This is a genomic window from Virgibacillus sediminis (genome assembly GCF_042643265.1).
Taxonomy (GTDB): Bacteria; Bacillota; Bacilli; order Bacillales; family Amphibacillaceae; genus Virgibacillus_O; species Virgibacillus_O sediminis.
Genome location: NZ_JBHRRZ010000002.1, coordinates 1 through 113644, shown reverse-complemented (window position 1 = coordinate 113644; position 113644 = coordinate 1). Strand labels below are relative to the sequence as shown.

The window sequence follows — 113644 nt, the reverse complement described above, 5'->3', positions numbered from 1 at the left end:
GGCCTGGTCATAATAGGGAAAATTCAACCCCGTCCCTGCGCCGACTTCCAGGATGTTTCCGGTTTGGCCGGAGATCAGCTTTCTTCTGAGCCCTCCAATATACTTCTTTTCAAGTGGGCTCATCAGTGGATCATATACGTGGGAGAAGCAGGTGCCCATCTTTCTCACTCCTTTATTTTCATTCCAAGACAAAAGCCGGATCCCCCGTTCGGGTACCGGCTTTTGCTATTATGCTACATCATAGCCTTGATCTTCCACCGCTTCACGCATATCTTCCACCGTAACTTTTCCTTCTTCGTATGCTACCTTCACTTTTCCGCTTCCGAGATCAACTTCTGCGCTGTTAACGCCTTCAAGATTTTTCAATGCGCCTTCTACAGACATCTTGCAATGGCCGCAAGTCATTCCTTTTACATTCAATGTTGTTTCCATGTCTATTACCCCTTTTCTTTATGATTATATCTTAACCCGCTTCAAACGAAGAGAGTTAGTAACAACACTTACTGAACTGAGCGCCATGGCTCCTCCGGCAACCCAAGGGGCCAACAGGCCGAGAGCCGCAATCGGAATGCCGGCACTATTATAGGCAAAAGCCCAAAACAGATTCTGGCGGATATTCTTGATGGTCGAATGGCTGAGCCTGATGGCTTTTGGGATCAGCAGCAGTTCTCCGCCAAGGATAGTGACATCCGCCGCTTCGATAGCAACCTCCGTGCCGGTGCCGATCGCAATCCCGATATCTGCGACAGCAAGTGCAGGAGCGTCGTTTACCCCATCACCGACCATGGCCACTTTTTTCCCTTCCAGCTGTATCTCTTTTACTTTATCAGCCTTTTCGCCGGGAAGGACTTGGGCAATAACCTGATCTATTCCAACCTGGCTGGCAATCGCACTGGCTGTCCGTTCATTATCCCCAGTCAGCATCACCACTTGAAGTCCCTGCTCCTTCAGCTGGCGGACTGCTTCCGGTGCCGTCTCCTTGATCGTGTCAGCTACTGCCACAATTCCTTGAAAAACACCGTCCACAGCAATCAGCATGGCCGTTTTCCCCTCGGACTCATACCTTGCCAGCTCACTTTCTGCACTAGCCGCCTCGATGCCATGTTCCGCTAGCAGCTTTCTGTTTCCTACAAGTACACGTTTCCCGGATACCACCGCCTCTATACCGTGGCCGGGTATTGCCTGGAATGCATCGGCGTCTGCTAATTTCAAATCGCGTTCCGTGGCATGAGCAACAATAGCTTCCGCCAATGGATGCTCGGAGCCTTTTTCAGCGCTTGCCAAAAGATGCAGTGTCTCTTCATCCCCGGTGAAATCGGTGACTTCCGGCTTGCCTCTAGTAATGGTTCCGGTTTTGTCCATGACGATGACATCGAGCTGGTGCGTGCGTTCCAGGTGTTCTCCGCCTTTGAACAGGATGCCTGATTCTGCCCCTTTGCCTGTTCCGACCATGATTGAGGTCGGGGTGGCCAGACCGAGTGCGCAAGGGCAGGCGATCACCAATACAGCAATGGCTGCCACCAGTGCAGGCTCGACATTTCCAGGAGAGACCAGGGTGATCCAGATGATGAATGTCACAATGGCTATCCCGACGACAATCGGCACGAAATATCCGGAAATGATATCGGCCAACCGCTGAATCGGCGCCTTTGAGCCTTGAGCATCCTCTACTGCTTTCACAATGGAGGCAAGTGCGGTATCCTTTCCAACCTTGGTTGCTTCCATTTCAATGCTGCCGTTTTTATTAAGGGTGGAGCCGATGACGGTTGCCTGCTCTTCTTTTTCCACCGGAATGGATTCACCTGTCAGCATGGATTCATCCACCGATGTCCTTCCCTTCACAACGACACCATCGACCGGGATTTTCTCCCCCGGCTTGATGACCAGCCGGTCGCCGACCACTACTTCTTCCACCGGGACCATCACTTCTTCCCCATTCTTGATAATCCTCGCCTGCTTGGCTTGGAGGTTGAGAAGTTTGGAAATGGCCATCGTCGTTTTTCCTTTTGCCGTCATCTCCAAATACTTGCCGAAAAGAATCAGCGTAATGATGATGGCACTTGTCTCAAAATACAGATGCGGCATGTAATCCGGATTTCCAATCGTGCGGAATGCCTCATAGAGACTGTAGAAATACGCCGCACTGGTGCCGAGGGCAACCAATACATCCATATTGGCCCCGCCACTCCGGAGATTCTTATAGGCACCGACATAGAACTGCCAGCCGATGATGAATTGGATAGGAGTCGCAAGCGCCAGTTGGAACCAAGGATTCATCAGAATATCCGGCAATGCGATGCCGAACAAGTGGTCAAGCATGGTGATCAGCAACGGAAGCGTCAGAATGGAGGAAACAATCAGCTTCTGCTTCATCCGCTCCAGTTGCTTCTCTTTCTGTGACTGCTTTTCCACTTTGTCTGCCTTCGGTTTGGCATCATAGCCGAGTTTTTGGATGCGGCCGATAATGTCCTTTTCCTCCATCATCCCCGGATTGTACTCGATCGTGGCACTTTCTGACGCGAGGTTTACACTTGCCTGGCTGATGCCCTCCTGCTTATTCAGCACCTTTTCAATCCGGCTGGAGCAAGCCGCACAGGTCATGCCGGTCACATCGAACTCTACCTTCTCTGTTTGGACACCGTATCCCAGTTTTTCTATCCGGTTGGTGATGTCTTCCACAGAAACTTCATCCGGCCGGTAATCAATGCTCGCCTTTTCCGTGGTGAGGTTAACTTGTGCTTCGACCCCGTCCATTTTATTCAGCACCTTTTCCACCCGGCTCGAACAGGCTGCACAGGTCATACCCGTTACACCTATATCCAAATGCTTTTCTTCACCCATGATGATATCCCTCCTTTACTTAGAGAACTGTTTCATTACCTGGAGCAGTTCCTCTATCGCTTCTTCTCCTTCGCCAGATTTCACCGCATGGCTGACACAATGCTTCGCATGCCGTTCAGCCACCGTAAAACCGACCTTTTTCAATGCTGCATTAATGGCACTGATTTGCACCAATATATCGACACAGTAACGATCCTCTTCGACCATTTTTTGAATTCCCCGTACCTGCCCCTCAATCCGCTTCAGACGGTTCACAACCTGTTGCTTCTCGGCATCGGTTCGGGGGGTAATCGGGTGGTCATGCAGAAATTCATCCATCTGATCCACTTCCTTTAACATTTTCTAATTATAGGATACCCCCCTATAGTATAAAAGTCAAGAAATGGAGGGCCGTATTTATGTAAAAAACCTGTGCAGTTTCCGTGGAGATCAAGCATTAGTCCTGCAAGCTATGGACGTGTGCCTTTCTTAGTATGCTGCAATTTATGGCATTTACCAATCATCGCGAAGTACGCCGCTCTACTTACTATTCTCCCTTTCGTACCACCCACTTGTATCCGACACCCCATACGGTCTTAAAATGTTCATCAATCGGAAATCCAGCATCACGGATTTTTTCCCTCATATTACGGACATGGGAATCAACAGTCCTTCCTTCTGTCTCCGCATCGATTCCCCATATGAGTTCCAACAGCTTATCCCTGCTGAACACTTTATGTGGATGCTGCATGAGCAGGCCAAGCATGTCAAACTCCTTGGGGGTCAACTTTATAGTGTTCTGTTTATAACTCAGCTCGAAGCGGTCCTTGTCCCAAACAAGCCCTTTAAATTCTACTACATGCCTCGGGGAGCTCCTGCGCAATAGCGCCTCCATTCTCGCAAGCAGCTCTTCTTCATCGAATGGTTTGATCATATAATCATCTGCCCCCAGCCGGAGACCTTTTACAATATCCTCCTGCAGCCCCCGAGCAGTCAGCATGATGATCGGCACTTCGGAAAAGAGCCGGATCTCCCGGCACAGTTCCCAACCATCCATCCCAGGCATCATAATGTCGAGTAGGATTATATCGAATGCTTCCTGTTTCATCATGTCCAGTGCCTCTTCGGCGCCGGCAGCTTTTTCGCATACATAGTCATATGGAGCCAAGTAGAGTTCAAGCAAATCCAACATTCTTGGCTCGTCATCAATCAGAAGAACTTGATACACATTCTCTCCCCCCTTCCAGTTTGATCATCATCTCGGTTCCTTTCCCTAATTTACTATCCACTTCGATGGTCCCCCCATGTGCTTCCACGATTTCCTTGGCGATCGACAACCCGAGCCCGGAGCCTCCTGCCGATCGCGAGCGTGATTTCTCTACCCGATACAGACGGTCGAATAGATGAGGAAGGTCCTCTTCAGGAACCCCCTCCCCCGTATCCGCAATGCTGATTCGGACGGTCTCTCCTGTCTGCTCCACCCTTAAACAGACTTCATCCCCGGCATGTGTATGTTTGCCAGCATTGTCCAAGATATTGAGCAGTACCTGCTGGAACCGCTCGGGATCAATCTCTGCCGTCACGCCTTCGGGGCAAATAACTCTCAAGGTAATATCCTTGGCTGAAAAGACCGGTTCCACCAACTCTGCAATGGAATCGGCAAATCTCTTCAAATTTACCTCCTGCCTTTGAATGGTGAAATTATTCTGGTCCATTTTCGCCAAATCAAAGAGATTTTTGATTAAGGCAGCCAGCTGTTCCGTTTCTTCCCTGACAATATGAATATACTTTTTGCGGTTCTCCTCGGTAATATCCTTTCTTCCCAGGATATCTGCATATCCCTTAATATAGGTCAGCGGTGTCCTTAGTTCATGGGAGATGTGGGAAAGAAAATCATTCCTTTCCTTTTTGATCCGTTCCAGATCATCGGAAAGCCTGGTAATGGAACCGGCCAACTCACCCAGCTCATCTCTCCGCCCTGTCTGAAGTTCCACCTTATTCCTCCCCCTGCTGAGCTGTTCGGTGGCTTCCTTCATCTGTATCAGAGGGAGCGTGATGAACCTCGAAAGGATAAAGATCGTAATAATCGTCAAACCGAGGGTGAAAAGCCCGACCACTGCGAACTGATCACTGATCTGGTCCAGGACCCTCTTGACATGGACCGTGTTTGCGAACATGAAAACATGGCCCTCATGCTGCCCGCCAATGGTGATCGGGCTATCTGTCGCAATATAATCTTTTTCCTTCCACCGATCTTCTACTACCGCACCCCCCTCAGGGGTATTTCTGTGATTGGTGTGTTCCATTACTTCCGCCATTTCCTTTTCTACCGGATCTGAATTAGCCACTACCGTTCCGTCACGATCGGTGATGATCACAATGAAATCGGAAGCGGCCTCCATCATCCCTACGTGCTCGAGTGTCTGTTCATTATAACTGTCTTCCAGGACATCCCGGTGGGTATTACCCCTGGCTAACAGATTATCCATCACTTCCTCAATGCGTGTGTTGGCCATATTGATATATAAAATGGTGAACAGCAAGGATTCCAGTAGTAGTATAAAGATAAAGAACAGTAATCCTATTTTTAACGAAATCCGATTGAACATCATGTTACCTCATTCATCTCTGTATTCGGGAGCGTTTGAGCGGCTTCCTATTTTTCGGGTTGTTTCAGTACCCGCCTCAGTCTCTCGTACTCTTCCACACTGATTTCACCCTTCGCCAGCCGTTCTTTTAAAATATGGCGAGGTGCTCTTCTATCTTTTCCATGAATAAATTGTACAACCAATTGACACTCCCACGGCTAAAGCCGCAAGCTCAGATCCTTCGGATTTTGAGTGGGATTCTAAAGTACCTTCGCGCCCGCAGTCCATTTCTGTTTTGGACAGGTCTTTAGATGGGGGTGTGCCATCACCCCTCCTAAGACAGTGCATATAGCATCTTAGGCTGATTGACTATTACCATCAATCACAGGTGCATATCTTATATTCATTGCACCGACTATATCTCGATGTTTCTCGAATCCACACTTACACCTGTATTTTCGGTCTTGTGCCTTATTTTTTTCACTACAATCCGGACAGGTTTGACTTGTATGAGCGGGGTTCACATATTCGATTTCGATGCCTTCCAGATTCGCTTTGTACTCGATAAATTGAGCAATACGATAAAATGACCACGTGTGCAGGTTCTTTTCGTTTTTACGGCTTGTTCTTGCCGTCTGCCGGATGTTCGCTAATTTTTCCAAGCGAATGACAGAGACTTTCTGTTGTTTGGCAAAATCTACAATGGCACGACTGACCTTATGGTCTTGGTCCCTCATCCAACGCTGTTCTTTATCGTTGAGATTCCGAATGGCATTCCATTTCTTTTTGTGTCCGAGCTTCTTTCGTTTAGCCCTGAATCTTCGTTTCATAAACTTGTTCCGCTTGCCGTTGCCGAAAAAGCGCACCTTTCCATTATCGGTCACAGCAACAGCAGGAATCTTCAGTCCCAAGTCAACTCCCATAATTTTCGTTCCTGTCTTTTTTGTTGGCTGAATCGTGACAGCTATTTGGGCCATCCACTTTCCTGATTTTCTGGTGATGCGGAGCGTTCCTGTTTTGTGCTTCAACAAATTGAAGGTACGATTCTTTTTGTCGACTAATAACGCACGGACAGGTGTTTTCTTCGCCTTCCCGTCAATCATCAATGGGAGGCGGATATGAGTGAAATCGAAAGAGTAGTTTTGGTTATTCCAAATGCATACAGGCTTCTTCAAAACAGGAACAGTAGCAAGTTTACTTTTCTTTACTTTCTTGAACAGGCTTTTAGCATCCTTAATAGCTTGATTCTTGACTGCACTTGGCAAAGGGGCAGAAATATCCTTACTTGATTTTTTTGTGCTTTTCTTTTCAGCAACCATTTCTGACACAAGAATATTGATAGTAGAGATATATTCCTTACTCATTTCTTGCAAGATAGTTGCTTGTTCTTTTGTCGGAAGCAGTTTTATTTTGACGGTTATAGTTTGCGACACAGTTTCACCCCCTTGTTTTTTGTTGTTCCACATACTGTTTAATGGTTTCGCTCGATACACTCCCCGCGGTAGATACAAAGTAGGAACGAGTCCATAGGCTTGGCAAATGTTGAAGATGAGAAAATTCCTCTCTCAACTTTTTAGAAGTCACTCCTTTGATTTTTGCCATGATTCCAGCAGGACTAAATGTTGGTGGTGCATTTAGAAATAAATGGGTGTGGTCTTTATCGCACTCTAAAGCGACAATGATAATTTCCAATTCTCCACATATTTCTTGTACTAACTGTTTAAAACGTTCCTCAACATCCGCACGGAGGAATATTTTCCTTCTGTATCGAGGACAAAAAACGAAATGGTAGTTTACTAATGATACGGTTGTTTTTGTTCTTCTGTACTCATTCATATACTTATTGTATTTGTTTATTTGCCAAACTACAACAAACACAACTTGAAAAGAAGGAATTTTCGGATACTTGAAGCGCCATAAACTTTGCGGCTTTTAGTGGTACTCCGTATCCGACCGAGCTATCATCCCACGATTAAAACCGTGGGCTTTCTCGCTCGGAACATCTGTAAACCCCCAATACAATAAGTCCGATCCAGAAAACCGCCATCAGAGTCATGGGCAACCCAGCGCCATAGCCGTGCATTGCATGCATCCTTCCCACTCCTTCCTCATCTTTCATCTTAACTCTAATGGAGAGATATGCAAAAACCGTGCATAAACAATGGTTGTTAAAAATTTGTAACACCCTTTGCATAGAAATTGCACAATTTATGGGTATGTTATCGACATGCCCATAAATTGAAGGAGGTACTATGCAATGCGAAAAATCATGTTGGGTCTTATCATGCTGGCAGTGACATTGGTTCTGGCTGCCTGCGGTGGGGCTGAAGAGGAAAATAGCACCCAGAATAACAACGAAGGGACAGAGACCGAAGAGAACATGGAAATGCAATCCGGGGAGTCCGATGATAGTGAAAATCGACAAGAAACCAAGGAAGGCGATACATCAGATGAAGAGAGTATGGAAGGACATAACCACTCCAGCTCCGGAGAAGTTCCTGCTTCATTGGAAGAGGCGGAAAACCCTGCCTATGAACCTGGAAGCCAAGCTGTGATAACAGAAGGCCATATGGAAGGCATGGAAGGAGCCGAAGCCACTATTACAGGAGCCTATGATACAACCGCCTATATGGTTTCGTACACTCCTGTGGACGGAGGAGAACCCGTGGAAAATCATAAATGGGTCATCCACGAAGAGCTTGAGAATCCAGGTGAGGAACCATTGGAGCCTGGAGAAGAAGTTACATTGAATGCCGATCACATGCAGGGCATGGATGGCGCAACTGCAGAAATAGATGAGGCAAATGAAACTACCGTCTACATGGTAGATTTCACCACAGCTGACGGCCAAGAAGTCACCAACCATAAATGGGTGACAGAAGGCGAATTAGCGGAAGAGTAAATATAGAAAAAGTCCTATCCATTTTGTATAGGGCTTTTTTTCATAGTAACAGCTTGACTCTTATCTGCTCGACAGTAGCTCCCTCCCTACCCTCTGTTCCATTCATTCACGTACGTATCTATTTCTCCTTACCAATGAATTTTTTCACTTTCCCATATGCAGCTGCCATGCGGGACCAAATTTCTGTAGGGGCCAACCATTCCTAAGGCATGTCTGAAAGGACTCATGAAACAGAAAGAAACGGTAACAATAATTGTACATAAAAAATAATGGAAAGCGAGGCGGATACGGTATGCCCTTACAGCTGCTGGAGATCTATGCACCACAGGAACTTCTAGATATAGAGGAAATGAAAGACCTGTTTCCCGTCGTTTCCTATTGGACGGCTGAATCCACAGGGGAAAACACTCTGTTAACCAGGATTTTGGTAGAAACCAATAATTCCGAGAAAATCCTTGATTATCTGGAAAGGCTTCCCGTTGAAAAGGATGCCTATCAGGTGATGCTGCTGCCTGTACGAACATACCTTCCAAGGCAAGAGAAAAAGGAAGAATCCCCCGAGGAAAAAGAAGAGAAGGAAAAAGACCTGCAGCGGGCCAGCAGACATGAATTATATACGGCTGTGGAAGATTCCGGACGCATGAGCATCAGCTATATGTGGTTCATTCTGTTCTCTGCCATTGTAGCCACGGTAGGAATCATCAAGAACAGCCCGGCCATTGTCATCGGTGCGATGGTGATCGCCCCGATCATTGGCCCCGTCACAGCTGTATCCTTCGCCTCTGTTCTAGGAGATTTCAAGTTAATGCGAACTGCAGGACGCACCTCTTTATTCGGCATAGGCGTTCCCATCCTTGTAGCAACTGCTTTCGGCTTCTTCTTTGAACCGCCGATCTACAGTGAAGAATTCCTGTCAAGGACAGATATCCAGTTGATTGACGTTGCCGTTGCTCTGGCTTCGGGAGCGGCCGGAGCTCTGTCTTTTGTCAAAAGAAATGAAGGCGCATTGGTAGGTGTCATGGTTTCTGTCGCATTGCTGCCGCCCGCTGTCGTCTTCGGTATGGTACTGGGAACAGGGAATTGGATAGAAGCAACAGTTCCATTCATACTACTGATGGTCAATGTGAATTCCATCCTCCTCTCCGCTGTAGTCGTATTCTGGCTGACCGGCATCAAACCGGTCAACTGGCAAGACTTGCAAAAAGCACATATCTCCCGAAAATGGTCCCTATTCTTCATTTCCATCATCAGTATCATCCTGATCATCGCCATCATTTTGGTTAATTTGGTTTGAGCCGCCTTTTATCTTAGCCAATATCCTATCTTCCAGTCGGCGAGGATATCCGCGGGTGGGTGGTTTTATCGCCAGGTCGGCGGTGGTATCGGCGGGGGGCGAGGGTTATCGCCGGGTCAGAAGCGATATCAGCAGCTGCCAGAATTTATCACCAGGTCACCAGCGATATCACCAGCTGGCTCATTCTATAAGTAGTTCAGGCACGATATCGGCGAGTGGGCAGGGGTAATGTGGAATTTAGATACATACTAAAATAAGGGATACTAATCGACGTCGATTAGTATCCCTTTTGTATGCTGCTTATTTTGTCATCTCCAACGCGACATGTACCATCATTTTCACTCCGTCAATGAAGCTGTCTTCATCGAGACCGAATAGTGGATGGTGGTGAGGGTAGTCGAACCCTTTCTCTGCATTTCCTGCTCCAATGAAAGCATAAGTGCTTGGAACCAGGCGTGAAAAGGCTGAGAAATCTTCCCCACCCATTGCCAATGGAAAATCAAATACTTTATCTCCAAATACATGTTGAGCCATATCGATCACACGATTTGTTTTTTCCTCGTCATTGACTACGGCACTATAGCCATATTGGAAATCGAACTCATACCCGGCATCATAGAATGCACAGACAGACTGAACTGCCTTTTCCATCTTGTTCTTTACCAGTTCTCTCGTTTGATCATTGATCGTGCGGACACTTCCACCCAGTCTAGCCTTATCCGGAATAATATTTGTCGCAGAGCCGGCCTGGAATTTGGTGGTCGAAATAACGATGGAATCAAGTGGTGAACTCATTCTGGATACGATGGTTTGGAACTTCTCAATCACTTGGGCGCCGATGACCACTGGATCAATCGAATTCTCCGGCTGGGAGGCATGTCCGCCTCTTCCCTGAATGACCAAATCAAAGGTGTCTGAATTGGAAGTAACCGGCCCGGTAGTCATTCCTATTTTTCCGACAGGTATGGTGGAAAACAGGTGCTGCCCGTAGATGAAATCCAAATCATCAAACAATCCGGTCTCCACCATTTCCCTGGCTCCTCCGGGTGGGTCTTCCTCGGCATGCTGGAAGATCAAGTAAATTTCACCGTGCAGTGTCTCGGCTTGCCCTGCCAGCACCTTGGCAGCACCAAGGAGGATGGAGGCATGTCCATCATGCCCGCAAGCATGCATGGTTCCCTCATTTTCCGAAACAAAATCAAGGTCATCTCTTTCCTCCTGAATCGGCAGGCCGTCGATATCGGCCCGCAACCCGATTTTCTTACCAGGCTTTCCACCTTTTATAATTCCCAGCACACTAGTCTCGGTGGGGCGTGATATGTCGATTCCGCCGATCTTCTTCAGCTCATCCTCAATGTAGCTGCTCGTCCAATATTCCTGAAAGGACAGCTCCGGATGACGGTGCATGGTTCTTCTCCATTCATAAACTTGTGGCATAACCTCTTCGATAGTCGTGTTGATACTCATGTAGCGTGAACCCCTTTCTGTAGTGAACTTCTATTGCTGATAAAAGACCTCTCCACCAGGGCCGAGCGGCAATCCAAGGAAGAGCCATAGAATGACGAGCACCAGCCAAGAGATGAAGAATGCAATGGAATACGGCAGCATGTTTGCAATGAGTGTACCGAGCCCGACATTCTTGTCATATTTCTTGGCGAAAGCAAGGAGCAACGGAAGATATGGCAGCATCGGCGTAATAGGATTCGTGAATGAATCACCGATCCGGAACAGCATCTGTGTGAATGCCGGATCATAACCAAGCAGCATGAACATCGGCACAAACACCGGCGCAAGGATCGCCCATTTTGCAGAGGCACTGCCAATCAGAAGATTGATACAGCCAGCAAGGACCAGCGCCCCGATGATCAGCGGAATTCCTGTGAAGTTCATGGCCTGCATCAAATCAGCACCTTTAATGGCAATGATCGGGCCAAGATTGCTCCACTTAAAGTAGGCAAGCATCTGTGCCGCGAAGAATACCAGTACAATATAGCTTCCCATCGAAGCCATCGATTCACTTAGAACATTCCCGAAGTCTTTTGTATTTTTAATCGTTTTTGCCTTAAGGCCGTAGACAAGGCCTGGTACGAAGAACAGAATGGTAATGATAAAGACGATACTGTTCATAAATGGAGAATCATTCATAATTGAACCGGTTTCCTGGTTTCTTAGTATTCCATTTTCAGGAATTACCATCAGCAGGAAAACAGCGGAGGTGATGAGCATGGAAATGTTTGCCCAGCGAAGCGCCTTCACTTCCCTTTCTTCTAATTGCTCGTCCTTATCGGCCAGCTGAGAACTGTCATAGGTTCCCAGTCTCGGGATGGTAACCTTGGTGGCTATGAAATAAGTGACCACCAGCAAAATTACAGCAGATACAGCAATAAAGTAATAGTTCATCGCAATATTTCCGGTATAATCGCTGTTCACCAGCTGTGCGGCAGGTTCAGTAAATGATAAAGCCAGTGCGTCTGTCATACCGATCAGGAAGTTTGCTGAAAATGCCCCTACTGCAGCAGCATATGCCATGATCAATCCTGCAAACGGATGATAGCCCAGCTTGATGAATACCATGGCAGCAATTGGCGGGAGTACAACAGGCGCCGCATCACCGGCAACATTACCGATAATGCCGACCAGAATAATGGCCGGGATAATCAGCTTCTTTGGTGAAACCTCAATGACACGCTTCATGGCTGTTTCGAAATATCCCGTTCTTTCGGCAATACCTATCCCGATCATAACAACCAGTACCATGCCAAGAGGTGGGAAGTTGCTGAAGTTGTTGATACTTTCCGTTAATATCTGGACAATCCCCTCCCCTGTCAGCAGATTGACAGCTTCTACTTCTTCCCCTGTGGCTGGATTGGTTGCCCGCAGGTTGAACAGTGAAGCAACAAAGGAGCCGACCAGAATGATTCCCATTAATGCAATAAAAATAACAATCGGATCCGGCAGTTTGTTTCCTAATACCTCTACCGTATTTAAGAATCTATCCATCAAACTCTTTTTTTCTTTTCTTCCCATAACAAAACCCCCATATTCTTGATGAAATTCTTATCCTCCATTATGCCCAACCAATCATGGTCGATATATAAACAAGGATAAAGATGTAAACGTCTCTTTTTAGGGTGAACATCAACAGATTACCTATTCAAGGAATCTTCAGAATTTTAAACAGCCCCATGGTATTTCATACTTTAGCACACTAAACAGATTCTAATAGGAAACAGGTTGTCCGTCAAGGAAATTTAGGAAATACCAACAATAGGAAAAACAATTTGAGTTTCAGGAAAAATCTGATAAAACCCTCCGATACTCTCCTCGGCGATTTCATCAAAGCCCCCATACTACTTTCCCCTGCATCTATTCACCCCTCCGACAACTTAGGCTCCCTGCAATGTTTAACAGTTCCTATAGAGAGGAATTAGACAGGTATCAGAGCAATGAAGGAGGATACTTATGAAGGCTGTAACCAACCAGGGCAAGGGAAAAGTAGAAGTCAAAAATGTCGAGACACCGCAGATCCAGCATGATACCGATATGATCATCCGTGTCACTTCTACCGCCATCTGCGGCTCCGATCTCCATTTGTACCACAGCACCATTCCGCTTGGAAAAGATTATGTCATCGGGCATGAACCGATGGGAATTGTAGAAGAAGTCGGCAAAGGCGTGAAGAACCGCAAAATCGGTGACCGCGTCGTCATCCCTTTCAACGTGAGCTGCGGGGAATGCCATTTCTGCAAGAATAATATGGAAAGCCAGTGTGACAACTCCAATCCACATAAGGATTCAGGGGGCTATTTCGGTTTTTCGGAAATGTTCGGGAACTACCCCGGCGGCCAGGCCGAATATCTCAGGGTGCCCTATGCAGATTTCTCTTCCTTTGTCATTCCGGAAGACAGCGAACTGGAGGATGAAAGCGTACTGTTCCTTTCCGATGTAGTACCTACCGCATGGTGGAGCGTGGAGCATGCCGGTGTAAAGGCAAATGATACTGTCATCGTACTCGGCTCCGGACCGGTCGGGCTGATGACCCAGAAGTTCGCCTGGATGAAAGGTGCCAAGCGAGTCATCGCCGTAGACCATGAGGACTATCGTCTGGAACATGCCAAGCATACGAATCAAGTGGAAACCTTTAATTACAAGGAATTCGGCGACATGGCCGGACATCTGAAGGAAATCACGAAAGGCGGAGCGGAAATCGTCATTGACTGTGTGGGCATGGACGGGGAAGTGACTGCCAAGGAGCACGCCAAAGCAGCCACCGGGCAAATCGGCAGCATTGAACCGATCATTACAGCAGCACACTCTGTAAGCAAGTTCGGAACCATTATGCTGACCGGCATCTATGGTGCCCCGGCCACCCTTTATCCGCTGCATTCGATTTTCAGCCGCAATATCACCGTCAAAGCCGGCCAGGCACCGGTCATCCACTATATGCCGAAGCTATTTGATATGGTGAAGAACGGCGAGTTTGACCCAACCGACATCATTACCCATAAAGTGGACTTGGCTGACGCAGACATGGCCTATGAAATGTTTGATAAGCATGATGACGGCTGCATCAAAGTCGTATTGAAGCCGTAAACCACAGGCAGCAAAGCGACGTAAATTTGCCCCCACCGAGTGCGGCTGGATTGGCGCACTCGGCGGGTTCTAGCTGATATGGCCGTAACAACGTGAAAAGGCAGGGCCTTCATGGTTCCACTCCATGAAAGCCCTGTCTTTATGTATCCTATTCTTTTTTCAAAAACTGCTCCAGTTCCGCACGGGTGGGCATCCCTGCCTGTGCCCCTGTCTTTGTCACTGATAAAGCAGCGGCGGCATTCGATGCAGCTACCGCATCAGGAATGCTTTCCCCAGCAGCCAACCGTGCTGCCAATACACCATTGAAGGTATCTCCCGCTCCTGTGGTATCCTTCACATCCACCTGATAGGAAGGTATTGTCTCCATTTTTCCTTTGGCAGAATAGGCAGCTCCTTCCTCCCCCTTTGTCAGGATGAGCTTATGCTCGATACGGGAATAGAAAGATTCCTGCCTCATCGCCATATCCTCCACCACGTTAGGTGTTATGTAAGAAGCAGCTTCCACTAACTCGCCTGGCACTTTTTGATATGGGGCCGGGTTAAGAATGATCGGCACGTGATGATCGCTGGCAATTTCCGCGGCTGCTGTTACGGCTTCTATCGGAATCTCCAATTGCAGCAGAAGAACCGAGCTGCCTGCTATCTTTTCTTTTTGCGTTCGGACCAATTCCGGGCTCACCTGCTGATTGGCACCTGGGGCGACGATGATCCGGTTATCCCCGCCGGACAATATAATAGTGGCTGTTCCTGTTGCCGTTCCTGGCATAGTGCGGACTCCTTCCGTGCGGATCCCTTCATCCCTCAATCCAGACACCAGCAAGCGCCCAAAGGAATCATCTCCCACCGCGCCGATCATCTCCACTTCAGCCCCCATTCTCGCCGCTGCCACTGCTTGATTCGCTCCCTTGCCACCAGGGCTCATGGCAAAACCTTCCCCTAAAATGGTTTCTCCCTGCTCGGGCATCCTTTCGGCATTAACTGCCAGATCCATGTTGATGCTGCCTACTACACATACCTTATTCTTTCTGGACACTCTAATTCCTCCCCTTTCTGAGCTGCGTCCTTTTCCATTCTGTCATTGACTGTACCCACTTCCTATGCTGCCTTATAATTATTGGAGAACCTTGACTAGCTGCCGCTGAAAATACTAGAAAAATCGGGCTTCAGAAGAAAAAGATGAGTAAGAAAAACGAGGTCGGCATATGAGGGAATTACGATGAAGGTTCACATAAAACCATTGTTTAAAGATTGATCTGGGAAGTGTGTACATATTTGTATACAATTTTTTTTAATGAAGCAGGGGTATTCTCCAGGAAGTGTGGATTCCCGACGAGCCGGGAGACGACCCTCAAAGAGCTCCCCAGAGTAAGGGGAGCTGCATGGCTAGTTGGCCCCAAGCAGCCCTTTCCCCTTATCATAGAATTCTTTCCTCTCTGGATCTGGTACCAATCCACCGCCGGTCGCCCATGTGATGTGGGTGATATTTTCTGGACGGATCTGCTGCTCCTCCAAATAGGAAGACGCAAGGACCTGCTGAGGCACCGAAAGTCCAGCTGCTGCAGAAGGTTCCAAACTAAAACCCGCCTTATCCTTGGTGATGGCAAGCAGACGGAAGAGTTCGTCATCTTCCACCGTACTAATCCCGCTCACTAGCTGACTGCTGATGTGTGTCGCAAACCGGGATGGCCTGCCGACTGCAAGGCCGTCTGCTTCTGTCCTATTATCGAGTCCGAAGTCCTGGACGCTTTTTCCTGCCCCTTCCCCAGTGCCGATACCAATCAGGACGGAAGGAGAATGGGTCGGTTCCACAAAAAAGCAATGAACATGATCACCGATGATATGTTTCAGCCCGAAAGTCACGCCTCCCGGGGCACCGCCAACACCACAAGGGAGATAAACAAAGACGGGGTGTTCTGCATCGTGGCGGATTCCCTGCTCTTCCAGCTGCTTCTTCAAACGGATGGCAGCCGTACTGTAGCCCAGGAATAGCTCCCGGGAGTCTTCATCATCCACGAAATAACCATGGGGATCCTGAAGCGTCTGTTTCCGGCCTTCCGCAACAGCCAGACTGAAATCGCCCGAAAACTCTTTTACTTCCGCTCCTTTTTCCCGTAGAAGATCCTTCTTCCACTGTCTGGCATCACGGGACATATAAACAGAGACACGGAAACCCAAAGTTGCTGCCAGGATACCGATGCTCAAGCCCAAGTTGCCGGTGGATCCGACACCTATTTTATACTGGCTGAAGAACTCTTTAAATTCAGGACGGGCGAATGCCGAATAATCATCATCCGTACTGATTTTACCTTCTTTCAGTGCAAGATTCTCCGCGTAATGGAGCACTTCGAAAAAGCCTCCCCTCGCCTTGACCGAGCCTGCAACAGGCAGGGAATGATCCCCTTTCACATACAATTGGCCTGGGAGAGGCGTGTCATATAAATCGGTAAGTGCATCCTGGATGCCGGGTATCGCAGTCAGCGGCGATTCGATGATGCCACCTGCCGGCTCAGTTTCTGGGAAGGCCTTTTTGATAAATGAGGCAAACCTCTCCCACAGGCGTTCGGCTTCATAAATGTCGTCCTTGGTGACAGAAGCCTCAAGTTTACTGACCCCTTCCAGCTGCTGATTCAGCCAGAGGACCGGTTCCTTTCTTTGAATCTTTGCTAATTCCGGAAATCTTTGCTCATATTTCTCCATTACTTCTCTGGATATCATGTCGGACTCCTCCTACTCTTCTGAGATTCATAACGAAAGCAACTCTAAGTCCTGTTCGTTAAAAGTGGAAATACGACTTCTGCATATAATATGTGAATAATAGAGCTTCATATGATACCAGCCGCATTTTTCCGGTTCTGGTTGATTAGTTCCAATTGTAACATGGTCCCAGCGGGAGTGTCGCATGTCAGGGCAAACCAGGAGAAGGTGCAGGTTCATCAGGAAATCCGGTAGAATCGAGTCGTGTTGGCATATAGCTGCCTATAGACGGACGAGACCGCCCGCCCTTTCAGCGCAGCAATTCTATCTACAGATTGGTGAATCATCTTTGGATGGGTCACTTGATGCAGAAACGGCCCCTCGAACGGCCAGGGACCGTCCGTTTCCACCATCATTTGATCCAATGGATAATCCCGTGCCAGCTTTTGAATCTTTGGTTTATATAAAACATCAGGTGTAACGGAAATATAATAACCATTCTGCTTCATTCGCTCGACGGTTTTGTCATCTCCCTTGAACCAGTGGAAATGGGCATCCTGGATGGAATGCTTCTCCAACAGGCCGCAGACAAGTGGAGCGTCTTCATAAACAGCATGCAGAGCCAATGGGGCATCCAGCTCACTGGCGAGCTGGATGAACGCTTCCAACAGTTCAATATATGGTTCGAGGGGCAGTGACGGGTCATCCTTAATCAGATAATAAGGAAGACCCACCTCCCCCACCGCGGACATCTCTTCACTGTTCTGTCTGATAAACTGAAGCAAGTCGGCCAGCTCTTCTTCTGGTGGCAATGGCTGTTCGGGATGATAGCCAAATGCCGTCAGAACCTGTGGATACTCTTTAGATAAAGCTAGATTCACACGAGAGGAGGCAAGGCCACTGGAGACCGATATCAACCGATCGATTCCATCATCTTCAGCTTCCTGAAGAATAGCGGCACGGTCTTCCTCCCGGTATGCATCCAGATGAATATGGGCATCGATGATTTTCTTTCGCATGTGGTCCCTCAGCTTTTTACAGACTCAACAGCAATTGGCCAGTTCTCCATTCTATAGGCCATTTCCCAGAAGGAGTATTCATATTGGCTGCTGATCATAAAATGTTCTTTCATCCTGGCACGGTCCTGCTTGGTTACCTCTTCGGCAATCGCATCCAACCGATCGATTTGCTCCATCACTGATTCTTTGAACCAATCGCTCCCGTAAGCATCCATCCACTTCTGATAGACAGGTTCTTCCGGTTTGGAGCCCTTTAAGCGTTCACCAATTTCATAGTAGAGCCAGTAGCACGGCAGAATCGCTGCAATGATATCGCCGAGATGGCCGTTATAGCTTGCCCTGTGCAGATGTGATGTATATGCATAGGCAGTGGGCGCCGGAATGAAATTCTCCTGTTCCTGATCCGTTATCTTAAGCATCTTATAAAAAGTTTCATGCAGACCCATCTCCGCTTCATAGGACCCCTGTGCATGGGATGCCATCCTGCTTGTCGTATAAAAGTCCTGCGCTTTCGCTGCCCCGATTGACTGTGCTTTGGCAAAATGGGACAAATAATAGGCATCCTGCATGACATAATAGCGGAAGCACTCAAGTGGAAGTGTTCCTTCTCCTAATTCTTTGATGAACGGGTGGCTGAAGCTCGCTTCCCAAATAGGGTTTGCCTCTTTTCTTAATTCCTCTGAAAATCTCATCATAAACCTCCTTCAATTTTCCATTGCATAGAAAAACCTCCCTCCCTGAAGACAGGAAGTGGAGGCTGAATATACTGGTTTATGAATAGACGTATCCCATGCCCCACTTCCCTACGCTGGTATAAGCCAGATCAGGTTCAAAGGGTCTTAAAGTACACTTTAATCTCAACCTTGTAACAAGGTTCCCCCAGTGGAAGTTTCACTTATTCGAATGGTATTACCTTCAATATATCATTGAATTGGTAATTGTCAAATACTTGCGGGCAACAGTGGCTAGGAGTTGAGGGTTAGCTGTGGGCAGCCCAGTTAGCAGATAAACCGGACCAACTAAATGAGTGGGTATAAACCACTCCGGAAATACACTTCGGTTTCCGAAGCGGCTATTCCCACTAAACTAGATTTCTAGCTCATTCAGCTTTTTCTTTTGATTAAACACTTTTGTCCTAGCACACAATCATTTTATTCACCGTTTTTCATCAATCGCATTGAATTCAACACAACCGCCAGTGTGGCCCCCACATCGGCGAGAATCGCAATCCACAATGTCAGCCAGCCAGGAACCACCAGCAGAAGTGCAACCACCTTAATACCAAGCGCAAAAATGATATTCTGCTTGATGATCGTTAATGCCTGTCTGCTGAGGGAAACGGTATATGGCAATTTCTCCAGATCATCCGCCATCAAGGCAATGTCCGCCGTCTCAAGTGCCGTATCCGTACCGGCTCCCCCCATGGCAATACCAACTGTCGCAGCAGCCAGCGCAGGAGCGTCGTTCACTCCATCTCCTACCATTGCCGTGTTGCCATATGATTGCCGTATTTCTTTGACAGCTGACAGCTTATCCTGCGGCAGCAATTCTGCCTTCGTATCGGTCATGCCAAGCTGCTCTCCTATCGCGTTGCCGGCAGCTTGATTATCTCCGGTCAGCATTACTGTCTTCCTGATACCTAACGCATGGAGCTTCTCGATGATCGTGCGGCTGGTATGTCTCACCTTATCGGCCACCGCAATGATGCCTGTTATTTCCTCCCTCGTTCCAATAAGCATCACGGTCTTCCCCTCGGCCTGCAAGCTGCCGATTTGTTCTGCATGGGCTTCCACTGGCGCATGAATCTCTTCAAATAAGGAAGGACTGCCAATAAAATAATCGATTCCTTCTATGGTTGCCGAAGCACCTTTTCCGGTGATGGACTGGAAAGCCTCTGCCGTATAATCCACCACGTTTTCCTCCTCCGCCCTGCGGATAATGGAGGAAGCAAGCGGGTGGCGCGAATAAGTTTCCAGTGCTTTTGCCATACCCAAGATCTCCTGTGGTGATTTTTCCCCTAATGGCAAGATATCGGTCACTTCCGGTTTCCCTTCCGTCAATGTCCCTGTTTTATCAAAAGCGATGGCCTGGATGCGACCGGTTTCCTCTAAGTGGATACCACCTTTAATCAGTACTCCATTTCTGGCAGCATTGCCGATCGCGGTTACAATCGCGACAGGGGTGGAGATGACGAGTGCACAAGGGCAGCCGACAACCAGCACTGCCAGGCCGCTGTATACCCATTCAGACCAAGACCCGCCTAAGAAAAGCGGCGGCACTACAGCAACAAGGGCAGCCAAGACAATGATGGCGGGTGTATAGTATTTAGCGAATCGATCTACAAACTGTTGCGACGGAGCTCTTTCTGCCTGTGCCTCTTCCACCAGGTGGATGATTTTGGCAATGGTTGTGTCTTCACTCCGTTTTGTAACCCGGACTTCCAGTGATCCCTCTTCATTGAGCGTACCCGCAAACACCTCGTCCCCGGGGTTCTTGTATACCGGAATCGATTCTCCGGTAATGGCTGCTTGGTTAATGGAAGTGGCACCCTTCACCACTTCCCCGTCCATGGCGAGCTTATCTCCAGGCTTGATCAGCATGATATCGCCGATCTGAACATCCTCGACATCTACTTCCATCAGTTGGCCGTCTCTTCTGAGAGTTGCCCTGTTTGGAGCGATATCCATCAGGGACCGGATCGACTGCCGGGCCTTATCCATGGAGTAATCCTCCAATGCCTCACTCAAAGCAAACAGAAAGACGACAATGGCCGCTTCCGCCCATTCGCCAATGATCGCGGCACCTATGATGGCGATCGTCATCAGTGTCCGCATATCGAACTCCAGTCGGGATAGGTTTTTCAGTCCTGTTCTGAACAAGTCCAGCCCGCCGACCAGTATGGCTGTAATGAATAATCCTATTCCCAGTGGATGCTCATCCCCAGCCTGAACGACAGCAAGGATTCCTCCAATGGTAAACAGCAGGGAGATCAGCGGCAGCAGATTCTCCCTTTTCTTCCAAAAAGGATCCTTCGGCTGTTGGCGCTCCCTTTCCGGATATACCTTGATTCCATCGAAAGCACCAGCCTCTTCCAGTTGCCGGACACTTGCCTCTCCTTCCACCGTCACTTTGGAAGCGCCGAAATTGAGCTGGACATCTTCCACTGTCTGGATGTCCCGAATATTCTTTTCAAATTTTGCCGCACAGTTCGTACAGGACAATCCTTCCAATCGGTACGTCTGTTTAGCTGTTTCCATGTGGACCGCCTTCCTTCGCATGTGTCATCGATATCTCTACAAGCTGACGGACATGGTGGTCATCAAGGGAATAGAACACCATTTTCCCTACCTTCCGCGACTTGGCAATGCCTCTCTCCCGAAGCGAACGCAGATGATGGGAAGCAGTTGCTGTAGAACAGTCCAGGATATTGGCTATATCACATACACATAGTTCGTCTTCCAATGTGAGGGCATAAGTGATTTTCAGCCTGGTTGGATCCCCAAGCGCTTTAAAGATCTGTTCCACACCATTCACTTCCGCTATCCGCGGTTTGACTTGCTTAACCTTCTCCTCATCCGAAAGAAACGTGTCGCAAGAGGAAGCTTCCGGTTTATTTACAAGTTTCCGATTCATTCTTATCACCTTATTCAAATGTTCATTTGATTATAATCTATGACAGTTATCGGAAAATGTCAAACATTTTCCGCATTTTCTTAAGAGGATAGGTTGGTTTTGAGATCGATTTCTTTATGGATGCACGGCTGCCATATACAGAAGCGGCGAGATGGGAGAAGTTTGAGGATGATTTAGTAAAAGTATCAACAAGTTATGAAAATGCTGCACTTGGTTGGTTTGTACCTTTTTATGTGGAAGAAAACCCCATAGAAGATCTGAAACAAAACGCAGAAAAGTATGGCGGCGAAATATATACCATTTCTGAAGGCGTAGGTATTGTGGAGATTTCCAAGGAATTAATGGAAGGTGAAAATATGCAAGAACATGGCTTTGAATTGAGCCCCTCTACTGAAGGTGCCATGATTTCCGTTGTACAAGATAAAATTGACAATGAAGAGCCTGTGGCATTCACTGCTTGGAGACCACATTCCATCTTCGCGCGTAACGATTTGAAGTTTTTAGAAGGCCAAGAAGAGTATTTCAATCCAGATAATGTATATGTATTGTCCTATAAAGACATTGAAGAAGAATACCGGGAAGCATATGAGATTCTATCCAATTGGAGCATTTCCATCGATGAGCTGAACAGATGATAAATGAAAATGAAGAAAACGGTACATCCTTTGAAGAATTAGCTGCCGAATGGATAGCAAACAATCGTGATCAAGGAGATCAAATGATTGGAGAATAACCCCAAGTTATAGTCAGAAAAGATAAAGCAGGTCAGCTTCATGTTGACCTGCTTATTTTTCCAAACTTCCTTTTATCTATTGCCTATTCTAATTATAAATCTTTTGATAAACGAACCATATCTCTTTTAACTGTATACCGTTCTCAACAATCTCATTGAAGGGATCAGCCAATAACAATAATTTCATTGGTACTCTATCGTCTTTATTAAGTTTCCTGATATTCATATTAACCTCTTTCGTAAACCTCTGATTTCGATGTTTATATTCCTTCAATATTGCAATGCTGACAGTCCACCATCTTGATCACGCACCCTGTCCCCTTGATTAAGCTGATTGATTTGTTCTATTATTGCAGGCAGCTCACTCATCGATTTGATGGTAAAATGTGCACCATTTTGTAAAAAGGTTTGTCTTGTTTTAGTGATTGCTTTCTCTTGATCTTCTTCAGACAGCGCATTGAATTCATCTGCGCTTAACCCCATTTCTGAGCTGCCAATAATAACGCCTACTGACCAAACCCCTGCATTGTTCGCTTCTTCTATATCAGGGATTGTATCGCCTACTTTTATGACATTCTTGGCTGCTGTTAATTTTAATGCCTCCATGTTTCGATAAATCATATACGGATACGGCCTTCCGAGAGAATTGGTTCCATCAGGTGTTATATAAAAATCTGGACTATAGCCTTTTTCCTTTGCTTCCGGAACCACAACATCCATCATCTTTTGGGTATACCCTGATGTCGAACCAATTTTCAGCCCTTGTTCTCTTAAGCTGTTTACCGTTTCAACTACCTCTGGCTTAGGATCTGTATATGTTGATAACGAAGCCATCAGAGCAGATTTAAATTTACCATATAAATGCTCTACATCTTGCTCACTGGACAATCTTTCATACTTCTCTTCCCATAATCCAGAAATCCTAGGCATATTCAGTATCGCCCGAATATGATCAATCTTGAGCAGTCCCATGGGGGCTCTCGCCTCTTCCATTGTCACTTTTATACCCGCCTCTTTAAAAACATTAATAAATGCATTAACCGGTGCAAAACATCCAAAATCAACCGTTGTTCCTGCCCAGTCAAAAATCACGCCTTCTACTTTGTTCATTTTGTCATCACCCCTACGTATTTTTCAATGATATTACATAATTCTTCCATATCTTCCTGATAAATTTCACCGATATTCCCGATACGAAATGTATCCTCGTCTGTTAGTTTTCCTGGATAGAGGACGTAGCCTCTTCCCTTCACAAACGTATAAAATTCTTCAAAATCAAATTGTTCATTTGGAAAAAGAAATGCGGTAATGAAAGGTGATTGTTTTTCCTCGGATAAATAGGGCTGAAAACCTAACTTTTTCAGTCTCTCTCTTAATATCTGATTGTTATTTTGGTAGCGTGTAAATCTGGCTGAGATCCCGCCTTCTTCGACTAATTCATCAAGAGCTTTAGAAAACGCAGCTACTACATGTGTCGGAGAAGTAAAGCGCCATTTTCCATCCCTGTCCATTTCCTTCCATTGTTCAAATAAATCCAAAGACAAACTGCGCGAATTCCCTTCGCATTCTAAAAGTTTCTCTGTTTCAGCAATCACAAAACCAAATCCCGGTACCCCTTGAATGCATTTATTTGCACTACTTATTAAATAATCAATTCCCAAGTCGGGTACATTGATTTCCATACCACCAAAGCTGCTCATGGCATCAATGATTAATGTTTTTCCAAATTCCTTCGATAGTTTTGAAATCATATCAAGAGGATTTAAAATTCCTGTAGTTGTTTCACAATGAACCATCATAATATGCGTGATATCCAGGTCTTGCCTTAATATGTTCCTGATGGTATCTTCATTTGGATATTCATTGTATGCTACACGATACTCACTGAATTCCAGTCCAATGTATTCAGCCGTTTTTACAATTCTATCCCCATATGCACCATTCGTTATAATTAATACTTTATCCTGATCCGAAATGGCAGAAGTCATAACGGATTCCACCGCAAATGAGCCACTTCCCTGCATCAATACAACCGTATAGTCTTCCTTAGAAGCACCCGCTAACTCCAGAAGGTCAGCCCTGATTTTTTGAGTAATTATTTTATAGTCAGTGTCCCAAGTACAACGGTCAATAAGCATTTCCTCTTTAACCGTACTTGTTGTAGTCAGAGGCCCGGGTGTTAAAAGTTTGTAATGGTTCATCATTCTGCTTCATCCTTATTACAAGTATTTTTTATATGTGATACTGTAAAAAGACAAGTTCCTCATTTTTTACAATATCTACCAATAAAAAGTAAATATTTTAATATTTATTTTCCAGTCACACTTACATTAATCAGAAGTGGCTGGGAAGTAACGATTTTTCAAACGGGTTGAAAAAATTTCTAAGGCAAATGCAATAATGAGAATCGTGTAAGTCACAAATCCAACCTCGCGCAGATCGAAATAGAAGTTAGATGCCATAAAAAGATCAAACCCTATCCCACCTGCTCCAGCTGCCGCGCCCATTGCTACGGCTACGCCGAAATTGATTTCAAATCGCAAGAAAATCCAAGACAATAAATAGGTGAAAGTAGACGGTAAGACCCCACTTTTCACGACATGCCACCACTTGGCACCTGTTGCTTGCAACGCCTCAAATATTCCTTTATCCACTTCTTCAAATGTTTCAGAAAATGCTTTCACTAAGTAAGCGATAGAATGAAACAACATACCAATAATCGCTGCTTCACTTCCTAATCCAGCAGCTATCGCAAAGATTAACACCCATAAAACAGTGGGCACAGCTCGAATAATCGCGACAAATATACGAACAATTTTCGATAGCCATTCAGGAGCTAAATTAGTTGCAGCCATCAAAGAAAGGAAAAAAGCAATAATCGCCCCTATAAGCGTAGATAAAAAGGCTAAGCCAAGTGTGACCCCTACTTGGTAGGTTAATTCTCCCCAAGTTAAATGATTTAATCTAGGCTCAAGAAACATCACTTTTAAGTTATAAGCTGTTTCCTTAATAGCCGTCCATAAATCCAGCCCAGCATAGTTGAAAAAGATAAAGGCTACGATTGTCAGGAGCGTTAAAAGGATCAATGTCCATCTTATAACCTGATCAACTTTGTTGCCCGATTTTATATTAATGCGGCCGTCTTTCTTTCTTTTAATATAAGTTGCCTCCATTATAGAATCACCTTCCGTATATAGTTTGAAATAAGGTCTATAATAATGACGGCAATGACAATACATAATGTCACAAGTGCTACAGCATTATAATTCAAGGTCTTATAATACATATCAAATATGTAACCAATTCCAGTACCAGTTAGGATACCTACCAATGTGACACTTCTAATGTTCGTTTCAATCATAAATAATATCCAGCTGAGCATCTGTGGTAAACATTGTGGAATGACCGCTTTATTCACAATGTGGAAATAGGTTGCACCCGTTGCTGTTAATGCCTCAACAGAACTTTGGCTCGCTTCATCAATGGATTCGATAAACGCTCTTGTCAAGAACCCTACCGTTCCAACGAATAGAGCTAAAAATCCTGTCACTGAATTTTGTCCAAAAGAAAGGAGCAGAATCAGCGACCATGCTACAACTGGAATATTTCTTGATACGGATGCGATAAAACGAGCAAACACACTTAAGAAGCTATTTATTTTCGTTGTTTTCGATCCAAATAATCCCAATATGAGGGAAAGAACTGCTGCTATTGTTGTCGCAGCAATGGACATAAAGATGGTTTCATTTAGTTTTTCCAGTATCAATGGTAACTTTGCAAGAGATTCCTGCGTAATCAACAAGTTGGAAATCATCCAGCCTAATGCTTTGGGTATTGTCAACATTCCATCTATGAAATTAAACTGTGTGATAGCTGATGACATATAGATAAGAACGATCATAATGAAAAGAAAGATTACTGTCTGTCGTCTGCTTTTCCGCATCATTTTTTCATTCACTGTTATTGCTCCTTACGCCATAATTAAATCTTTCGTTTCTGTACCATAAATGTTGTTTATTTGGTCTGCAGAAAGTTCACTTCTCGTTCCACTAAATACAATTTCACCATTATTCAAACCTATGATACGATCGGAATAAGTTTGCGCTACTTCCACTTGGTGTAAATTTACTAAACAAGTAATTCCCATTTCCGCACTTATCGATTTTAAATGATCCATAATAATCTTAGAAGAACTCGGATCAAGGGAAGCAATTGGTTCATCACATAGAACCAGTTTCGGCTCTTGGATAAGTGCTCTGCAAATACCTACCCGTTGCTGCTGGCCACCACTTAATTGATCACAGCGCTTATAAGCATGTTCATGGATTCCTAGTTTCTCTAGCAAATAAAAGGCACGATCTTTTTCCTCTTCTGTATATCTGCCAAGAAGTCCCTGCAGAGTTGTTTTATAACCAAATCTGCCATGCAGTACATTCTCAATCACCGTCAACCGGGGTACGAGATTATAATGCTGGAACACCATTCCAATATTCGTGCGCAATTGCCTTAATTCTTTTTTATTTAAACTTCCAACATCATGTTGATTAAACGTAATTTTTCCTTCATTAAATTCCACCATTCTGTTTATGCAACGCAACAGGGTGGATTTACCAGCACCTGATGGACCAATGACAGAAACAAATTCTCCTGCTTTTATATCAAAGTTAATATTCTTTAAAATTCGTTTGTCTGCTGTATATGATTTATCAAGTCCTTCTACCTGTAACAAAGACATTCGAAATGACTCCTTTTTCGTTTATTTAACAAAGAAATGTGTACATAACAAAGATGCTCATGTGGACACTTTTCCTTCCTATTGTTCAAAGTGTATTAATTGGACATTTCACGGACTGGATCATACCATTCATCTTCTACAGCTATTAGTCTTTCATTACCTTCTTTAGTGAATAAAGCTGTCTGTTCTGAATCTTCAGGAGCGAAGATTTTTTCATTGTTGGCAAATTCATCCGATGTTAATACTTCTTGAACTTTATCAAAGTCCTCTTGACCGAGTGATTCCATGTTCACTGCAAATGGTTCATTCAGTACTGGTGTCGATTCCATTAATATGAATTCTTTTCCTGCAACGGTATTAAACGGTTCTACTGCATCATCTTTAACGCGATAAACAGCTCCGGCTGTATTTTCTTCCCCTTCAACAAGCTCCACATAGTCATCCACACATGTGTCACAAAATGCGGCCACATCTGCATTTCCCGATAATAAATTCACTGCAGAACCTTGGTGAGAGTTGCCAAATAATACTTGTGAGAATAATGGTCCGCTTTGCATTAGATCTTCTTGTGTTAAATCGGCATATTCTTCATGTTGGGAGAAATGTTCTATGATCGTAGAAGATGGAATTTTAAACCCTGATGTAGAGCTGTTTGATACGAATGAAAATTTTGTACTTGCAATCGTATCAAGTGAAAAATCTCCGTTTTCTTTAAACTTGTCCTGTTCGTCGACATTGACAGCCAACCAGCTATAGTATTTAGCATCTTCTAACCTCCCAGATTCTCCAGATTTTACTGCTATGGTTTGAACAGCGTCATTTCTTTTATTTGCTTCGATATAAGCTTGTGCTCCCGTGAATGCAAGATCAGCATTGTTGTTGGCTAACGTTTCAATCGCAATGGCATAATCAGTTGTTAATTGATGCTCTACTTCTTTACCTGTCGCCTCTGAAATCATCCTTCCGATTTCATCCCGGGATGCTTTCATATCTTCACCAGACTCGTTTGGATACCAAACCATTTTAATCACATCATCGGCTTTTGCATTATTGTCATCATTTCCTCCAGCACATGCAGCTAACAAAGCGGTAATAATTAAAAGCACTGTAATTAATAACTTTTTATTCATTTTTTCCTCTCCTTTTGATTAATAAATAGACATTAAAATTTCCTTGACGTCCTTTTTCGTTAAAGTAACTGGGTTGTTATCCATTCGACCTTTGGTAAACGCATTTTCAGCTATCTTTTCTATTGTTTCTTCATTCGCATCGTAATCTCTAAGCCTGCTTGCGAAACCTGACCGTTGATGAAAGTACTCGATCTGCTTCTGAAGTTCTTCGCAGTTGGTTACACCAAATGCTTTGGTTAATCGTTCCTTTTCAATAATCGATGCAGCATTTATTTCCATAACTTTGGCTAACGTCATGCTTGCTGCTATACCATGAACAACTCCTAATTCCAATGTGAGAGGATACGAGATGGAATGGCATGCAGTTGTCCTTGTATTGCTGAATGCCATTCCTGCATACAAGCTTCCCAAAGCTATTTCATTTCTATATGTAACTTCATTAGGATGATCTAATACTTTTTCAAAATGGTTGATAATGCGTCTGATTGCTTCTAGCGAATAAATTCTTGATATTTCATTAGAATGCTTGGACCAATAAGACTCGGCAGCATGACATAATGCATCTAAAGCTGTTGAAGCCGTTAAACTCTCAGGTAATGAAGTCATAAGGGTCGGATCAATGATTGCTGTATGTGCATATAACTTTTTACAGTCAACGGACAATTTAACTCCGTTAGAGCGATCCCAGATGGTTGCCCAGCAAGTAACCTCCGAACCTGTACCTGAAGTTGTAGGTATGCCAATCCAAGGTACGATGTCCTGATTTTCTATATAAAGCTTCTGCTCAATGACCGAACGTAAAGCCGAAACAGAATCTATTTGCATATTTTTTAATGCTGATAATGATTTCGAAAGATCAAGAACACTGCCACCACCTATTCCTACAATGCATTGGTAATCGTAGCTTTTAAGTTGCTTATAATAATCAAATAAGTCTTCAATATCCGGATTGGAAATATCCACCTCTAATTGTTTAACTTCAAACCTTTCCATACATCGATTCAAGGTGTGAGCAGCTTGTGATTCAGAAAAATCACCTCCTCGAGTTAAAAGTAAAACCTTACTCAGTTGAGAGTTCAGGTTGTTTAAGACATTTTCCAGTTGCTCTAAAGAATCTGTCTTAATCTTTACTGGATTATAGTAGTTTCCCATTTTTCATTTCCTTTCTTTATACGATCCACATCAGACTAGGGGAATATCATTCGTGTAATGGTATTGTGTTTGTAAAGGCTATTCAAAACAATTGCACTGGAGATAATCACGATGATCTGTTATACCTTCTTATTTTTTAAACAACAGCTTCAATCTTTCTTCAAGCGCTGCCCCCCCTTTTCATATCTATATTGCATGTTTCTTTTTGCGTTGCAATGCAAGATTAATCCGTTTTCTGCTGTTTTTCAATAGATTTTACAGTTTCATAACCAGAAATTTACACTATTTTCATTAATTTTATATACTTCTCCTATTAAAAGATGCTCTATTTTGCTTTATTTTGCTATCTTGTAATATATGGTATGATGATTATTATATCTTAAGGAATGGGAGAGAATTACATGATGTTACAGGAGCAAAGACATCAAATGATTGAATCCTTTTTAAAACAGCAGAAAGCTGTAAAGGCTTCAGAGCTTGCTACTTTACTGGATATCTCCATTGATACTGCACGGAGGGATTTAGAGGTTCTTGAGAAAAAAGGGATAGTAAAACGGGTGCACGGCGGGGCAGTTTTAGTTCAGAAAAGTGATAACGTACTAAACAGACTTTTTTATGAAAGACAAGTCAAAAACCTGAAAAAAAAACAAGAAGCTGCCTTAATAGCAATTGAATTAATTGAAGAAGGGCAGGCAATTGCTCTAAACGGCGGGACAACCACGATTGAAATTGCGAAAGTAATTGTTGACAAGTTTGAGAGATTAACTATTATTACCAACGATCTTCGTATTTTATCTATTCTTGGAACGAATAAAAATTTCAATGTAATACTCACCGGCGGCTTTTTTAATCCAGATGAATACACTTTATATGGAAAACAATGTGAAGAAATCCTTTCTAATTTTAATATTGATATTGCTTTTCTTACGGTAAACGGATTATCACTTGAACATGGTTTAACAGATTTTAGAATGCATGAGGTAGGCGTTATTCAAACAATTATCTCACGTACAAGACATAAAGTAGTAGTTGCAGATTCATCGAAATTTGAGACATCTTCTTACATCAATGTATATCCACTACAGGATATTGATCTAATTGTTACTGATAGCTCACTTCCATCTAATATCGTGGACGAATATAGTAAACATGGTATTCGGATTCTTTCTCCCAACTAATAAATATTGATTTGGAAATTTCCGCTAGCTGCGAATGAATGAAAAGCTGAAGAGGTCCCTTCCTAACATGATAGTGTTTAATTAGATTATCTATGTCTCAACATTCCGGCCCTACTGTTGAACACCATTTAAACACTTCAACTAAACTTCCCGTCCGCCGAAGATTAGCTGTCAATTAGACGATCTCCTTATTTTGTTGAAGCGACAGTTGTGTATAAGAAGCGACTGACTTATTGAACAATTGCACTAATAAAGGAGATTTTTCAGGAAACTTAACCGTTTAGTCAATTAGAAAGTATATAGCTTTTTAAAGTGTTAGCCACTTGGATGGGATTGGTGAGTGGCAAAAAATGATATCCGCTTGGAATTGGAATGACAGATAAATTTGTATGAAGCCGCTGAAATGCTTCTACTTTTTCTCTACTAAATTCATCCATACTGTGTTCAGCTGATAGCAACAAAAGGGCTTATCTATTTTTTGCTTGAACCAAAAGTTTTTTATTGTTACTTCTTGATAAAGTCATGCCTTTTCGTTAATAGGATGTATGTATAAATCTTCTTTTAATACAAATGAGGTATAATCTCGCACATCATTAATTGATTGTCCTCTTTTTTTCTCTATCTTTCCTTTATCTCCATCAAGATCCATGTTCATTTATAATTTCGGACAATCATGGTAGCTCGTTCCGCTTTCCTTCACTATTTGGCCATTCAGGTTCTTCTTTTATATCTCGTTTTGAACAAGAAAAAGGCGATCAGCGAACCCATTCCAGGTTCTTGCTGATCGCTCTTTTCCTATTATTTTACCGTCCAGAAATATCCTGTCTCGGCATAATAATCCTGGCCACTTTCATCCCTAACCAGAATATCTATCGAATACGTCCCATTCGGAATCCCAGTTTTGCTCAACTGAAATGGATTGGCTTCCATCCCCGGTATCGGCACATGAATATTTCCATGGGATCCTGCAAGATAGACCAAGGACTCCCCATTTTTTACCGGGTCAAGTACTACATACACCTCATTGGAATCCGAGTCGGTTTTAATACTGCCACTCAAGGCCAACAGGTTTCCTTCATCCTGAATCTCTTTCCACTCAACAGCGGATGGGCTTAACTCCGTTGCTGATTCTGGTGAAAAATCAATATCTGCCTGTTCCGTCTCATGGAATTCACCAAGTCGTTTGGCATGATGTTTGCCAAGTTCATATTCATCTTCTTCTACATACAATACATTCCGCTCGGTTCGGTAGGTGTAGCCAAGGTCTGCCTCAAACACGACTTCGTCACCCAATACCTCGACAATGGTCCCTTCCACATAATTCTCAGGCAATATTTGGGAGAAGAGATTCCCAATAACTTGTCCGTCATCGTTTGTAATATGCCCGCCGAACGTCATGAGATAGCTGCTGCCGCCAAGATGATCTGCGTCCGAAATAAACGGTGTGAAATCTTCACTTCCACGTTCCTCTCCATAACTCCAGACCTGCTCAACGGTCATATTCTCTTTATCGACCTTATATTCAACGGCGCGGGAGTAATTATCGTTCACATCTTCCGTCCGGCCATTCCCATTATCATAAAGAAGGATATTTCCGTTCTCCAGTTGGGAAACGGCATGCTGCCCATATTGCCATTGGAAATCTTCCCCTACAGGTGTCAGCAGTTTATCCTGAAGCTCTTCCGGCCATTCTCCCCTCTCCGGGTCACTTAAAATCCAGATGACTTCCCCTGTCTTTTTATCAAATTTTACAACAGCATCTTGATGGCGGGAAGAAAAGAGAATGGAATGATCTTCCTCATTATAGAAAATGGCATTTACATGCAAGTAATCCTTCTTATTGAAAGCGATCGCCCGCTGCTTGATTTCTTCCTCTGAGGCATCAGGCATCAGTTCACTAAATCCTTCGATCGTCTCTTGAATATACTGCTCATTTGCAATCCCATCTTCCATATGAACAATTTCCCCAAGATCATACTCATTCACAATCTGACCGGAGTTCCGATGAATCTCCACGGCATAATCCTCCACGGTGTCGGAATGCTCTCTTTCAGCAAGGGCAAGGATGTTGCCACTTGGAAGCTCCACTGCATCATGATGCTGTCCGTTCACCGTATAAATGTTGTGCACTTTGCCCAGCAGATCCATTTCAAACAAGCCGGTCTTATAATAAACAGGCTGCTGAAGCTGATTGGTCTGCACGAGGAACTTCCCGTTTTCCAGCCTCGTCATCGAGCTCTGTTCCTCAATTGCAGCTTCCTGGTAATCATCGGAATTTATGTACCAGCGCACATCCCCATTCACATCAAAGGCAAACATATTGCTCGTGAATGTGAGCCCGTCCTTCATTTTTTCCGGGTCCGCCGTTTTCACTTCAATGTCCTGAATGGATGCAGGCAAAGGATCGGTTGAAATCGTCAATTCGTTTGATTGCTTGTTCCCATCTTTATCGGTAACGGTAATGGTCACTACATTATCCGTTCCAGCATACAGCCCGTATACAGGCACCTGATGTCTCTTTGTAAATTCATCGAAAGTATGCTTGATTCCGGTATGTTCGTCCTTCCCTTCTACCTCAACAGTCACTTTTGACTGCTCATCCGTTTCAAATAGGATAAGTGCGGTCAGGGGTGACCATCCAAATGGGTCTTCCGCAATAAACGGATCGGTTAGCGTATAGTCGCCTTTCTTGTATTCATCCATTATGCTCTGTTCCAGCTCTGATTGGATATCCAGCACATCCCTGTCCGGGACATTATCGACGGCCTGCTGGCTGCCCGCCACGTCCGGCTTCCCTTGCGCTTCCACCGGCAATCCCTGTACTGCCCCTGTCCACATCAATGCCAGAGTAGCTAATCCTAATATTGTTTTTCTCAATTTCACTGTTCATCCTCCCTTGATTCCAATAGCCCACAAATGTAAACTACTAGTATATTATTTAACTTTACGTTCACCATATTAACTAGTTGTTAATTTAAAAATCAAATATTTTAACAGGTTGATAGTCAAAATGGTTCAAAAGTAATGATGGAATTCATTAATCTCCTACTTTGGTATAGAATGTGGTATCTTGATTTATATATACTCGTATAGTAATGTGGTTGAAACACTTCACTGCAATGAATCTATGTAATAGGAGTCTTCTCCGAAAAACGCAATGATAAGGAATGAGTTTAATGACAGGGCCATTTTCCAGAAAGCAAATCCAGCAACAGCGGGAAGCGTATATTCTTGAAGTCACGGAAGCCATTATAAAAGAAAAGGGCTATTATGATATGTCCATGGACGAAATAGCCTCCCGTGTCGGCATTACGAAAGTAACACTGTATAGACATTTCAAATCAAAGGAGGATCTTATCTTTCACCTGCTTTTCGGTGACCTGCCGAGCTTCCTGCAGAATCTTGAGAAAGAGATTTCAACAGATCTTCCATTAATCGAACAAATCGAATCTTTTATTTATAGGAGTCTCTTGAACTTTTTACGAAAGAATTCATCCCTATCTTTATCGTTCCTGTCTTCTTTGGGAGAACTCCCGATATTCCTGAAAAGTAAACAAAAGGAACTTCAACAAGTGGAAGATACCATCGCCGACTATTTCATTCCCTTGCTGAAGGAGGGCCAATCGGAAGGTATTATTGATTCGGCGGTTCCACCCTCCGTCCTTTTAGGCACTTTTTCCGGAATCGTTTCCTCCGTGAGTTTCCAACAGATCAAAGACAATGACCTAAGTGAACAGGAACTGGCCGAAATCGGTACACGGCTGTATATGAAGGCGATCAGGAGCTGACTTCGGCCTAAACGGAAGCAAATGGACATGAAAAAGCGCCAATCCCCCGGCAGATTGGCGCTTTTTCATGTCCATCTTTTAAACTATTCTTTTATTGCCTTATTCTTTCTACTAGAGTGGCCGGGCCTTTTGGTCAAACTTCCAGATAAGACGGCAAAACCGTGCTTCCCATCAAATGTTCATCAACCTTATGTGCCAGCTCACGCCCTTCATTAATCGCCCATACGATCAGGCTCTGGCCGCGTCGAGCGTCACCTGCTGCGAATACATTTGCTTCGCTTGTTTCGAACTTGCCGTATTTGGCATCAGCCTTTTGGTTGAATGTTTCTACACCAAAGCTGTCCAGCACTTCCTGCTCAGGGCCTTCGAAACCGATGGCAATGAATACCAGCTGGGCAGGCCATACTTTTTCCGTACCAGGGATTTCCCTGTAAGCCATTTGCCCGTTTTCGTCCTGGACTTTCTCCATCTCCACGGTATGCAATTCCTTCAAATTGCCTTGCTCATCTTTGACAAACCGTTTCGTCTGGATGGAATATTGCCTCGGATCCTCTCCGAATTTCGCCGTTGCTTCCTTATGGGCATACTCGATGCTGAACACATTCGGATATTGCGGCCACATATTGGCTTCCGTACGCACCAGCGGAAGTTTCGGGTGTTTGCCGAATTGGACAATGCTTTTGCAGTTCTGCCTTAGAGCAGTGGCAATGCAGTCAGCCCCTGTGTCACCGCCACCGATGACAATGACATCCTTCCCTTCTGCATCGATCGACTGCTCACCATCCACTTCCGACCCGAGCAGCTTTTTGGTGGATCCCTTCAAATAATCCATCGCAAAATGGACACCATCCGCTTCTCTTCCTTCGATCACAAGATCCCGCTGCTTTTGCGCCCCGGTACAGAGAAGCACTGCATCATAGGTATGCTTCAGCTCCTCTGCCGAAATATCCTTGCCTACCTCGGTGTTCAGGATAAAATCAATCCCCTCCTGCTCGAGCAGGCGGATCCGGCGTTCCACTACATCCTTTTCCAGCTTCATATTCGGAATGCCATAGGTCAACAAACCACCGGCACGGTCATCCCGTTCATATACAGTTACTGTATGCCCGGCCTGATTCAGCTGGTCGGCAGCCGCAAGTCCGGCGGGGCCGGAACCGATGATGGCTACCGTTTTGCCCGTCCGCTCCTTTGGAACCCTTGGGGTAATCCAGCCGTTTTCAAACCCTTTATCAATGATGGTGCGTTCAATGCTCTTGATGGTGACCGCCGGATCATTGATCGCTACGGTACAAGAGCCTTCACAAGGGGCCGGGCAGACCCTCCCGGTGAATTCCGGGAAGTTATTGGTCTTCATCAGCCGGTTCAATGCCTCTTTCCACTGGCCCTTATAAACCAGGTCATTCCATTCCGGAATCAGATTATAGATCGGACAGCCGGAAGTGGCTCCATGGATCTCTTCCCCCATCTGGCAGAAAGGAGTACCACAATCCATGCACCTTGCCCCTTGTCTGCTTAACACTTCATCAGAGAAAGGAGCATCATATTCCTGCCAGTCCTGTATCCGTTGGGCGGGGTCGCGTTCCTCTTTGTTTTCCCGCTTGTAGTCGATAAATCCTGTAAGTTTCCCCATTTTTTTACGCTCTCCTTTCCTTTCATAAAGCCACTAATTTCTCATCTTTCTTCGGGGCATCGGCTGCCTTCTTCTGTTTCTTTTCCTGGAAGGCATGCATAGCTGCTTCCTCCTCTTTCAAGCCTTGTTTCTTATACACTTCGATTCTGGCAAGCATTGCTTTATAATCTTTCGGAATTACTTTCACGAACTTCTGCTGGACCTCTTCCCAGTTATCCAGCACCAATGATGCCTTCTGGCTGTCTGTATAGGCATGATGGCGGCTGATCATCTCTTTCACTTCTTCTATTTCTTCAGCAGCCTCCAGCTGTTCAAATTCAATCATTTCCGTGTTGCAAAGCGTCTGGAACTCCGCAGAATCATCTGCCAGCACATAGGCGGTGCCGCCGGACATGCCTGCTGCGAAGTTCTTGCCGACATTTCCAAGAACCACTACACGGCCGCCGGTCATATATTCACAGCCATGGTCCCCGATTCCTTCTACAACCAGATCGGCTCCGCTGTTTCTGACGGCAAAACGTTCCCCGGCATATCCATTGATATAGGCCTCACCATCTGTTGCTCCGTAAAAGGCGACATTGCCGATAATGACATTATCCGATTCATACGGCCTCGCCTGTTCCGGTGAATTGACGACAATCTTACCACCGGATAACCCTTTGCCGACATAGTCATTGGCATCACCGGTAAGGAGCATGGACATCCCTTTAGGTACATAGGCGCCGAAACTCTGTCCGGCAGATCCGTGGAACCGTAGGGTGATCGTATCTTCTGGAAGCCCTTCAGCATGATAGCGCTTGGAAATCTCGCTTCCCACAATCGTTCCGGTCACCCGGTCTGTATTGGTGATTTCCAGTGCCAGATCGACACGCTCCTGATTTTCGATGGCCTCCTGTACAGCAGGAAGCAGCTCCCTCATATCCAGCGACTCCTCCAGCTTATGGTCCTGGCTGGTCTTGTGGGTCCTTGGGCCTTCCGCCTGGAACAGGATGGTGGAAAGATCCAGGGATCCTGCTTTCCAGTGATTTTTCGCCCGGTCGCTCACTTCCAGCACATCCGTGCGCCCGACCATTTCATCCATCGTCCGGAAGCCGAGCTCAGCCATGATTTCACGTACCTCTTCTGCAATATAGTACATGAAATTCACCACATGATCTGGATCCCCCATGAACTTCTTCCGGAGATCCGGATTTTGGGTAGCAACCCCCACCGGACATGTATCCACATGGCAAAGCCTCATCATCACACAGCCGAGAACGACGAGCGGAGCGGTGGCAAATCCATATTCCTCGGCTCCCAGCAGAGCAGCCATGACAACATCTTTACCGGTCATCAGCTTTCCATCCGTTTCCAGAACCACCCGGTCTCGCAAACCGTTCAACATAAGCGTCTGATGGGTTTCAGAGAGCCCCAGCTCCCATGGCAGCCCGGTATGCTTGATACTTGTTTTCGGAGAGGCACCTGTTCCCCCGTCATACCCGCTGACCGAGATGACATCGGCAGAACCTTTTGCCACCCCTGCAGCAATGGTACCGATTCCCGCCTTGGCAACCAGCTTGACGCTGATCCTGGCATCGCGGTTGGCATTTTTCAGATCATGGATCAGTTGTGCCAGGTCTTCGATGGAATAGATATCATGATGCGGCGGTGGAGAGATGAGCCCCACACCAGGAGTCGAACCTCGAACCTCTGCCACCCATGGATATACTTTGGTCCCTGGCAGCTGTCCGCCTTCCCCCGGTTTGGCGCCCTGGGCCATCTTGATCTGCAGCTCATCTGCATTGACCAGGTAATGGCTGTTCACACCAAACCGGCCGGAAGCAATCTGTTTAATGGAACTTCTGCGCAAATCCCCATTAGCATCCGGAATGAAACGCTTCGGATCTTCACCGCCCTCACCGCTGTTGCTTTTTCCACCGATACGGTTCATGGCTACAGCAAGTGCCTCATGTGCCTCCTGACTCAATGAGCCAAACGACATGGCACCAGTCTTAAAGCGCTTCACGATGGAATCGGCTGACTCCACTTCTTCCAGCGGCAGCGCTTGTTCTTTCTTCCTAAAGCTGAACAAGTTTCTTAAGAAACTGAGCCGCTCCTCATTCGCTGCTTTGGAATATTCCTTGAAGAGGTCGTAATCTCCTCTCCGGCAAGCCCACTGGAGCTTATGGATGGTTGTCGGATTAAAGGCATGATGCTCCCCTGTCTTCCTCCATTGGAAGTCACTTCCGGAATCCAATGTCCCGTCGACATCATCAGCATATGCCTGCTGATGCCGCTTTCTGGCTTCTTCCGCGATGGTCTCGAGTCCGATTCCGCCGATCTGGGAGGCTGTGCCGGTAAAATAACGGTCAATGACATCTTTGCTGATTCCCACGGCTTCAAAAATCTGTGCACCACGATAGCTCTGTACGGTGGAAATGCCCATTTTGGACATCACCTTTACCACGCCCTCGGTAATTCCGTGGATATAATTCTCCACTGCCTCCGGATAGCTTTCATGCAGCATCTGCTCGTTGATCGCCTGATGGATGGTCGCATAGGCAAGATACGGATGGACGGCATCTGCCCCATAGCCGATCAAAGCGGCGAAATGATGCACTTCCCTTGCCTCCCCGCTCTCTGCGATAATACTTACCTTCGTCCTGGTTCCCTTCCGGATAAGATGCTGATGCAGCGCACTTACCGCCAATAGGGAAGGTATCGCAGTGCTGCGGGCATCCATGTCCTTGTCGGAAAGGATTAGCAGGCTTACACCACGTTCAATCGCCTCCTCCGCCGTTTGGAACAGTTTTTCCAGCGCTTCTTCCAAATCACTTTGGAACAGAGCAGGTATTGTTTCGGAGCGGAAACCTTGATAGTAATCCTGCTTCAGCTGGTTGAGCTGCTGATTCGAAAGCACCGGTGTATCAAGCTTTAGCCGGCGGCAATTGGCCTCATCCGGATGCAGGATATTCCCTTCCGCCCCCAGCAGCGTCATGGTCGACGTTACAAGCTGTTCACGGTAGGCATCAATCGGAGGGTTCGTCACCTGGGCGAACAGCTGCTTGAAGTAAGAGAACAGGGATTGCGGGCGATCCGATAACACGGCCAATGGCACATCATTCCCCATGGCGCCGATCGGGTCCTTCTTCTCACTGACCATAGGCACCAGGTATTTCTGGACGTCTTCATACGTATAGCCGAATGCTTTCTGCCGTTTTAAAAGATCCTCAAAAGGCTGTTCCGCCTTGTCTTCCACTTCCTTTTCCACTTCGATCAGCTGATTGTCCAGCCATTCCTGATACGGTTTTTCTCCTGCCATTTCGTTTTTGATTTCCTCATCGGAAATGATGCGGCCCTCTTCCAAATCCAATAGCAGCATTTTCCCAGGGCTCAGTCTGTCTTTATAAAGGATATTTTCCTCTTCCACATCGACGACACCGACTTCAGAAGAGAAAATAAGATAATCATCTTTCGTCACATAATACCTGGCAGGACGAAGACCATTCCGGTCAAGGATGGCGCCAATTTGCCTTCCATCCGTGAAGGAAATGGCAGTAGGTCCGTCCCACGGCTCCATCAGCGTGCTGTGGTATTCATAGAAAGCTTTCTTTTCTTTGGACATATGCGGGTTCTTCACCCACGGTTCCGGAATCATCATCATGGCGGCATGGGCAGGTCTTCTGCCGGCCAGCACAAAGAATTCCAGTGCATTATCCAGAATGGAAGAGTCACTTCCATCGGGGTCGAGAATCGGGAAGACTTTATCCAGATCATCCCCGAATGCTTCCGAAACAAGCTGTTCTTCCCGGGCACGCATCCAGTTGACATTGCCGGTCAATGTGTTGATCTCCCCATTGTGCATGAGGTAGCGGTTGGGATGCGCCCTCTCCCAGCTCGGAAATGTGTTCGTACTGAAACGTGAATGCACCAGCGAGAAGGCTGATACAAAATCCTCATCCTGCAGATCGACATAGAATGCATCGACCTGTTCCGGTGTCAGCAGTCCCTTATAAACAATTGTTTGAGTGGAAAGGCTGGTGAAATAGAAACGCTCCTCCCTTTCCCTTGCTGCATTTTCCGCCTGCTTGCGGATAATATATAATTTCCGTTCAAATGCAATTTCTTCCTTTATAGAAGCATCGGCACCAATGAACACCTGGCGGACTGTCGGGCAGCTCTTGCGCCCTTCCTCACCGAGCACTTCCGGGTTTACCGGAACCGTTCTCCATCCAAGCACCGTCTGCCCTTCCTGTTCAATGAACGCATTGATCGTCTCTTCCATTTCCTCCCGGCCCTTATCATCCTGGGAGAAGAAGATCATCCCAACGCCATAACGGCCTTTTTCCGGCAATTCCATGTCATCCAGCACCTTCCGGAAATACTGATCCGGAAGCTGGACCATCAATCCGGCGCCATCCCCTGTCAAAGGATCGCTCCCCTGGCCACCGCGGTGATCCAGACGGCAAAGCATCTCGAGTCCCTTTTGGACAATTTCATGTGTTTGCTTCCCGTTCATCTCTGCATACAAGCCGATGCCACACGCATCGTGTTCAAATTCAGGGCGGTAAAGGCCTTGAGCTTCTGGTAGTTGATGGTACTTCATCATTAATACCCCCGTTCATAAAATTCTGCCTGATTCAATCTACTTTAAATTATAAGATTATTCATTCATCTTTACAATATGGATTTAAGCTAAAAACAATCTCAATTTGATATGAATTATTTAATGATTAGTATAGCTTAATAGGAAAAGGGCTGTCCTTATGCTTACCGGTAATGCTTTTTAACAGCCTTTATCTGATAAATCCACCATAATAGCCGGTTATTTATATTCAGCTCCATTCAAGGGGGAGAAATATATGTAAACAAGAATCGGCAGCCCATGGGACGGACTGCCGATCAATTTGCGGTTCTGCTGGTTTCCTGTGTGTCCTGCTGATAATCCTGCTCTGCCGGCGATTTCCCGTGCCTCCTGCTGATAAAATAGCTCTACCGCTGATTTCTCGCCCCTCCTGCCGATAATCTTGCTCTGCCGACGATTTCCCGTACGTCCTGCCGATATAACAGCTCTCCGGATGATTTCCCGCGTGACCTGCTGATAATCCATCTCTACCGCTGATTTCCCGTGCGTCCTGCTGATAAAAAGCTCTACCGCTGATTTCCTGCACCTCCTGCTGATATTCCATCTCTACCGCCGATTTCCCGCCCCTCCTGCTGATTCTTTCTCCAAATTAAAAAGAGCAGGCCTATCAGCGCCTGCTCTTCCTTATATGACGACATCATCTTTTCGGTTTAAAATGTAACCTATCTCTTACACTTTCTCCACTACATATGCTTTTTTCTCGCGGAAGTGCTTCTCCGCATCTTCCATGGAGTGTTCAAAAAAGCCGTTGAATTCATGTGTCACCTTATATTCCCGCTCTGGATCGGTAAACAGCTGGTTATCATTATTGGAGAGCACCACTGCTTCTGTCGTACTGACAAAACTGTCCAGTTCTTTCGCCGTATAATGTTGGCCTTTCTTCAACGTGTTCAACCCTGAGATGGACATGATAGTACCTCCTTTAAATCGAAAGTTATTCAATAGTCTAATTCCCATCCGCCCCCGCTCTTTAAACCACCGAGGCATCTCCGGAATATTACCATGAAAAAATCACATCCTATAAAAGAATATGAAAAATGAAAGGGCTGGAATGTATGAGACATCTATTGGCTTTATTGATTAAGTTTGTGATTACAGCAACCGTCCTCTACTCCATCTTGACAATTTTTGAAGCTGCCAGTCTGGGCGAAATCTTCTGGATGAGTATCCTGATTACTGGTGCAGCTTATCTCATTGGGGATTTATTCATACTGCCCCGGTATGGTAATACCATCGCCTCCATCGCCGATTTCGGGCTCTCCGCCCTCGCCGTCTGGATTCTCAGCATGATGTTCGTGGATCAAGGATTCCCTGTATTAACCGCAGCATTGTTCATCGGTTTCTTTATCGCCATCAGTGAAGCACTTTTCCATATTTATATGCAGGAAAAAGTGCTGCTTTCGGAGGATGACCGGGAGAAGGAACGAGGAGAAGTGCACAGAGGACAGCTGCAAACAGAATTTTCCGAGGAAACCAATGACGAAGAAATGAAAAAGAAGCGATAGCCCGGCTATACCACTGGGCTATTATTTTTGTGGCCATACAGGGGAAGCTTTGCAGCACAAGCCAAAATGCTTACCCGTTTCAAAAACCGGATGAATATACAAGCATGAAGTCACCCGGACTGCACGTTGCACCCGGCCAGCAATATGGACAGACAAAAAAGGGATACTAACCGACATATGATTAGTATCCCCGATGGTTTAATCCGAACCTATCAGGAGGCCGTTTCTCTTCCATCTATTAATGGGAAGTTGTATAACGGTTATGGCCTACAGGACCGTTTCTGGTAATATAAATGTGGAAGAAATACTCTGCCGCTGCAATCACCAGCGCAGAAATCAACGCGGCTCCTGCCATGGTACCGAAGTCCATACTAGTAAGCAGCATTCCCATCAGCCATACCACAATGAATGTCAACCCAAGATCCGAGACGGTCGCCATCATATTTCCGTTTTTCGGAAGGACTCCAAGATCCCCCGCGAAATAGGAGATGACCCCGAGAACGATGGTGGTGATCAGCACGTTCCAGAAGGACATTCCAAATCCAATTCCAAGTACAATATACAGTGCTACCAGTGTAAGCAGCCCTTTAATCGCAAGCGCTTTTCCATGTTCCATGTTGTCATTCCTCCTTTTGATGATAATAGAAATGCGTCCGATGTGCTCGCCCTTGACTTCCATCGCCGGGCTTACTATGCTATTCCCATATACTGGCGGGCTAAACGTAGAAGGCACCATTTTTATCCAGATTTTCTGTCATCAGCCGGTGATGTTTCGCTTTCGTATTCGATATTTTATTAGTAGGAAGAAGGGTATTATTATATGTTGAAAAAACTGACAGAACGAGTCCACTATATGCCCCCATATGGAGAAACGGACCGACCGGCACTCGGTTTGATTTCGGGGGATACATACAGCCTCGTGGTTGATTCAGGAAACTCCCCTGCCCATGCAGCTGATTTTCTTGAAGAAGTTCAAAACTTGGAGGTAGCACCGGCAACATTTCTGGTCCTTACCCACTGGCATTGGGACCATATCTTCGGCATGAAGACAATGGACTTATTATCGATCAGCCATGAGGATACAAAGCAGAAAATAGATCATCTGAAGACCCTGAATTGGGATGATGCATCCTTGGATGAGCGGGTGGTGACGGGAGAGGAGATTGAATTCTGCCGGGATATGATCAAGAGGGAAATGCCTGTCCGTGATGAGTTGGAGTTGAAGGCACCGGAAGTCACCTTCAACGACAGGATGGAAATAAACCTCGGCGGCATCACCTGTGTGGTGGAACATGCCGGAGGGGAACATGCACCCGACTCATCGATCGTCTATGTTCCCGAAGAGAAAGTGATGTTTCTGGGAGACTGCATCTATCAGGATTTCTACAGCGGCGAATGGAGCTATGATTTGGACAAACTAAGCCTGCTGGTGAGTAAAATAAGAAAATATGAAGTAGATTGCTATGTCACAGGCCATCAGGACCCGAAAAACCATAAGGAGATGCAGAGCTTTTTGGACGATCTCTTAAGCATCGGAGAGATGGTGGGGCAGGAAGTGATCGTGGACGAAGCTGTTGCCCGATTCACCGAAGTAAGAGAGACGAAACCAACAGAAGAACAACTGGAGTTTATCCAAAACTTTGTCATAGGAAATCAAAAGAAAACGAGAAATGGCTCCCATTCATAGTGAGTGCAGCTTTTTAAAAAATTTAATGCAAAGCCGATGAAAATTTGAAAAGGCTGCCTCCAACCATGGAGGCAGCCTTTCTGATTTAACCTATTATTTCTCATTAAACGGAGGGGTATTGTGCATATATGGTGGTGCCGGATCCAGCTTCGGCTTCTCCGCATGGGCTGCCGGCTTGCTGGCGTATTCGAACTTTTTGCCGTCCGGAGCTTCTTTCCCCATCCAGTCGAGGTGAGCACTGTCTTCCCCCTCGGAGAAATTGATGAGCTGATGGGAGAATTCGGTAGCTTCCCATTCGGCTGGAACTGTGGATGGAGTAACAACACCTTCCTTCTCCTCCAGTTCTCGTAACGCAGCAATCCACTGGTTCTGATGCATGGTGTCACGAGCAAGTAAGAAGGATAGCATTTCCCTTACTCCACGGTCATCGGTCATTTCATACAAACGGGCAACCTGCAGACGGCCTTGGGATTCAGCATTCACATTTGCACGGAGGTCTGCGATTAAATTGCCGCTGGAAACAATATAGTCTGCATTCCATGCGTTTCCATTGGAATCCTTTGGAGCGGCGCCCAAGCCATTGACGATGGCGTGCTGTGGATTCATATCTCCCATGATCGCACCGATTACCGGATCTTTCGCCGCTTCTTCCTGATCTTTTACAGGTGCTTTATCAAGCAGTCTGGCAATCATGGTCGCAATCATTTCCACGTGGCCGAGCTCTTCTGCACCTGTATCCATGATCAGGTCTTTATATTTCTCATTCCCTCTTGTATTCCAGCCCTGGAACAGGTATTGCATAGCAACGGAGATTTCTCCAAATTGCCCGCCGAGAATTTCCTGCAGCTTCTTGGCATAGACTGGATCCGGACGTTCAGGTTTGGCATGGAATTGCAGTTCTTTTTTATGTGTAAACATAAAACATCACCTTTCTGAAAAATATTTTTGAAAAACTCTCCCGGGTTTCGACACCATCAGATTTCCGATCTGTGCATCGATCCCTCCTTTATTTTCCCTTTTCTGAGTTATAGGGCCTGACTCCTTTTTCTATACCCACAGGAATGCACATTAAACTCGGGGTAAAAATCGAAACATGTTTAAGTGATCCTTGAAAGGGATATGGACAAAGTAAGAACCATTTACAACTCTTTTTCCTAAACAGAAAGGTGGTAATACCATGGCAGACAACAATGAGAAGAAGCATAATTATGATTCACCGGAACAGGAAATGAAAAAGAAAGACCCGGAACAGGACATCAGCCCGCAACGCGAAAATGATACAAGCCCTAAACAAAACAAAAACCATAAATAAAAGCTAAAAAAGGCCCTGGATAGATTCCCGGGCCTTTTCCTATACTATAGCTGAATATCAAAGGAGCGAGCTATCATGTATACAGATATACTTAGAGAAACAGACCACCGCGTGAGCCCCTTCCCCCATGGCCCATGGATGATAACCCAGAAATGGGACCACCTGCTCTTCATGCATCTGCCTGTCAGCCCCGAGGACATCCGCAGCCACATTCCGGATCAGATGGAACTGGACACGTATGATGGCGAGGCATGGGTCTCCATCATTCCATTCAAGATCAGCGATATGCGGATGCGCATGCTCCCGTCCTTCCCATATATCAAACGGTTTCTAGAACTGAATGTCCGTACCTATGTAAAAAGAAATGGCATTCCAGGCATCTATTTTTTCAGCCTGGACGCCAGCAAAATCCTTCCCGTCCTCGGCGCCAGAGCGGGAACACTTCCCTACTTCTTCGCCAATATGAGCATGAAAAGAAAAGGGGAATGGTTCCATTATCAAAGCAAAAGGCATGGCAGCCGTGATGCTGCTTTCAAAGGAAAGTACCGCCCGTCTTCCGAAATCTTCCGTCCGGAAAAGGGAACGATCGACAACTGGCTCCTCGAACGCTATTACCTATGGACCCAGGTGAAGAATTCCGTCTTCTCTATCGGTATCCATCACCGGCCATGGGAGGTAACTGATGCAGAAGCAGTCATCGAAAAACAGGGCCTTTTGCCTTTTCTTCCTCCAGAGAGTACAGTCAGCCGGATGATGTTGCACTATGCCTATTCTCGGAGGGTCCTCTTCTGGCCAATTAAAAAAGTCGATTAACAAACCCAAGCATCGTATGTATTGTGCCCCCCGATGCAACGGTAAAGTTGACTCCATGTCCAAAGGGCCTTTTACAACTAGAAGGAGGCTTCCGTCTGTTCACATTACGGACGGAAGCCTCTTCTCCTATCGCTTGATCCAATCCCACGCTTCTTCCAGTTCATTTTTGCCAAAATGCTTGGTAGTGACCCCCGGCAATATGTCACCAATTTTCACGGAAGTTTCTATCCATTTCTTCTCGCTGACCACTGCGAATTTACGGAACTGGTCCCAGCGCTTGGCATCTACTTTTGGCCCTTTCATCAGACCCTGTAAAGTGGTTCCTTCTATATGCTTGATGATCGCCAGAATATTGAACGGCTCATTTTCTCCAAATGTCTCTTTCACATGCTGATCCATCTTTTCTGCATCTTCTCCGGTCGCCTTGCCTTCAACCTCCACACAGATGGTGGAAGGATCCCGGCTTGGAAGGATACGAAACATCAGCTCATCCTCCTTCATCAATATGCTATAGATGAAATACCCTGCACCCCTACGGATGAAACGGACTTCCTCAGCTTCCCCTTGATCTGCCACCCTATTTTGAGGATTCTATGACTTTTTGCCAATACTTTCGCAACCTAGGTTTTCCCGCCCATTCATTGTGGTAGTGAAATTATTAGAGGTAAAGAGTACTTAGAGAGCGTGGTGATTGGCAGCAATGAAACATATTTTTTATACACTTCAAACCAAATCGGTATTTATCGTATCCGCCGCCTTGATTTTCAGTGTGGTGGTGTGGGGGATTATTTCTCCTAATTCAATGAATAGGATTACTACCAATCTGATGGATTTAATGACCCAGAACCTAGGCTGGTTCTATGTGATCTCGACGGCTCTATATATCGGGTTCTGCTTATACTTAGGCATCGGACCCTATCGCCGGATGAAGTTGGGGGATAAAGATGATGAACCGGAATATTCCTATTTTGCCTGGATCGGCATGCTGTTTGCCGCCGGGATGGGCGTGGGACTCGTGTTCTGGGGAATTGGTGAACCATTGTCCCACTTTGCCAATCCTCCTGCCGGAACAGAGGCCGGAACACAGGAAGCTGCAGAAAGGGGGCTTCTCATCAGTGTATTCCACTGGGGATTCCACCCATGGGCCATATATGCTGTAGTGGCGCTTGGCCTGGCTTTCGCCAAGTATAGGAAAGACCTGCCTGGATTGGTCAGCTCCTCCTTCTATCCATTGATAGGCGAGCATGTCCACAAATGGCCGGGCAAGCTGATAGATATTGTCGCCATCGTCGCCACGACAGTGGGGATTGCTACGTCCTTCGGCTTAAGCACTATGCAGTTTGGCAGCGGGCTGTCCCACGTATTCGGTACACCCAATAATGCATGGACACAGCTGATCATTGTCGGAGTGGTAACAGCCATCTTCTTGATTTCCGCTGTTTCCGGCTTGGATAAAGGGATGAAATATCTAAGCATCTCCAACCTCGGACTCGCAGGAGTTCTGCTCCTCACCGTCCTAATCGTCGGGCCGACCGTCTTTTTGATCGAGCATGTCTCCAAGACTATCGGGCAGTACGGCTCCAGTTTTTTCGAGATGACTTTCAACACAACCCCATACACAGATAATGAGTGGATGGGAACATGGACGCTTTTTTACTGGGCATGGATCATTTCCTGGAGCCCGTTTGTCGGCACATTCATTGCACGGGTTTCCAAAGGGCGGACACTCGGTGAATTCATGTTCGGCGTGCTGGTTGTCCCTACGGTGGTAACCATCCTTTGGTTCGTCGTGTTCGGCGGCACCGGCCTCCATATGGAATTGACGGGCCAGACAAACTTTGCATCGGATATCGCAGAGACGCCGGAAGTCGGTTTGTATCTTGTACTGGAACAGTTGCCACTAGGATTCATCATGAACTTGGCCGCCCTGATCCTGATTGGCATCTTCTTCATTACTTCGGCCAACTCGGCGACCTATGTTCTTGGCGTATTTTCCTCTTCAGGCAACTTGAATCCGAAAAATAACGTCCTGATTACCTGGGGACTGCTCATCTCCACAATTGCAACGGTACTCCTGCTGAGCGGTGGACTTAATGGACTACAGGCAATCGCCACCATTACCGCATTGCCTTTCGGTGTCATCATCATCCTCATGATGGTAGCCATCCTCCGCAACTTCAAGAAAGAGGGGCAGCAGAAGAACAAGGTCAAAGAGGAGGAAGATTGGTAATCTCTTGTCAGGACAAGCGGCTTCTAGAGCACACATTAAAAGGGCTTAGAAAAAATTTTCTAAGCCCTTTTATCATTACTTATTCCATTAAAGCAACAGTTAGCTGGATAGCATCCCGTTATTACGTATCTCTTCACTTCCCTTTCTAACCTTCAGAAAGGATCGAAGGGAAAGTGCGAAATTAAGAATGCCAATAGTTACTAAAACAATAGTAAAATAAGTACCTCCTACGGTCGGAGAGTTTGAGGTTAGAACACCTAGCAACAAGTACAATACGCTCCAAACTAGATGCGAAACAATCAATGATTTTGTATTTCTTCTTAACCATAGATAGCTGCCGGCCATTAGAATATAAGAAAGGCTGATTACCATTAATATAGGAAAAGCAGGGCTGAATTTTGCCGCGTATATAAAGTGGTCTAATTGTGATATATCAGCTCTGCTTGTAACTTCCCCGTTAAATATCTTTGAAAAAGTGGCAGAGTATCTCCACTCATAGGAATTAAACCTTATAGCACTTCCCTCGTACCACGCAGCAAATGTTGAAATAATCAGTATGATAAATGCCACTAGATATTGAATGATATACTTCATATATGTGCCTCCCAAAATCGCCTATCACCCTAATTAACCCTTTAGCCAAATTTTACCATAATCCTTTTTGCCTTTTTAGCGATTTTATCAATTATCGCTTTAGTTTTTTTAGAAAGCACACCTTTATTGTAGGAATGCACCCTTTACAAGTAGATGGATATTTCCTATAAAATTACAGGTAAGGGCTGCCCTTTTGGGACAGCCCGTTTTTCACCCACGATTTTCAATTGTCTTTTGCTGTTTACGAAGTGCATGCTTTGTACCCCACTCGTGCATAGCAACCATAATTGGCTCTAATTCCTTTCCATATTCAGTGATGGAATACTCGACCTTTGGCGGAACTTCTGGGTATACCACTCGATTAATAACATCTTCTTCTTCCAACTCTCGTAAATGCTTCGTTAACATTTTCTGAGTAATTTCAGGGATACTGCGTTTTAATTCACCGAATCTCATCGTACCGTTTTTCAATAAATGTAAGATAATAATCGGCTTCCATTTTCCCACAATAATATCTAAAGCATCGTCTACGCGACATAATTCCGGTTTTATGTTCATATTAATACCCTCCAATAGTATCCTTTTGTATACTACGGCACTTAAAAGTGCTTACTTACTTTTTACTACTTTATTAATTATAATAGCATTGTGATCAGGAATTTGAAAGGAGCATTTATGTTCAAAAACGAACAAAACCCAGGTATGGAACTTGGCCTTTATACACTAGGAGATCATTTATTACCAAAAGATAATGAAAAACAAATGACGGAATACCAGCGGATGAAAGATATGGTCGAGATGGCGAATTTAGCTGAAGAAACAGGCTTAGATATTTTCGGAGTAGGCGAAAGTCATCAAGCACATTTTGTCGCTTCCTCCCCGCAAACCATATTGGCAAAGATTGCTGGAGTAACCAATAAAATTAAATTAATAAGCACCTCTACGGTCTTAAGTACACTTGATCCAGTAAGAGTGTATGAAGACTTTTCCACATTAGATTTACTATCAGATGGACGGGCGGAAATTGTAGCTGGAAGGGGTTCACGGTATGGTGCCTATCAATTATTTGGCTATGATTTGAACGACTATGATGAATTATTTGAAGAAAAATTTGAACTTTTACTGCAATTGAATGGTGAACAACCCACTACATGGAATGGGAAATTCCGCCCAGCTTTAAAAAATGCAGAAATTTATCCAAAACCTTTAAATGGAGAACTTCCAATTTGGCGAGCGGTTGGGCAACATTTTGCAAGTGCCATTCAAGCAGGGAAAATGGGTGTACCAATGCACCTAGCAGCGCTTTATGGAGCTTCAAGCATCTTTGAAAAAAGAGTGACTGCATATAGAAATGCTGCAAAAGAATCGGGGCATGACCCTGAAAAACTTCCGATAGCGGTCGCAACAATGATGTATATAGACAAAGATTCACAAACAGCATTTAAAAATTATTATCCATACTTGAATAATACGTTCAAACAAGTCAGAGGTGTGGATTTTCCAAAGGACCATTATAAACAAGGGAATAATATAAAAAACGCTATCATGGTTGGCAGTCCGCAGCAAATTGTTGAGAAAATCCTATATCAATATGAACTTTTTGGACATCAGCGATTTATTGTCCAACTTGACCACGGTAATATTCCACATAAAAAAGTGGTTGAAATGATGGAGATGTTTGCAAATAAAGTCGCTCCCGCAGTAAGGGAAACAACAAAACAAAAAAGATAAAAGAGGGCTGATTAAAAATGAGTATGGAAAAATATCGTATCGATCAAAGCAAAGGGCTGGAATTTGGATTATATACATTGGGCGACCATATACCGGACCCAACTACAGGAGAGCGCATTTCCGCAGAACAACGAATTCACGAAATCATTGAATTAGCTCAACTCGCTGAACAGGCGGGAATAGATTTCTTTAGTGTAGGTGAAAGCCATCAGGAATACTTTGCAACACAGGCACATTCTGTAGTTTTGTCAGCGATTGCCCAGGCAACAAAAAAGATTAAGATTGCAAGCTCTTCCACTATTATCAGTACTTCCGATCCTGTTCGAGTATATGAAGATTTCGCTACGATTGATTTGATTTCAAAAGGGCGTGCAGAAATTATTGCTGGACGTGCATCAAGAGTAGGACTATTTGATTTATTGGGCTACAATATTCGTGACTATGAAGAATTATTTGAAGAGAAATTTGATTTGCTGCTGCAGATAAATGAAAAGGAGATTATTAATTGGGAAGGGCAATTTCGCGCACCATTAAAAGACGCGAGGGTCATCCCTCGTCCACAAAATGGTTCTCTGCCCATTTGGCGTGCAGTTGGAGGCCCGCCTGCCAGTGCAATTAAGGCAGGTCATGCAGGTGTTCCCATGTTCCTTGCTACTTTAGGTGGTCCGGCAAGCACTTTTAAAATGTCCATTGACTCCTACCGCGAGGCTGCAAAACGTAACGGATTTGATCCAGCACTGCTCCCAATCTCCACTGCAGGATTCTTCTATGTGGCTGAAACAACACAGCAGGCCCAAAAAGAGGTATACCCTCACGTTAACGAAGGAATGAAACGGATTAACGGACAACAGTATCCGAAGCAGCAATTTGCACAGGGAGCGGATACCAGAAATGTCATGAATATTGGAAGTCCGCAGCAAATTATTGAAAAAATACTATATCAGCATGAACTATTTGGGCATCAACGTTATATTGCACAAATGGACTTCGGCGGTGTACCATTTGATAAGCTAATGAAAAATATTGAGTTGATCGGCAATGAAATCTTGCCGGCAATTAAGAAATATACTGCAAAGAAATAGGAGTTGAGCATATGAAGGTTGTTCTATTATCAGGGTCAAAAGTCGGATCCAAGACAAGGACAGCAATGGATTATACGAAAAAAGCCATTACTGAAAAATATCCGGATGCAGAAACAACATTGATTGATTTAGCAGAATATGATGTGGTGTTTAGTGATGGACGCAATTATTTGGAATATGAGGGCGACACAGGATATGTAACCAAAACAATTATGGAAGCTGACGCCATTATTATTGGAACACCTATCTTCCAAGCTTCCATACCAGCAACGTTGAAGAATATATTTGATTTGCTGCCTGTTAATGCATTTCGGGACAAAGTAGCCAGTATGATCGTTACGGCTGGCTCTTCGAAGCATTATTTAATTGCCGAGAACCAATTAAAGCCTATTTTAGGCTATATGAAGGCGCAAATGGTTCAGACGTATGTTTTTGTGGAAGAACAGGATTTCCATCGAAAAGAAATCATCAATGATGATGTGCTGTTCCGCATGGACCGGTTGGTTGAAGACACTGTCGTACTCACTAACACCTACACGAAAATACGAGAAGAGAAAGAAGCACAATACGGTTTTTAGAGAAAAAACGAAAGGAGTAGGGAAATGACTATATTAGCATGGTTATTGCAGTTTTTACTGGCTGCCGTCTTTCTGATGGCAGGAGGATTTAAAATAGCGGGGGCGAATGCGCTTATAGATCAATTCGACCACTTGAAACTGCCGCAATGGTTCAGAGTTGTAACAGGATGGGTTGAAATTGGCATAGCATTGTTGTTGATCATTGGTTTTTGGATTCCATCCAGTGCCATCGCAGGAGCTATATTATTTATTATCGTTGGGATTGGCGGCATTCTTTCGCATATAAGTGCAAAAGACGGTGTGAAAGACAACATTCCCATTTCCGCATTAACAGCTATGGCAATCATATTTTTGATAATTGTATGACGGAGATTGAATCCTAACTACTCGGTGCACGAACCGAGGAGTTAGGATTTTTTACTTTATAAAGGAAATAGAAAAGAACAGAAAAGATTTAAAAAGAGGTAAAATTCCTCCCTTTTAACAAGAGCTAGGATAAGGAGCCAACACCACCAACTAAAACTATCCCAATTAAAAACCATAGCCAACCATCCCATGCTTATTCAAGGTTGGCAATCTTATGCGTCATAAGCGCAGAGTCTGAATCTGGAAGGCCTCGTCAGCCGATAAAAAGTGATACCTCTATGTTTTCATCCGGATAATCCTTTTAACTTATAGAATTCAAATAGTTAACAAAAACTAAGGTTAATCAGTTGCAGCAAAGGGATGTGTTCGTGTGAACAGGAATTTTTTATTTATCGCTGTTTTATTGTGCGCCATGCTAGCTCCCCTCATTTCAAATGCCCATGTTAAATGGTTTACAGAAGAGGCAGCTTCAAAGGAAAGCATTGAAAATATTTTATCGCCTTTTTTCATCGCATTTGCATTATTAGTTGCTGTTGTGTTAGCTGCCATACCTCAACTTCTGCCTTGGCTGATGAATTTGGAAACAGCCAAAAAGATGGAGGATAAACTAGCAGGTTTACGTATTTATTCCAGACATTTATTGAAATATGGAACAGCTCTCGCATTGGCCATTCAATCCTTTTCAGGGGCGATGTTCGCCCCTGAATTTATTATGACAGAACCGTGGGAACCAATGGCATTTTGGCTTGCAATTGTTTTATTACTAATTCCCCATCACTATGCAACCAAATTGGCTTCTATCGTACTCATAGCTTTGTTTATAACCGTCTGGTCCGGCAGCGGCTGGTTCCATATGCTTGATTATGGATTTTATATCGCGATCTTCTTCGTGTTGTTAGTCGGGAAGACAAAATGGGAAAATTGGGGATTTCCTTTCTTATACCTGGGGACAGGTCTTTCACTTTGTTGGGTAGCTGTTGAAAAGTGGGTGTACCCGGCCATGACACTGGATATTATTGAGCGCCACACTGTTCCCACATTCGGATTTGAACCGTCCATTTTTATTGTGATGGCCGCTTTTATCGAATTTGTTGTCGGCTATTTACTTGTTGTGGGCATACTCAACCGGCTGTTAGCAGCACTGGTCACCATATTGTTTATACTCACAAGCACTCTGTTCGGAATAACAGAAATTATTGGCCATGCGATGATCCACGTTATCCTAATTATTTTTATTATTGAAGGTGTCTCTTTTTATTACCCTCCAATTAGGATGCATAAGTCGCGAATCGATCAAATGATCTTTGTTTTCCTTAACTTCATATTTGTCCTGGCCACCTTCATTCTGATTTACTATCGGTTTGCTTAAGGGACCATTCTGTCGAAAGACAACTTAGAGAAAATATATTATTTCTTCAAACTATCCAATAAGGTATACCCAAACACAACACCAGCAATTATTTGGATAGTTGGACTCCCAATCAAAATTATTTCTGGGATGGTAAAGAAGCCTTCACTCAAAGGGGTAAACGGGAAAATTGACATGAATATGATAGAAAGGGAAGGAATTCCGATGGCCATAAACTTAATCCAATCAAATATCCATTGTTTATTTCGCTTCATTTCAATGATCAACTTTGGCAACCTCAGCAAGAGTCCAATAACAATGGGAAAAAGAGTTCCGAATAACACAACAGGCATTAACTCAAAATTCATGCTGGCTTCTTCCTCTAAACGAACCTGATATTTAATTCCCAGATAAATAATAAATCCAATAACGACTGTCCAGCTGAAATAATATAAAAACCTTTTGATAAAAACATCTCCTCCACGAAATTAGTTTACTTATATATACGAAGAGACTACACACTTATTGTGCAAAAGCACCAATTGAATTTTATCAAACCTTCTTATTCAGCTCTTCAAGAAGTTCTATAATTTTCCTGTTCTGCTGTGTTTACTTATTTAGAGCCTTAATCACCGTGCCAATCCCAATAATAACAATAATTATTAGTACCCACATCAAAACACCTCCAATTCAATGGACACCTTAGTACTTATATAGTTCTATGGAGTGTCAACCTGCCTTTTAGCTCAATATCTTCACACCTTGATATTAACATAATTTTTGTGAAATTATTATTGACATTTCCAAAGAAAAGACGACCATATTACTGATCGCCTTGTTTAACTATCGCCCTTAACAAACTATACCTCTATCCCCCAAGCCCACTTCTCTGACCTCTATTAATTGGCCGCCTTCTCTTATATACTTCTAAGCCCCTTTTTTCAGACATAATAGTGGGTTAGAGGAAAAGGAGGACAATATATGAAAAAAACGAGCGTTATTGGCATTCTACTGGTAGCATCTGGGATTATAATTGGTTTTGTTATGAATGGTCCTAACTCAGCTGATGGTGTAGGAAATGAAAATGTAGAAATTTATAGCGAGGAAAGCATTGCTGAGCAAGAAACAGGCTGCATTTGATTTAGCGGAAAAAGTAGGTCTTCCTCTAGGAAGTGGCAAGTACTCTTCTTTTATTGGCGGCATTGAACCAGAAATTCTCCCTAATAATGTTGTTGAATTGAATGTTTATGTAGGAGAAGACCTTATGAATAATGAAGATAGTAAACAGGAAGTGCATGAAATTGCTAAAAAAGTTATCGAACAAAACAATTATGGTTTTGATTCCTTTCAAATTAACTTTATGGAAATGTATATAGATAATGATCATGAAAATTGACAGGTAGGTGAATGGGCTGTTTACACCTCTTTAAGCAACCCGGTAAATTTGCATGTGAAATGAACCCCCCTTTTCCAGACCCGAGCAATAATAAAGCCCGCACTCTGGCGGGCTTTGGCTTTTCCTCTATTTACTTCGCAGCCATTCCTCCATCGATCCGATACTGGGAACCACTGATGAAGCTTGACTCATCAGAAGCGAGGAATAGTACGAGATTGGCAATATCCTCCGATTCACCATAGCGCTGCATAGGGATTGCCTGTTCCTGCTGTGTCTTCGCAGATTCGGCATCATCCGGATTGAAGCCTTTTTCAAGTGAGCGCATCATTCTAGTGTTTACCGGAGATGGATGGATGGAATTGACCCGCACATTGGAGTCGGCAACCTCCAAGGCTGCTGTTTTTGTCAGCCCTATTACCGCATGCTTGGATGCCGTGTACGGCGCTACTCCCGGGCTTCCTATCAGTCCGGCGACAGACGAAGTATTGATGATGCTGCCGCTTTCCTGCTTTGTCATTACGGGCATCACGTACTTGAGGCCGAGAAAGATCCCGTCGACATTTACGCTCAACACTTTCTTGAAATCCTCCAGGCTCTGCTCCGGAAGTGGAGCCACTTTGCCCTCGATCCCTGCATTATTGAAGAAGATATCAATGGTACCATAGCGGTCGACTGTTTCATCAACGTATTTCTTAACATCCTCTTCCTTGGAAACATCAGCTGCTACGGTGTGGACTTCGCCGTGACGTTCCAATTCTTTCTTTGCCTCATCAAGGGCGTCCTGGTTCATATCTACTAACGTTACCGCCTTGGCTCCTTCTTTCAGGAACTTCTCTGCAGTCACTTTGCCAATTCCACCGGCACCGCCTGTGATGATGGCTGTTTTTCCCTCTAATCTAGCCATTTCTGCATACTCTCCTTTTTTGGAACAGGTTCATATTCATAGGAAAATGTTACTTATTATTCATTTTCCCCATGCCTAAGACAATAAACATCGAGTGTCTAGGTACCAGTCAAACGGATAGACAAGGCGGGGATAAGTGGAGATACCCGCTACGGAAATATACTCCGCTTTCCACGGGCGGCTGGTAAGCCACTTTGTGCTATCGCACTACGTTGTCTCGCCTAGGCTTTTCCTCCCGTAGGAGTCTACGCATATTTCCTCCGCTAATTTTCATGCATTATTCGCCTTCCTTAGTTAAACAATTTTCTCCCACTGGATTAGTTTCTGCCTTAAAAACCGCTGAACCACTGGCCGAGTGCGACCCCGGCGTAATTACCGACAATGTAGCCGATCGTGCCGACAATCAATATCGGCGCCACCAGCTTCCTCCATCCTTTGGAAATCGCCATAGCCGCAGCCGTAGTAGGCCCCCCGATGTTCGCGTTACTGGCAATGATGATTTCCTCCAGGTTGAACTTGAACAGCTTGCCGAAAATGAAGGAGATCAGCATATTCACCGCCACCATAATAAAGACTAGCACAAACAGAAGCGGGGCATTTTGAAGGATGACGGGCAGTGATGCGGGTACCCCGATCACCACGAAGAAGATATAAATCAAATAAGTGCCGATTTCCTGTGCGCCCCTGATGCTTTCAAAATAGCTGGAAAACACCGTAACAGCGATCAATGTCAGGGTTGTCAGCATCAAATAGCCATCACCTAGTATGGTATTCAGGATGTTGAGGGCAACATTTTCCCCAGTCGGGATCACCGAAGCAAAGATCTCTGCCAGTTTAAAAGAGAAAGCTACAAGTACAAACGCCGTCCCGACTGCAAGGGCAATATCCTTCAAGGAAATCTCTTTCCCTTTCCAATAGGAGGCGGCCAGATTTTCGTCCTCATCCGTTCTCGTCTCCTCCACCTCCTGAATATGCGGCGTGGAGAACCGCTTGGTGAAAAATTTCAATGCTGGTATCGCCATGAGGATAAGGAAGTACAGGGCCATCATCATATTGTCGGCGACCACGGTAGAAGAAATGATATCACCCGGCGTCTCAAACCTCGCTGCTAATGCGGCCAGATTGACACTTCCGCCAATATAGGAACCAGTCATGATTGCCGCGACCTCGGCCAGCCCTGGAATCACATCCTTGAGCAGGAAAAATGCAATGATTGCTCCTGCCACGGTTCCAATGCCGCTCAATAGGAACATCAGCAGGAGACGGCCGCTCTCATTCCATATTTTTATGATATTGGATTGGAACAAAAGCAGCGGGATCGCCAGCGGTACGACATACGACCATACCGTATCATACACCGGTGATTCTAATGGGATCACCTGCAGATTGGCGAGCAGCATGGCACCGACCAAAGCAATGATTGCCCCTGATACCTTGGAAGCCCAACTGTATTTCTGTTCCAGATAAATACTGACTGCCGCCCAGCCGGCCAAAAAAGCCCATAATAGCCAGGTTTCGTCCGGTTGAATAATCGAATAGACCATAATTCCTCTCCTTTACCCTTCTCTAGAATATGTCCACATTATACAGAAACCGGAGAACTTTCTCAAAACTATCACTTGTTTCCCATGTTACGGGGTTTCGCTCTTTTATATTATGGGAAAATGTTATATCCTATAGGAGTTATAGGGATTTTTCTAAAGTGACAGAGGAGGGTGCACGATGACATTGAAGAAGACATTGACGTTTGCAGGTTCTGATTCCAGCGGCGGTGCAGGGATACAGGCAGATTTGAAAACATTCCAGGAACATGGGGTATATGGGATGACCGCCCTCACCTCCATTGTGGCAATGAATCCAGAGGACTGGAGCCATGAGGTGACTGCAATTGACACTGCAGTAGTGGAAAAACAGCTGAATACCATCCTTTCCGTCGGCATTGACGCCATGAAATCGGGAATGCTTGGTTCTGTGGATATCATTAAACTGGGAGCAGAGAAGATTGATGAATTCCATATAGATAAGTTTGTCCTCGATCCGGTAATGGTCTGTAAAGGGGAAGATGAAGTCCTTCAGCCGGAAAACACGGATGCGATGAGGGAATTCCTTCTCCCACGGTCCTTGATCACTACCCCGAACCTGTTCGAGGCAGGACAACTTGCTCAGACCGGTCCCATCAAAACCATTGACGGTATGAAGGAAGCTGCAGAGAAGATTCATCAACTCGGTGCTAAAAATGTGGTGATCAAAGGCGGAAAAGAGCTGGATCACGATAAAGCCATCGATCTTTTCTATGATGGACAGGAATTCACACTGCTGGAAAAAGATAAAGTCGATACCACATACAATCATGGGGCAGGGTGCACATTCGCTGCAGCCTTGACGGCCAATCTGGCCCAGGGCAAATCCGTAAAAGAGGCAGTCAGCAACGCAAAGGAATTTGTAACAGCGGCCATCGCCCACGGCTGGAAACTGAACCAATTTGTCGGCCCAGTCATGCACGGTGCGTATAACAACAAAGGCGGCAACCAATAAGCGCTAAGAGCAGTAAACAACCCGGAGCGGGCTGATCCATCCATCCATCAGCCGCTCCGGGTTAAATTTATGTGTTATTCATCCTCGTTTTCCGATTGTTTGTTGTCGGTGTCTTTCCCTTTCCCCACATTCTCTTCTGGGTGTCCTGATTCCTCAGCGGCCGAGACCTCCTCATAGCTGTTAGAGATTCCAGCCTCGAAGTTATTGACGTTCCCGCGAGAGACATAACTCTCCAACATGGCCTTCAGGTCCATTCCCGTCGTCTCCTTCAATGACTCCTGAATCCCGAGCATGGTGGATGTGACACTGCCGGCTACTTTCGATGTCCCTCCGCGCGATTCGGATCCACCCATGTCAATGACCTTCATATCCTTGATCTGTGATATAGGAGCAGATACCTTCTCGGCATATTCAGGCAGCACCTTGATCAGCATTTCCATGATGGCGGCCTCTCCATACTGCTCCATTGCTTTGGCCATCCGTTCCTTCGACTCTGCTTCTGCCAACCCGCGCTGGCGGATCACCTCTGCTTCGGACTCCCCGCGGATGCGCTCCTTCTCGGCTTCCGCTTCCGCCTCTTTCATTGTTTTATATGCTTCTGTGTCGGCAATGGCACGACGCCGCTTATTTTCTTCCTCTTCAAGCTCGACTGCCCGCTGGCGCTCGATGTATTGCACTTTGAGTTCCTCTTCCTTCACCTGCTGTGCCAGCTTCTGTCGTTCCAGTTCGCCAGCCTGCTCTGCATTCGCCTGTGCCCGGTTGGTCTCCTTCTGGAATTCAGCTTCTTTAATATCCTTATCTTTCTTGGACTGGGCTATCGCAGTCAGACGCCGGTTCGCCTCCTCCTGTGCCTCCTGATCATTTTTGGCCTGATAAATGCGCGTTTCCTTTTTGGCATCCGATTCCGCCATATTGGCATGTTTCTGAACCTCCGCAATATGCGGCCGCCCCAGGGCATCAATGTAGCCATTTTCCACATCGACATCCTCTACATCATTCAATGCAAAAGAGGTGATTTCAAATCCCATGCCCTTCAAATCGGCCTCGGCTATCTTCTTCACCTGTGTATTCACTTCTTTAAAATCGTTATAAATCTTCTCGATGGGAAGCGAAGCAATAATCGAACGCAAATGCCCGTTCAATACATCCTGCAGCTCTGATTCCCGCTCCTGCTGTTTCTTCCCGAGAAACTTCTCGGCAAAATTGGCCATGATCGCCAACTCACTGCCGATACTGATCACTGCCGTACTAGCCACCCGTACCGGAATCCCTTCCTTTGTATAAGCCTTCTCGGAATCGACCTGGAGTTGAAAAGATGTAAGGTCGATTGGCGTGGCAGTCTGGAACATTCGGAGACGATAACCGCCGCCGCGGATGATTTTGACCGATCTCCCATTATCATCCTCAAATACATTTTTCTCTTTTTCCGGGTCTCCCAAATTCGGACCCGTAACAATCAACGCTTCATTCGAACTGGCTGTCTTGTACCGCATCCTGAAGATGATAAAAACTGTCACCCCGGCAATAAGAGCAGCCACTCCGACAATCGCAAGGATAATTCCAATCAGTGCATTTTCAAACATAAAAACAAACCCGCCCCTTTTTAAAATGACTATACCGGCCATTTGAAAACCGGTATAGTCATTCTACGTTCGACCACGGAAAAGGATTCAGTAAATATCCAATTTTCTATATACTACACTCTTGGCCTTACAACCTCCTGCCCGTTTAACCCCAGACAAAGCGGGGTACAATGAAGAAAAACGGCGGAAAGGAGGCGGATAGCTAATGGGTGTTGTCGACAATAAATTTTCCATCTCACCGAAAATCAAATACTTCGACCGCAACTTCTGGTCCGGCATTCTTTTCGGATTGGGCCTTGTTGCATTTTTGGACGAGGTGATTTTCCACCAGCTGCTGGGCTGGCACCATTTCTACGATAGATCGACGACCCAGGTCGGTCTCCTGTCTGACGGGTTGTTCCACGCGTTCAGCTGGTTTGCCACTGTAGGTTCTCTATTCATGGTCGCCGATCTCCGGCGCAAAAACGCTTGGTGGACAAAGAGATGGATTGGCGGTGTCCTTCTTGGACTCGGGGCATTCAACCTCTATGACGGCATCGTGCAGCATAAACTGATGCGTATTCACCAAATCCGCTATGATACCGATAATCTTTTGATGTATGATTTGGCATGGAATATCACTGCCGCAGTCATCCTGATCATCGGGATAATCATTGTGCTTCAGACAAGGAAATTAAAAAAAGGGAGTATCCGCTGATATGCAGCATCATCATTTGCCGGCTGCCGCAGAATGGATACTGGCCGTCCCATTTACGGCCGCACTGTTGATTTACATAGGCTTGCTTATCATTTCCAGCAAAAGAGGCAGGGATTGGCCGGTTTATCGTACCATGCTCTGGATTAGCGGAACCCTGCTCTGTTTCATTTCCGTTGCCGGCCCATTGGCACAGCTTGCCCATGCCGACTTCCGGATGCATATGGCAGGGCATCTGCTGCTCGGAATGCTCGGCCCGCTTTTGATGGCGCTCGGTGCCCCGGTAAAGCTGCTGCTCCGCTCTCTGCCTGTCCAGCGGGCAAAACAGCTCTCCCGGCTTCTGCGCAGCAGGATACTCGCCATCTTGAGCAATCCCGCTGTCACAGCAACCGTAAATCTCGGCGGGCTATGGGTTCTTTATACGACAGATCTGTTCCGCATGATGCATGAGAGCATCCTCCTGCACATCCTGATTCATCTGCATATTTTCCTGGCAGGCTACTTGTTTACCGTATCCATGATTTATGTGGAGCCGATCCCGCACCGCACCAGCTATTTATACCGCAGCATCATCTTGGTGCTCGCACTCGCCGCCCACGGCATTTTATCGAAACATATCTATGCCCACCCGCCTGAAGGCGTCCCTCGCGCTGAAGCAGAAACAGGCGGAATGCTGATGTATTATGGAGGCGATGCAGTGGACATTCTGATTATTCTTATCCTATGCTATCACTGGTATCAAGCTGCAGCCCCCAAGGAAACAAGCAGAAACAAAGATATCCCGGCCAGCACATAGAAAAAACAGCAATCCCGACAAAGGGGTTGCTGTTTTTTCATCATCAGGCTTCCTTCTTCAAAACAACCGTATGCTGCTTGTCTGCCTTTGAAGCAGAAGGAAGCATGTTAAATACGATATTCAAGATAATGGCCGTTGCACTACCAGCTACAATGCCATTGCTAGTAAGGATCTGGATGCTTGAAGGGAACGCAGCAAATATTTCTGGAACCACCGTAACCCCAAGCCCCATACCGACAGAACAGGCGACAATCATGGAGTTTTCCGGAGAATTAGGAAGAACTCTGCTGAGCATTTTTATTCCCTGGGAAATAACCATCCCGAACATGGCAATCATCGCTCCGCCCAATACTGGCGTAGGAATGATGGTAGTCAGGGCGGCAATTTTCGGTACAAGTCCAAGCCCGATCAGCATAAAGGCTGCTACAAAGATAACCCGTATGGATTTCACGCCAGTCATCTGGATGAGGCCGACATTCTGGGAAAAAGCCGTATATGGAAATGCATTGAAAATCCCTCCGAGGAGAATGGCAATCCCTTCTGCCCGGTATCCCCTTGATAAATCCTTCTGTTCTAGTTCCTTCTCCGTAATATCCCCTAGTGCAAAATATACACCGGAAGACTCTACTAAGGACACCATCGCTACCAGAATCATTGTCACAATAGCCGACCATTCAAAGGTAGGCATGCCAAAGTAGAATGGCTGGGCGATATGGAAGTAGGATGCCTCTCCTACAGCAGTGAAATCGACCATACCCATGAATGTTGCAGCCGCCGTACCAAAAATGAGGCCCAGCAAAATGGAAATGGAGCGGATGAATCCTTTCGTAAAACGGTACATTAGAATAATGAATAAAAGAGTCCCGAAAGATAGTGAAATATTGGATAAAGAACCAAAATCGCTGGCACCCTGGCCTCCTCCCATATCATTGATGGCTACAGGGATCAATGTAATACCGATGATCGTAACAACCGTACCGGTCACCACCGGCGGGAAAAAGCGGACGAGTTTGCCAAAAAACTTGCTGATCAGGATCACGAATAAACCAGAGACAATGATTGCACCATAAACAGCGGAAATTCCAAATTCCCCGCCGATGGCAATCATCGGCCCTACTGCCGTGAACGTACACCCTAGCACAACAGGAAGTCCAATCCCGAAGTAGCGGTTCTTGACGACCTGCAGTAGAGTGGCTACCCCGCACATCAAAATATCTATACCAACAAGGTACGTGAGCTGAGCCGAGGTCAACCCTAAAGCACCACCCACAATCAATGGTACAAGGATAGCCCCTGCGTACATGGCCAATACGTGCTGAATTCCTAATGCTGCTGTTTTCATACTGTTGCCTCCTCTTTGCTGAATAGGATATTCCCCTGTTTTAGAGATTCAATGATTGCCAGAGACTCTACACGGACACCACTCTTCCGAAGCTCCCCGCCGCCTTCCTGGAAACCTTTCTCAATGACGATTCCAATACCTGCCGACTTCGCTCCTGCCCGCTCAACCAGTTTCATCAGCCCCAATGCTGCCTGCCCATTCGCTAAAAAGTCATCAATAATGAGGACGGTATCCTCAGGGCCGATATATTCTTTAGAAATGGAGATTTCATTGCTTTCCCTCTTGGTATAAGAATAGACTTCAGCCGAATACAGATCATCCATCAATGTTAATGACTTTTTCTTTCTCGCAAAGACAACCGGCACCCCCATGCTCAGCCCTGCCATTACGGAAGGAGCTATTCCGGATGATTCCAGGGTGAGTATCTTCGTAACACCCGCTCCCGCAAACCGGCCGGCGAATTCCTCCCCGATCTCCTGCATAAGGACCGGGTCGATCTGATGGTTCAAGAATGCATCCACTTTCAGCACCGAGTCGGACAGGACATTTCCTTCCTGCATGATTTTCTGCTTCAGTCTTTCCATGATAATCCCCTTTCTTTCTGATCAAGTTGTACATCATTGCATTTCCTATCGCAGCAATAGAAAAAGCCCGAAAAGTCTGCTTCTACCATCACTATGGTAAAAGCAAGCTTTTCGGGCTGTTGATAACCGAAAAAACAATAGGAATGACGGTGCCCCCGAAGAGACGCCCCCACTCACACAAATGCTTTCCATAGTCGGTTCATTTACGGTAAACCGGTAGAAACTTGCAGGCCATATCCCCGCGATTATATGAAAATGCCTTTATTGAATTGTTTTCAGTATAGCATGGGAATTTGTAAAAACAACCCCGATCAAAATAGTAAGAGGATTCACACAATTGAAGGGGTTAGTTTTCCTCACTCTCTGCAATCCGGAAATGATAGACACCGTCCACTTCTGACCGCTGCAGCCTTCCCTCTTCCTCCAAATAAATAAGACGAGTCAGACTGGCCATGAACATGCTGGTCATGGAGGGGAAACTTCCCTCCCCATAGATTTTCCGGCATACTTCGCCAGCTGTCACCGGCTTGTCTTGGACCAGGGAAAGGACCTGATCCAGCCGCTGATCATGTTTCCGCTTTGTCTCACGCACCCTCTCCCGGAAATTTTCAATCATTTCTCCATGCCCAGGCAATGCAAGAACCACTTGATAAGGCTCGATAAGGTCAAGGGATCGGTAATAGTCTTTCAGAGGATTTCCTTCTTCCCCTTCCCATAATCCAATCACTGGAGAAATTTTCTTCAGGATATGATCTCCGGCGATCATCAGCTGTCTCTCCCTGTTATAAAAACAAAAATGATCAGGCGCATGCCCCGGTGTCCAAATTGCCTCATATTCCTCATCTCCCAGGCGAAGAGACTCGCCTTCACTGAATAATTGATCCGGCTCCAGATCATAAATAAACGAGTCATCTTTCATAGCATCCGATTTCAGCCTTGGCCCGCCATGTTTGGGAAGAATATGGTTCAGCCGCTCGATATTAGCCGCAGACCGCAGCTTCTTCATGACCTGATATCCCTGCTCCGAGATAATAACAGGCACCCCGGTCTCCCGCTGGAACCAGGCAGCCAACCCAATATGATCCTGATGGACATGGGTAAGCACCACCTTTTCCACGTGGATGCCTGAGTCCATGACATCTTTCCATGTCTGGATGGCAGATTCGGAATATATACCAGTATCTACTACCGTATAACCGCTTTTTCCTTCTATTAAATAACAATTCGTCTTCTCTTTACCCCGAGGAAATCGGACGGCGAGACGATAGATGCCTTTCCTTATTTCTTCCAACATAAAACTTTCCCTCTCCCCATTCATCAAAATATGTAAAATATGTTCTCCCCCCTATATTTTACCGCTTCCATACCTGATTGCAAGACAATGCGATTATCCGCCCATGAAAATACGCTGATTATTTTGCAGAGCTATTTTATGTTTGTAAGATTTTCTTACATAAAAGATGACAGGTCTAGAAAATTACATTAGACTGATAATTGAGAATAGAGAATTATCAACTATCACCCGTTCCGTTGGAGGTGGCGGGTAGGGAAACCACCGTCTGCGGGAAACGATAGAAGAAGTGAAGTCTTTAAAAATCCTTCCCCATAGCATCAGCGAACTTTTGGAGAAGCACATGAACAGAAATGGCACATCTTGCAAAAGAACTTGCCAATGTGAATTTATCTGACGCAAAAGGAGGCAAAATGCAGCCCTAAATTATTAGATAAGGAAAGGGAGAAAGCAGTGACTAGTTACCGGGAAAAGAAAGTTATTACCATCGGGATTGTTCATGAGCTTACCGGATTATCGGAAAGAAAAATCCGCTACTATGAAGAAAGGGGACTGATCTTTCCAGCACGGAGCAAACGAGGCACAAGAAAGTATTCGTTTTCAGATATCGAGTTGTTAATGAAAATTGCCGATAAGCGCGAGGAGGGAGTTCAGACGCAAGAGATCAAGAGGGATATCCTGAAGAAGAAAAGTTCGAAACACTTGCGGGATGAGATGCTCCGCGGGCAGCTGAATGCCCATTTCAACATACGAAAATCTCAGCACAACGGCAGGAGCGCTCCCTAAACGGCTTGCACACTTTTCTCCCCACACTGGGAGTCCGCTTCACTTCCTGGTACCCCTGATGTACCCATCCATCCCACTGGAGATAAAGTTATCCAGAACGAAAATAGCTCCTCATTCGTTATTCCGCGGGTTAATCGAAACCAGATCAGAGCCGCAATACGAAGGGAGCTATTAAAACACAGTATAAACAAATGTATGGAGGAATATACGTCTTACCCACATGGAGAACTGCCGCTGACTGGATGTAGCTATTCCTGCTTATGAATCAACTCATATAGAATAAGCGGACAGAGATCTGCTCCCTGCCCGCTTTCTGGCCATTTATTTTCTCCATGACTGGATGGACTGCTGCTCCTCTTTTTCCCGTGCCGGGTTTTTGATAAAGAAGGAAATGACCAAGCCGACGAGTGCCGTGACTCCTGCAAAAATGAAGGAGACGTTGACCCCGTGGATCATACCGCTGACCCCTTCTTCCGGAATGGCCGCAGTGGACATAATGGTAATCGGCAGTGCCGTACCAATGGCCCCGGACACCTGACGCATTGTATTATTCAGAGCGGTCCCATGCGGAATCAGGTTCGGCGGCAGATCATTCAAGCCCGCCGTCGTGACAGGCATCATCACCATAGCCACCCCAAGCATCCGGAATGCATGGACGGCCGCCAGATAGGTCAAGGACGTCTCGACCGTCAGCACGGTCAGCATAAAGGTGGTGATTACAATCAAGGATAACCCGATAATGGAAAGGTATCTGGCACCAAATCGGTCAAATAACCTTCCTGTCACCGGGTTCATCAGCCCCATAAGAATCGCACCAGGCATCAGCATCAGCCCTGATTCAAACGCTGTATAGCCAAGCATGCTCTGTACATACAACGGCAGCACGACAGCCGCTCCAATCATGGCCATGAATGTGACCATGCCGAGCACCGTCGTCAAGGTGAAGATACGATATTTGAAGATCCGAAACTCAAGCATCGGCTGTTTCAGTTGGTATTGCCTATTAATGAATATCACAAGGCTGACAGCCCCGACCAGCATGGATATGACTACAGGACCACTCATCCAGCCTGTGCTGCCGGCAGCACTGAAGCCATACAAGAGCCCTCCAAAACCGAGAGTGGAAAGGATGATTGATAAGATATCCAACTTCGGAAATGTACGCTTTGTCACGTTCTTCAAGACAAAATAAGCAATCAGTATATCAATAATAGCAATAGGAAGCATCATATAGAACAAAGTCCGCCACGGATACTCCTCTACAATCCACCCGGATAAAGTCGGGCCGATTGCCGGTGCAAAAGCAATAACCAATCCGAAGAATCCCATCGCAGTCCCCCTCTTCTCTACAGGGAAAATAAGCATCACGATGGTCTGCATAAGCGGCATAATGATCCCCGCCCCGGCAGCCTGCAGGATTCTTCCTGAAAGCAGAAAGCCAAAATTAGGGGAAACGGCACAAAGCAAGGTTCCTACCGTAAACGTACCGATCGCTGTGAGGAAAAGAGCCCTCGTGGTAAACCGTTCAATCAAAAATGCAGTCACCGGTATCATGATGCCATTGACCAGCATGAATATGGATTGCAGCCATTGTGCAGTCGCTGCGTCGAGTTGCAAATCCTCCATAATGTGCGGGAGCGCCGTTCCCAGCAGCGTCTGGTTGAGGATAGCCACAAATGCCCCGGAAATCAGCACAATCATTATGGGAACCTTTTGAATGGAAGGTTCCTCTCCCGGTATACTATTGTTCCCCATAGTTTACCTTCTTTCTCTTATGTATTTGCATAAAGTAATTTAGCCCGAAGCAAACTTAGCCATACATAGCCAGCCAAGCCGCGTTCTACATAGTAACATAAAAAATAATACCCCTCCAGAAACTTACTCAATCATCGATCCTTCCACTAATTCAGCCGGCGGTTACTCGATGCAAAAAAAGAGCTGCTCCAAGGGGGAGCAGCTTAAAGTTGTATGCCGATGTTTATATGTCAGGTTCATTTCCTCTCTATCTTAGTTACTGCCGCTTATGACTTAGTTGCTGCCGGCGAGTGCGCCAACACCGCTTTCACGTACAGCAATATACTCTGGACGCGGCTTTCCTCCTGAATACGGATCTACCAGCCTATTTTCCACACTGTTATATACCATAAACAGATTATTACGTGGATATGGAGTCATATTGCTAGTGGAACCGTGCATGGTATTGCTCTCGAACAATGTGATGGAACCAGCTTTACCGGTAGGCACGGAGATACCGCCGCCTGTTTCGGTTAGAAAGCGCAGGCTGTCCTCATCCGGAACTCCCAATTTCTGTTTCTTCAGGGACTCTTTATAGTTATCATCCGGAGTTTCACCTGCACAGCTGATGTAGTAGTTCTGAGATCCAGGAATCAGCATCAGCGGACCGTTGAACGTATAGTTGTCTGATAAAGCGATGGAAACACTCACCGCTCTCATCCGCGGCATACCGTCCTCTACATGCCAAGTTTCAAAATCGGAATGCCAGTCGAATTCTTTCCCTTTGAATCCCGGTTTGTAATTGATACGGGATTGATGTACGTATACATCACTTCCAAGCAGATGATTGACAATGTCAAGAATACGCTGGTCATTCGCCACTTTTTGGAAGTAGTTGTCGTCATGATGCACATGGAAGATGGACCGGATATCGTCGCTTTCCGGTTCACGGATCACTTTATCGGATTCCACTCCTTTAGTATCATCCTGCAACTCAAAAATGGCTTTCTGCATATCAGCCACTTCCTCATCGGAGAAGATGTCTGTCACCTGCAAAAACCCATTCTTTTCATAAGAATCCAACTGTTCTTTTGATATAGGAGCCTGATCATCTTTGGATCGGTCCGTATGGATTACAGGGTCTTTTCTTTCCAGAATCTTAAATGTGTCATTTTTTCTTGAAGGATAAAGATCTTGCATGATACCCGCTCCTCTTTAAAAAAATTTTCACGCTCTTGAATCTGTAGCATGTATTCCCAATTTCCGGCATACATAGAGGAAATTCCCTGTATACCGACATGATAACATAGCTATTTAAAATGTAAACACCTAATATAAAAAAAGTTTAAAAAAATAGGAAATTAATCGTTGTAAAAAATCCCCGGGCTTTTTCCGGGTGCTAAAGACCAACCATGTAAAAATTATGGCAGGCCATTTCCGGCCGCGCGATAAATTTCATACCACTCCTGCCGGGTAATCTCGAGTTCTGACGCCGCACTGATCTTCTTCAGCCGTTCCGGCGTCATCGTACCTACGATAGGCTGGATCCCTGCCGGGTGACGAAGAATCCAAGCAATGGCTGCAGCCGATTTGCTGACCCCATAACGATCACCAATTTCCTGAAGCTTATCATTCAACTCAGGAAATGCTTCATTATCCAGGAAGAATCCTTCAAATACTCCATAACGGAATGGTGACCAAGCCTGGATCGTCATATCATGCAGCCTGCTGTAATCAAGGACACTTCCATCCCGGTCCAGGCTATTGTCATGCCTGGTGTTCACCTGCAGCCCTTTATCAATCATCCCCGTATGCATCACACTGAACTGGAGCTGATTGACAATTAAATCCTGTTCTACGTATTTGTTCAATAATTCAATCTGCATGGGGTTATGATTACTGACCCCAAAGTGCTTCACCTTCCCACTTGTGTAAAGCTTATCAAATGCCTCTGCCACCTCCTCCGGCTCTACCAATGTATCGGGGCGGTGAAGAAGAAGGACATCCACATGATCGGTATGTAACCTGCGCAGGCTATCTTCCACCGACCTCAGTATATGTTCCTTCGAAAAATCGTAGAACCCTTTTCGTATACCCGTTTTTGTCTGAATCTTAAACCTCTCACGTACAGAAGAATTCATATTTATTGCTTTAGCAAAGACTTCCTCGGACAGACCGCCTGCATAAATATCTGCATGATCAAACAAATCCACTCCAAGCTCTAACGCCTCGCGGATGGTTTTCTCAGCCTTTTCCACTGATTCTTTTCCCATGTTCATACATCCCAAAGCAATATTGGAAACCTCCACCCCGCTGGTGCCAAGCTGCATTTTCTTCATGTACACACCCTACTTTCCTCTAATTTACTGCCATTTTAACACTCACAGAAGGAAAGTTCTGTGGGAATGCCTGCCCCCATATATGGAGTTCGTACGAAGTTTAATAGAAAAATGGAAAGGCAATACTACTAATGTAAAAACAAATCATAGACAGGAGAGATAGCGGATGTCGAAACTGAAAAGCCTCGGAGCACTTATCATACTTACCTTTTTACTGGCAGCCTGCGGGAATAATGACCAAGCTGAAGAAGGAATCCCGGAAGAACAAGCAGAAGTAGAGACTACCGAAGAAAGCGGTCAAGCGAATGACAGCGCCGGCTCGGATAATGCTTCCGAAAACCAGGGATCTATCGATGAGATCACCGAATCGGATGAGGTGAGTGATCCACCATCTGAACCACCATACGAATTCAAGCACTTCAGCCTCGAAGCTGACGTAGAAGGAACCCGCGATGCAATTGAAGTAGAATACGAACATGAAACCGATGAAACAGAAGCTTCCTATAAAGATAATAATGGCGGTGTACAACTAGCAGGCGATGACGCAATGGAAGAGCTGGACAGCATCTTTTCAGAATTCAACTTTGATTCCAGCACTCCGGAAGAAGAAGTAGCACAAGAAGTAGCAAAAGCATTCAATGTTCCTGACGACGCAGAAGAAGTCGAACTGGAAATTGAATTCACCGACGACAATGAATTAGATTATGAACGGAGTTAAGTGAAAGATGTATAGAGGTTGGGACAAAAGTGTTTAATCCAGGGATAAATGCAAACTAACTAGATAATTTGATTAGTGGATATAAACCGCTTCGGAAAATACACTTCGCTTTTCGCGGGCGGCTGGTGAGCCTCCTCGTGCTAACGCACTGTGGGGTCTCACCTATGCCTTTCCTCCCGCTGGAGTCTACGTGTATTTCCTCCGCTAATTTAGATTATTGTTGCCTATAAAGTTAAACGTTTAGATATGTCACAACCTCTTTTTATGACATTGATTGAGGTAGGAGGGGGTGCTCCCTGAATCGTACGGGATAAACCTGTCCTCCTGCCGATTCCACGAGCGTGCTGCTGATTATTCTGCGCTCCTGCTGATTCCCAGAGCGTGATGCTGATAAATCTGCTCTCCCGCCAATTCCCAGAGCGTGACGCCGATAAATCTGCCCTCCCGCTGATTCCATGAGCGTGCTGCCGATAAATCCACGCTCCTGCTGATTACGCACGCGAACTGCCGATAAACCAGCTCTCCCGCCGATTCCACGCACCCCCCACTCCACTACAACTCCATCAAAAAAGAGCAGGCCTGCCAGTGCCTGCTCCCTTTTATAAAATCTTATTCAGGAATTCCTGTGTTCTCTCCGACTGCGGATTGGTGAAAATTTGCTCCGGGTCGCCTTCTTCCATAATAATACCCTGATCCATGAACAGCACACGGTCGCCGACTTCCCTGGCGAATCCCATTTCATGGGTGACAACCACCATGGTCATTCCCTCTTGTGCAAGCTGCTTCATTACTTCCAGCACTTCACCGACGAGCTCGGGGTCGAGTGCGGAGGTCGGTTCATCGAAGAGCATGGCTTTCGGTTCCATTGCCAATGCTCTGGCGATGGCCACCCTCTGTTGCTGCCCGCCGGATAGCTGACTTGGATATTGTTCTGCTTTATCGGAGAGGCCGACCTTTGCCAGCAGGTCCATTCCTCTTTTACGTGCCTCATCTTTGGTAATTTTCCTTACCTTTAATGGTGCAAGCATAATATTCTCGATGACCGACTTATGCGGAAAGAGATTGAACTGCTGGAACACCATCCCTACTTCCGTACGCACCATATTGATATCCGTTTTCGGGTCGGTGAGGCTCTCACCGTCGATAATCACGTCACCGCCGGTAATTTCCTCGAGCATGTTGAGGCAGCGGAGGAATGTACTCTTGCCCGATCCGCTGGGCCCGATGACACAGACCACTTCCTTCTGCTCTATTTCACAATCTATTCCTTTCAATACTTCCGTTTTTCCGAAGCTCTTGTGCAAATCTTTTACTGAAATCATTGGATATCCAACCTTCTTTCTATTATCCGGAGTACAAAGGACAATGTCAGTGTAATGGCAAGGTAGAAGACTGCTACTGCCGTATAGATTTCCACTGCATTAAAATAGTTGGAGGCAATCATTCTTCCTTGGAACATCAGCTCAGGTACAAGAATGACCGATAAAAGTGATGTATCCTTAATACTAATGATAAACTGGTTGCCGAGCGGCGGAATCATCCGCTTGAATGCCTGCGGCCAAATAATATAGCGCATGGTCTGGCGATGCCCGAGCCCCAAGGAGCGTCCCGCCTCCATCTGTCCTTTGTCCACTGAATCCACCGCACCACGGACAATTTCTGCGATATATGCACCTGAATTGAGTGCGATGACAATAATACCGGCCGTCACCGACTCCATGTTATAGCCCGTGATCAGCGGCATGGCGAAAAATATCCAGATGGCCTGTACAAGCACCGGAGTTCCCCTGATCACTTCCACATAAATGGATGACAAACCGTAAATGATTTTCTTCTTGGATATTCTCCCCAGCCCGAAGATGGCCCCCAGCACAAAACCTAGCAGCAAGCCGGCAATGGAAATAAGAAGTGTATAATACAAGCCAGTGCCAAGCTGTGGAAGGAAGTCTATTACTCCTGCCCAATCGAATCGAAACATCCTCTCACCTCTATCTCTCAAAATTCTAAAATTCTATTATTCTACAAAAACAATAAAGGAACTTGGCTGCATACGAGCATAGGCACGACACAGCCAAGTTCCTTCATACTTGGAAAAACCATTTAATTTGTGCCAAAAAGGCATTCATTCAAGGAAATATCAGCTTACCCAGATCCATATGGGCTCCTCCGATTTTCCCTCTTCACGAGTTGCAGTATACCTAGATCGTCTTTATTCAATTAGTTGTCTTATTCTGCTGCACCAAACCACTTCTCGTAAATTTCATCATATGTGCCGTTCTCTCTCAGTTCAGCAAGTGCTGTATTGATAGCTTCCACCAGCTCTTCCTTGCCCTTTGTCACGGCAATTCCGTATTCCTCCGCCTTGTACAAGTCGCCAACTACTTTCAGGCTGCCCTCGCCGGAGGTCTGAATATAGTAACGAACATTCGGATCATCATACAGAATAGCATCCGCACTTCCGTTTTCTACAGCCATATACGCTTGATCCAGCTGCTCGTATTCATTGGCTTCAGCACCCTCAATGTTTTCTTTGATGTAAGCGGAGCTGGTGGACCCCATTCTTGTGGCAATGGTTTTGCCTTCGAGGTCTTCCATCCCTTTAATGTCTTCATTATCTGCGGCTACCCCGATGGCCAGTCCGGATTCGAAGTAAGGGTCACTGTAGTCAATGCTCTTTTTCCGTTCTTCGGTAATGCCGATTCCGGCAATCGCAATATCAAATTGGCCTGTCTGCAGACCAGGTATGATTCCGTCAAAGTTGGTAGTTTCCATTTCTATCTCAAAACCGGCTTCATCGGCGATAGCATTAATCAAATCGATATCGAAACCAACATGTTCCCCGTCTTTCATAAATTCAAATGGAACAAAGGAGTTGTCAGTAACTACTGTATAACTGTCTTCCAATTCAGCCGTTGCCTCTGCTTCCCCGCTTGCATCTTCCCCAGAGCCGCAAGCTGCCAACAGAAGAACAAGCCCCAGCATAAGTATTGCTGCATACCATTTTCTTTCTCTCATAATCATTTCCCCCTTGTTTGATTATTTGTACCTATGAGAAAAGTATGTCTATTCACAAACACATATTAATCATACCAAAAATCAGCAGCAATAAAAAGCGGATTTTTCTGTTATTTCTTGCAATGAACCCTCAATAATCCTGCTAGCAATAGTCTAATAGGATAAAAGCGCCTATATTTGGCTGATAACTAGCAAATGCTGATAGATGAACCATATTGAATCCAACTACCATCAATAAAAAAGCACGCTTTCAGCCATATCTGACTAAAAGCGTGCCCTGAGTGCGAAACCCAGCGTTTACTCTATAACTTCGACATTTTTTGCGTATTCCATTCCGTCTTCCGTTTGCTCCAATTCATAGGAAATTTTCGTATCGGGAGACAACTCACCCAATAATTCATATTCCTCTGGAGCAAAGGAAACAACTTCCACTCCGTCTGCAGTTTTTACTTCCATGGAATGAGAGTCAGCCAGTCCCTGGAAAGTAGCTTCTACACGATCCCCAGTATCATTGGCTTCCTGCTGATTGCTTGTTTCCTCTTCTGCATCCTCATTTGCATTGGATTCTTCCTGTGCAGCCTCTTCGTTATTGTCGGATTCTCCCGCTTCCTGCTCGTTGTTTTCCGGCTCATCCGTTCCTTCTTCTACTTCATTAGCCTCTTCTGCTTCATTCGTCTGTTCTTCCTCTACACCTTCATTGGCTGTTTCCTCTTCCTGTTCATTCTCTGCAGGTTCGTCCGTGGTTTCATCATTACCACATGCTGCTAGAATAAAAGGAACGAGAAATGCCAGAATAAGCAATTTTTTCATGGATAGACCTCCTCATAGTTCAATTGCCTAGAAGCATCTCGGAATAAAGAACGCCCCCGGCCAATTCGATTATACAATAAATCTTACACATTTTGGCAAAATCCTATAAATTCCCGACTTTAGAAGGATAAAAATAAAAAAACACGTTTCCAGTCACATGACCGGAAACGTGCCCTTATCAACCCATTTAGCTATATACCTTCGTCTTTTCTGTCCAATTGATAAAGTTGTCGACTACATTATCAAGGAAGTTGATGGTCTCCTCGTCCTTAAGGTTGCCATCTTCATCGATTTTTTCATGGACCGAACCGATATAAACCTCATTTCCTGGAAGTGTCAATGTGCCAATTCCAGGAGCATTGAGGATTTGGCGCAATTGAAGCTGTGCTTTGACTGTGCCGAGGCCACCCATACTGGCTCCGACCACCATCGCCGGTTTGTTTACCATTACCTGATCGACACGGGAGAACCAGTCGAGAGCATTCTTCAGCATTCCTGAAATGCTTCCATTATATTCTGGAGTCGCGATGAGAATACCGTCGCTCTCCTTAATGATTTTGCGGAGATCCTCTACGATCTGTGGTGGATTCAGTTCTTCATCCTGATTATAGAATGGCAGCTGGTCGATAGGCAGGATCTCTATATCCAATTTCCCATCATACCTTTTCTGCATAAAAGAAGTTAATTGCCGATTGTATGAATCCTTCCTGTTGCTTCCCACCATAGCTGCTATCTTCATAATTCCATTCCTCCATTTCCTATTAAGTACTGTTTTCATTTTCACAGATACTTGCGAAGGAGGCAAGAAATCAGCTTACATCCACATACCCGCTTACTCTTTCTCACTTTCCAAATATGTCTGTTCCTCTTCCAAAGTCATGACACCATAGGCTTTTCCGACAGTTCCTCCCTGCAGTTCCCAGATGGCATTATGGTCTGCATCGGCCGTAGAAAAGTCCCCTTCCTTCCATTTAAGGAGGATTTCCCGGTAAACATCCTCATGGTCAAGCGACACTTCGTCCAGACCCTCAAGCAGCCAGTCGATCCGTTGCGGATGGATCTCATAGAATCCCCACTTCTTCTCTGCCTTTATCTTTTGATGGGACATGCCATGAATATATTCTTGAAACAGACCATCCGATAACTGGTGAGAAGGCCTATCTTCCCCGAATGGGTTCAGTCCGCTCTCCTCAAATTCCTGAAGATCCTGCTCGCTGATCGTTCCCTTGATTTTCTCCCGTTGTTCGGAGACATTCTCCAGGCCTTCATCAGCAGGGCTTCCTTCTGCCGCTTCCTCGCCTGCTGATGCGCTCTCTGCCGGATCCTCTATCACCTTTTCCGTCTCCAGCCACAGGAAAACTGCCAGTCCGGCACTTGCCAACAATAAAATAATCCCAAAAATGGGCATAGGTTTTTTCACGTAAGACCCTCCATTCCTTTCCTATTAATAAAATGACCAAGAATCTCATGGGGCGAATTTCGAATATAAAGAATTCACATCAAACCCCTTGAAGAAAACACAAAAAAGGATTATTATTTCTTATGTAGTTTTCAATCAGGCAGAGCACAGTTCGTCGTGCACTGCGCCATCCAACTAGGGAGAAGTACCCAAGTCCGGCTGAAGGGGATGCACTCGAAATGCATTAGGACGGGTTACCGTCGCGTGGGTTCGAATCCCACCTTCTCCGCCATTATAAATCTTGTATGTAATTATTCAAGACGCTTACATAAATATCCTGCATGGATAAAAAATTTGTTAGAAAAACTCCCGGGACTTCTGAACAGTTCCGTTCCGGTCTTGTAAACATAAGAAATAGCATACTAATTATCAAGAGCCTGGGACAAAATTTGTACCCTATTAACACGCTGACAATGGCTGTTGTCAGCCTGTTGATAGGGTTGTTTTGCATGCTGAAATACTGATAATCTTGGTTATACCGAGGAAAGAGGTTGGGACATATCTAAACGTTTAACTCTATACAAGAACAATAATCTAAACTAGCGGAGGTAATACACGTAGACTCCAGCGGGAGGAAAGGCATAGGTGAGACCCCACAGTGCGTTAGCACGAGGAGGCTCACCAGCCGCCCGCGGAAAGCGAAGTGTATTTCCGGAGTGGTGTATCTCCGCTAATCAAATTCCCCAGTAAGCTCGAGTTTATCTTAGGATAAATTGTTGCTTTTTGATTCTACTAATAGGAGAATGGTGATTTTGAGTTAATAAAATAGGAAAATTAACGGGACGCAGGCGCAGGTCGTTTATGATCTGCGCCTGCACCCTTGTTTACTTGCCCATACAAATAGTTAAAAAGAGTTCGCACTCAAATCTTCTCTGTTTAACAATTACCGCCCTTGCCATAAATGGATAAGGTCTTGGTTAACTCCTCTAGCAAACACATCGGTACGGTTTGGCCCCCAGGAAACAGCGGCAGGTGCTGAAGTTAAGCTGCCTCCGATATTTTGCCATCCTCCCCAGCGGGTACCATTCCATTCTCTCCGGTACAGTCGGTTTCCAGTGCCTCTTGCAAAGACCTCCAAGCGGTTTGGACGTCTAGAAGATACCGCCGGAGCACTTGTCAAGGTGCCACCCAGGTTTTCCCATTCACTCCATGTCCTCCCATTCCACCATCGATGGATAAGATTGTTGTTCTGTCCCCTGGCAAATACATCGATTCGGTTCGGCCCCCAAGAAACAGCCGCCGGTTCTGAAGTCAATGTGCCACCAAGGTCTTCCCACTCCTCCCAGCGGGAACCGTTCCATGTTCGTTTATAAAGCCGGTTCCCAGTGCCTCTGACAAAGACATCAATCTGGTTATTTCTGCGAGAAGAGGCTGCCGGACCACTCGTCAGAACCCCGCCAAGGCTTTCCCACTCACTCCACCTGGCGCCGTCCCACCATTTATGATAAAGCGCATTATCGGTACCACGAACAAACACATCAATTCGATTCGGCCCCCAAGAAACAGCTGCTGGAGGGGACGTTAGCACACCACCAAGGCTTTCCCACCCACTCCATCTGTTGCCATCCCACCAAATATGATAAAGTGCATTGTCTGTACCGCGGGCGAATACATCGAGTCGGTTATTTTGCCAAGAGGAAACAGCAGGGGCTGATGTTAGTACCCCACCTAGACTTTCCCAGCCTTGCCAATCCCCATCAGGGCCAGGTGCTCCTTCCCGAATTATTTCCAATGTAATTTCAATGACTCGAGTTAACACACGGTCCATCACATTCCTTGGTACGTTGAGTTGAGTAAACAGCAAGGTAAACCACGGTACCTGCCTTTGAAATTGCTGATAAACCTGAGCTGCCGATTGATTAGGGTTCGCCTGGTTAATTGTGTAATTGACAATAAAGAAAAATGCATAATCAGCAATCTGTCTATTCATTCCTGCTTGTTGTAGCTGGGAATATAAATTGCTATGTTCTGAACGAATTCGCTGCATAATTTGCTGGGCATTCACTTGCTGACGCATATCTTGAGACGGAACATATGGATGAACAGGGATAGGCATTGGTACTGGATAATAATAATACGGGTGGTTATACATAATGATACCTCCACTTTTTCTCTAGCCTATGCACAGGAAAAGGGAAGTGATAATGGGTGCTTATCCTACAGTCTTCTGTTTCCAGCACGAGCGCTGAAGGAGTAGGGAAAATTCATATTGCAGAAAGATTAAGCGGTTGAATAAACCCAAAAAAAGAGATAACCGCCAACTATGGCAGCCATCCCTTTATTGTTTAAAAACCTCATCTTATTTCGTTAACCCTAAAATTAACTCTTTATAGATATCGAAGAATGCAAAGTAGTAATCTTTGTATACATATTCATCTGTTTTGTGTGCCATTTTTGTTTCGCCTGGACCAAACATCATGAATGGAAAGTCTTCCTCTTTACCTCGCAATAAGTTTGACCCATCCGTCACCCCTGGCGAACCTTTAACGGAAATTTCCAAATCCAGATGTTTTTTACCGAGTTCTTTGGCAAGATCCACCATGTCAGACTGCCCGGAAGTGAAGACACTCGGCAACGACATGGTCACCTCCACATTAATATCGGAGCCTTCTTTATTGTATTTGTCAGCTGTTGTGTGGAATAAGTCAATCACTTCTTCGTTGTCAAATTCCGGAATGGTCCGCACGTTTATTTCAGCTGCTGCTTTTGCTGGAACGGAGTTTACTTGGTTCCCCGCATTAAAAATAGTTGTGCTCATCACCAATTGATCCAGCACGTCATTTTTACGGTCATCGCCGTTCAATTTTTCGTCCACTTCTAATAAATATTCCATGAGTGGATTGATCGCGTTATAGCCTTGGTCAGGCATGGAACTGTGTGCTGCTTCCCCAATAGAGGTGACACGCAAGTTAAGTGATCCTTTGTGAGAGTAAATAATCGTGTCATGAGATGGTTCAGCTACCCATAGATAATCTACATCATCCATATAGCCTTCTTCGTACAGCTTTTTAGAACCTGCCCCACCGACTTCTTCACCAGTCGTTGCCATAAAACGGACCGTACCATTCTTCAGTTCATTATTTTCTTTGAGTTCAATCATCACTAAAGCAAGGTTTACTAAACCTGCTTTCATGTCATTTGTTCCCCGCCCGTATAATTTCCCGTCTCGTTCTGTCAATGTGAACGGATCTGAAGTCCACTCGCTTTCCTCACCGGGAGAAACGACATCCATATGACCAGAAACACCAACAACTGGACTACCGCTTCCAATTTCAGCCACTAAGTTGACACGAGTGTCTGTAACCGGAACAATTTTAGATTCGATGCCGTATTCAGCAAATAAATCTTTCAAATAATTTGCCACTTCGATTTCGTTTTCATTAATAGATTTAATCGCAATAATATCAGATAAGATTGCTATTTTTTCTTCTTCTGAAAAATGTTTCATACCAAATCCCTCCAGTATAGGTAACCGAAAAGTCCATTCATATGTTGACCACTGCAGGGAATATTATACTCCTTCCTATATAGAGGGGCTAGTTGTAAGGCCTTCCTTAGTTGGCAGCTAAAATACTTATTCCAGCGCCTGAGATAAATCTTCCTTTAGATCATCCACATGCTCGAGCCCGATTGACAGGCGCAGGAGATTAGGCGGAGCCATCGTTTTACTTCCTTCTACGGAAGCACGGTGCTCAATGAAACTGTGCGTTCCACCCAGACTTGTAGCACGGGTGAACAATTGTACTTTTGCAGCCACATCCATCGCTTCACGTTGACCGCCTTTCACCTGAAAGGACAACATGCTACCGAATGAGCTCATCTGCCGTGCTGCAATATGATGTCCTGGATGGTCGGATAGGCCAGGATAATGAACGGCTTCGACATTCGGATGATCAGCCAGAAAATCTGCAATTTCCGATGCATTTGCGCAATGGGTTATCATACGAGGGGCAAGTGACTGTACGCCGCGCAGTGCAAGCCAACAGTCGAAAGGAGAAGGCACAGCACCTTTAGAATGTTGCCAGGCTCGTAGATTGGTCAACATAGGACTATCTGATTTTGCGACAACTGCACCAATCATTAAATCACTATGACCTCCTATATATTTCGTCACAGAATGGATCGAAAAATCAACTCCAAGAGTGAGAGGACGCTGGAGAACTGGAGTTGCCCACGTATTATCAACAACGGTATAAGCCCCGGCCTCTTGTGCTATCTTGGTAACAGCTTCAATATCGTTGACTTTCAGTAGTGGATTAGACGGCGTCTCCATCCAAACCAGACCGGTTGGGGCACTTTTTATCGCTTCCTCCACCTCTTGAAGATCTGTCATGTCAACAATTACCATGTCAAACTTTGATCCAATATCCGTTTCCGAAAGAAGGGAACGAATACCAAAATACATATCGTTGGGCATAATAACCTGACGAGGTTTATCCGAAGGAAGTGCCTCGATTACTGAAGTGATCGCTGCCATCCCTGAAGCGAAAGTGACGCAATCATACCCACCCTCGAGTGATGTGAGGCAGTCCTCCAGAGCACGACGATTGGGATTACTTTCACGGCCATATACGAATTCATTTGGATAGGAGCCATCTGCAGCCCGTTCGAATGTCGTTGAGAGATGGATCGGCATGGTGACCGAGCTCGTTGATTTGTCAATCGAACGCCCGGAGTGAATGGCTTTTGTTTCAAAACGCATATATATTCCTCGCTTTCAAAGATTATTGTCTGATGTGTTATCCATGAGCCCTGTTTGCTTCAGTTGAGGTAGTTCACTAGGTTTTGTTCATCAAAGAGTACTTGTATACCTTCAAGTTTTCTTTCTAAGAATTGTTTTCATATGAGATGCAATTTCCCTCTCATCCTCACTTGTGGATTGTTCAAGTTGTGAAATAACAAGCTCTAACCGCTCAGGGGAATGATGTTGACTCAACTTTGCCTGTCCCTCGATTTTATCGATTTTGATTTTGAATCCAACAATGCCTTTTGCCTGCCCTTCTAAAAATTGGGCATCCAATTGGTCCCATTGATAGGAACTATTTGGGCCTTCATATTTCAATACCATATGATGAAGGGAATCCATCATTTGTTTCCCGTCTATGATCTCAACCTTTCCGTATACATGTGCAGCTATGTAATTCCATGTGGGAACGGCTTGATCTGTCTCATACCAGGAAGACGATATATAACTATGCGGCCCCTGAAAAACGGCAAGTACCTCCTGTTCTTCTATATCTTTCCACTGCTTATTCGGTTTTGCAAAGTGACCGTACAAATATCTTTTTTCTTTATCCAAAATCAAAGGAAGGTGGGTCGCATCCGGATGACCCTGATGTTGGGAAAATAGCGTAGCAAAGCTGTTTTCCTCAATAATCTCATAAATTGCTTTTTCATCTTTGATTTCAAAGTGCTTTGGAATATAGATCATCATCACTCCTCATCTAACTTCGTGTTTGAAAAATTTTATGACTCCTATAAAATATAGTATGATATAAGCTGACATTTAAAAAGATACAGTTTAAAACAATCAAACATGTCAGGAGAGACATATATGAAAAATTATCTTTTTGCCTTAGACGAAAGCTCTCCCAAATACAAACAAATCTACGAGCAGTTTAAATCATTTATTGAACAGGGCGATGTGAAAGCTGATGAACAACTGCCCTCCATTCGGCAACTTGCTGATTCTCTTCACGTAAGCCGCAATACAACCCTAATGGCGTATAACCAACTGGTAGCGGAGGGTTATATACACGGAGAAGGACGAAAAGGTTATTTTGCCAATCCATTAGAGCCATCTTTATACCAGGAATCACCAATCCTCCCTGACAAAAAGAGGCTGAGAAAGAAAGAGTCCGTTCGTGTCGATTTTAGGACAGATGCTGTTGATCAATCCCATTTCCCTTTAAAAATATGGAGGCGAATAGCGAATCAGGTCTTAACGTTACCTGAGAGCTTTCGGTATGGAGAACCTTTTGGAGAGATGAGCCTGCGCGAACAAATTGCCGCATACTTACTCCAATCACGTGGGGTAAGAACAGATGCAGATGCCATTATTATCGGCAGCAGTACACAACAAATGCTGATTAGTCTAGGCCATATACTACAGGAAGATTATTCAAGTATTATCGTAGAAGATCCAGGGTTCGATGGCGCCAGGGAAGCTTTTCAATTCCATCACTTTTCGCTTGAATATTTGCCAGTTAATGCAGAAGGTGCAGATCTTTCGCAACTTAGACATATGGATTCAGCCTTAATCTATGTAACACCTTCTCACCACAGTCCGTACGGTGCAAGCATGTCCATTCAACAACGGCAAACGCTCATCCGGTGGGCAAACAAGGTACAGGGATACATTATCGAAGACGATTATGATAGTGAGTTCCGATATTCGCAACGGCCGTTTCCAGCGCTCGCTTCTATTGATTCAACAAGGGTCATCTATCTGGGAAATTTCTCAAAATCTTTTCTCCCGGGACTACGTTTAAGCTATATGGTGTTGCCTAAGCAGCTTTTATACCGTTATAAAAATCAGTTCAAGAACTTTGAAAGCTCCACTTCCCTTTTCAGCCAATTGACAATGGCTGGATTTATGGAAAATGGGGAATGGAATCGGCACATTAAGCGAATGCGCCTTGTTTATAAACGAAAAATGGAACACCTCGTATCATTATTGAAAACACATTTTGGCCAAAGTATATCCATTATTGGCGAACAGTCCGGTTTATACATACTAATTAAAGTAAATCTGGATTGCTCAGAAGAATGGCTAATCGAGCAAGCATTGCTTTATGGTGTAAAAGTACGGCCAACTTCCATCTATTTCATAAGAAACCATCCGGATAGACCAATGATTAAACTGGGGTTTAGCGGTCTTTCTTATGATGAAATCGAACTTGGTGTAAATCTTTTAAGGAAAGCGTGGTTATAAAAGTAGCTTTTTTGTTAATTTATTCAAGGATGTCCTTCAGCAATTTCAACGTTAGAACCTAATTGACTAAAAAATCCTACAGGGAAAAAAATATTCGTTATTTATATTGAGGATAGAATCGCCACAAAGGCAATGAGTGGGCGTGACAGTGATTCTTGTTTTTTGTGGCAAAAGACCGGGAAAAACAAACAATATTGGGAGCCAAACAGGACCTAATAATACACCAAATAGTGTTAGTTTTGAGGAAGGCATTAATCCAACAATTACAAAATATGCAGAGAACACATAAGGGAGAAAAGAATATGGTTCTTTCCCTCCCCCTGCATCTTTCACTACATCCCACATAGCAAAAAAATATAAACAAGGATAAAACATAACCAATCATAACCCGCGTTATTTATTGCATCATCAATTTTCCCATGAAAGCTTAGAAGTATGATACGATTAAAATTTGCTTGTATATTAATTAGCATTTCAAGTATCAATACAGTGGTACCTTTAAAACAACTGACCAAATCCGGGAAGGGCGATGCTCCACATTAGTTTTTCCAATACATTTTGCTCATTATCCATACCTAGCTCATTTTTTGTCTCTAGCAAGGTCTTTTCTATTTGGAGCAAGTGGCGGTTGTTCCAACCATTGATTTTTGGTCATTAAATTGAACCATTCTTTTGTTACCATGATATTTTTTAGTATTATTTTCTCATAAGTCGTCACTAGATCCGTTCGCATGGCAGATGCAAGACCTGCACCATGATAAGCTTGTCCAGATTGTAATAGGAATCCAATCTGATACAACATTAACTTATCTGAAAGGGGGGAGTCCTGGGAGGTTGTAATCTCGGATTCCCAAGACATGGGGACAGGCAAATTATCCCCTTTTAGTATTTTACTTACTGTTTGAATTTGCTGGTCAGCAGTTTTCTTTGTGCTCTCTAAAAATTTTCTAACCTCTGTTGATTGCGTTACTTGACTAAATGCAATGGAAAGTGACTTTTCCATTATTTTCTTTTTCAAATTAAGTGATAGGGCAATAATTTCTGTTGATGCTAAAGGACGCTTATCTCCAAAATAACCATCTATAAACTGCTGTCCAGATACAAACTCAGGATTTTCTTCAGGGTAAAAGTAGGGGTCTCTTTGAAAGTGCCCTTTTTCGAGTAGTAATTCAGTAGTTCGATGATACATATTCATCCCGTCATTACTACCTGAATCATAAAAGTGCCTCAAGTCCTTTCTGACAGAAGAACTAAGTGATGTAGTGTGCCCCAGTAAACCATGTAGTGTCATAATATGGAGGTAGTGCAAACAGAATATATCAGAAAATAACCTTTGGGTCCCTTTGTTAAGATCTGATTCAGAAAACCCGATGGGTACTGGGAATCCTTCGTTCTCAATGAATTGTCTTATTTGGCTTTTTTGTTTATCAAATATCTTGATTGCATCTTCGAATAGCAGTTTTATCTTTTCATCTTCTATAATGGACAGCATATATCTATTTACAGTATCAATGGCTGTACCATTTACATATTCCCCCCATAATGTTCCTATTTCAGACGATGTGAGTTTTAACTCCTCTTTATCCATTTTAATCACCTCATCCGAATATGATTTCCATTTCTTTATCTTTTTATTAGGCATTACGTGTAACGTCGTAGTAAAAAGAATGATGGTTTTTTGAGCGAAATTTCGAAATATAACACTTGAACTAAAGGATGCAAATCTGTAATAAAATCTCGTCCTTTCTTAGCAGGGGAAACTTGTTAATAATCTGGAAATTTTAAACGTCTGTATTTTTATAGAAAGTTGTTTAATGGGGAAATTTTGAATACGGAAATAGAACAATAGATTTTAATTTGAACATTATATGTTAGTCGAATATAAGCTTAATAAGGGTATAAACTAATGGATGTGCTGATACGTCTATTAAAATCATCAAGGAAATTGATATGTTGAATGAGGAAGATAGGCAAAAGGTACTTGATAAAATTAAAGAAAAATATATGTCTAGGGATGTTATTTTACTAAGTGAAAATTATTCTTGGGATAGTGAGGAGAATGGCATCTACAACTAATAGTAAAATGAAACAGGGCGACGTTTAGTTGGCAGATGTCCTTTAAAAGGAAATCGTCAAACTAAACAGCGCCCTGTTATTATTGTCGGAAATGATTTGGATGAGGATGTCATAATTACGCCAGTTACCAGCCAACATCTGGACAGAACTAAATTATTTTACTCAAAAAAAACGCGAACAATGAACTGAATCAGCGGAGGAAATATGCGGAGACTCCTGCGGGAGGAAAGGCCTAGGCGAGACCCGCAATCGCTAAGCACAAGGAGGCTCACCAGCCGCCAGCGGAAAGCGAAGCATATTTCCGCGGGGGGCGACCTCCGCTCAGGCCTCGCCCCGTAAGTTTCCATGTCTGCACGCCTCTCTAAACGCCGCGCTTATTCCCCCACAGATACGTATGCAGCTGCGGAAGCACCCTTACATCTTTCAGAATGTCATTCTCCATGACCCGGTCAATCAGCTGTTCATACCGGCGCAATGAATATGGCAGAAACTCTTTCTCATCGGTGGTTTCCAAATCATCATTGCCAACCTGGAGAAACAGTTCCACTTGCGGATAGCGTTGATGGATCTCCTGCGCATAAACCAGATCGTCCTCGTCAAAAATGACCACCTTTAGGCTGAAGCTGCCTTCCTGCTTAAGCTGCAGTGATTCGATAATGAAGTCGAGCACGGAAAAGTTTGTTTTCATGCCGGAGCTCGGCGGCTTCGGTGACAGCGTCAGATCATCAATTTTCGTAAACCACTCCTGCCATCTGCTTCCCTGTGTTTCCAGTGCCACCTTGATTCCGTCCGCATGCAGCAGATCGATCAGCCCATCCAGCCTTGCCAGCAGTGCAGGATTCCCTCCGGAAATGGTGACATGGCCGAAATGTTCGCCGCCCTCCTGCTTCAAGGCATCCACAATCTCCGCCGGTTCCATTTTCCTGATGGCGTCCTTCTCCGAGCCATCCCATGTGAATTTGGAGTCACACCAGGAACAGGAATAGTCACAGCCTGCCGTCCGTACAAACATGGTCTTCCTGCCAATCACCATTCCTTCCCCCTGAATAGTCGGCCCGAATATTTCCATCACAGGTATCGTCATATCCGATCCCCCTCCTTTGGCCTATAAATACAATAGCTTGTCGGTGTTTCCCGCAAGTAAACCTGGACACATGCAGGCTTATTCGGGAGGGTATCCAGATATTCCTGTACGATTTCCCAGATGGTCCGTGCCACTACCTCTGTGGTCGGAAAGAACTCTGCATCTTCATCTGAAAAAGATGCATCCTCATTCAAGGTCGTATGGTCAAAGCGTTTATGAATCAGATCTTTTACCTTTTTGAAGTTGACCAGGAAGCCGGTATGATCCAATTCATCTCCTGCCACCGTGATGTTGGTGAAGTACGTATGGCCGTGCTGCACACTGCACTTCCCCGCATCTTCATGCGGTACATAGTGGGCGGCAGCGAAATGGAAGTCTTTATTGATTTCAAACGAATAGCCATGGACTGCCGGCGGGTATATTTGCTGCATCATTCTGTATGCACCCCGGCCTTCTGTGCTTCATACTGCTCCAGCCCTCTTTGGCGCAGCTTGCAGGCAGGGCATTCGCCGCAGCCGCTTCCTTTCACACCGTTATAGCACGTCAACGTATGCTCTTTTACAAACTCGAAAGCATCCAATTGGTCGCTCAGTTCCCATACTCCGGCTTTATCGAGCCACATTAGCGGTGTATGGATCACAAAGTCCTCATTCATTGAAAGGTTGAGCGTCACATTCAGCGATTTCACGAAAACATCCCGGCAGTCCGGGTAGCCGCTGAAGTCGGTCTCACATACTCCGGTAATCAAATGGGCAGCATTCACCTGTTTTGCCAGCACACCTGCGAAGGAAAGAAACAGCAGATTCCTTCCCGGCACAAAGGTGGAAGGAAGGCCGTCTTCCCCCTCCGTAATGTCCATATCTTTGCGTGTCAACGCATTCGGGGCCAGCTGGTTCAATAACGACATATCCAATTCATGATGCGGCACCTGGAGCTTCTGACAGATTTCTCTTGCACAATCCAGCTCTTCGCTATGCCGTTGGCCATATTGAAAAGTCACTGCTTCCACTTCATCGAATTTTTTAAGCGCCCAAAACAGACAGGTCGTACTGTCCTGCCCGCCGCTGAATACAACAATCGCCTTTTTATTATTCATGTTCATTTCCTCCTCTTTTCTTCAGGCTGTTTTTATTGATCAGGTCACCCTCGGAGTAGACTTCACATCAAAACAGCCTCTTGTTCAATAGAAAGAGAAGCAAGCATTTTCCCACTAAAAAAACAACACAAAGAAGGCAGTGTTGTTTGTCTCCTTAGTTTTTTATAGAGGGATGGAATTGCGAACCTCTCCTGCATCAAGCAGACTTCTTTTTCTGTTTTCAACTAATTCTAACACAACCGGACTGTTTACCGTAACAGTTTTATCCTTGGATGGACAGAGGACATGGCTAATCCTACTAGCATAAACCTTCACATCCATGAAAAAACTCCCGGGTTTTTCACCCGGAAGTGGATTCTATCGCCCGCTGTTCGTCATATTCCGCTGTTTCCGTTTATTTAAAAATTTACGTACAACCGGATAAATCACCGGTCCGTATTTTACCAATCTGCGAATCAAACGCCCCATGGATTTCTCCTCCCATACAAAAGGTTATATATATCCTTCCTCTTGGAGAAGTTTTTTAAACTACCTTCCATCCACCGGGCTGGTTCCCCCATCTGCTGTCCCGGTTCGCTTCCGTGTACGGTCCATTCTCTCCAGCACGCTGTAGTCCCTGGTCTTATGCACGGCAATTCCATGGCGGGCAGCATAATCGGCCAACTCCCGGAATATGCCGGACGGCCGGAAGTTCTCTATCCTGATCGGCAGCCCCTGCTTCAACTTGATCCTGGCTGCCTTCTTCGCCCAGCCGATGCGCAGGAATTTCACTGCCACGACTTCATCCGGACGGTATATTTTCCGGTAGACTCTTTGGCCGAACAACAATACCCGTACATGAAATGCTTCATCCTCCATCCGGATCTGCCATTTCAGGCTGCAACAAACTAAGTATACCGGGATAAAGGCTAGTAATGCATAGATCGATAAATTGATGGAAATCATCCCTGCAATTACTAGCAAAGTTCCTGACCATGCAGAAATCCTTCCCTCATAGCACATGCTGCTCCTCCTCCGCAACCGCAGTTTATCTTTCCCAAAGACCTACGCCGTGCCTGCCGCATCCTTGATTTTCAAGACCATTTGAATGGTATTCAGGGTGTGCCCGTCAAAATTATCCTTGAATTCCGAAACCGCCTCAAACCCCTTGGCATGATAAAATCTCTTGCCGATTTCATTCTGCTTCTCCACATTCAAGTGGACCTCCTCCACGCCTCCGAGATGATCTACTCCTTCATACAGCAGAGCAGTGCCGATTCCATTTCCTTGATAATCCGGATAGAGATAGATGGCTCCCAGTTCCACCTTTCCATTCTCCTTCACCTGGGAAAAGTTCGCAAAGCCGACAATCCGGTCACCCGCTTCAGCGACAAAGATATGTGTATGTTTCAGACGCTTTTTCATGGACCTGTCACTATAGGCATTCTGCAGAAATTTCTCCTGGATCTCTGGCGGAATGATTCCTCTATAGGTCTCTTTCCAACTCTTCACAGCCACCTGCTGTACATGTTTGATATCCTTTTTCCTCGCCCGCCGGATTTCAAAATCCATGTCATCCCCCTCTTTGCCATTGATGGAAATATTTTAAATTATTATAACATTTATATTCCCCTGATGCTCCCATTCATCCTTTTAAAAAAAGCAGCGGAATGTCCGCTGCTTTGATCAATAGGCGAATTCCGCCTCGATTTCTGCTGTAATGGTGAGCTGTCCAGGCTCAATCGGTGTCACCGCAGCCTCCTCAGCCAGTGTGAATGCCGCATAGGGCTGGACAGCTTGGACGGACTGCTCGGTAATGTTGATAGGTGTCGTATCGATGGAGACCTGCATGGTCCCCGCCAGAGCAACCGCCTTGGATACCGCATTGCTCAAGGCCGATTGGAGTGCCTGCTGGTATACTGCCTCCTGGTCGCGGAGGATCAACCGAATTCCGACCACACGATTGGCACCGCTCTGGACCGCTGCATCGATCAGCGCACCCGCCTGTCCGATATCTGTTACTGTCACGGTAATTTCATGGTAGACCTCATATCCCCTGAACACCTGTGACCCGTCCACATAATCATATCTTGGTTCAATCCGGTAGGCAGTCGTCCGGATATTTTCAGCAGCCACTCCTTGATTCCTCAGTGTTCCAATAACCTGGTTCATCCGCGAACTGTTCTCTTGCTGGGCCTGGGCAAGCAACTCATCTTCCGTTACAACCCCCAGCTGGATCCTGGCTGCATCTGGGGATGCCGATACACTTCCTTTTCCGACAACCGTAATGATCCGCCTCAGACCGGCCGGCTGCCTGTACTGCACAGGATAGTAATTCAAGACCATTCCGCCTTTCCATTGAAATATTTATATATGTATATGCCTGTATCGAGCGGATTATTTTCCATAGCCTATTTTATCACTTGCTGCCCCGTGCATATTCCCCGTTTCCGACCAGGGCTCTATCCTACCAGGAAGGAGTCAGGCTACCCCCAATAATCCGGGTCGGACATCCGCATTTCTTCCACAATGTCATCGAGGTCAGCCGGAGTGATGGTGTAAATGGGATAGTTCTCCTTCTCCTTTGCTGCCGCATGGAAAAAACGGGTGCTTCCCGGGAACTCTTCATCCATTAATAGTAAACAGGCATCACTTTTATCGGCAAGCCACATATTTTTAGCCTTAAATTGATATGCCCCTTTGTACTCCCCTTTATAGATGGGTTGGTAAAAATCGGCGACCATCATCAATTCCTGGTATTTCTCCTGCAATGGCTCAGGCCAGCGGGATTCCTGATTCTCAAATGGCGGAAAAATCCCCAAACGGATATCATATTCCTCCTTGAGATCGAGCACCACTTCCGCCGTCCACATCTCCACTCCCATCTGGCCGGAGATCAGCACCCACTCAAGCCCCTCTCCCATCAAGCCGGTCAATCTCTTCTCGAAAGCGGCCTTGATAAAGGAAATACGCGGGTCATCTTCTTTAAAAATATTCAATTCCATCGGTTTATAACCCGTAACAGCCAGTATCCTCATATTCCTTCCACCTTTTTTCATGGTAAAAAACCGGCATTCCTCCGCCGGTATACTTTTAACGTTAACAATGACAGATCGGATTTGCCAATGTTCTACACCAACTGAGTTGATGACTTATTTCAACTTCCGGTTCTGTTCCTTCAGCAAATCCCTAATTTCCGTCAGCAGCTCTTCCCGCACATCCGCTTCTTCCTCTTCCACCTCTTCTTCCTCCTTTTTCCGCTTGAACTTCATCAGCAGACGGATGATTAAGAAAATAGAAAAAGAAATGACGATGAAATCAAAGACCGACTGCAAAAAGTTCCCATAAAGGATTTCCGAATTCCCCACGGTAACCGACCATCTGGTGAAATCCACACCGCCCAGCAGAATGCCGACCGCCGGGGTAATGATATTTTCTACCAATGAAGTAACAATCGCGCCAAAAGCAGCACCAATCACTACTGCTACAGCGAGGTCGACCACATTTCCCTTGAACGCGAATTCCTTGAAATCATTCCACAAAGCACTTACCTCCTCTTGAGCAATTGGCTGCTTTTATCATAATACGGAGATATGGAGGTGTACAGCCCTCCCAACATAAGGGCAAAATTTCACTGCAGCACGAATAATGCTATACTACTTCATACATAAAAAAGACAGCCGTGTGACTGTCTTCCCTTCTATACTATAGGCCATGATGCGGGTTATGATTCTGCCTGGAATGATTTTTCTGCTTCACTTTTTTGGAGCCCTGCAGCGGCTCGCCATACGGCTGTTGCGGGCTTTGTGGCAGATCAGGATTCTTTTTCTGCTTCGGCCCTTTCGGTTTTCCGCTCATCACTCAATTCCTCCTTCAGCTTGTTATATATAGCATTTGAATGGCTAAAAAATTTATCCGGAAAAAGAAATGGATTTTTTATAAAAAGAGTATATATTTTTTGGAGTCTGTGTTATACTATAATTAATTATTGATGTTCGGAAGCAATACAAGATTTCTTCTCAGATTAACAACAGTACCATCTTGAAAGTGAAAGAACAGAAATAGTAATAAACGTGCCAATGAGCACATGGAGGAATTTAACAATGAACACAGGTTCAGTAAAATGGTTTAACGCAGAAAAAGGTTTTGGATTCATCGAAGTTGAAGGCGGAGACGACGTATTCGTACACTTCTCAGCAATCCAAGAAGAAGGTTTCAAAACTTTGGAAGAAGGTCAAACAGTTAACTTCGATATCGAAGAAGGTAACCGCGGACCACAAGCAGCTAACGTTGTAAAAGCGTAACACTGACTTGATCAAAAAGCTATCCACCACTGGTGGATAGCTTTTTTTATGCTGATTGCAGCGCGCCTGGGCCTTGAGGGCGATTTCTGCGTACTTCGGGCGATATATTCTAACTCCTAGCGATAAGTCCTGCCTCCCGCCGATTCCCGCACTCACTTTCACTCCCAGCCACACCCCACACCCAAAAAAAACAGCCCTCCAAAAGAGGGCTGCTTTTCCTGCTATATTACTTCTTGAATTCTTCTGTCAGTACAGTGACGATCTGTTTCTTACGGGACACGACTCCTTTTAACAGGGAGCGGCTGTTTTCATCCAGGGATACATTGAAAGCAGCTTCCACTTTATCCTTTCCTTGTCCAAGGGCAAGTACTTCGGAATCGTTCTCCAGGATGTCTGTTACTACGAATAAGAAGAGATCCAGGTTTTTCTTTTCGATGATATTGTTGATTTCTTTTTCCAGTTCCTGCTGGTTCTCATAGACAGTGCTGGCATCTACGGTGTTCACCTGGGCGATTTCCACTTTGGCGTCCCCCATGGAGAATTCCTTCGCATCCATGGTCAATAGTTCTACGATGGACTTGTCGCCAAGATCGGCACCGGCTTTCAGCATTTCCAGGCCGTATGTTTCCAAATCGACTCCAGCAATTTCTGCGAGTTCTTTGGCTGCGTCCACATCTTCCTGTGTACATGTCGGAGATTTCAGCAGCAGGGAATCGGAAATGATGGCGGAAACGAGCAGGCCTGCTGTTTGCTTGGATACTTCCACATTGTTCTCCTTGAACATTTTGTTCAGGATGGTTGCCGTACATCCGACTGGCTCTGCACGGAAATAGAGCGGCTCTTTTGTCTCGAAATTGGAAATGCGGTGATGGTCCACTACTTCGGCAATCTTGAAGTCCTGGATATTGTCCACACTCTGCTGGAATTCATTGTGGTCGACAAGAATGACGGAGTCTACGTCATCTCCCACCTTCTCAATCAGCTCAGGTGCCTGTACATCAAAGTAATCCAGTGCATGCTGGGTCTCTTTGCTTACTTCACCCAAGCGCGCAGGTACTGCCTCTACACCCAATTGTTTCTTCAGGTCAGCATAGGCAAGTGCTGAAGCAATTGTGTCTGTGTCCGGGTTTTTGTGTCCGAAAATCAACGTTTTACTCATCTTCATTCTCCCTCTCCTATGTACTTCTATCAACTAAAGAAATTTTATCACATCTCCGGAATCTCTACAATGAAGCGGGCTCTCCTGCCCCTCCTACGCTAAATTCCTGTACCATTCCCTTACTCTGCTTTCTGTCTCGCTGCTGTCTGTTTCCTTAGCCTCCGGGCCGCTGACATCCACTACCTTCATCACGGGCCCTTCCTCCCTTTGCAGCTTAACGGCACAATGATGCAGTACTGGAGATCGAAGCAACTCAAGAATGGCTTCTCCTTGATACAGCTCATAGATCTTTATGATATCCTCCTCCGCCGGTTCCCATGCTGCATCATTCATGACTTCGCTTTCGCCTTCCTCCCCAGGTATTTTTGCCCCCTTTCTTCCATAAAAGACGGGCATTACACCGCTGGATTTCTTTTCATATATGCCTTGGAGCAGCCGGATTCCCTCGGACAGCCCGATCAGAATCATGCCATTGGTGAAAAACTGATGGAAAAACTGGAAAAAGGCATGCCAATTGATCATAAATTCCGTTTCACTAGGGCCTGGACGCATCCCCGCCTGTGTTTTGGCCATCTGATAAGCCAGGACGAGCCCCGTAATAATGGTTACTATCCCTGCTGCCAAGACGACTTTCGATATGACTTTTGCCATCAAGCTGTTCTCCCCCTCTTCCTAAAAAAACTTCTTCACTGCTTAAGAAAATTCCTTCCCGCCGGACAAGTAATTTTACATTTGACCCATTTATTTTTATAGTGAAATTAGAATGACTATGGGAGGTAATGGAATGAAAGAGCATTTTAATTTCACAAGAGATACATTTTTAGCGTTTGTAAAAGATTTGGATGAGTCCACAGCGGACAAGCAGGCATCCTACTTCAACAATAATATCCGCTGGCACATCGGCCATGTGCTCGTGACGCCGGAATCGCTGATGTTCGGCTTTCCGAAGCAGTCCGCCAACCTGCCGGAAGAATACAGCGACCTGTTCGGCATGGGGACAAAGCCAGCTGACTGGAAAGGCGAAATTCCCGACCTGGAAGAGCTCGCTTCCCTGTTGGAACAGCAGAAGGAACGCATCAACAAATTGGAGGACGACTTCTTTGCCCAGGAACTTCCTTTTGAACTGCCATTCGGCAATTTCAAAACATACGGCGACCTCTTCCCCATGATTCTGCAGCATGAAAACGAGCACCTTGGAAAAATGAAAGCCATGAAACAAGTGGTCACTGCCAAGTAAATGGGGAAAAGATTTGTCATCATCGGCGCCGGCATCCTAGGCGCAAGCACGGCCTACCAGCTGGCAAAAACAGGTGCCGAAGTGATCATCGTCGACCGGCGGCATGTGGGGCAGGCAACCGATGCTGCAGCGGGTATCGTCTGTCCATGGCTGTCCCAGCGCCGCAATAAGAAGTGGTACCGCCTCGCCAAAGGCGGTGCCGCCATCTACCCGGAAATCGTCCAGTCGCTTGCCGAGGACGGAGAGGCGGATACCGGGTATGCAAGAGTTGGTGCGATCAGCCTGCATACCGAGGAAAAGAAATTGGCAGGCATGAAAGAGCGTGCCATCAAACGCCGGGAGGATGCCCCTGAGATCGGCGAGGTCACCTTGCTTGATGAACATCAGACAAAGGAAGCCTTCCCTGTGCTCGGCCAAGAATATGGCGCTGTCCATGTAAGCGGTGGAGCCCGTGTCGACGGCCGGAAGCTTTGCCAGGCCTTGCTCCGGGGCGCTCGCAAGCATGGAGCGGTGATCGTGGAGGGAGAGGCAGAACTCCTCACCGAAGGAAATACCATATCAGGTGTGTATGTAAATGGAACATCCATCGAAGCGGATATGGTGATAGCCGCTTCCGGTGTCTGGATGAATGACCTGCTGAAACCATTGGGCATCAACTTCCAAGTCACCCCGCAGAAAGCCCAGATCATGCACCTCGGGCTTTCGCAGATGGATACCGCCGATTGGCCGGTCGTCATGCCGCCGAACAACTCCTACCTGCTTTCGTTTAAAAACGGGCGAATCGTTGCCGGCTCGACCCATGAAAATGAAGCAGGGCTTGATAACAGGGTGACCGCAGGCGGCGTACATGAGATCCTTTCAAAGGCATTGGAAGCCGCTCCAGGACTCTCTGACAGCACCATCATCGAAACGCGGGTAGGCTTCCGGCCGTACACACCGGGATTCCTGCCAGTGCTCGGGGAACTCCCCGGGTATGAAGGGCTGCTCCTCTCCAATGGGCTCGGCGCCTCCGGCCTTACGATGGGGCCGTTCATCGGCAGCCAATTAGCCAAGCTTGCCCTCGGGCAGGAAACGGACATCGATCCAGCCGATTACGATATTGCCGGTGCCATACAATAGGACAGGCATGTAGCCTGCCCTATTTTTTTGTCCTAATTTCTTCAACAATGTCCCAAGAATTTCGACCCAGAAACAGCGGATTGCCATTCCAGCATACCGCATCACATCTGGCGTCACTCTTCTTTTACGTAAAAAAGCTATATTTACCTGTGGACTCGGGGCCGCTGAATAAGTATGATAGAGTTTATAGGCTTAGGGATCAAGCTATTTCAGACAAAAGCATCTTAACCTTCTAAATAAAGGAGAGATACAATAATGCTGACAGAAAACGTCCATATTGCCGTACCCACAGCTTTCTCGGAAGATGAATCTTTACATATTCAAGGAACCATAGACCACATAAGGAGTCTGTATGAACAGGGAGTAAAATCTGTTTTAGTCTCTGGAACTACTGGTGAACAGCATAGCCTGAACCTCCAGGAAAAAATGGAATTGATTAACGGCTTAGAACAGGAAGAAGAACTCATGGACAATATGGAAATCATATTTGGCGTGAGTTCCATCAGACAGAAAGAAGCAGAGGAATTAGCGGAAAGGATCCGACCTACCAAATTGGCAGGCATCATGCTTGGGTATCCACCATACGTCAGACCGACACAAGAAGAAGCCCTTATTTATTCGGAAAAAATTATACAACTCAGCAACAAACCGGCCATTCTATACAACAACCCGAACAGAACGGGATTTGATTTATCGGCAGAGAGCATCATTCAAATAAGCAAGATAGACTTGGTGGTCGGAATAAAAGACGCCGGCAGCAAAGAGAAAGTGGAACACATAAAAAGCGATACACATAGAAACGACCTGCATTTTTATGCGGGTGGGGAGGAAGAATTGGAAGAAAAAGTACTACATGGATATGACCGGCTTTCATCCATTGCCGGCAATATTTCCCCGGCCAAAATCAGCCAATGGTTTGAAAAAATGCTGAAGCAGCAAAAAGTAACTACACAGGAAAGCGAAGAAATAGAAGCAATCATGGGACAGGTGTATCAAGGAAACGCTATCGTGAATGTGAAAAAAATCTTAAATCAACAGGGGATTCCCATGGGGATCTGCAGGAGTCCAATAGGGAATGTTTGAAGATGAATCAAAAAAGCGCATCTGCTAATATAGATACGCCGCCTCCGTTGAAAAAGAAAGCTTCCATATCAGCTGGGATATGGAAGCTTTCTTTTTCAACACACAGACAAACATTATCCGAAGAAAAAGTCGAAAACATTGCTTCCAGTTGAACTATTTTTATTATAAAACTCCGAGTATCCGCAGTTTTTACAGAACACAACAGTAAACTGGTTGTTCTGCACATCAAACATTTTAGACAGACCAGTTCCGGTCATCGATCCATCTTTCTTGTCTGCATTTGTACTTCCACATTTGATGCACCCCTTTGTATTTTCCATTACACCATCCCTTTCCTATTGTCCATTATGGTACCAAAAGCGACTGTACTTACGACAGTTAGACCTCTGGAATTAACCTTCCGCCCGTAACCCTCTACTCTTCATGATATTTCTTCAAAATTATCAAGGACAACCCTAAGTATTTTTTAAAAATAAGGCAAGAATAAACGTATCATGACAATTTTCACATATAGACCATCACTATTTCTATACTTGAAAGGCGGTCCTATATACCATGGGTAAAATAACAGCTAAACTATGGACGAACCAATATGTAATCATTGTCTTATTGTCTTTGGTCATGTTCTGTGCTTTTTATATGATCACCGCAGGTTTTCCAATTTTTGTAGAAACTATCACCGACAACCCGGCGATTGCAGGCACCATGACCACGACGTTAATGTTATCGTCACTGATTACGCGCTTCTTTGCAAGTGTCATTATCCAAAAAGTCAGCAGGAAATTGCTGCTCATTATCTCCCTCGTGTATTTTTTGGGTACGATTGGCCTTACATTTGTAAACGACTCGATCGGATTTTTAATATTCATCAGAGCCCTGCAAGGCATTGGATTTTGCATGCTTACGACTTTAGTCTTTACGATATCGAGTAATATTGTTCCTAAATCTAGATTAGGTGAGGGCCTTGTTTTTTTCGCCATGTCTACAAGTGTTGGAACGACCATCGGGCCGCTGATTGCTATTTCCTACCTTGCCAATTATTCATTCCGCTCGATGATGCTCGTGACTCTCGGTCTTATGACTATTTCATTAGTGTGCAGCTTTTTCACCAAAACTGGGGGTGAGAAGGAAAAGGAAAAAGACAAGGAACTTCCACAGAAGGATGATGATGAACCTTTCTATAAATACATGTTCGATAGGCGTGTCCTTCTCCCCTGTATTTTGGTATCGCTGAATTATATGACCATCGCAGGAACGGTCAATTTTATGGGCCCGTTTGGAAAAGAAAACGGTGTTGGCGGAAGCATTTCCCAGTTTTTTATCGCACAAGGAATCGCCATGGTCATACTCCGGAGCTTCTCCGGTAAAATTTTCGACCGGTTCGGCCACCGAATCCTGATCATCCCAGCCGCAATTTCTGGGGCTGCAGGTTTAATATTATTAGGCTTTTCCGCCAGCATGTTAACGGTTTGGATTTCAGGGGCGTTATTCGGAATCGCTTTTGCGATTATCCACCCGATCGGCCAGGCATGGGCATTAACGCTCGTTCCACCAGAGAAAAAAGCAACAGCCAATTCGATGCTGCTTATTTTTATCGATTCCGGTTTGGCCATCGGATCCGTCGGTCTTGGGTTCCTGGCAACCTATGTCGGGTATGGCATGACTTACAGTTATTCCGGAGCCTTGATGATTATTATTTTGATATTGTACCTATTCGGGAGCAAGAAACTAGAGCAACATAAGGATACACAGCCACAGCCATAAGAAACAGGTGCTGTGCCAGTCCAAGTCGACGAAAGCACAGCACCTTCTTTATTGATGAACTTCGCTATTTGGATAATGCAATTTTTATATGGGCTAAATGATGCTCTTCATGCCAAGCCAACTTGGCCAGCTTTGTTGCAACGGTTATTTCTCCATTCACCTCATGGACAAAGGCCCGATCCAATTGCTCTTCTGTCAAACAATGGCCCAAAGATGCGATGCGCTTATTGATTCCTTCCAACATTTTTATCGAACACTCGACGGGTAGCTCGGTATCCGGTTGGACAGCCCACTTATCTTGATCAAAAGCTGGTACGGTTGGGCGCTCATTCGTTAAAGCAAGCTTCAACCGCTGATACATGTTCAGCTGGGAGTCAGCTATATGATGGACAAGTTGACGGACGGTCCAGCTGCCAGTACGGTACGTTTTGCTTAATTCCTCATCACTTAATGAGTCGACCGTTTCTCTTAATCGATCCGTATAAGTTCCGATTTGCATCAACCACTCTTGCACATTTTTCAATGTCACCTGTTCGGGAACCTGCAATTTGCCAATGGGGAATCTTACATCATCCATTTCCAATCCTATCCCTCCCATTTTCATTATATTTCCATGTTAACATGTATCATATCTAATGGGCTTGGTTTACACTTTAATAAGCAGCACTTGCAAGACTGTACAGGCAACGTATGGTAAGATTTGTCTGAAGATAGAACAGATCGTTGGTCGTTTTTCCATCAGTTGTCGTTCCCTATTTGGTATACATTAAAGGACCCTTGGGGGAAAATGGTCAAGAGAAGAATATCTATTAATTAGTAAAAGGAGTGTGTCCGGTATGGTTGGAGTGGAAATTGATATGGTGGTGGAAGATAGCTTAAAGGCATTGGAATTATACGAGAATATATTTGATATTAAGCGGGTGGAGGTTTCAGACTTCCCCCGTGGAGAAAATGAAGCAGTTTTCACCCTGTTCGACGTTCGTTTTCACCTGTTGGATGAAAACCCGGAATTCCATTTGATCGCACCGAAACCCGATGACCCTAAAACCAGTTGGGTTAATATTACTGTCCCAGACATTGAGAAGACCTATGCAAGGGCAATGGATTCAGGATGTACAGAGATCCAGCCGGTGACCGAGATTCCGGATCACGGCGTATCGAACGCCATATTCATGGATTCCTTTGGGTACGTGTGGATGCTGCATCAAGTACATAAAGAGGTTAGCCATGAAGAGCGGCTAAAGCTTTGGGAGGAAAAGAAGGAAAAATAATCAACGGTACGTGCTAAGTAAGACCGACTCCAGCGAGCCGGTCTTCTTTCTTGCTGACTATGCTGCCGTTCACCAAGTATTTCCGTTATTTCACGATCAATACTGGACATTCCGCCCGCTTGGCAACCTTGTGGCTCACGCTTCCCAGGATAAAGGACTGCAGATCATTCAGGCCGCGGCTGCCGATGACGACACAGTCGAACTCCCGCTCATTGGCAAATTCCACAATCGTCGGTCCCGGATCCCCATGAAGGACATGGGTGTCATATGGAACCTCAGACGCTTCCAGCATCTCTTTGATCGGCCTGATCTTCTCTTTCCGTTTCTTTTCAATTTCAAATTTATTGGCGTTATGCAGGACGTCCTTCTTTGCTGTTTCCCCATCGACAACATAGACGGCGTCAATGCTTCCGTCAAACTTCTCTGCCAACTCCAATGCATAATTCGCAGAACGGATGGAATGCTCCGAACCATCGACCGCTAATAGAATCCGTTTAAACAAATACCCCACCTCATTACCTAAAGCCATTTTCTTTCAACTATACCATAGATGATCTCCTTCTGTAAGCTGGAGGAAATAGCAGAGGTCCGCCCCGGATTTACAGGCGGCACCTCATTTGGTAGGCTTATAGGAAATGGAGGGATTCGCTCATGAAAAGCAAAATAATCATTCTCATTCTGTTCTTATTCACCTTAATAGGGGTAGCAGGCGCTTGGTTCTGGATGCAGCACCTCACCAATACCGACCAGGTCTCATCCTCTGCCACTGCGGTGGTTTCAGGAGAATCCTATCTGCCATCCTTTGACGATTCACCTTTCTCCCACATAAAAATCCCCTGAAGAACCAAGCTGTTCTCCAAGGGATCTTACTTATACCATATCCACTTCAAGCGGTGTTTGAAACATCTCTCTTTCTATAATTCTCATCCACACGTTCCACTACACTGCGCATCTGCAGGTAGGAATACTGGAACAGCGGGCTTTGGATGAAGGTGAAGATGAAGGTAAAGACGAATACAGGGCCACCGAGGATGAGGCCGAGAACCAGGACAGTGCTCTCCGTAATGATTCGCACCTTTCCAATCGAGGCACCTGTTTTATCAGCAATCGACAGCATGAATCCATCCCTCGGACCGGAGCCTACCCCCGCCGAATTATAGATGCCGCCGCCAATTCCCATCACCACAATCCCCGTAATGATCACCAGGATATCCGGCCAGATGCTCGATGCTTTTGGCAGGAAATCGAGCCATAGATAAAGATCCACGAAGGCTCCCACCAATACAGCATTTAAAAACGTCCCTAATTTAATATAAGATTTATCAAGAATCCAGGAGATGACAATCAGCACAAACGAAATAATGATCGCCCATGAACCGATGGACAAACCGACTTTTTCAAAGAAAGCAACATTCAGCACATCCCACGGATGGATGCCCAAGTGTTGCATATTGATCGTAATGCTGATCCCCATGCTGAAAATCATGATACCGATAAGATACACCGACCAGCGGAACATATGTATCAACCCAATCAGCCTTCTTTCTTCCTACAATATTTAAACATCTATTATAGCATATCAGAAAAATCGCAAAAGGTGAGCCGGATTGCTTCAATTTATCGTTTATGCCCCTATGCCCCCGCATGCCCGTGTACCTCGTCGATGAAACAACACAATAAAAAGAGGAAGCAGCCATATCCGCTCCTTCCCTCTCATTGACTTTCACCAGTTTGTGTTTGTTGTACGGATGCATCCTTTCCGCCCTGCACTTCCCCCTCGGAATGGCTCAGCAGGATAATCCCGGTGATGACAAACAGCAGCCCGGCCAGTTTCACGGCATTGAACTGCTCATGGAACAGGAAAACTCCCACCAATGAGATCAGTGCCGTTCCTACGCCGGACCAGGCGGCATATGCCGTCGACAGCTGCATACTTTTCAGTGTCAGACTGAGGAACAGGAAAGCATTTAAAAATCCAAGAATTACACCAAGGGACGGCAGAGGGTTGGTGAACCCTTCTGACAGCTTCAGCATGGTGGAACCAAAAACTTCTGAGATGATGGTGATTGCCAACAGCAATACACTTTTCATGGTGCGTGACCTCCTAATTTGCCAAATTCATCATTAACACGCCGACAACCAGCAATCCGATTCCCATAACCCCCTGTTTATTGATCTTCTCATTGAAAAACACTACTCCCGCGAGAGCAGTCAGAACCGTTCCTATCCCGCTCCATGTCGCATACACAAGCGACAGGGGCAAGTACTCCAATGTCACAGACAACAGATAGAAGCCGCTGCCGAAACCGGCAATCATTCCCAGCACAGGCAGTGCCTTGGTGAAGCCATTCGACATTTTCAGCATGGTGGAACCAAAGACTTCCAGCAAAATCGATACACCCAGTAATACATAAGCCCCCATACCATATCCGCCACCTTTATATAAGTAATTATCCAAAGAATGATGGATTGATTTCTTTCATCCATTATCCACTTTTGTTTTCTCTATATTTCCGATTCTATATTCGGTTACACTGCTTCCTTCTATAGAGAAGGAAAAGAAGGAGAAGTTTTTCAAAAGCGGGCAGGGGAGGCTTATCTTTTTATATGTTCCGTTCTGAGCCGCTTCTTGTCCTGTCTTATACTGAACTGCCATTTCAAACATATGGGCATAGAAACCTTTCAGAAGGGGAAAATAATAAGTACGCAAATGGAATAACCCTCTCCCCTGAAGGAAAAGCAAGTTCATTGAGTATGATACGAAGCCCTTTTATAATTTCCTTGTGCAAATTATTGAAAGAAAGGACGTAGATGATGACATACAATCAATTATTCTCGACTTTTAAGCTAGGCAATCATACACTGGATAACCGTTTCGTTGTGGCACCCATGACGCGCATTTCCGGAGAAAAGGATGGCCGCGCTTCGGAAGCGATGAAACATTATTATGAGCGCTATGCAAAAGGAGGATTCGGCCTCGTCATTTCGGAAGGAATTTATCCCGATGAAAGTTACAGTCAAGGCTACCACCAGCAACCAGGCCTTGCCAACGATGCCCATGCCCAATCATGGAAACCTGTCGTTGAAGCAGTCCGGAATCATGGAGCAAAGTTAATCGCCCAGCTTATGCATGCAGGCGGGCAATCTCAGGGGAACGCGTTCACCGATGAAACAATCGCTCCTTCCGATATCGCACCCAAAGGGGAACAGTTAGGTTTCTATGGCGGTTCCGGGCCATTTCAAACCCCCAAGGCCATGACCAAGGAAGATATTACGGACGTGAAGGATGCGTTTGTACAAAGTGCTTTACTTGCGAAAGAGGCTGGTTTTGACGGCATAGAATTACATGGCGCCAATGGTTATCTGCTTGACCAATTCCTAACCGATTACCTAAACAAACGGGAGGATGAATACGGTGGTTCTGTAGAAAACCGGCTTCGGTTATTATTAGAGGTAATTGAGAAAGTTCGCAGTGCTGTCGGTGAGGAGTATATCGTCGGCATCCGTATCTCTCAGATTAAAGTAGCAGACTCTGCTCATAAATGGACAGACGGCGAACAGGAGGCTGAGTACATTTTCTCCAAATTAGGTGAATCAGCCTTAGACTATATCCACGTCACCGATGGAGATGCGACCGCCCCGGCGTTTGGAGAAGGTACTCGTACATTAGCCGAAGCAGCCAAAGACTTCGGTGGCCTCCCTGTCATTGCAAACGGGAAACTTGGTGAGCCGGAGAAGGCCGAGCAATTGCTAAAAGACGGACATGCTGACCTTGTATCACTCGGGACTAGCGCTTTAGCTAACCCTGATTTTCCAAACCGTGTCCAACGGGGCGAAGAATTGAAGAAATTTGATTTTCAAAAAACACTCTTGCCTCAAGCTGGAATCAAAGATCATGAACTCCAAGCGACACTTGTCCAATAGTCGTCAGCTCTCGTAGAAATGGCAAGAGATAGATTATAATGAAATGTAAACCTGCACTCTTAGAGACTAACTATAAAAGAGACCGCATGAATTCTTACTTCATGCGGTCTTACTTAAGTTTTATTCTATTCACCCTCATCAGTGTACTGTTGTGGCAAGGAATCCCAAATACTAACATCCGCCGAATCAATTGAACCGTCGGCTATGGCCTGAATGGCTGACAGCATTGCATCGGTACCTTGTTTGATTAAATATCCTTTTGTTTTTTGACCCAGAATAGAAGTGGTATTAGGGGAGTCGGTCATCCCCCTATTTGTTGGGATACCATATTGAGTAGCGAAATGATTACGAGCGTTTGACGTGAGAGTGCTTTCTGCTCCATATCGCGCAAACATTCCATAACCCTTAACAATTTATTCAAAAGAAAATGACCGTCTCATTGACGATCATTGTTTAACTCTTGCATTCCATTAAAGCACTTTCTTTTTCTGTATTGGAGAGTAGTATTTTACCTATTCCTGGGCTATAGCAGGGTTTAAAATCTGATGAGCTTTTGCATTCAGGGCGGTATAAGAAGCCAATCCCATAGATATTAAAGGGGATCCAAGGAAGACCGACAAAATGATTACGCCTGATATGCTTATGTCATTGGAAGTGGATCCTGCTATTAATTGGTTTGGGATGGAAAACGGAATACTTATCATAATCATTAATATCCCTATACCTAGTGTTCTTGCTGCTTTTGCACTCATAGCCAAATTTTCATTTTCAATTAAATAGAATAAACCTCCGAAAATAACCAATAAAATCCCTGAAATACAACCAATTGCACTTACGGTTAGCCCAATGTTCTCCAATGGCATTTTTTCCCCACCCTAATTTTTATTTTAGTTTTATTCTTCCTTTTGTTTATAAAATTTGACGCATATTTTCATGAATTATACCACAAAAGGGAAGGTGAGCAACATACTTTTTTCCCCTTTTATACTTCTAATTTTTTCTGCATTTTTACCATTGAAGTTCGTGCATAATTGGGTTAATTACAATCAGTGTATTCCGATCAAAAAGTGTTCAAACCTACTTGGCGGTTTACATACGGGAAGAAAGGGCTTTGGATGAGACCCCCGCAGTGCGAATCAGCACAAGGAGGCCCATCAGCCGCCCGTGGAAGTAAATCTCCTAAACGGTTCCTTCCACTAAACAAGATTTCTGGTTAGTTCGGATGTTTCTTTTGATAAACCATCTAAAGCACTAATCTTTTTGCTTTTAGGAAAGAAGGCTTTTATATTAAATATTAATCCAAACATTTTCAAATTCTTTAACGGCAGCTTCTGCCACTTGAACATCATGAGGTACCGTGCTTCCGCTCACTCCTACAGCGCCTACTACTTTTCCATTTTCAAGGAGTGGAATCCCCCCGCCAAATACTACAATACGTCCATCATTCGTAGTATTCAGACCATAAAGTTCAGCCTTAGGAACTGTCGCGTCAGCCAGATTGGATGTTGGCATCTTCAAAGCCACAGACGTCCAGGCTTTATTCTTAGCAATATCGATACTTGCCAGCCAAGCGTCATCCATTCGATGCGTGGCAACAAGATTCCCACCGTCATCCAAGACAGTTATTACCATGGAAACTCCTATATCTGTAGCTTCTTTTTCTGCTGCTGAAATGATTTTTGTAGCTAAATCCAATGTTATTTTACTCATAATTTTAACCCTCCACATTTAATTAATTTTAAAATAAGTTTACTTTTACAAAACGCCATGAGGATCAATAACAAATTTTTTCGCGACGCCACTGTCAAATTCCTCATATCCTTGTGGAGCTTTATCCAAAGAAATAACAGTAGCATTCACGGCTTGAGCAATATTCGCTTTACCGTGCAAAATAGAATTCATCAATGCACGATGATACTTCATTACGGGAGTTTGGCCGGTTACAAAAGTATGGGCTTTTGCCCAGCCTAAGCCGAACCGAATGCTGAGGGAGCCTTTTTTGGCTGCTTCATCGACCGCCCCCGGATCCTCCGTTACATACAGACCTGGAATACCTAATTGCCCAGCCGCCCGGGTCACACCCATAATAGAGTTCAAAACGGTAGCCGGTGCCTCAGTTGCTTCCTGCCCATGCCCGGAAGCTTCAAATCCAACGGCGTCAATGGCACAATCTACTTCCGGCACCCCAAGAATTTGTTCAATCTGTTCTCCTAAGTCATCATGATCTCGCAAATTTACCGTTTCACATCCAAAACTTCTGGCTTGGTCCAGCCGTTCTTGAATTAAATCCCCAACGATAACGACAGAGGCTCCCAACAACTGAGCTGAATGGGCCGCTGCTAATCCGACCGGCCCTGCCCCCGCTACATATACGGTAGACCCTGGCTTAACTCCGGCACTATACGCTCCGTGGAAGCCGGTTGGGAAGATATCAGACAGCATAGTCAGATCAAGAATTTTTTCCATTGCTTGATCCTTATCTGGGAACTTAAGTAGTTGAAAATCGGCATAAGGTACCATGACATACTCGGACTGGCCACCGACCCAGCCTCCCATGTCGACATAGCCATAAGCTGAACCAGGGCGATCTGGATTCACATTTAAACAGACGTGGGTGTTTTGTTCACGGCATTGCTGACAGCGTCCACAGGCAATGTTAAAAGGGACAGAAACCATATCGCCTTTTTTAATAAACTCTACATCCCTCCCTGTTTCAATCACTTCTCCAGTGATTTCATGACCAAGAATTAAACCTTCCGGAGCTGTAGTGCGGCCCCGAACCATATGTTGGTCGCTTCCACAGATATTTGTAGTGATTACTTTCAAAATCACCCCATGTTCACATTTCCGCCCTACATTAAGAGGGTTGACACCGGGACCATCCCGTAAAATAAGTTCAGGAAAATCAGTGTCTTTCACCTCCACTTTTCCAGCACCTGCATAAGCAACCGCACGATTACCAGACATTTACACTCCTCCTATGAATTTAATCTTTAGTTCCCTTTACTTCCAATAGGTAATACCCAATGTACCTCCTACAATTTATATACTACTTAATCTTTTTAATTTTTAAAATATCGCACTTTCATGTAACATAGTTACCTATAGAATACTTTTGATGGGAGAGGTGGACAATTGCAAGAAGATTTGAGGCAAGAGACCTTGAAAAAAGTGAAAAGCGGGAAATTTAATTGTGAAAAGGAATTGACACTCTCCATTATCAGTGGGAAATGGAAAATTACTATGATTTATCATCTTGGAAAAAGTGGCACCATGAGATTTAGTGAGTTAAAAAAGTTATTTCCTAAAATAACTCACAAAGTTTTAACTGCTCAGCTGCGGGAATTGGAAGAAGATGGGATTGTAAGACGACGCGCTTTCCCTGAAGTACCACCCAGAGTGGAATATTCTTTAACAGAGCTAGGATCTAGTTTAATGCCCATCATTGACAGTATGTATTTTTGGGGAAAGGAGAATATGAAGCACTTTATGAATAAAGATGATTGAGGCTGAGTGGACTGGTCATTGTTTTCTACTAGTTAAATTAGTAAATGGAACTGGTATCCATACAATCTAAGCTCTTTTATACATTATTCCGAAATTGTACAATTTTGTCATTAAAACAGTTCTATTTAACTATGTCTTCAAATAGTACGATTTGTTATGTTTGAGAATAATGACAATAATGAAACTATTTATTTTGGGAGGTACATATTATGAATTATGAATTTTTAATCTGTAGTATTGAAAATAAAGTGGCTACGGTGACGATTAGTCATTCACCTGGTAATAAATTAAATACACAAGTATATCAAGAAATTACCCAATTAATGGAGGAATTAGAAGCCGACGAAAATGTAAAAGCTATCGTCATTACCGGAGAGGGAGAAGAAGCGTTTGTTGCTGGGGCGGATATCAATGAAATGATAGATTTGGATACAGTCGGAATGATGGATTTAACACAAATAACCAGAACCTCCTATTCAAAAATTGAAAACCTTAACAAGCCAGTGATTGCGGCTATTAATGGAGAGGCACGTGGAGGAGGGTTTGAGCTGGCTTTATGTTGTGATTTACGCATTGCCTCGGAAAATGCACAATTTGCTTTTCCCGAAATCAATTTAGGCGTTATACCAGGAGGCGGCGGTACACAGCGAATCCAAAAGGCTGTTGGACAAGGCATTGCGAAAGAATTATTGTATTTTGGCGAAACAATCGACGCCGAACGTGCTTATCAGTTACAAATTGTTAATAAAGTGGTTGGCAAGAAAGAACTTTTATCAACAGCAATAGAATGGGCAGAAAAGCTAACGGAAAAAGCACCTGTAGCATTAAGAATGATGAAATTGGCCGTAAATACAGGAGCAAATGTAGATCTAGAATCAGCTTTGACGATTGAAGCAACTAGCTATGATGGCGTCTTTGCAACACAAGATCGCAAAGAGGGTATGGCAGCACGTGTTGAAAACAGAAAGCCGAACTATGAAGGTAGATAAAGAAACACTACATTCTATCAGACACCTTCTTTTGTGGAATGGGTAATTCGAATAATTTCACCTAAAAAGGTGGAGTTCCGCACGCTAAGGTTTCGACCATTAGTTTATGTTCTCAGATAGATAAGGGGATGGGGTTATCTCCCCCTTTTCCCCACCTTAGTTCAATAAATATTAGAATAGGAATTTTTTGAATGGATCTTAATAAAAGTTCACAATTAAATATTACTTTTCACAAGATAAATTGAAACTAAATAGACCAAAATCCTGCTCTATAATAGTTCCATTGTTGTTCACGCAAGAATTCTTAGCTTGTACGAATCCGTTATAGTTCAAACCAATCCCAATAGTAAGCATAACCATAACTATTAGCCCGATTAACCAATTTCTTAACCTTTCTGTTTTCATTGAATTACGCCTCCTCTGACCACCTTTTTTTAAACTACGGCATTTATTACGCTATCCTGCCCCATTAGATGAATAGTGCCATTCCTTATTGAAGGTTTGCACCCTTTAGGTTAACAAGTCTAAAGCAATACCTGAGAGCCTATCTCTTATTACTAACTGAACTTTTTTTGATTTTTCATTTATATTCTTTAAATCTTCAGTTTGTATTTCCCAGGGCAATTTTGTTTCTTTTTCTAACTCCTTCACTTGTTCCTCAATTAAGAGTGAGTGTTTTTCATATATCTTAGTAGCAAGTAATTCATCTTTTAATTCTTCTTGTACTCTATAATGTAATCCGTTAAACCATTCTTGGAATTCTTTTTTACCATACTTGTTAAATCTCTTTTCTAAAATAATCATTATTTCTTCAGCAAATTCCTTATTGAAACCTATTTCATACATCTTGGCTTGGATGTTGTTCAAAGTAATATTTTCTAATGATTTTCTTTCCTTAAAGCCAAATATTTTCTTAATCATCTTTCTTCCCCCCAAAATATTCAACTCTTCTGCCTCTTTAGTCAAAAAAGACCGCCGTACTGACGATTTCCTTATTGTTTTTAAGCTCAGATAGTTTAAGTATGGTGCTTCAAACAAGCTGATTACAATCTAACAAGTTTTATAATACAAATGGTAGACGTCTAATTGTTCAAAAAACCTACTTTTTTGCAAGATTTAAGGATGGCTCATTTAATGAATCCCACATTGGAGTCATTCCATTCTTTTTATTGTTTATTTGACGCAATAATCCCTCCAATAATAGCAGTTAAGGAACCCGCAAGAATTGCTATTAGCATTATGTTATTCAAAGAAAATCACCTCAATTTTCACACTTTCTAACCTCTTCGTTCAGTGAAAAGCGATTGCTCTTATTGAACAATCGCACCCTATAGTTCATTAAAGATACAAAGTCATTATACTTCTCGTTCTATTTTTTATTTGCCATACATAAGATAAATGTTAAGTTGTTATACAAATTTGATTGATGTTAAATAAGATCTGTTTTCCGTCAACGAAGGCCATATTGTTGAGGAACGAATAGTTATAGTATGAATAAAAAAGTATCAATCACCTTTAAATTGTTAATGATAATACAATATAGGAGGTGTAATACTTTGGCTAAAGATGTACTTTGTGAAGTAAATAACTGCACCTATTGGGGCACTGGAAACAAATGCCATGCAGAAGCTATTTATGTAGTCAGTCATAAAGGCAAGCAGGCTTCCAATAGCGAAGAAACCGATTGCAAAACATTTGTTCCAGAAGCCTGATTTTCTTTGGGATAGCCTTTGGGTAGGGTTAGGTTGTCCCATTAATATTTATATTAGACTACTGGAGCTTGATTGTATTTAATTTCTTCTTTAAATGGCGGCTATTGATGAAGACCATAAGCCTAATTCTTCCCTTAAAACAAGGAGGGATTAGGCTTTTTATCTTTCAATATCCTGCCCCCTTTAATGGACCAAGGTGCCATTTCTTTTTCACGAAACACATCCGTTATTTTAATATTTATTTATATCTATTTAATAGGTAATGTCATTTTTCTGCTAACGGTCTTCATTCCAAAATTCTCATAAAAAGAAATTGCTTTTCGATTAAATTCCCCTACATTTAAATCTAATGAATCTGCTCCTCTATTTTTAGCCCAGTTTAAACATTCATTAAATAATTCTCTCCCTATTCCTTTTCTTTGACTACTTCTTTTAACTCCAAAGTCACTCATATAAGCAAATTTCCTTGGTGTCATAGAATCAAAGGGTGGAGACTCACTTAATTCTATTACTGCAAACCCAACAATATCTCCATATTCTTTTACTATTAAAACTTCACAATTTGGATCTTCCAGTAACTCGTTGAAATTTTTTCCTGGCATCACTTGGTCAATGTCTTTGAAAATGTGCGGTAACGCTTCTGCATGCTCATTATGCCCCTCTTTGATAATCGAGTTAACAGCTTTAAAATCATCTTTGTTGGCAATTTCAATATTTATTGTCATTTTCATCCCCTGGATCATTATATTTACATTTGTCTTCTCTCCTCAACTGCCTATTTAAAAGGATGCCGTAATTGACGATTTCCCTGTAGTGTTAAAGGCCCCGTTAACGCAGCTAAAACGGCAGGCTTTGAAAAAGTGAAATGGTTATAACTAATGCCGATAAAGCTCCTGCAGACAGTAAGGTTATCATCTTTCGCCAATTTATCTCTTTTGAAGGTTTTACAGCCTCTTTAGAAACCGCAATCCATATCACAGCAGAAACTATGGCTACTATAGCAATACCATCTTTAGACATATTTACTACCACCTTGATTTATATTTTGCTTAAATTCTAATATAAATTATTCAGTTAGATGCCCTCAGTACAGTTTTTCAAACCAAATAATAACCCAATAACTAGAATTTTGATTGCAATTTTTTGAAAACAGAACATCAAATTGATAAATCTTACTCAACTCTACTGCTCGATAGTTAAATAACTCCGCCTTCCTAATATCATACTTCCTCAAAGCAATTTTTGATGATCACTTGTTGAGCCTTAATTGTGATAAACAGCTTAAAACTCTATGTGGAAAATTGTTTAGTTCTACTTGCCGATTACACCTAACCGGTTCTCTAATAAATTTCATTCAAACTTTCTAACCTTTTCGTTTAGTGAAAAAGCGATTGCTCTTATTGAACAATCGCACCATTTATTTAATTATAGTTATGTTTTTGTTGGAATTTCTTATAGAGAATTGTAATAGTTAATAATAAGTGCACCAACCATATAACAATTAATGTTCCAGTTAGCCACTGCCTGATTGAAGAGAACTCCTCCCAATTTTGCAAATCTTGCCCTAAAATAATAAGAAATAAACTTACTGTCAAAAGCAATTGAATACTAACGCGGTGTTTCATAAGTGCCCCTCCCCCGGACTTTTAATAATAAAAAAGTGATCGCTCCTTGAACTAAACTGCCCCTTTAGGAGCTACGAATCCCAACTGGATCTTCAGCTCTCGCACCCGATAGTTTAACAATCAATTATCCTAATTGAATCTCTTCCTTTTTATCATCATATTCAATAACTAGCGTTATATCTTCTCCCCAAAAAGTATCACTTTCATTGGTATGAATAAAAGTGCCTTGCGTTACCTGATAGTTATCTTTTTGATTTAATTGTGCATGAAATTCGTTCTTTTCCCTTTCTCCACTTTCCTCTTCATAGAACCCGACTACTTCATCACCAATTTTTAAAGCAATGGTGAGAGATTTGTAATCAACATCCTTTTTAGGAACAATGGTTAATTCGTGTGTGGAATGAACTGATTTTTCAAGGTTATAGTATTTACCAGAAATATTATCTGTCACTTCCCAATTTTCATTGGAACCTTTTTGAGATAAAGAGAATTGGATTTGCTTTTGACCATCAACACTTTGACCTTCTCCAGAACAACCACCAACTATAAGTGTTATGATTGATAATGAAACAATAAATGTTATAATTTTTTTCACTGGATATCCCCCTTATTTCTTACTAAATTTCAAGAAAAAGTCTTCTCGCACTAGTTGCCCCTTTAGTACACTTCTACTTAAAATGATGTTAATCTTATTATAATTAACGCACCCGTTAGTGTTAAAATCCCTTTACTTTTTTGCAAAAGAACGAACTGACATTGTTCCAGCTAAAACTGATAAAATCAAATGTGTTTCTGGTAATAAGAAGATGTTTGGATACAAATTCTGTGATACCCCATACCATTTAACCCAAAAGAAATTTGGTATAAATACCAGAATAGACAATATAACTGTTGGTATAAAAAGTTGCCAATTAAAGTTAAACCTTCCTTTAATTAGGTTTGCCAAACCTTTCCATTCCATTAATACACCAATTAAGAAAGCCCATAAAGTCATCGTGACAAGGAGGATAGATGTGTTTTCTGACGCCCTCTGCTTTGCTATTTGAAGGTCATAATAACTAACAATGATTAGATAAAATAAAATTATCATTCCTAAAATCACTGCTAAAGCACCTAATATTTTTTTATAAATAATAATTACCCCTTTAATTTAAGTCCGATTTACAAAATAGTTTCACTGTTCCAATAACCTGCTCTTTAGCTCAATATGTCTATACACTAACAGTAACATAATGTTCCAAATATTTTAACGTGAATAACAAATTAAAAAGGTGATCAATGTTTGATCACCTCTTAACTCTTGCTCCCTTTACTTTAAGTAAATCACTTCACAAAGTCGTCGTATAATCCTTTAAACAAAACCATTATTTGATTATCAAATCAAAAATCTCCATGGGATTAACAATAAAATATATACCAAACACAGCTATCCCAATAAGGAATATGATTACAACTTTACTTCTCATTAAGAACCCTCCCAAGCTACAATTTTATTCTCTTCCTAATCTTTGGAGTCTCCTACACCAATAAAGAAACAGGAACAATCACAATGACAGCCCCTGTTGTAAGTAAAGTATTGCCCCGTTATTTCTATAAATTCAACAAAAAGGGTGCTTATCCTTTTAAGGATTGCACCCATTAACGCAATAAAACTTTATTCTTTTTTCAATCTCAATAGTATAATATTTGAAACAAACCGAACTATTAACACTCCGATTAAAATAACAGTACCAGTAAATATAATAGCGAAATTCATTCCGAAAGGATTAAACCAAGATCCATTTGGAGGAATTATAAACTGTGTCCCCAAAACCACTGATACAAATAAAGTGATGATGTTTGTTAAAGCAATAAAATGAAACTTAATTTTTGTTGATAAGAGACCTGTTAAAATAACAAATAACAATGTCCCTATAAACAAGAAAGAAGCTCTATTTGGGAATTGAGAAATTTCATAGTAGTGAAGCAAAAATGGCATAGGAATTAACGAAATTACCAACCAAATAAATTTAATAAAATCTCCTCCTTATGATGGATGAATTAATATTTTCTGTGTATCTAAACAAACCTAACATAAATTAAGATAAATTGGATAACTAAAGACAACTCTTGTTAAACTTTTCTGCCAGTTAGCTCAATATTTATATTGCAATACTAATAGAATATTCCAATAATACTATTGTATTTTTCCAAAAAGAAAAGGAGAGCGTCAATGTCACCTTTTCAAACTATTGCACCCGTTAGCAAAAGAGTGTTAGTTTCTCATTTCCATTTAACTACCTCCATTATTAAATTTAACATATTAGATAAAAATCCTTATTGGAGTATTCTTTGATTTAATTCAATGAATAAGGTGCTTCCCCCTTTATCCCAGATAAGCACCCGATAGCTCAATAAGAGTTATTTAGTTTATTCTCTAAAGCCTTTACCCCTCTAATTAGCCAATATAAGGCTATCCAAGATAAAACAAATTTTGTAATCCATTCAGATAAAACAACAAATAATAAGGAACTATCAATGTTAAAAAACGGCAGTATTATGAACAGCCCTAATAAAATCGCACCACCAATGACAAAATTTCTCATTAAATACACCCCCTGACTATCGGTCATCTGTACTAAATCCTACCACTTTAGCTTAAAAAATAAATGCAGTAACTGCTAAAATAAATAGAAATATCGTGAGAAGAAAAGGAACAAATACATTCCTTATTTCTTCTTCGCCTTCTGCTGTAACCGTCAAGTAGTTTTGAACACTTTTTGCTCATTAATTTTGAACACTTTTCGACTGAAAAACAGATTGCCTGTTCTTGATCCGATAGCTGGATCCGTTTAAATGAATTACCTCGGCCCGGTGAAGAAGTCTATCGAGGATTGCTGTGGTGATACCCTTATCACCCATTAATTCCTCCCATTCTTCTGGCCCTTTGTTAGAAGTCAATATAATTGAACTTCGTTCATACAAATGATTGACTAACTGGAAAAACAGATTTGCCTCGTGTTGATCCATTGCCATATACATGAGGTCATCGATGAT

General features: G+C 44.4%; 121 protein-coding genes, 1 tRNA gene, 2 pseudogenes and 3 riboswitches (1 of these 127 cut by a window edge). Of the genes and pseudogenes, 37 read left to right on the top strand and 87 right to left on the bottom strand.

Going from position 1 to position 113644, the window contains the following annotated elements:
• From ACFODW_RS01560 to tnpA, 9 genes are all read right to left on the bottom strand, one after another.
• Nucleotides 1-192 carry the beginning of a class I SAM-dependent methyltransferase gene (locus ACFODW_RS01560; RefSeq protein WP_390301899.1) on the bottom strand. Its footprint begins 450 nt before the window's first position, so the window shows 192 of its 642 coding nt (coding positions 1-192); its start codon is at nt 190-192; its stop codon lies beyond the left edge, outside the window.
• A 36-nt stretch (nt 193-228) separates the two neighbouring features.
• Complete coding sequence (copZ, locus tag ACFODW_RS01555) at nt 229-432, bottom strand: copper chaperone CopZ (RefSeq protein ID WP_390301896.1); 204 nt, start codon at nt 430-432, stop codon at nt 229-231.
• Between the two features lie 24 nt (nt 433-456).
• Entirely contained in the window at nt 457-2841 is a 2385-nt protein-coding gene (locus ACFODW_RS01550) for a heavy metal translocating P-type ATPase (RefSeq protein WP_390301893.1), read from the bottom strand.
• 15 nt (nt 2842-2856) lie between these two features.
• Complete coding sequence (locus ACFODW_RS01545; protein ID WP_390301890.1) at nt 2857-3159, bottom strand: metal-sensing transcriptional repressor; 303 nt, start codon at nt 3157-3159, stop codon at nt 2857-2859.
• A gap of 208 nt (nt 3160-3367) precedes the next feature.
• On the bottom strand, nt 3368-4048 hold the full coding sequence (locus tag ACFODW_RS01540; RefSeq protein ID WP_390301887.1) for a response regulator transcription factor: 681 nt from the start codon (nt 4046-4048) through the stop codon (nt 3368-3370).
• Nucleotides 4026-5429, bottom strand: a complete 1404-nt coding sequence (locus tag ACFODW_RS01535) for a sensor histidine kinase (RefSeq protein WP_390301884.1) — start codon at nt 5427-5429, stop codon at nt 4026-4028. The genes ACFODW_RS01540 and ACFODW_RS01535 overlap by 23 nt, the downstream gene beginning before the upstream one ends.
• A gap of 47 nt (nt 5430-5476) precedes the next feature.
• A complete protein-coding gene (locus tag ACFODW_RS01530; protein WP_390301881.1) occupies nt 5477-5611 on the bottom strand; it encodes an SHOCT domain-containing protein in 135 nt (44 codons plus the stop codon).
• Nucleotides 5612-5764: 153 nt separating this feature from the next.
• Nucleotides 5765-6841: an RNA-guided endonuclease TnpB family protein gene (locus tag ACFODW_RS01525; RefSeq protein WP_390301878.1), complete on the bottom strand. Its 1077-nt coding sequence runs from the start codon at nt 6839-6841 to the stop codon at nt 5765-5767.
• Nucleotides 6842-6845: 4 nt separating this feature from the next.
• The gene (tnpA, locus tag ACFODW_RS01520; RefSeq protein WP_390301875.1) at nt 6846-7244 is read right to left on the bottom strand and encodes an IS200/IS605 family transposase; all 399 of its coding nucleotides are present in this window, start codon (nt 7242-7244) and stop codon (nt 6846-6848) included.
• A gap of 421 nt (nt 7245-7665) precedes the next feature.
• Between tnpA and ACFODW_RS01515 the strand changes: the two genes are divergently transcribed.
• Together ACFODW_RS01515 and ACFODW_RS01510 are read left to right on the top strand one after the other, a co-directional pair.
• Nucleotides 7666-8310, top strand: a complete 645-nt coding sequence (locus tag ACFODW_RS01515; protein WP_390301872.1) for a YdhK family protein — start codon at nt 7666-7668, stop codon at nt 8308-8310.
• A gap of 292 nt (nt 8311-8602) precedes the next feature.
• Nucleotides 8603-9604 carry a TIGR00341 family protein gene (locus ACFODW_RS01510; protein WP_390301869.1) on the top strand — a complete coding sequence of 334 codons (1002 nt, stop codon included), beginning with the start codon at nt 8603-8605 and terminating at the stop codon, nt 9602-9604.
• 300 nt (nt 9605-9904) lie between these two features.
• Here ACFODW_RS01510 and ACFODW_RS01505 read toward each other — a convergent pair whose 3' ends face one another.
• Entirely contained in the window at nt 9905-11071 is a 1167-nt protein-coding gene (locus tag ACFODW_RS01505) for an amidohydrolase (RefSeq protein ID WP_390301866.1), read from the bottom strand.
• Between the two features lie 30 nt (nt 11072-11101).
• Complete coding sequence (locus ACFODW_RS01500; RefSeq protein ID WP_390301863.1) at nt 11102-12631, bottom strand: AbgT family transporter; 1530 nt, start codon at nt 12629-12631, stop codon at nt 11102-11104.
• 435 nt (nt 12632-13066) lie between these two features.
• Here ACFODW_RS01500 and ACFODW_RS01495 point away from each other — a divergent pair, with 435 nt between their 5' ends.
• On the top strand, nt 13067-14197 hold the full coding sequence (locus ACFODW_RS01495) for a zinc-dependent alcohol dehydrogenase (RefSeq protein WP_390301860.1): 1131 nt from the start codon (nt 13067-13069) through the stop codon (nt 14195-14197).
• Nucleotides 14198-14345: 148 nt separating this feature from the next.
• On the opposite strand, the gene rbsK is transcribed toward ACFODW_RS01495, so the two are convergent.
• The 6 genes from rbsK to ACFODW_RS01465 all read right to left on the bottom strand — a co-directional run bounded on the left by rbsK (nt 14346) and on the right by ACFODW_RS01465 (nt 21543).
• Nucleotides 14346-15230: a ribokinase gene (gene rbsK / locus ACFODW_RS01490; RefSeq protein ID WP_390301857.1), complete on the bottom strand. Its 885-nt coding sequence runs from the start codon at nt 15228-15230 to the stop codon at nt 14346-14348.
• A 350-nt stretch (nt 15231-15580) separates the two neighbouring features.
• Nucleotides 15581-16912: a D-serine ammonia-lyase gene (locus ACFODW_RS01485; RefSeq protein ID WP_390301854.1), complete on the bottom strand. Its 1332-nt coding sequence runs from the start codon at nt 16910-16912 to the stop codon at nt 15581-15583.
• Between the two features lie 218 nt (nt 16913-17130).
• Nucleotides 17131-17910 (bottom strand): TatD family hydrolase, encoded by a 780-nt coding sequence (locus ACFODW_RS01480; protein WP_390301851.1) that lies wholly within the window; start codon nt 17908-17910, stop codon nt 17131-17133.
• Nucleotides 17911-17918: 8 nt separating this feature from the next.
• The gene (gene tenA / locus ACFODW_RS01475) at nt 17919-18602 is read right to left on the bottom strand and encodes a thiaminase II (RefSeq protein ID WP_390301848.1); all 684 of its coding nucleotides are present in this window, start codon (nt 18600-18602) and stop codon (nt 17919-17921) included.
• A gap of 91 nt (nt 18603-18693) precedes the next feature.
• Nucleotides 18694-18801: riboswitch (TPP riboswitch) on the bottom strand.
• A gap of 260 nt (nt 18802-19061) precedes the next feature.
• Complete coding sequence (locus ACFODW_RS01470; protein ID WP_390301845.1) at nt 19062-21167, bottom strand: heavy metal translocating P-type ATPase; 2106 nt, start codon at nt 21165-21167, stop codon at nt 19062-19064.
• Nucleotides 21154-21543 (bottom strand): ArsR/SmtB family transcription factor, encoded by a 390-nt coding sequence (locus tag ACFODW_RS01465; RefSeq protein ID WP_390301842.1) that lies wholly within the window; start codon nt 21541-21543, stop codon nt 21154-21156. Before ACFODW_RS01465 ends, ACFODW_RS01470 begins: the two co-directional genes overlap by 14 nt.
• Nucleotides 21544-21659: 116 nt before the next feature.
• Here ACFODW_RS01465 and ACFODW_RS01460 point away from each other — a divergent pair, with 116 nt between their 5' ends.
• On the top strand, nt 21660-22178 hold the full coding sequence (locus ACFODW_RS01460) for a glycine betaine ABC transporter substrate-binding protein (RefSeq protein WP_390301839.1): 519 nt from the start codon (nt 21660-21662) through the stop codon (nt 22176-22178).
• 368 nt (nt 22179-22546) lie between these two features.
• Here ACFODW_RS01460 and phnX read toward each other — a convergent pair whose 3' ends face one another.
• The 7 genes from phnX to ACFODW_RS01425 form a co-directional block, all read right to left on the bottom strand.
• Nucleotides 22547-23386, bottom strand: a complete 840-nt coding sequence (phnX, locus tag ACFODW_RS01455) for a phosphonoacetaldehyde hydrolase (RefSeq protein WP_390301836.1) — start codon at nt 23384-23386, stop codon at nt 22547-22549.
• On the bottom strand, nt 23383-24477 hold the full coding sequence (gene phnW, locus ACFODW_RS01450) for a 2-aminoethylphosphonate--pyruvate transaminase (protein WP_390302090.1): 1095 nt from the start codon (nt 24475-24477) through the stop codon (nt 23383-23385). The genes phnX and phnW overlap by 4 nt, the downstream gene beginning before the upstream one ends.
• 129 nt (nt 24478-24606) lie before the next feature.
• Nucleotides 24607-25449, bottom strand: a complete 843-nt coding sequence (locus ACFODW_RS01445; protein ID WP_390301832.1) for an ABC transporter permease subunit — start codon at nt 25447-25449, stop codon at nt 24607-24609.
• On the bottom strand, nt 25449-26234 hold the full coding sequence (locus ACFODW_RS01440; protein ID WP_390301829.1) for a PhnE/PtxC family ABC transporter permease: 786 nt from the start codon (nt 26232-26234) through the stop codon (nt 25449-25451). The genes ACFODW_RS01445 and ACFODW_RS01440 overlap by 1 nt, the downstream gene beginning before the upstream one ends.
• Before the next feature lie 12 nt (nt 26235-26246).
• A complete protein-coding gene (gene phnC / locus ACFODW_RS01435; protein ID WP_390301826.1) occupies nt 26247-27011 on the bottom strand; it encodes a phosphonate ABC transporter ATP-binding protein in 765 nt (254 codons plus the stop codon).
• A gap of 95 nt (nt 27012-27106) precedes the next feature.
• On the bottom strand, nt 27107-28141 hold the full coding sequence (locus tag ACFODW_RS01430) for a PhnD/SsuA/transferrin family substrate-binding protein (RefSeq protein WP_390301823.1): 1035 nt from the start codon (nt 28139-28141) through the stop codon (nt 27107-27109).
• An 18-nt stretch (nt 28142-28159) separates the two neighbouring features.
• Nucleotides 28160-29293 carry a phosphonoacetaldehyde reductase gene (locus ACFODW_RS01425; protein ID WP_390301820.1) on the bottom strand — a complete coding sequence of 378 codons (1134 nt, stop codon included), beginning with the start codon at nt 29291-29293 and terminating at the stop codon, nt 28160-28162.
• 401 nt (nt 29294-29694) lie between these two features.
• On the opposite strand from ACFODW_RS01425, the gene ACFODW_RS01420 reads away from it, so the two are divergent.
• Nucleotides 29695-30471, top strand: coding sequence for a DeoR/GlpR family DNA-binding transcription regulator (locus ACFODW_RS01420; protein WP_390301817.1), 777 nt, complete (start codon nt 29695-29697; stop codon nt 30469-30471).
• 798 nt (nt 30472-31269) lie between these two features.
• Here the strand turns inward: ACFODW_RS01420 and ACFODW_RS01415 are convergent.
• Nucleotides 31270-33354: an aryl-sulfate sulfotransferase gene (locus tag ACFODW_RS01415; RefSeq protein WP_390301814.1), complete on the bottom strand. Its 2085-nt coding sequence runs from the start codon at nt 33352-33354 to the stop codon at nt 31270-31272.
• A gap of 293 nt (nt 33355-33647) precedes the next feature.
• Between ACFODW_RS01415 and ACFODW_RS01410 the strand changes: the two genes are divergently transcribed.
• Nucleotides 33648-34259, top strand: coding sequence for a TetR/AcrR family transcriptional regulator (locus ACFODW_RS01410; protein ID WP_390301811.1), 612 nt, complete (start codon nt 33648-33650; stop codon nt 34257-34259).
• Nucleotides 34260-34392: 133 nt separating this feature from the next.
• Here the strand turns inward: ACFODW_RS01410 and ACFODW_RS01405 are convergent, their stop codons facing one another.
• The 4 genes from ACFODW_RS01405 to ACFODW_RS01390 form a co-directional block, all read right to left on the bottom strand.
• Nucleotides 34393-35889, bottom strand: coding sequence for a glutamate synthase subunit beta (locus ACFODW_RS01405; protein WP_390301808.1), 1497 nt, complete (start codon nt 35887-35889; stop codon nt 34393-34395).
• 22 nt (nt 35890-35911) lie between these two features.
• Entirely contained in the window at nt 35912-40474 is a 4563-nt protein-coding gene (gene gltB / locus ACFODW_RS01400; RefSeq protein WP_390301805.1) for a glutamate synthase large subunit, read from the bottom strand.
• A 219-nt stretch (nt 40475-40693) separates the two neighbouring features.
• Nucleotides 40694-40978 carry a hypothetical protein gene (locus ACFODW_RS01395; protein ID WP_390301802.1) on the bottom strand — a complete coding sequence of 95 codons (285 nt, stop codon included), beginning with the start codon at nt 40976-40978 and terminating at the stop codon, nt 40694-40696.
• A gap of 204 nt (nt 40979-41182) precedes the next feature.
• Nucleotides 41183-41422: a hypothetical protein gene (locus tag ACFODW_RS01390; protein ID WP_390301799.1), complete on the bottom strand. Its 240-nt coding sequence runs from the start codon at nt 41420-41422 to the stop codon at nt 41183-41185.
• 146 nt (nt 41423-41568) lie between these two features.
• On the opposite strand from ACFODW_RS01390, the gene ACFODW_RS01385 reads away from it, so the two are divergent.
• Nucleotides 41569-42018, top strand: coding sequence for a YndM family protein (locus ACFODW_RS01385; protein ID WP_390301796.1), 450 nt, complete (start codon nt 41569-41571; stop codon nt 42016-42018).
• A gap of 238 nt (nt 42019-42256) precedes the next feature.
• Here ACFODW_RS01385 and ACFODW_RS01380 read toward each other — a convergent pair whose 3' ends face one another.
• The gene (locus tag ACFODW_RS01380) at nt 42257-42634 is read right to left on the bottom strand and encodes a YndM family protein (protein ID WP_390301793.1); all 378 of its coding nucleotides are present in this window, start codon (nt 42632-42634) and stop codon (nt 42257-42259) included.
• 204 nt (nt 42635-42838) lie between these two features.
• On the opposite strand from ACFODW_RS01380, the gene ACFODW_RS01375 reads away from it, so the two are divergent.
• On the top strand, nt 42839-43705 hold the full coding sequence (locus ACFODW_RS01375) for an MBL fold metallo-hydrolase (RefSeq protein ID WP_390301790.1): 867 nt from the start codon (nt 42839-42841) through the stop codon (nt 43703-43705).
• A gap of 93 nt (nt 43706-43798) precedes the next feature.
• Here ACFODW_RS01375 and ACFODW_RS01370 read toward each other — a convergent pair whose 3' ends face one another.
• Nucleotides 43799-44623, bottom strand: a complete 825-nt coding sequence (locus tag ACFODW_RS01370; RefSeq protein WP_390301787.1) for a manganese catalase family protein — start codon at nt 44621-44623, stop codon at nt 43799-43801.
• Between the two features lie 259 nt (nt 44624-44882).
• Between ACFODW_RS01370 and ACFODW_RS01365 the strand changes: the two genes are divergently transcribed.
• Together ACFODW_RS01365 and ACFODW_RS01360 are read left to right on the top strand one after the other, a co-directional pair.
• Entirely contained in the window at nt 44883-45017 is a 135-nt protein-coding gene (locus ACFODW_RS01365) for a hypothetical protein (protein ID WP_390301784.1), read from the top strand.
• A 75-nt stretch (nt 45018-45092) separates the two neighbouring features.
• Nucleotides 45093-45830, top strand: a complete 738-nt coding sequence (locus ACFODW_RS01360; RefSeq protein ID WP_390301781.1) for a YqjF family protein — start codon at nt 45093-45095, stop codon at nt 45828-45830.
• A 126-nt stretch (nt 45831-45956) separates the two neighbouring features.
• Here the strand turns inward: ACFODW_RS01360 and ACFODW_RS01355 are convergent, their stop codons facing one another.
• Entirely contained in the window at nt 45957-46313 is a 357-nt protein-coding gene (locus ACFODW_RS01355) for a SpoIIAA family protein (RefSeq protein WP_390301778.1), read from the bottom strand.
• Nucleotides 46314-46530: 217 nt separating this feature from the next.
• Here ACFODW_RS01355 and ACFODW_RS01350 point away from each other — a divergent pair, with 217 nt between their 5' ends.
• Complete coding sequence (locus tag ACFODW_RS01350; protein WP_390302087.1) at nt 46531-48060, top strand: BCCT family transporter; 1530 nt, start codon at nt 46531-46533, stop codon at nt 48058-48060.
• Nucleotides 48061-48159: 99 nt separating this feature from the next.
• Here the strand turns inward: ACFODW_RS01350 and ACFODW_RS01345 are convergent, their stop codons facing one another.
• Nucleotides 48160-48654: a YjdJ family protein gene (locus ACFODW_RS01345; protein WP_390301775.1), complete on the bottom strand. Its 495-nt coding sequence runs from the start codon at nt 48652-48654 to the stop codon at nt 48160-48162.
• 210 nt (nt 48655-48864) lie between these two features.
• Nucleotides 48865-49212 (bottom strand): winged helix-turn-helix transcriptional regulator, encoded by a 348-nt coding sequence (locus ACFODW_RS01340; RefSeq protein WP_390301772.1) that lies wholly within the window; start codon nt 49210-49212, stop codon nt 48865-48867.
• Nucleotides 49213-49329: 117 nt separating this feature from the next.
• Between ACFODW_RS01340 and ACFODW_RS01335 the strand changes: the two genes are divergently transcribed.
• From ACFODW_RS01335 to ACFODW_RS01315, 5 genes are all read left to right on the top strand, one after another.
• The gene (locus ACFODW_RS01335; RefSeq protein ID WP_390301769.1) at nt 49330-50385 is read left to right on the top strand and encodes an LLM class flavin-dependent oxidoreductase; all 1056 of its coding nucleotides are present in this window, start codon (nt 49330-49332) and stop codon (nt 50383-50385) included.
• Between the two features lie 23 nt (nt 50386-50408).
• Complete coding sequence (locus ACFODW_RS01330) at nt 50409-51467, top strand: LLM class flavin-dependent oxidoreductase (protein WP_390302084.1); 1059 nt, start codon at nt 50409-50411, stop codon at nt 51465-51467.
• 11 nt (nt 51468-51478) lie between these two features.
• Entirely contained in the window at nt 51479-52045 is a 567-nt protein-coding gene (locus ACFODW_RS01325; RefSeq protein ID WP_390301766.1) for an NADPH-dependent FMN reductase, read from the top strand.
• 24 nt (nt 52046-52069) lie between these two features.
• Nucleotides 52070-52411: a DoxX family protein gene (locus ACFODW_RS01320; protein WP_390301763.1), complete on the top strand. Its 342-nt coding sequence runs from the start codon at nt 52070-52072 to the stop codon at nt 52409-52411.
• Between the two features lie 370 nt (nt 52412-52781).
• Nucleotides 52782-53780, top strand: a complete 999-nt coding sequence (locus tag ACFODW_RS01315) for a hypothetical protein (protein ID WP_390301760.1) — start codon at nt 52782-52784, stop codon at nt 53778-53780.
• 38 nt (nt 53781-53818) lie between these two features.
• Here the strand turns inward: ACFODW_RS01315 and ACFODW_RS01310 are convergent, their stop codons facing one another.
• Entirely contained in the window at nt 53819-54127 is a 309-nt protein-coding gene (locus ACFODW_RS01310; protein ID WP_390301757.1) for a hypothetical protein, read from the bottom strand.
• Nucleotides 54128-54740: 613 nt separating this feature from the next.
• Here ACFODW_RS01310 and ACFODW_RS01305 point away from each other — a divergent pair.
• Together ACFODW_RS01305 and ACFODW_RS01300 are read left to right on the top strand one after the other, a co-directional pair.
• Complete coding sequence (locus ACFODW_RS01305) at nt 54741-54899, top strand: hypothetical protein (RefSeq protein ID WP_390301754.1); 159 nt, start codon at nt 54741-54743, stop codon at nt 54897-54899.
• A complete protein-coding gene (locus ACFODW_RS01300) occupies nt 54871-55155 on the top strand; it encodes a hypothetical protein (protein ID WP_390301752.1) in 285 nt (94 codons plus the stop codon). Before ACFODW_RS01305 ends, ACFODW_RS01300 begins: the two co-directional genes overlap by 29 nt.
• A gap of 130 nt (nt 55156-55285) precedes the next feature.
• Here ACFODW_RS01300 and ACFODW_RS01295 read toward each other — a convergent pair whose 3' ends face one another.
• Entirely contained in the window at nt 55286-56059 is a 774-nt protein-coding gene (locus tag ACFODW_RS01295; RefSeq protein WP_390301749.1) for an SDR family NAD(P)-dependent oxidoreductase, read from the bottom strand.
• Nucleotides 56060-56388: 329 nt separating this feature from the next.
• Complete coding sequence (locus ACFODW_RS01290) at nt 56389-57603, bottom strand: DUF819 family protein (protein ID WP_390301746.1); 1215 nt, start codon at nt 57601-57603, stop codon at nt 56389-56391.
• Between the two features lie 178 nt (nt 57604-57781).
• On the opposite strand from ACFODW_RS01290, the gene pdxK reads away from it, so the two are divergent.
• Nucleotides 57782-58594, top strand: a complete 813-nt coding sequence (gene pdxK, locus ACFODW_RS01285; protein WP_390301742.1) for a pyridoxine/pyridoxal/pyridoxamine kinase — start codon at nt 57782-57784, stop codon at nt 58592-58594.
• Between the two features lie 74 nt (nt 58595-58668).
• On the opposite strand, the gene ACFODW_RS01280 is transcribed toward pdxK, so the two are convergent.
• The gene (locus ACFODW_RS01280; RefSeq protein WP_390301739.1) at nt 58669-60177 is read right to left on the bottom strand and encodes a flotillin family protein; all 1509 of its coding nucleotides are present in this window, start codon (nt 60175-60177) and stop codon (nt 58669-58671) included.
• Nucleotides 60178-60382: 205 nt separating this feature from the next.
• Between ACFODW_RS01280 and ACFODW_RS01275 the strand changes: the two genes are divergently transcribed.
• Together ACFODW_RS01275 and ACFODW_RS01270 are read left to right on the top strand one after the other, a co-directional pair.
• Nucleotides 60383-60874 carry a DUF2243 domain-containing protein gene (locus ACFODW_RS01275; RefSeq protein WP_390301736.1) on the top strand — a complete coding sequence of 164 codons (492 nt, stop codon included), beginning with the start codon at nt 60383-60385 and terminating at the stop codon, nt 60872-60874.
• Nucleotide 60875: 1 nt separating this feature from the next.
• A complete protein-coding gene (locus ACFODW_RS01270; RefSeq protein WP_390301733.1) occupies nt 60876-61667 on the top strand; it encodes a cytochrome c oxidase assembly protein in 792 nt (263 codons plus the stop codon).
• A 43-nt stretch (nt 61668-61710) separates the two neighbouring features.
• On the opposite strand, the gene ACFODW_RS01265 is transcribed toward ACFODW_RS01270, so the two are convergent.
• The 3 genes from ACFODW_RS01265 to ACFODW_RS01255 all read right to left on the bottom strand — a co-directional run bounded on the left by ACFODW_RS01265 (nt 61711) and on the right by ACFODW_RS01255 (nt 64887).
• Entirely contained in the window at nt 61711-63009 is a 1299-nt protein-coding gene (locus ACFODW_RS01265; RefSeq protein ID WP_390301730.1) for a nucleobase:cation symporter-2 family protein, read from the bottom strand.
• Nucleotides 63006-63593, bottom strand: coding sequence for a xanthine phosphoribosyltransferase (locus ACFODW_RS01260; protein WP_390301727.1), 588 nt, complete (start codon nt 63591-63593; stop codon nt 63006-63008). The genes ACFODW_RS01265 and ACFODW_RS01260 overlap by 4 nt, the downstream gene beginning before the upstream one ends.
• 171 nt (nt 63594-63764) lie before the next feature.
• Nucleotides 63765-63866: riboswitch (purine riboswitch) on the bottom strand.
• Nucleotides 63867-63939: 73 nt separating this feature from the next.
• A complete protein-coding gene (locus ACFODW_RS01255) occupies nt 63940-64887 on the bottom strand; it encodes an MBL fold metallo-hydrolase (protein ID WP_390301724.1) in 948 nt (315 codons plus the stop codon).
• Between the two features lie 450 nt (nt 64888-65337).
• Here ACFODW_RS01255 and ACFODW_RS01250 point away from each other — a divergent pair, with 450 nt between their 5' ends.
• Complete coding sequence (locus ACFODW_RS01250; RefSeq protein ID WP_390301721.1) at nt 65338-65670, top strand: MerR family transcriptional regulator; 333 nt, start codon at nt 65338-65340, stop codon at nt 65668-65670.
• Between the two features lie 321 nt (nt 65671-65991).
• Here the strand turns inward: ACFODW_RS01250 and ACFODW_RS01245 are convergent, their stop codons facing one another.
• The 3 genes from ACFODW_RS01245 to ACFODW_RS01235 form a co-directional block, all read right to left on the bottom strand.
• Nucleotides 65992-67425, bottom strand: a complete 1434-nt coding sequence (locus ACFODW_RS01245) for an MDR family MFS transporter (RefSeq protein ID WP_390301718.1) — start codon at nt 67423-67425, stop codon at nt 65992-65994.
• A 273-nt stretch (nt 67426-67698) separates the two neighbouring features.
• A complete protein-coding gene (gene thpD / locus ACFODW_RS01240) occupies nt 67699-68604 on the bottom strand; it encodes an ectoine hydroxylase (protein WP_390301715.1) in 906 nt (301 codons plus the stop codon).
• Between the two features lie 221 nt (nt 68605-68825).
• Complete coding sequence (locus ACFODW_RS01235; RefSeq protein ID WP_390301712.1) at nt 68826-69743, bottom strand: aldo/keto reductase; 918 nt, start codon at nt 69741-69743, stop codon at nt 68826-68828.
• Nucleotides 69744-69909: 166 nt separating this feature from the next.
• Here ACFODW_RS01235 and ACFODW_RS01230 point away from each other — a divergent pair, with 166 nt between their 5' ends.
• Complete coding sequence (locus ACFODW_RS01230) at nt 69910-70461, top strand: YusW family protein (protein ID WP_390301708.1); 552 nt, start codon at nt 69910-69912, stop codon at nt 70459-70461.
• Between the two features lie 262 nt (nt 70462-70723).
• Here the strand turns inward: ACFODW_RS01230 and ACFODW_RS01225 are convergent, their stop codons facing one another.
• The 7 genes from ACFODW_RS01225 to ACFODW_RS01195 all read right to left on the bottom strand — a co-directional run bounded on the left by ACFODW_RS01225 (nt 70724) and on the right by ACFODW_RS01195 (nt 75706).
• A complete protein-coding gene (locus ACFODW_RS01225; protein WP_390301705.1) occupies nt 70724-71002 on the bottom strand; it encodes a hypothetical protein in 279 nt (92 codons plus the stop codon).
• Between the two features lie 58 nt (nt 71003-71060).
• The gene (locus ACFODW_RS01220) at nt 71061-71783 is read right to left on the bottom strand and encodes an amino acid ABC transporter ATP-binding protein (protein ID WP_390301702.1); all 723 of its coding nucleotides are present in this window, start codon (nt 71781-71783) and stop codon (nt 71061-71063) included.
• On the bottom strand, nt 71780-72439 hold the full coding sequence (locus ACFODW_RS01215; protein ID WP_390301699.1) for an amino acid ABC transporter permease: 660 nt from the start codon (nt 72437-72439) through the stop codon (nt 71780-71782). The genes ACFODW_RS01220 and ACFODW_RS01215 overlap by 4 nt, the downstream gene beginning before the upstream one ends.
• 248 nt (nt 72440-72687) lie before the next feature.
• Nucleotides 72688-73476: a transporter substrate-binding domain-containing protein gene (locus ACFODW_RS01210; protein ID WP_390301696.1), complete on the bottom strand. Its 789-nt coding sequence runs from the start codon at nt 73474-73476 to the stop codon at nt 72688-72690.
• Nucleotides 73477-73773: 297 nt separating this feature from the next.
• Nucleotides 73774-74286, bottom strand: coding sequence for a hypothetical protein (locus tag ACFODW_RS01205; RefSeq protein ID WP_390301693.1), 513 nt, complete (start codon nt 74284-74286; stop codon nt 73774-73776).
• A gap of 187 nt (nt 74287-74473) precedes the next feature.
• On the bottom strand, nt 74474-75025 hold the full coding sequence (locus ACFODW_RS01200) for an NADPH-dependent FMN reductase (RefSeq protein ID WP_390301690.1): 552 nt from the start codon (nt 75023-75025) through the stop codon (nt 74474-74476).
• A 93-nt stretch (nt 75026-75118) separates the two neighbouring features.
• Nucleotides 75119-75706 (bottom strand): DUF6241 domain-containing protein, encoded by a 588-nt coding sequence (locus tag ACFODW_RS01195; RefSeq protein ID WP_390301687.1) that lies wholly within the window; start codon nt 75704-75706, stop codon nt 75119-75121.
• Nucleotides 75707-75884: 178 nt separating this feature from the next.
• Between ACFODW_RS01195 and ACFODW_RS01190 the strand changes: the two genes are divergently transcribed.
• Nucleotides 75885-75977, top strand: a tRNA-Ser gene (locus ACFODW_RS01190).
• A gap of 651 nt (nt 75978-76628) precedes the next feature.
• Here the strand turns inward: ACFODW_RS01190 and ACFODW_RS01185 are convergent.
• The 4 genes from ACFODW_RS01185 to ACFODW_RS01170 all read right to left on the bottom strand — a co-directional run bounded on the left by ACFODW_RS01185 (nt 76629) and on the right by ACFODW_RS01170 (nt 81173).
• The gene (locus ACFODW_RS01185; protein ID WP_390301684.1) at nt 76629-77837 is read right to left on the bottom strand and encodes a sialidase; all 1209 of its coding nucleotides are present in this window, start codon (nt 77835-77837) and stop codon (nt 76629-76631) included.
• A gap of 207 nt (nt 77838-78044) precedes the next feature.
• The gene (locus tag ACFODW_RS01180) at nt 78045-79193 is read right to left on the bottom strand and encodes an ArgE/DapE family deacylase (protein WP_390301681.1); all 1149 of its coding nucleotides are present in this window, start codon (nt 79191-79193) and stop codon (nt 78045-78047) included.
• Nucleotides 79194-79319: 126 nt separating this feature from the next.
• Nucleotides 79320-80447 (bottom strand): trans-sulfuration enzyme family protein, encoded by a 1128-nt coding sequence (locus tag ACFODW_RS01175; protein ID WP_390301678.1) that lies wholly within the window; start codon nt 80445-80447, stop codon nt 79320-79322.
• A gap of 111 nt (nt 80448-80558) precedes the next feature.
• Nucleotides 80559-81173: an FMN-binding negative transcriptional regulator gene (locus tag ACFODW_RS01170; protein ID WP_390302080.1), complete on the bottom strand. Its 615-nt coding sequence runs from the start codon at nt 81171-81173 to the stop codon at nt 80559-80561.
• A gap of 126 nt (nt 81174-81299) precedes the next feature.
• Here ACFODW_RS01170 and pdxR point away from each other — a divergent pair, with 126 nt between their 5' ends.
• Nucleotides 81300-82679 carry a MocR-like pyridoxine biosynthesis transcription factor PdxR gene (gene pdxR, locus ACFODW_RS01165; protein ID WP_390301675.1) on the top strand — a complete coding sequence of 460 codons (1380 nt, stop codon included), beginning with the start codon at nt 81300-81302 and terminating at the stop codon, nt 82677-82679.
• Between the two features lie 66 nt (nt 82680-82745).
• Here the strand turns inward: pdxR and ACFODW_RS01160 are convergent.
• Both ACFODW_RS01160 and ACFODW_RS01155 read right to left on the bottom strand, forming a co-directional pair.
• Nucleotides 82746-83252 (bottom strand): annotated as a pseudogene (locus ACFODW_RS01160) (hypothetical protein).
• Between the two features lie 7 nt (nt 83253-83259).
• Nucleotides 83260-84267, bottom strand: a complete 1008-nt coding sequence (locus ACFODW_RS01155; RefSeq protein ID WP_390301672.1) for a DUF3231 family protein — start codon at nt 84265-84267, stop codon at nt 83260-83262.
• A 542-nt stretch (nt 84268-84809) separates the two neighbouring features.
• Here ACFODW_RS01155 and ACFODW_RS01150 point away from each other — a divergent pair.
• Nucleotides 84810-84944 (top strand): annotated as a pseudogene (locus ACFODW_RS01150) (hypothetical protein); the annotation flags it as partial.
• 172 nt (nt 84945-85116) lie between these two features.
• Here the strand turns inward: ACFODW_RS01150 and queE are convergent.
• From queE to ACFODW_RS01105, 9 genes are all read right to left on the bottom strand, one after another.
• On the bottom strand, nt 85117-85839 hold the full coding sequence (gene queE / locus ACFODW_RS01145; RefSeq protein WP_390301669.1) for a 7-carboxy-7-deazaguanine synthase QueE: 723 nt from the start codon (nt 85837-85839) through the stop codon (nt 85117-85119).
• A complete protein-coding gene (locus tag ACFODW_RS01140) occupies nt 85836-86273 on the bottom strand; it encodes a 6-pyruvoyl trahydropterin synthase family protein (RefSeq protein ID WP_390301666.1) in 438 nt (145 codons plus the stop codon). Before ACFODW_RS01140 ends, queE begins: the two co-directional genes overlap by 4 nt.
• Nucleotides 86270-86935, bottom strand: coding sequence for a 7-cyano-7-deazaguanine synthase QueC (gene queC, locus ACFODW_RS01135; protein WP_390301663.1), 666 nt, complete (start codon nt 86933-86935; stop codon nt 86270-86272). The genes ACFODW_RS01140 and queC overlap by 4 nt, the downstream gene beginning before the upstream one ends.
• Nucleotides 86936-87083: 148 nt before the next feature.
• Nucleotides 87084-87130, bottom strand: a riboswitch (PreQ1 riboswitch).
• Nucleotides 87131-87463: 333 nt separating this feature from the next.
• Entirely contained in the window at nt 87464-87937 is a 474-nt protein-coding gene (locus ACFODW_RS01130) for a hypothetical protein (RefSeq protein WP_390301659.1), read from the bottom strand.
• 42 nt (nt 87938-87979) lie between these two features.
• Nucleotides 87980-88486, bottom strand: a complete 507-nt coding sequence (locus ACFODW_RS01125; RefSeq protein ID WP_390301656.1) for a GNAT family N-acetyltransferase — start codon at nt 88484-88486, stop codon at nt 87980-87982.
• 114 nt (nt 88487-88600) lie between these two features.
• A complete protein-coding gene (locus tag ACFODW_RS01120) occupies nt 88601-89254 on the bottom strand; it encodes an SIMPL domain-containing protein (RefSeq protein ID WP_390301653.1) in 654 nt (217 codons plus the stop codon).
• Between the two features lie 146 nt (nt 89255-89400).
• A complete protein-coding gene (locus ACFODW_RS01115; protein ID WP_390301650.1) occupies nt 89401-89952 on the bottom strand; it encodes an SLOG family protein in 552 nt (183 codons plus the stop codon).
• Nucleotides 89953-90066: 114 nt separating this feature from the next.
• The gene (gene mscL, locus ACFODW_RS01110) at nt 90067-90456 is read right to left on the bottom strand and encodes a large conductance mechanosensitive channel protein MscL (protein ID WP_390301647.1); all 390 of its coding nucleotides are present in this window, start codon (nt 90454-90456) and stop codon (nt 90067-90069) included.
• A gap of 163 nt (nt 90457-90619) precedes the next feature.
• Nucleotides 90620-90772, bottom strand: coding sequence for a small acid-soluble spore protein P (locus tag ACFODW_RS01105; protein WP_390301644.1), 153 nt, complete (start codon nt 90770-90772; stop codon nt 90620-90622).
• 245 nt (nt 90773-91017) lie between these two features.
• Here ACFODW_RS01105 and ACFODW_RS01100 point away from each other — a divergent pair, with 245 nt between their 5' ends.
• A complete protein-coding gene (locus ACFODW_RS01100; protein ID WP_390301641.1) occupies nt 91018-91218 on the top strand; it encodes a cold-shock protein in 201 nt (66 codons plus the stop codon).
• 226 nt (nt 91219-91444) lie between these two features.
• Here ACFODW_RS01100 and ACFODW_RS01095 read toward each other — a convergent pair whose 3' ends face one another.
• Nucleotides 91445-92377, bottom strand: a complete 933-nt coding sequence (locus ACFODW_RS01095) for a manganese-dependent inorganic pyrophosphatase (protein ID WP_390302077.1) — start codon at nt 92375-92377, stop codon at nt 91445-91447.
• Nucleotides 92378-92470: 93 nt separating this feature from the next.
• A complete protein-coding gene (locus tag ACFODW_RS01090) occupies nt 92471-93028 on the bottom strand; it encodes a hypothetical protein (RefSeq protein ID WP_390301638.1) in 558 nt (185 codons plus the stop codon).
• 133 nt (nt 93029-93161) lie between these two features.
• On the opposite strand from ACFODW_RS01090, the gene ACFODW_RS01085 reads away from it, so the two are divergent.
• The 3 genes from ACFODW_RS01085 (at nt 93162) to ACFODW_RS01075 (ending at nt 95816) form a co-directional block, all read left to right on the top strand.
• Nucleotides 93162-93614 (top strand): DinB family protein, encoded by a 453-nt coding sequence (locus ACFODW_RS01085; RefSeq protein WP_390301634.1) that lies wholly within the window; start codon nt 93162-93164, stop codon nt 93612-93614.
• Entirely contained in the window at nt 93615-94733 is a 1119-nt protein-coding gene (locus ACFODW_RS01080) for an NAD(P)/FAD-dependent oxidoreductase (RefSeq protein ID WP_390301631.1), read from the top strand.
• A gap of 255 nt (nt 94734-94988) precedes the next feature.
• Nucleotides 94989-95816 (top strand): dihydrodipicolinate synthase family protein, encoded by an 828-nt coding sequence (locus ACFODW_RS01075; RefSeq protein WP_390301628.1) that lies wholly within the window; start codon nt 94989-94991, stop codon nt 95814-95816.
• Nucleotides 95817-95929: 113 nt separating this feature from the next.
• Here the strand turns inward: ACFODW_RS01075 and ACFODW_RS01070 are convergent, their stop codons facing one another.
• Nucleotides 95930-96136: a zinc ribbon domain-containing protein gene (locus tag ACFODW_RS01070; protein WP_390301625.1), complete on the bottom strand. Its 207-nt coding sequence runs from the start codon at nt 96134-96136 to the stop codon at nt 95930-95932.
• Between the two features lie 235 nt (nt 96137-96371).
• Here ACFODW_RS01070 and ACFODW_RS01065 point away from each other — a divergent pair, with 235 nt between their 5' ends.
• Nucleotides 96372-97580, top strand: a complete 1209-nt coding sequence (locus tag ACFODW_RS01065; RefSeq protein ID WP_390301622.1) for an MFS transporter — start codon at nt 96372-96374, stop codon at nt 97578-97580.
• Between the two features lie 64 nt (nt 97581-97644).
• Here the strand turns inward: ACFODW_RS01065 and ACFODW_RS01060 are convergent, their stop codons facing one another.
• The gene (locus ACFODW_RS01060; protein ID WP_390302074.1) at nt 97645-98157 is read right to left on the bottom strand and encodes a YfiT family bacillithiol transferase; all 513 of its coding nucleotides are present in this window, start codon (nt 98155-98157) and stop codon (nt 97645-97647) included.
• A 259-nt stretch (nt 98158-98416) separates the two neighbouring features.
• Here ACFODW_RS01060 and ACFODW_RS01055 point away from each other — a divergent pair, with 259 nt between their 5' ends.
• Nucleotides 98417-98851 (top strand): VOC family protein, encoded by a 435-nt coding sequence (locus ACFODW_RS01055; RefSeq protein ID WP_390301619.1) that lies wholly within the window; start codon nt 98417-98419, stop codon nt 98849-98851.
• An 85-nt stretch (nt 98852-98936) separates the two neighbouring features.
• On the opposite strand, the gene ACFODW_RS01050 is transcribed toward ACFODW_RS01055, so the two are convergent.
• Complete coding sequence (locus ACFODW_RS01050; RefSeq protein ID WP_390301617.1) at nt 98937-99353, bottom strand: universal stress protein; 417 nt, start codon at nt 99351-99353, stop codon at nt 98937-98939.
• A 149-nt stretch (nt 99354-99502) separates the two neighbouring features.
• Here ACFODW_RS01050 and ACFODW_RS01045 point away from each other — a divergent pair, with 149 nt between their 5' ends.
• The gene (locus ACFODW_RS01045) at nt 99503-99691 is read left to right on the top strand and encodes a hypothetical protein (RefSeq protein WP_390301614.1); all 189 of its coding nucleotides are present in this window, start codon (nt 99503-99505) and stop codon (nt 99689-99691) included.
• A 46-nt stretch (nt 99692-99737) separates the two neighbouring features.
• Here ACFODW_RS01045 and ACFODW_RS01040 read toward each other — a convergent pair whose 3' ends face one another.
• From ACFODW_RS01040 to ACFODW_RS01030, 3 genes are all read right to left on the bottom strand, one after another.
• Entirely contained in the window at nt 99738-100370 is a 633-nt protein-coding gene (locus tag ACFODW_RS01040) for a YczE/YyaS/YitT family protein (RefSeq protein ID WP_390302071.1), read from the bottom strand.
• Nucleotides 100371-100564: 194 nt separating this feature from the next.
• Nucleotides 100565-100942: a DMT family transporter gene (locus ACFODW_RS01035; protein WP_390301611.1), complete on the bottom strand. Its 378-nt coding sequence runs from the start codon at nt 100940-100942 to the stop codon at nt 100565-100567.
• A gap of 13 nt (nt 100943-100955) precedes the next feature.
• Entirely contained in the window at nt 100956-101273 is a 318-nt protein-coding gene (locus tag ACFODW_RS01030) for a DMT family transporter (RefSeq protein WP_390301608.1), read from the bottom strand.
• Nucleotides 101274-101665: 392 nt separating this feature from the next.
• Between ACFODW_RS01030 and ACFODW_RS01025 the strand changes: the two genes are divergently transcribed.
• Entirely contained in the window at nt 101666-102775 is a 1110-nt protein-coding gene (locus tag ACFODW_RS01025) for an oxidoreductase (protein WP_449366026.1), read from the top strand.
• A 125-nt stretch (nt 102776-102900) separates the two neighbouring features.
• On the opposite strand, the gene ACFODW_RS01020 is transcribed toward ACFODW_RS01025, so the two are convergent.
• The 4 genes from ACFODW_RS01020 to fdhA form a co-directional block, all read right to left on the bottom strand.
• Nucleotides 102901-103170 (bottom strand): hypothetical protein, encoded by a 270-nt coding sequence (locus tag ACFODW_RS01020; RefSeq protein ID WP_390301602.1) that lies wholly within the window; start codon nt 103168-103170, stop codon nt 102901-102903.
• A gap of 117 nt (nt 103171-103287) precedes the next feature.
• Nucleotides 103288-103632 (bottom strand): hypothetical protein, encoded by a 345-nt coding sequence (locus ACFODW_RS01015; RefSeq protein ID WP_390301599.1) that lies wholly within the window; start codon nt 103630-103632, stop codon nt 103288-103290.
• A gap of 430 nt (nt 103633-104062) precedes the next feature.
• Nucleotides 104063-104485, bottom strand: a complete 423-nt coding sequence (locus ACFODW_RS01010) for a GlcG/HbpS family heme-binding protein (protein WP_390301596.1) — start codon at nt 104483-104485, stop codon at nt 104063-104065.
• Nucleotides 104486-104530: 45 nt separating this feature from the next.
• A complete protein-coding gene (gene fdhA, locus ACFODW_RS01005; RefSeq protein WP_390301593.1) occupies nt 104531-105742 on the bottom strand; it encodes a formaldehyde dehydrogenase, glutathione-independent in 1212 nt (403 codons plus the stop codon).
• A 168-nt stretch (nt 105743-105910) separates the two neighbouring features.
• Between fdhA and ACFODW_RS01000 the strand changes: the two genes are divergently transcribed.
• The gene (locus ACFODW_RS01000) at nt 105911-106282 is read left to right on the top strand and encodes a winged helix-turn-helix transcriptional regulator (RefSeq protein ID WP_390301591.1); all 372 of its coding nucleotides are present in this window, start codon (nt 105911-105913) and stop codon (nt 106280-106282) included.
• 209 nt (nt 106283-106491) lie between these two features.
• Nucleotides 106492-107271 carry an enoyl-CoA hydratase/isomerase family protein gene (locus ACFODW_RS00995; RefSeq protein WP_390301588.1) on the top strand — a complete coding sequence of 260 codons (780 nt, stop codon included), beginning with the start codon at nt 106492-106494 and terminating at the stop codon, nt 107269-107271.
• A gap of 222 nt (nt 107272-107493) precedes the next feature.
• On the opposite strand, the gene ACFODW_RS00990 is transcribed toward ACFODW_RS00995, so the two are convergent.
• Both ACFODW_RS00990 and ACFODW_RS00985 read right to left on the bottom strand, forming a co-directional pair.
• Entirely contained in the window at nt 107494-107676 is a 183-nt protein-coding gene (locus tag ACFODW_RS00990; protein WP_390301586.1) for a hypothetical protein, read from the bottom strand.
• Nucleotides 107677-107781: 105 nt separating this feature from the next.
• A complete protein-coding gene (locus ACFODW_RS00985; protein ID WP_390301583.1) occupies nt 107782-108192 on the bottom strand; it encodes a hypothetical protein in 411 nt (136 codons plus the stop codon).
• Between the two features lie 635 nt (nt 108193-108827).
• On the opposite strand from ACFODW_RS00985, the gene ACFODW_RS00980 reads away from it, so the two are divergent.
• Nucleotides 108828-108983: a DUF1540 domain-containing protein gene (locus ACFODW_RS00980; RefSeq protein ID WP_390301580.1), complete on the top strand. Its 156-nt coding sequence runs from the start codon at nt 108828-108830 to the stop codon at nt 108981-108983.
• 248 nt (nt 108984-109231) lie between these two features.
• Here the strand turns inward: ACFODW_RS00980 and ACFODW_RS00975 are convergent, their stop codons facing one another.
• The 7 genes from ACFODW_RS00975 to ACFODW_RS00945 all read right to left on the bottom strand — a co-directional run.
• A complete protein-coding gene (locus ACFODW_RS00975; protein ID WP_390301577.1) occupies nt 109232-109708 on the bottom strand; it encodes a GNAT family N-acetyltransferase in 477 nt (158 codons plus the stop codon).
• A 112-nt stretch (nt 109709-109820) separates the two neighbouring features.
• The gene (locus ACFODW_RS00970; RefSeq protein ID WP_390301574.1) at nt 109821-110003 is read right to left on the bottom strand and encodes a hypothetical protein; all 183 of its coding nucleotides are present in this window, start codon (nt 110001-110003) and stop codon (nt 109821-109823) included.
• A gap of 401 nt (nt 110004-110404) precedes the next feature.
• Nucleotides 110405-110608, bottom strand: a complete 204-nt coding sequence (locus tag ACFODW_RS00965) for a hypothetical protein (protein WP_390301571.1) — start codon at nt 110606-110608, stop codon at nt 110405-110407.
• Between the two features lie 124 nt (nt 110609-110732).
• On the bottom strand, nt 110733-111203 hold the full coding sequence (locus tag ACFODW_RS00960) for a hypothetical protein (protein WP_390301568.1): 471 nt from the start codon (nt 111201-111203) through the stop codon (nt 110733-110735).
• A gap of 132 nt (nt 111204-111335) precedes the next feature.
• Nucleotides 111336-111710, bottom strand: a complete 375-nt coding sequence (locus ACFODW_RS00955) for a hypothetical protein (protein ID WP_390301564.1) — start codon at nt 111708-111710, stop codon at nt 111336-111338.
• A gap of 1288 nt (nt 111711-112998) precedes the next feature.
• The gene (locus ACFODW_RS00950) at nt 112999-113193 is read right to left on the bottom strand and encodes a hypothetical protein (RefSeq protein WP_390301561.1); all 195 of its coding nucleotides are present in this window, start codon (nt 113191-113193) and stop codon (nt 112999-113001) included.
• A 181-nt stretch (nt 113194-113374) separates the two neighbouring features.
• Nucleotides 113375-113644: ATP-binding protein (locus ACFODW_RS00945; protein WP_390301558.1), on the bottom strand; the 270-nt coding region annotated here is incomplete at its 5' end.

Excerpts from the sequence above, each read along its gene's own strand:
- phnX (WP_390301836.1), bottom strand. The coding sequence starts at position 23,386 with ATGAACAAAGTAGAAGGCGTGATTTTTGACTGGGCAGGAACAACGGTT.
- ACFODW_RS00965 (WP_390301571.1), bottom strand. The coding sequence starts at position 110,608 with ATGAAACACCGCGTTAGTATTCAATTGCTTTTGACAGTAAGTTTATTT.
- ACFODW_RS01290 (WP_390301746.1), bottom strand. The coding sequence starts at position 57,603 with ATGGTCTATTCGATTATTCAACCGGACGAAACCTGGCTATTATGGGCT.
- ACFODW_RS01260 (WP_390301727.1), bottom strand. The coding sequence starts at position 63,593 with ATGGAAAGACTGAAGCAGAAAATCATGCAGGAAGGAAATGTCCTGTCC.
- queE (WP_390301669.1), bottom strand. The coding sequence starts at position 85,839 with ATGACGATACCTGTGATGGAAATATTCGGGCCGACTATTCAGGGGGAA.
- ACFODW_RS01090 (WP_390301638.1), bottom strand. The coding sequence starts at position 93,028 with ATGGCAAAAGTCATATCGAAAGTCGTCTTGGCAGCAGGGATAGTAACC.
- ACFODW_RS01070 (WP_390301625.1), bottom strand. The coding sequence starts at position 96,136 with ATGGAAAATACAAAGGGGTGCATCAAATGTGGAAGTACAAATGCAGAC.
- ACFODW_RS01330 (WP_390302084.1), top strand. The coding sequence starts at position 50,409 with ATGGAAAAATATCGTATCGATCAAAGCAAAGGGCTGGAATTTGGATTA.
- ACFODW_RS01385 (WP_390301796.1), top strand. The coding sequence starts at position 41,569 with ATGAGACATCTATTGGCTTTATTGATTAAGTTTGTGATTACAGCAACC.
- ACFODW_RS01060 (WP_390302074.1), bottom strand. The coding sequence starts at position 98,157 with ATGGATGATGTAAGATTCCCCATTGGCAAATTGCAGGTTCCCGAACAG.
- ACFODW_RS01325 (WP_390301766.1), top strand. The coding sequence starts at position 51,479 with ATGAAGGTTGTTCTATTATCAGGGTCAAAAGTCGGATCCAAGACAAGG.
- ACFODW_RS01345 (WP_390301775.1), bottom strand. The coding sequence starts at position 48,654 with ATGAAGTATATCATTCAATATCTAGTGGCATTTATCATACTGATTATT.
- ACFODW_RS01085 (WP_390301634.1), top strand. The coding sequence starts at position 93,162 with ATGAAAGAGCATTTTAATTTCACAAGAGATACATTTTTAGCGTTTGTA.
- ACFODW_RS01180 (WP_390301681.1), bottom strand. The coding sequence starts at position 79,193 with ATGAAACATTTTTCAGAAGAAGAAAAAATAGCAATCTTATCTGATATT.
- ACFODW_RS01025 (WP_449366026.1), top strand. The coding sequence starts at position 101,666 with ATGACATACAATCAATTATTCTCGACTTTTAAGCTAGGCAATCATACA.
- ACFODW_RS01230 (WP_390301708.1), top strand. The coding sequence starts at position 69,910 with ATGTCGAAACTGAAAAGCCTCGGAGCACTTATCATACTTACCTTTTTA.
- ACFODW_RS01430 (WP_390301823.1), bottom strand. The coding sequence starts at position 28,141 with ATGAATAAAAAGTTATTAATTACAGTGCTTTTAATTATTACCGCTTTG.
- ACFODW_RS01255 (WP_390301724.1), bottom strand. The coding sequence starts at position 64,887 with ATGTTGGAAGAAATAAGGAAAGGCATCTATCGTCTCGCCGTCCGATTT.
- ACFODW_RS01295 (WP_390301749.1), bottom strand. The coding sequence starts at position 56,059 with ATGGCTAGATTAGAGGGAAAAACAGCCATCATCACAGGCGGTGCCGGT.
- ACFODW_RS00995 (WP_390301588.1), top strand. The coding sequence starts at position 106,492 with ATGAATTATGAATTTTTAATCTGTAGTATTGAAAATAAAGTGGCTACG.
- ACFODW_RS00950 (WP_390301561.1), bottom strand. The coding sequence starts at position 113,193 with ATGAGAAATTTTGTCATTGGTGGTGCGATTTTATTAGGGCTGTTCATA.
- ACFODW_RS01355 (WP_390301778.1), bottom strand. The coding sequence starts at position 46,313 with ATGTTTCGTATCCTTCCAAGCCGGGATCCTTCCACCATCTGTGTGGAG.
- ACFODW_RS01040 (WP_390302071.1), bottom strand. The coding sequence starts at position 100,370 with ATGTTCCGCTGGTCGGTGTATCTTATCGGTATCATGATTTTCAGCATG.
- ACFODW_RS01320 (WP_390301763.1), top strand. The coding sequence starts at position 52,070 with ATGACTATATTAGCATGGTTATTGCAGTTTTTACTGGCTGCCGTCTTT.
- tenA (WP_390301848.1), bottom strand. The coding sequence starts at position 18,602 with ATGAGATTTTCAGAGGAATTAAGAAAAGAGGCAAACCCTATTTGGGAA.
- ACFODW_RS00990 (WP_390301586.1), bottom strand. The coding sequence starts at position 107,676 with ATGAAAACAGAAAGGTTAAGAAATTGGTTAATCGGGCTAATAGTTATG.
- ACFODW_RS01140 (WP_390301666.1), bottom strand. The coding sequence starts at position 86,273 with ATGATGCAGCAAATATACCCGCCGGCAGTCCATGGCTATTCGTTTGAA.
- copZ (WP_390301896.1), bottom strand. The coding sequence starts at position 432 with ATGGAAACAACATTGAATGTAAAAGGAATGACTTGCGGCCATTGCAAG.
- ACFODW_RS01045 (WP_390301614.1), top strand. The coding sequence starts at position 99,503 with ATGAAAAGCAAAATAATCATTCTCATTCTGTTCTTATTCACCTTAATA.
- pdxR (WP_390301675.1), top strand. The coding sequence starts at position 81,300 with ATGAAAAATTATCTTTTTGCCTTAGACGAAAGCTCTCCCAAATACAAA.
- ACFODW_RS01080 (WP_390301631.1), top strand. The coding sequence starts at position 93,615 with ATGGGGAAAAGATTTGTCATCATCGGCGCCGGCATCCTAGGCGCAAGC.
- ACFODW_RS01505 (WP_390301866.1), bottom strand. The coding sequence starts at position 11,071 with ATGAGTATCAACACGACTATCGAAGAGGTTATGCCACAAGTTTATGAA.
- ACFODW_RS01340 (WP_390301772.1), bottom strand. The coding sequence starts at position 49,212 with ATGAACATAAAACCGGAATTATGTCGCGTAGACGATGCTTTAGATATT.
- ACFODW_RS01380 (WP_390301793.1), bottom strand. The coding sequence starts at position 42,634 with ATGGAACATGGAAAAGCGCTTGCGATTAAAGGGCTGCTTACACTGGTA.
- phnW (WP_390302090.1), bottom strand. The coding sequence starts at position 24,477 with ATGAACCATTACAAACTTTTAACACCCGGGCCTCTGACTACAACAAGT.
- ACFODW_RS01480 (WP_390301851.1), bottom strand. The coding sequence starts at position 17,910 with ATGCGAAAGAAAATCATCGATGCCCATATTCATCTGGATGCATACCGG.
- phnC (WP_390301826.1), bottom strand. The coding sequence starts at position 27,011 with ATGTCTTTGTTACAGGTAGAAGGACTTGATAAATCATATACAGCAGAC.
- thpD (WP_390301715.1), bottom strand. The coding sequence starts at position 68,604 with ATGCAAGATCTTTATCCTTCAAGAAAAAATGACACATTTAAGATTCTG.
- ACFODW_RS01535 (WP_390301884.1), bottom strand. The coding sequence starts at position 5,429 with ATGTTCAATCGGATTTCGTTAAAAATAGGATTACTGTTCTTTATCTTT.
- ACFODW_RS01275 (WP_390301736.1), top strand. The coding sequence starts at position 60,383 with ATGGGTGTTGTCGACAATAAATTTTCCATCTCACCGAAAATCAAATAC.
- ACFODW_RS01360 (WP_390301781.1), top strand. The coding sequence starts at position 45,093 with ATGTATACAGATATACTTAGAGAAACAGACCACCGCGTGAGCCCCTTC.
- ACFODW_RS01220 (WP_390301702.1), bottom strand. The coding sequence starts at position 71,783 with ATGATTTCAGTAAAAGATTTGCACAAGAGCTTCGGAAAAACGGAAGTA.
- ACFODW_RS01105 (WP_390301644.1), bottom strand. The coding sequence starts at position 90,772 with ATGAGCGGAAAACCGAAAGGGCCGAAGCAGAAAAAGAATCCTGATCTG.
- ACFODW_RS01515 (WP_390301872.1), top strand. The coding sequence starts at position 7,666 with ATGCGAAAAATCATGTTGGGTCTTATCATGCTGGCAGTGACATTGGTT.
- ACFODW_RS01420 (WP_390301817.1), top strand. The coding sequence starts at position 29,695 with ATGATGTTACAGGAGCAAAGACATCAAATGATTGAATCCTTTTTAAAA.
- ACFODW_RS01200 (WP_390301690.1), bottom strand. The coding sequence starts at position 75,025 with ATGAAGATAGCAGCTATGGTGGGAAGCAACAGGAAGGATTCATACAAT.
- ACFODW_RS01465 (WP_390301842.1), bottom strand. The coding sequence starts at position 21,543 with ATGAATCGGAAACTTGTAAATAAACCGGAAGCTTCCTCTTGCGACACG.
- ACFODW_RS01030 (WP_390301608.1), bottom strand. The coding sequence starts at position 101,273 with ATGGGGGCTTATGTATTACTGGGTGTATCGATTTTGCTGGAAGTCTTT.
- ACFODW_RS01500 (WP_390301863.1), bottom strand. The coding sequence starts at position 12,631 with ATGGGAAGAAAAGAAAAAAAGAGTTTGATGGATAGATTCTTAAATACG.
- ACFODW_RS01270 (WP_390301733.1), top strand. The coding sequence starts at position 60,876 with ATGCAGCATCATCATTTGCCGGCTGCCGCAGAATGGATACTGGCCGTC.
- pdxK (WP_390301742.1), top strand. The coding sequence starts at position 57,782 with ATGACATTGAAGAAGACATTGACGTTTGCAGGTTCTGATTCCAGCGGC.
- fdhA (WP_390301593.1), bottom strand. The coding sequence starts at position 105,742 with ATGTCTGGTAATCGTGCGGTTGCTTATGCAGGTGCTGGAAAAGTGGAG.
- ACFODW_RS01055 (WP_390301619.1), top strand. The coding sequence starts at position 98,417 with ATGGTTGGAGTGGAAATTGATATGGTGGTGGAAGATAGCTTAAAGGCA.
- ACFODW_RS01210 (WP_390301696.1), bottom strand. The coding sequence starts at position 73,476 with ATGAGAGAAAGAAAATGGTATGCAGCAATACTTATGCTGGGGCTTGTT.
- ACFODW_RS00970 (WP_390301574.1), bottom strand. The coding sequence starts at position 110,003 with ATGTCTAAAGATGGTATTGCTATAGTAGCCATAGTTTCTGCTGTGATA.
- ACFODW_RS01410 (WP_390301811.1), top strand. The coding sequence starts at position 33,648 with ATGACAGGGCCATTTTCCAGAAAGCAAATCCAGCAACAGCGGGAAGCG.
- ACFODW_RS01115 (WP_390301650.1), bottom strand. The coding sequence starts at position 89,952 with ATGAGGATACTGGCTGTTACGGGTTATAAACCGATGGAATTGAATATT.
- ACFODW_RS01375 (WP_390301790.1), top strand. The coding sequence starts at position 42,839 with ATGTTGAAAAAACTGACAGAACGAGTCCACTATATGCCCCCATATGGA.
- ACFODW_RS01365 (WP_390301784.1), top strand. The coding sequence starts at position 44,883 with ATGGCAGACAACAATGAGAAGAAGCATAATTATGATTCACCGGAACAG.
- ACFODW_RS01130 (WP_390301659.1), bottom strand. The coding sequence starts at position 87,937 with ATGTGCTATGAGGGAAGGATTTCTGCATGGTCAGGAACTTTGCTAGTA.
- queC (WP_390301663.1), bottom strand. The coding sequence starts at position 86,935 with ATGAATAATAAAAAGGCGATTGTTGTATTCAGCGGCGGGCAGGACAGT.
- ACFODW_RS01425 (WP_390301820.1), bottom strand. The coding sequence starts at position 29,293 with ATGGGAAACTACTATAATCCAGTAAAGATTAAGACAGATTCTTTAGAG.
- ACFODW_RS01470 (WP_390301845.1), bottom strand. The coding sequence starts at position 21,167 with ATGGAAACAGCTAAACAGACGTACCGATTGGAAGGATTGTCCTGTACG.
- ACFODW_RS01065 (WP_390301622.1), top strand. The coding sequence starts at position 96,372 with ATGGGTAAAATAACAGCTAAACTATGGACGAACCAATATGTAATCATT.
- ACFODW_RS01185 (WP_390301684.1), bottom strand. The coding sequence starts at position 77,837 with ATGTATAACCACCCGTATTATTATTATCCAGTACCAATGCCTATCCCT.
- ACFODW_RS01075 (WP_390301628.1), top strand. The coding sequence starts at position 94,989 with ATGCTGACAGAAAACGTCCATATTGCCGTACCCACAGCTTTCTCGGAA.
- ACFODW_RS01350 (WP_390302087.1), top strand. The coding sequence starts at position 46,531 with ATGAAACATATTTTTTATACACTTCAAACCAAATCGGTATTTATCGTA.
- ACFODW_RS01550 (WP_390301893.1), bottom strand. The coding sequence starts at position 2,841 with ATGGGTGAAGAAAAGCATTTGGATATAGGTGTAACGGGTATGACCTGT.
- ACFODW_RS01205 (WP_390301693.1), bottom strand. The coding sequence starts at position 74,286 with ATGAAAAAATTGCTTATTCTGGCATTTCTCGTTCCTTTTATTCTAGCA.
- ACFODW_RS01235 (WP_390301712.1), bottom strand. The coding sequence starts at position 69,743 with ATGAAGAAAATGCAGCTTGGCACCAGCGGGGTGGAGGTTTCCAATATT.
- ACFODW_RS00975 (WP_390301577.1), bottom strand. The coding sequence starts at position 109,708 with ATGACAATAAATATTGAAATTGCCAACAAAGATGATTTTAAAGCTGTT.
- ACFODW_RS01510 (WP_390301869.1), top strand. The coding sequence starts at position 8,603 with ATGCCCTTACAGCTGCTGGAGATCTATGCACCACAGGAACTTCTAGAT.
- ACFODW_RS01265 (WP_390301730.1), bottom strand. The coding sequence starts at position 63,009 with ATGAAAACAGCAGCATTAGGAATTCAGCACGTATTGGCCATGTACGCA.
- ACFODW_RS01390 (WP_390301799.1), bottom strand. The coding sequence starts at position 41,422 with ATGTCCATCTCAGGGTTGAACACGTTGAAGAAAGGCCAACATTATACG.
- ACFODW_RS01245 (WP_390301718.1), bottom strand. The coding sequence starts at position 67,425 with ATGGGGAACAATAGTATACCGGGAGAGGAACCTTCCATTCAAAAGGTT.
- ACFODW_RS01485 (WP_390301854.1), bottom strand. The coding sequence starts at position 16,912 with ATGATATCCAGAGAAGTAATGGAGAAATATGAGCAAAGATTTCCGGAA.
- ACFODW_RS01405 (WP_390301808.1), bottom strand. The coding sequence starts at position 35,889 with ATGGGGAAACTTACAGGATTTATCGACTACAAGCGGGAAAACAAAGAG.
- ACFODW_RS01460 (WP_390301839.1), top strand. The coding sequence starts at position 21,660 with ATGGATGCACGGCTGCCATATACAGAAGCGGCGAGATGGGAGAAGTTT.
- ACFODW_RS01545 (WP_390301890.1), bottom strand. The coding sequence starts at position 3,159 with ATGGATGAATTTCTGCATGACCACCCGATTACCCCCCGAACCGATGCC.
- ACFODW_RS01020 (WP_390301602.1), bottom strand. The coding sequence starts at position 103,170 with ATGTTTGCGCGATATGGAGCAGAAAGCACTCTCACGTCAAACGCTCGT.
- ACFODW_RS01175 (WP_390301678.1), bottom strand. The coding sequence starts at position 80,447 with ATGCGTTTTGAAACAAAAGCCATTCACTCCGGGCGTTCGATTGACAAA.
- ACFODW_RS01495 (WP_390301860.1), top strand. The coding sequence starts at position 13,067 with ATGAAGGCTGTAACCAACCAGGGCAAGGGAAAAGTAGAAGTCAAAAAT.
- ACFODW_RS01215 (WP_390301699.1), bottom strand. The coding sequence starts at position 72,439 with ATGTTTCGATTCGATTGGGCAGGAGTAATAGACTTCCTTCCACAGCTT.
- ACFODW_RS01370 (WP_390301787.1), bottom strand. The coding sequence starts at position 44,623 with ATGTTTACACATAAAAAAGAACTGCAATTCCATGCCAAACCTGAACGT.
- ACFODW_RS01445 (WP_390301832.1), bottom strand. The coding sequence starts at position 25,449 with ATGGAGGCAACTTATATTAAAAGAAAGAAAGACGGCCGCATTAATATA.
- ACFODW_RS01095 (WP_390302077.1), bottom strand. The coding sequence starts at position 92,377 with ATGAGTAAAACGTTGATTTTCGGACACAAAAACCCGGACACAGACACA.
- gltB (WP_390301805.1), bottom strand. The coding sequence starts at position 40,474 with ATGAAGTACCATCAACTACCAGAAGCTCAAGGCCTTTACCGCCCTGAA.
- ACFODW_RS01395 (WP_390301802.1), bottom strand. The coding sequence starts at position 40,978 with ATGGATTATCAGCAGGTCACGCGGGAAATCATCCGGAGAGCTGTTATA.
- ACFODW_RS01310 (WP_390301757.1), bottom strand. The coding sequence starts at position 54,127 with ATGAATTTTGAGTTAATGCCTGTTGTGTTATTCGGAACTCTTTTTCCC.
- ACFODW_RS01010 (WP_390301596.1), bottom strand. The coding sequence starts at position 104,485 with ATGAGTAAAATAACATTGGATTTAGCTACAAAAATCATTTCAGCAGCA.
- ACFODW_RS01155 (WP_390301672.1), bottom strand. The coding sequence starts at position 84,267 with ATGGATAAAGAGGAGTTAAAACTCACATCGTCTGAAATAGGAACATTA.
- ACFODW_RS01035 (WP_390301611.1), bottom strand. The coding sequence starts at position 100,942 with ATGAAAAGTGTATTGCTGTTGGCAATCACCATCATCTCAGAAGTTTTT.
- ACFODW_RS01100 (WP_390301641.1), top strand. The coding sequence starts at position 91,018 with ATGAACACAGGTTCAGTAAAATGGTTTAACGCAGAAAAAGGTTTTGGA.
- ACFODW_RS01280 (WP_390301739.1), bottom strand. The coding sequence starts at position 60,177 with ATGTTTGAAAATGCACTGATTGGAATTATCCTTGCGATTGTCGGAGTG.
- ACFODW_RS01125 (WP_390301656.1), bottom strand. The coding sequence starts at position 88,486 with ATGGATTTTGAAATCCGGCGGGCGAGGAAAAAGGATATCAAACATGTA.
- ACFODW_RS01335 (WP_390301769.1), top strand. The coding sequence starts at position 49,330 with ATGTTCAAAAACGAACAAAACCCAGGTATGGAACTTGGCCTTTATACA.
- tnpA (WP_390301875.1), bottom strand. The coding sequence starts at position 7,244 with ATGAATGAGTACAGAAGAACAAAAACAACCGTATCATTAGTAAACTAC.
- ACFODW_RS01305 (WP_390301754.1), top strand. The coding sequence starts at position 54,741 with ATGAAAAAAACGAGCGTTATTGGCATTCTACTGGTAGCATCTGGGATT.
- ACFODW_RS00985 (WP_390301583.1), bottom strand. The coding sequence starts at position 108,192 with ATGATTAAGAAAATATTTGGCTTTAAGGAAAGAAAATCATTAGAAAAT.